This is a genomic window from Gilvimarinus gilvus, assembly GCF_030518155.1.
Classification (GTDB): domain Bacteria; phylum Pseudomonadota; class Gammaproteobacteria; order Pseudomonadales; family Cellvibrionaceae; genus Gilvimarinus; species Gilvimarinus gilvus.
On sequence record NZ_JAULRU010000731.1, the window covers coordinates 113,150 to 200,029 of the forward strand.

Sequence of the window (86,880 nt, forward strand, 5' to 3'; positions counted from 1 at the left end):
TTATGGAGGTTACGGACGATGGAACCCCTGCACTGACCAGTTACCGACGGGTTATTGTTAAGCCTGTGAAAGATAAATCATAAAGTTATACGTTAAAGCGGCGGCTGATGGCCACTGGCTCCAATGTAGAGGTGCAAATGTTTTTATTTAATAAGTTTGCTGTGGTCGCCCTTCTTGTAGTTTCGGGTTTTGCTCAAGGCAATGCACTGACCGGTACGGTAAAAGACGAGAGCACTAATATTCCCATTGTCGGGGCGAAGGTCAGCTTGGCTAATCAAGGTGTAACGGTAGTCACAAACAGTGAGGGAGAATTTACTCTTAAGTATGAAAATTCTGATTCCCCAAGTGTTATCCAAGTAACAGAAAGGCGGTACTGGCAGAGGGAAATCCCATCTTCACTTAATGATAGCTCCCCATTGAATGTCCGCCTGCAGGCGAAAAAGCAAAGACTCATTATTACCACAGATATAGGCGGCGTTGATCCTGATGACTTACAGTCTTTGCTTCATGCCTTACTCTTATCAAATGAATATGATTTGGAGGGAATTATTTATGGTCATGCCTGGGTAGAGTCAAGTCCAGAGCGGGGAAGAAGTCGAATTGAAAAAGCGATTGATGCCTACGGCAAGGTTTATGAAAATTTAACAGTGCACTCAACAGAGTATCCGACCCCTAATTACTTAAGATCGATAGTAAGAGCGGGGCAGGCCGAGCCGCGAATGGAAGGTGCCGGGAAGGGAAAGGACAGCGAAGGCTCGAATTTGATTGTTACGCTAGTTGAAAACGACGATCCGAGGCCAGTGTGGATAAATGCCTGGGGTGGTGCCAATACCATCGCTCAGGCTTTCTGGAAAGTTAATGCGACGCGCTCAAAGGGCGACCTTGATAAATTTGTCAGTAAGGTCAGGGTTTATGATATTTTGGGGCAAGATGATAGTGGCTCGTGGATCGCAAAAACATTTCCCAATGTGACCTATATTCGCAACGCAGACGGAGTATATGGTTGGGCACCGGAGAAAGCTTGGACGGCAGAGCATGTACAAAGTCATGGTCCCATCGGTAGTTTATACCCTACCTCTAAATGGGCGACAGAAGGTGATTCTCCGGCATTTTTACACCTTGCATCGCGAGGATTAAACAATCCGAATAGTTTAACGCAAGGTGGTTGGGGAGGAAGATTTGGCGCCCAAAAGACTACCGGCGTGAAGCTGTTTAGTTGGGCTGAGAAAACTCCAGAAGTGTATGCCCATGAACAAACGTTGAAACCTTACGCGTTGTACACCAATACAGCGGAGGGTGCCGCAGCGATCAAAAAATGGCAGCCAGATATTGATAACAGCCTGGCTGTGCGAATGGATTGGTCAGTAACACCTAACTGGACGGATGCAAATCATTTTCCTGTTGCTATTTTAGAGGGAGATAAAACCCGACAAATACTGGAGCGGTCGGTAACTGCCGGAGAGGAAATTATTCTTAGTGCGGACGGCTCGTCAGATCCGGATAATGACTCTTTGGTTTTCTCATGGCTGTATTATAATAAGGCAAGCACGTACGATGGTGCTGTTGACTTACAGGGTCACACTACTCCCGCCGTTAAAATTAAAGTTCCTGAAGATTCATTTGGTAAGACTATTCACATTATCTTAGCAGTGCGCGATAGCGGAGCGCCTACCCTTGCGGCTTATAGAAGAATGATATTAAAGGTGAAAAATCCTTCGCCGCCATAAAAGTGTTCGAGATTGTTGTCAGAAGAATGGTAGAAATATCGTTTTACATCAGTTTTGGATTCAATGTAGTTGAACAGATATGGTCGGCAGCTCTGCAGCCGTAAGCCTTGTCCGAACGGCATTGATTGATTATTTTAGTATGGCTGCCGCTTCGTTCAGATTTGTTTGAAGCTTATCGCTAAATGGAGAAGGTGCCGTCACCAGAATGAAGGTGGTAACTTTATGTAACTACTCGTGCGATGTTGCCCGTGAAGGGATTGCTCACGGGCAACATAGACAATCGCTTTTGCCTTCTTTTTTGATTACTGTTTTATCGGCGTATCTGTTTTTGCTGATTTAATAATCAGTTTTTCAAGTACCATGTTGTCATCAATCCGGAAGACTTTTAACTCATGCTCGCCTGTAGTGAGCTCGGTAAAGGTCATTTCAAGCAGCTGTTTGTTGTTTATAACTGCTTTGGCCCAGGCTTTTTCCTGGGGGGTATGCTGGCCGCCACCGGTGGCGTGTAAGTCAAAGCTGAGGGTTTTAGCAGGCTTGCCATCAACGGCTACGGCTAAACGAACACCGCCGCGCGCTATCGTATCCAAGGTGGGGCTGAGTTCCAGAGTTACGTGAGCATCGCCATGGTGGGGTTGATTGAACTTGTAGCTCAAGGCGATATTATCACCCACTGATGTTGGCTTTTGTCCTTGGGGCAGGGCGAGCATGCCCGCATTGGACTGGCCCAAGTGCTTCACCGCAGTCCAGGTAAGCCCTTTGGCGTTGGATGCGGTGTCAAAATCACTGGCATCAATTACCTGAATGTTTTCAGGTTGATCCATAGCCTCAAACTGAACCTCGATATTGTTTTTACCGCCGTAAATTTTTGACACAGTTGGCATGGTCTGTTCTTCCGGGTCATTCCAGGTCACATAATTCATATGCACCTGATTGATCATGCCATCCCACTTTCCATCGTTAATTTGGTGATACTTATCGGTCAGATCCGAATCACGCTGGAAATTGGTCTGCACAAGTTCCATAAAATGATTGGAGCGTGCATCCCCGACCTCCACCAGCGCTTTGTTCCAGGCGGCGGCAAAGTACATCTCATACAAATTGCTCATTGAGGCGATGGGCCACTCCACCAATTGGAAGAATGCGGAATATTGCGCTTTATTGATTTGCTTTTTCACCGCAATCATATCCTGCTCGAGCCGCTGCCATTTGGTGTAATGGCCATAGAACTCTCCACCCTTAAGTTTTGGCTCGGCAATTTCACCAATCTCAAAAGTATTCTCGTTCAGTAGCTCCGGCTTGCGCATGGCGGCGTAGGTACCATAGCGCTCTATCAGGTCGGCCACTTTTGGCGCTAATTCTGTACCGAAAGACTGCGCGGCGAACTGCTCTGCATAGTCGCGCAGAGCGTGAGTATCCATGGCTTCGGGGTTCCATGCCATGGTCAGAAAGAAATCAATGGGAAATTCGATGGGTTTTAAATCGCCCACATTGACCACCCATAGATCCTCGGCACCGCGTTGGTAGGATAAATTCATCTGCTGCCAGACCTTGCCGATCTGCACAGTATTGGTCCATTTGTAGTTGCGCGGCACACCTACATAGTCAAAATGATAATAAACACCGAAACCGCCTTCGCGATTGACGTCTTTGGTTGGCAGGCGACGTACTAACCCCCAGTTATCGTCGGCGAACAGCAAGGTTACGTCATCGGGTACTGTCATTCCTTTGTCGTAATAATCTTGCACTTCTTTATACAGCGCCCATACTTGCGGAGTTTGCTTGGCAGGTTTTTCGGTCACATCGGCAATAATGTCTCGTTGGTCGGCAACCACTTGTTCCAGCAGTTCGATGGCTGTGCCCTCAGACATAGGCTCATCGCCATCGCCACGCATACCTACAGTTACCAGTGACTCATAGGGCGTGCCATCTTTTTTAGACATCATGCGCTCGATGCCGCCCCGCCAGAATTTACGAATACTTTCACCGTTGGTTTCGTAATTCCAGGCTCCGCCACCTGTTGGGTTTTCGGATTTACGGTGCCACTCGGCATGGGCTCGGGTCATGGGTTCGTGGTGTGAGGTGCCCATGACAATACCCATGTCATCAGCCAATGCTGTATTTTTGGGGTCATCTAGATGAAAAGCCTTGCCCCACATGGCCGGCCAGATATAGTTGCCCTTGAGGCGCAGAAGTAGATCAAAGACCTTTTCATACATGCCCGAGTTAACGCCACCAAATTTTTTCTGCGCCCAGCCTTTTAACGCCGGATCTTCATCATTGATGAAAATTCCACGATAACGAACTTTAGGTTGGTCGCTTCTGCTGCCTGGCGTCACATATACGTTGTTTTGTTGTTGAGTTGGTACATCGGCAAACCAGTACCAAGGTGATACGCCCATTTGTTCTGATAGATCAAAGGTGCCAAATACTGCACCGCGGCGATCCGAGCCAACTACGACCAAGGCCTGATCGACTCCTGGCCAGGGTTTGTCGACAACGGCAACCTGATAAGCCTCCCATTGTCCGCGTATGGCATCGACATCCAATTTCCCCTGGCTCACTAACTCTTCAATCAGCGGATTTTCGCCCAACACCCCAATAAGGACGAGCGAACCCTCAGCCTGTTTGACGCTGGTGAGGAGCTCGCTGTTCGAGCCGCTAACCCTCTCTAAGTCGTCGCTAAATGCATCGGCTGCTCGGCGAACCGCAGAATTAGCATTGGCAGAGATGACTACAGGTAGCGGCTTGCCGTTCTGAATAAGAGGGAAGCCACTATTTTCGTCCAGACAAATAGTCGCCGGTGACTCGCACGCCCATGCGCCCGTTGATACTGATGAAATTGCGCATAAAAATGCGGCTGATTTAATGATAGATCGCATAGTTGAGCCACGCCCCTGAGTATATTGTCATTTTATTGGTCATTTAAACCGTAATATCTTATGCTGCTGGGGTACTAGTATGCAAGCTGTGTGGTTGATGCTCGGGAAGACCTTAGTCTCTCCTCCGGCAGCCAGGCGGATACCCAAGCCAGTGACGGGCTTTTACGGTTAGGCTCTGATCGGCACGGCCATGGCTAATAGGCTTAATCCATACGATTGTCTAAAGATGTTTTTTAAGCCCTGCCCAACGTGCAGAGCGTTGAGGGTGTAAAAAAGCTGATACCTGGGAGCTTTGCCAAACCGCATGAACAGTGCAACAGGAGCATTGGCGTGAGGTGCCCCGCGCATTGCCTTTTTTAAGAGAGGGTATAGAGTATAGTCGCTATCACCATAAGCTGGTTGGCTACAGAACCTGTAGAGACAAAAACGCTCCCTAGGTAAGCTGCTGGTCTCTGTGATTAATAATAATATTTTTAGAGGTTTAGTTTTTATGATATCTCTTAACCGATTTTCCAGGGCGATGGCAGTGTTGCTTGCGGTGGCAATTGTTGGCTGCTCGAAGGTTGCAGATACGGATAGTTCGAGTGAGGGGTGGGTGCCGTACGACGGCATGATGCCCGTCGCCACCGAAGCCCACCATTATTTTGCTGTGCCCTTTATGGAAGTTCTTGAGTCTCCTGCAAGTGGTGCTCTGGAGATCGCTGCCAACGGTGCAGTGACCTCAATCTACCATAGCGCAGAAGACGCGAAGGTTGTGGAGATTGCCTCTGCCGCCCTGCGCGACGACATTGAGCGGGTGACCGGATTGCGGGCCTCCGTCAGTACGGATACTCCACAGTCAGCATCGGCTATTCTGGTTGGTACCGTAGGGCAAAGCCCTTTAATAGACGGGCTCGTCGATGCTGGAAAAATTGATGTCGCAGCTATTAAAGGAAAATGGGAGGCTTATACCGCAGCCGTTGTCGACAATCCTTTGCCCGGTGTCGAGCGCGGACTGGTTATTGCGGGCAGCGACAGGCGCGGTACCGCCTTCGGCGTTTTTGGCTTGTCCGAATCCATAGGGGTATCACCTTGGCATTTTTGGGGCGACGTACCGGCTCCGCAAAAGCCTTCGCTCTATATTGCCGGTAGCCATACCCAGCACTCTCCCGGTGTAAAGTACCGCGGTATTTTTATTAATGACGAAGACTGGGGTTTTCAGCCTTGGGCGGCGAACACCTTTGAGCCAGAGGTTGGCAATATTGGGCCTCGAACCTACGCGACGGTATTTGAACTTGTGCTGCGCCTATACGGCAACGTTATCTGGCCTGCCATGCACGAATTTCCGGTTAAGAGTACCCCCTTTTATGAAATTCCGGAAAACAAAGTAGTCGCAGACAACTACGCGATTGTTATTAGCACGTCACATCACGAGCCCATGCTCACCAATAGCCACGAATACGATGAGGACATTCACGGCCCTTACGATTATTGGAGCAATCGCGACCGTATATTTGATTTTTGGCAAGATCGTGTAAAAGAAACGGCCGACTACGAAAATATCTACACCATTGGTATGCGCGGGCGTCGGGACGAGGGCATGATGGCTCCGGAAGGTACAACGAATGAGGAGAAAGCGGCGAAAATTCAGAATACCATTATTCCCGATCAGCGGAGTATGATCGCCAATTTTGTGCATCCAACTCCCTCGGACGTTCCCCAGATATTCATTCCTTATAAGGAAACTCTGGTGCAATACCAGTCGGGCCTAAAATTACCCGAAGATGTCATCATTTTGTGGCCCGATGATAATCACGGTTATATTCGCCAACTCTCAACGCCCGAGGAAAGTGCGCGCTCTGGCGGGTCAGGCGTCTACTATCACATGCAATACTGGGGCGTGCCGCGCAGTTATTTATGGTTTCATAGCACCCCGTTAGGGATGACCCATTCAGAAATGTTAAAAGCCTGGGATTTTAATGCTCATAATATCTGGATCAACAACGTGGGTGATATTAAACCCTATGAAATTGGCACTGAGTTCTTTATGCGCCTGGCCCGCAACCCAGAAGCCTTCAGGAATTTTGACCAGCATGAATATTTGACCCAGTGGGCGGCACGTACCTTTGGCAACGAATACGCCGATGCTATTGCCGCGATTTTAGGGGACTACTATCGCCTCAATATCGTTAAGCGGCCTGAGCAACTCGATTTAAATAACAGTGGATTTAGCCATGTAGAAAACGGTGATGAAGCACAGCAGCGCCTGGATGCTTTTGCTGATTTAACCGCAAGGGCCAACGGGGTTTATGAGCAGCTGCCGGCATCACACAAACCTGCCTTCTACGAAATGGTGCTCTATTCGGTCCGCGCATCTGATTTGATTAATCAGAAAGTTCTTCTGGCGGAGCGGAGCCGATTGTGGGAAATCCAGGGCCGCGCCGCCACTGTATCCTCGGCCGCAAAGGCGCAAGCCGCCCAGAAAGCCCTGCTAGAGGAAGTGCGCTTTTACAACAAAGAAAACGCCAATGGCAAATGGGACGGTATGGTGAGCCCCATGCCTTTGTCAGAATTACCAAACTGGGCCCACGACACTCAGCGCGCCTGGACCATGCCAGAGGTTGGCGACTACAACCCAGGCTCAGAGGCGGGTCTCGGGGTAATGGTAGAGGGCTCCTCTGAGCCACTTAACGACAACCCAGCCGAGCTACCTACATTCAGTCGCCCGGCGGATGCCAGCCACTTTATTGATATTTTTAATCGTGGGGATGAGGCCCTCAGCTGGACTGCGGAACCAAGTGAGCCATGGATTAATCTGAGCCAAACCCGCGGAGTGTACGATGTTCGTATCTGGGTGAGTATAGATTGGGCGAAGGCGCCTTACGATAACGCGGTGTCCGGGGCTATTACAGTTACCGGCGCGGGCTCAACGCGTACTATCAATCTTAACGCCTATAACCCTGAGGGCCTAGAGCTCGCAGCGCTCCCGGATGCCGTCGAACACAATGGTGTGACAGGACTTTTGGCGGTTGACTTTAAGGCGCGTAAAGACCTTGATAACGGCACGGGCTGGCGTCGGGTCAGCCAGGCAACGGCTTCCGGTGATGGTATGACGATTCAGCCGGTAACAGCCCCGACTATCGACCTGGATAACCTCGCTCAGAGCAGTCCATCTCTGAGTTATGATTTTTATGCGTATAACACAGGGGCAGCCACCATTTACACCCAGACGCTGCCCACCCATAAGCTCACCTCAGGCCATAAAGGTTTACGCTATGCCATTTCATTGAACGGCGACAAGCCGCGTATTGTCGATATCCATGCGGATGAATACACCGAAGCCTGGAACGCCAACACGCTGAGGGCCGCAGCCATTGGCGTGACGAAACATCAAATCGCAGCGCCTGGTTTGCAAACGATTCAGGTTTGGATGGTTGATGCAGGCGTAATGCTAGAAAAGTTCACGGTTAAGGTGGAATAAAATCATTGAATAAAAGGTGGTGCCTCTCTATTAAGTTGAGTCGAGAGCGCTCAACTGGCAAATAGCGACACAGAGGGTCTGCTTATTCTAAACATTGTGTTAAAAGTGATGGTAAAGCGGGATGATTTAATGAACCGTTTTGTTCACCACCTTTGCAAATTCTAAAGGTTGAAGCTCTGCAGGCTGCGCTTTGTTGCAGAAAAATGGTGCGCAGTGTGCTTACCTTATTTGTGGCAGAGTCTATAGAAGTGGGGCGGGCCATTTTGAATGGCCTGCCCCACTTTCTTCGAAGCAGTAGTTCATGGCAAAGGAGTACAAAAACAACGCGATGACAACCGTCGTGTGTGCTACATTGAAAGTATGTGAAGGAGTAATAGAAGCAGCATTGTCAATCGGACGGTTTTATTAAGTTTGTAGGCCAAACAGTGGTTGTTTGATCTTCCCTCTTTAGGTTGAGAGTTTATGTGGCGATACGTTTTGACTGTATTGCTGCTTTCTGCAGCGTTAGTACTTGCTGATCCGGTTGAAGAAGCCGAATCAGTATCGTTAGATGATGCAAAGAAGCTCTCCAATTTGCATTTTGACTGGCACAGCTACTTCGTACGTCGTACTTTACTGCCCGAATACAGCGATATGGGATCAAAAGTAATAAGATACTGTGAAAGTAAGGGGCCAGTATATGCAGAGTATGCAGTAATTTTTGAATTAAACGAGAAGGGGTTCGTTGAGCGTTTGTATTTTGAAACGCCAGAGTATCAGCTTAATTGTGTCAAACAGCAGATGAAAAGAATGTCTTTTACTGAGCCGCCTATCGCTCCTTTCTATTTACATGTCCATCAGTTCTGACACTTTTTCGCAGTAGGTTGAGTGCCAGCGCCTAAGTTGCTTGCATGAGATACATTGTCTAAGCCAGTTTTTTAGTTAGATGTTCAACCAATGGCTTGAATCGGTAGTTCTGTAAGTAAGGCTTGAGCTCCTCCGCGAAGCCTTGATAGTGTTCATCTATTTCCAGTTTTTCTACCGCTTTTCTTAAGGCTAAAATATTGTGCTTCTGGGCAAGCTCAATCAACGCTTCAATTTTCTCTGTTGGCGGAGCGTTTACACGGGAGCTTTGTTTGGCTGAAGGGTTAAACATCGCGGCGTTACTTGCGGCGAGTCCTTGCGCTGTAGCAAGGTGGAGGTTAAAGAAAAAGTCGCTGCCTTGGTCCGGTGTGCTGGAAACTTTGAGCTTGGCGTTCATTAGCTGCAAAATCCTCTGGCTAATGGTTAGTCCAAGGCCAGACCCCTCAGAGCGTGTGATGTCGTTGTCCACTTGAACAAAGGGTACAAAAATCATCGCTAAGTCACTGGTGGAAATGCCAATGCCGGTATCGCGAATGCTAAAGCGAAGGTCGGCAGAGTCGTTTCCCGTTTTCAGAAGTTCAACTCTGAGGGTTACTCTGCCTTTTTCGGTAAATTTAATCGCGTTGCCAATTAGATTCAGTAAGACCTGTCTCAGTCGTTTTTCATCGGCGTGTACCGCCGTTGGTAAACGTTCCGGAACCTCGCAGACAAACTCTATGCCTTTGGGGCGAGCATGAGCTTGCGCCATGTCACATATTGTTTTCAAAAAGTGAATAAATGATGTTTCTACAGCAGTGAGGGTTATTGTGTCTTGATTGGTGCGGGAGAAGTCGAGAATGTCATTGATCATCAGCAGCAAATGGTCAGCACTGCGATCAATGGTTTCAATCCCCTGGCGGTGCGTCTTCATCAGTGCACCATCTTCTTTGTACAGTTGGGTGTAGCCCAGTATGGCGTTGAGTGGCGTACGCAATTCGTGCGTTACGTTTGCCATAAATCGAGTTTTCGCGCGGTCAGAATCTTCAATGACTTGTTTGGCGGCGTTGAGTCGGTAGAACATCACCAGCATGGTAAGCCAAACGACCACCATTAGGGCTAGTGCAACACTGGACTCCGCCATCAGCTTAGACTTCATTTCCTGACTGAGGTCTTGAAAGTAAGCGTCGCTGAGCTTGAAGTCGGCGATACCGATAAGTTCACCGTTAGTGGTGAACAGCGGGATACTTGCGTGAAAGCAACTGGCGCACGCGGTATTGCCCTCGATAAAATCCAAAGATCCTGACTGCGCCTCAACGGTTTGATAGTCGAGCTCCAGAGTAAGGCCTTCCACGATACTTTGGCCAATTGCGGGGTCCTCCACCAGCAGAATTTCCTGCACTGTATCATTTAGATGGTTAGGTTGTCCGCTTGCAAGTGCCAGGCTAAGGGACTGTTGCAGTAGGTTGGCCTGCGACTCTGCGAGGATAGTCGCCTGTGTCTCTGCGGTGCGATACAGTCTTGGTTGTAAGCTATTAGACCAGTATCTATTGAGGGCTACAACGAAGCTGGTGATGAGCACTAAGAATACGATGCAGATAACCAGCGGTGTTTTTATGCCGCCAATTTTAAGTGCATGGGCAATGGTAGACACGGTTCTATTCATGCCTCTTGGCCACCTTTAAGTAAAAGCTTTTGATATCGATACCGCTCGATTCGAGAGTTGTTATATTGATAAGAGGCTTAATGGTTGCTTCGACGGATAGCCCGCCAAGTACACCACCTTCAACATCCCCCTCGTACGGGGAAAACGAAATAATGTGCTGTTCAATGGTGTAGTGAACTACCGTGGCCAGTTCGTTGCTGTTTAGCTTCTGTGAAATAAACAGCGCTCGCGGCGTGAAATTTTTGGTGTGGCTAATCGCGTCTAATGCGATGGTTTTAGCGGGTGGGGTACCCGAGTATGCGGTACTTTCGTTGAACTGTAGAGCGTGCTGTTCGGCCAAGGTTTGATCGGTGACATAGACAAAGTAAATATCGTCGCCGGCATCGCTCGTAACGTTTTGTTCGGCGGCGAGCAAGGTGCGGAATAACTTAATGCCGACGTGCGCACGCCGGTCACTGAATGAATCGGCAACCAAGCTCTGGCTGGGAAGGGAAAGCAGAAGGCACAACAGCAGTAGCTGAACGCCTTGAGCTAACTTTGCTATCCCTTTACCCCTTGTCAATGGCTGAATACATCGTTGCACAAAGACGTCTCATAGTCTGTCACTTCCGTGTTAAAAGCGGTACTCAAACTGACCGCTCAGGCGGCGTTCACCTTGCGGTAATCCATGTGGGTACTGCGCTGGTGTGGGCACGCTATTGTAGTGCTCGTCAAGTAGGTTGATGGCGCTGGCGCGAAAACTCAAACCATTAATACCAAAAACTCGCGCCACTGTCAGGGTGTAGTTAAGAGAGTTGTACGCGGCGAAGGTCTCGGAGTGCGGGTTGCGTAAGCGCAGCTCCCAACCTTCTTGCTCGCCAACATATCGGTACTGCAAAGTATGGTCAAATGTGTCGCTGGCGTGCCAGGTAACGCCAGCATTGACTAACCATTTAATGCTGCCAAGCAGGCGTCCGTCTTCATCAAAGGCATCATCCGCATCAGCGTATGAAACGTTGGCATTCCAGTCCAGGGTGCGTCCTATACTTTGTTGCCATTCGAATTCCACACCTTGAGTGGTGATGTCGCCACGGTTGCGCCAAAATGGTGGTTCGCCCGGCTGCAAGTGAAATTCAATAAGGTCTTCAACCTCAATATAAAATGCCGTGGTGCTGAGTTTTAATCCAGCGCTACGATATATGTAAGCAATTTCAGTCGATTTTAGTGATTCTTCTGAGAGAGAATCCGCTGATATTTGGCCTGGAAAGGAGTTCGGCCCAGGGTAGCTTTCTGACAAAGTAGGCGGTCGAAAAGCCTCTGCGTACTGGGTTTTAATAATGTGTTTGTCACTCGCCTGCCAAACGGCAGCAACACGCGGTGATTGATGTTGGCCCCAGTCGTCGTAGTCATCAACGCGCAGGCCCATGGTTAGGTGAAGCTGTGGGTTTATTTGCCATTGGTCTTGTACGGTGAAGCTCAAGTGCTCGCGCTTGGCGCCTGGTAAAACTAAAAGTGCATCATCTGGTGCGCTAAGTGCGGGCCCCAGATCTCTTTGCCGAGTTTTAAAGGCGCTGTCGACTTCGCTATCACTATAGCCTAGTTCAAAATATAAGGTGTGTGCCTCAGATGCTCGCCAATGGGCACTGACTTCGGTGTTGAATTCTGAGTCTTTAGCTCCGTCGCGAAGATAATCATTGCTTTCGATAACCCCGTTGCCGCCGGGGCCGCGCACACCGGCAGGTATTGGTAAATACGCGGCGTGGTTTAGTTCTGTTTGTAGGTAGCTTGCCTGCAGCCGGATATCGAGTGAGTCAAGGGGAGCCCAATTCTGTTGCAGTTGCAGTTTGTTGACGGTTTCTTGTCTGGGCTCGAGTTCGTAGGGCATGGCGGCATTGCGGCCGTACCAAGGACCTCGCTCCATGTCGGCAAAATACCACTCGGCGCTGAAGCCCGCATAGCCTAAACCAGTAAATAGTGATGTACCTTGCTGTTGGTCATAGATGGGGGCAGGTGAAAACCCATTACCGTTGTCGGCAAAGTTGTCCAGATTAGTCAGATTGCCGCTGGCGTCGTTGCTCCAGTAGCCAGCAGAGGCAATTAACTCGATACCGTTGTCGAGTTTGTGGTAGGCATTGCCGGTTACGGTGTTTGAATTGTCGTATCCCGCGCGAGCTGTAAGGGTATTGCTTTGTGGGGTTATGACGTTTACCGTCCCGGAAAATGCATACTCGCCATACAGTGGCGAGCCGGGGCCGCGAATCACCTCGATACGGTCGACTTGTTCTAATGGAAGTCGCAGTACCCAGTCGGCCGAGCCGTCGGTGGGCCGGTTAAAGGCCACACCATTGATCATTAACTTTAGGTTGCTTGCATTTAGGGTGGCACCAATACCGCGCACAATAGTTTTACTGTCACCACTGTTGCCGAGGGTGGAATGAAAGCCCGCCACCTGATTAAGTGCTTCACGAACCGTTAAGTGACCCGCGTTCTGCAGGTCTTCACTGTGCAGCACGCTTACCATGCCCGGTACATAATCGGAGTTCATATTGGTTTGAGTGGCGACCGCGGTTTCTTCTTCCAGCAAAGATAGCAGCGCTAGCAATTCGTCTTGCTCGCTCGTATCCACTATTTGTTCGTTAGCGAAACTGGCGGGGGCCAAAAACACGTTAATACCAGTGAAAAGGGCAAAGGCTGCGAAAAGTCGTGTCGGTCGAATCATGCGAGGCTCTCATTCAAAATCATTCAGGCGCAAGAATACCGGTTATCCATGTTGAGCGCGACCGCCGCTGGGCACATCTACGAGACCACTTTATTACGCCCAGAGCGCTTGGCAGCGTATAAATTTCGATCGGCGATCTCGACTACAAGGGTTTCATTTTTGGTTTGCGCGGGATGGGCGCAGGCTACGCCCAGGCTGACAGTCAAGCGGTCGTAGCTGGGTGAGTTAGGATGAAGCATGGTCAGTGCATTGATTCGCAGTCGCATTTGTTCGGCTATTAGGGTGGCATTTGCGAGATTGGTTTCAGGCAGTACCACGATAAACTCCTCGCCACCGTAACGAGCGAGCATGTCGCCCGGCCGGTGCAATGCCGCTTTTAATGTACTCGCCACTTTGCGCAGGCACTGATCGCCGGCGCTGTGGCCAAGGGCATCGTTGTACTCTTTAAAGTGGTCTATATCGATCATGATGATAGCTAACTCAGAGTTGTTGCGTTCGGCGCGGCGCCATTCTTGACCGAGTACCTGGTCAAAGTGCCGGCGATTGGCGATGTGAGTTAAACCGTCGGTACAAGCCAACTCGGCCAGTTGGTCACCCTTGCGTTTGAGTGCAAGGTGATTGCGAACGCGGGCTTTTAAAATGGGCATAGAAAAGGGCTTGGCTATGTAATCGACAGCGCCTAGCTCCAGTCCTCGCTCGATATCTTGCTCTGCGTGCTTTGCGGTTAAGAACACGACGGGTATATCGATCAGCATGGGGTCTTCACGCATATGAGAACACATGGTGTATCCATCCATGCCGGGCATCATTACATCCAGCAGTACCAAATCAGGTTTGGTAGTGAGGGCGAGGTGCAGCCCCTCGCTGCCTGACGTGGCGACCATTATTTCAATATTCTCCCCCGCCAGGTGCTCTACCAGTACATCAAGATTGGCCGGTGTATCGTCGACCAGCAGAACGCGTGGTATGTACTCTTGGGTAATGCAGTGAGCCAGCATGGATTGTCCTTATTGTGTTGTGAAATAAGTTTGATTACTTACACAATTGCAATAACTCCGCCAGAAAAAATAATTCTATATAAAACAGGGGGTTGGTATGGCCTCCCGGAAAGACCGGCAGGCGATAGCTTATGCATGCTTATAAATCGCTTATACTGTGCCTATAGTTCTTATAGATTGGGTGGAATGGCCTATGGATACCGCGGGCGCACATTTATTGGTGGTCGATGACAAGCCGGAAAATCTGGATATTTTGGTGCATTATCTGGCCAGCAGCGGTTTTGAATTGGCGGTCGCCACCGATGGTGAACAGGCTTTAGACATCGCTGCGCAGCAACCCCCCGAGTTGGTTTTGCTCGATGTTATGATGCCAGGGTTGGATGGATTTGAGGTGTGCAGACGGCTTAAAGCCGATGCCACGACGGCGGATATCCCGGTCATTTTTATGAGTGCACTGGGCGATACCGAGAGTAAGGTGTCCGGGTTTAGTGCCGGCGCCGTGGATTACATCAGCAAACCGCTGCAGCGTGAAGAGGTGCTTGCTCGAATTAACACACACCTAACTCTTACCCGCCAAAATCGTCAGTTGCAGGAGAATTACCAAGCCCTTGCCAGTTTAAACGCTCAGCTGCAGGAGCAAATTGATCGCCGGCTTGAAGCTGAAGATCAACTGTTACAGGTTGATCAACAGCTGTCAGCCCTGTCGAACCGTGAAGCGAAGCTTTGGGGGATTGAGGCGTTCGTCGGCCAGAGCCGGAAAGTGTGCGAGTTGTTAGAGGACATACGCAGCTTGCAGCAAGCTGGCAACACCAATGTACTTGTCTTGGGAGAGAGTGGTACGGGGAAGGAGTTGGTGTCGCGCTCAATCCATTTTGGTAGTGAGCGGTGCGATAAACCGTTTATTGCCGTCAATTGTTCGGCTGTACCTGCAGAGTTGGCGGACGCCGAATTCTTTGGGCATGTTAAAGGTGCCTTTACCGGCGCTAACAGCGACCGACTTGGCTTTTTTGCCAGTGCCGATGGTGGTACCTTATTTCTGGATGAAATCGGTGATATGCCGTTGTCGTTACAGGCAAAGCTATTACGAGTCCTAGAGGATGGGATGGTAGTGCCGGTGGGGGGGCGCAAAGCTCGCAAAGTGGACGTGCGGGTAGTAGCCGCAACCAATGTGCACTTGCAAGAACGCGTTTCACGCAAGCAATTTCGGCAAGACCTTTATTTTCGCCTAGCCGGCTACGTTTTGACGCTGCCAGCGCTGCGTGAGCGCACTGCTGATATTCCCTTGTTGGTGAGTTATTTTGCCGAGCAGCTGGCAGGGCAAATGGGCCGTGAAGTGCCAACCATCAGTGCCGATGCTATGGCGAGACTGCGTTGTTATCACTACCCGGGTAACGTCCGTGAGTTGCGTAATTTGCTGGAGTACGCCTTAATCGCCAGCCGCGGTCGTCCGATTCAGGCCAACCATCTGCATTTTCTCGAGCCACCCATACCACCCGCGGGTGAGCCTATAAAGATTGGCCGTTTCGATAGTGACGTTGCCGTCGGCGGCGGGGAAACTGATGAAGCTCAGGTGCTTGATCTGGCGGCTCAGCAACAGCGTGTCGACAACGCATTAGTGCAGCAGCACTTGGGTGTCGATCACGCACGGGCTTCGTACCTATTAAAAAAGTTGCATAAGGAGGGGCATTTAGCCAAATGCGGGGAAAGACGCTGGACTCACTATGTTCTTGAGTAGGTGGGGGCATCGCAGGATGCTTCTACTATAAGCGAATAAAAAATAACATTGCCTGTGAACTCTAATGAAGTGCCTAACCATTTGACCTAAAACACAAATTTTTATTTGGCGTGTAACTTGCTCTAGCAAAGGGAACCACCCTGTCCGTCGAGACAAGACACAACACCTGCACGCTTCAGGCTACGCTGAGCATGCATGGGGTTTATCAACAGCCTGCTAGCGTAAAGATATAGATTTTTGCATTCTAAGGAGTTCAGTCGTGCATTTGAAATACACAAAAAGTATCAGAACGTTTCGGCTATTGTCGGTATTGGCGGCGAGTCTAGTGTCCTTATTGTTGGCGGCCTGTGGTGGTAGTTCGGATTCCGGCAGTGATGCACTGGCGAACATTACCGCATCTAGTAGTCGTTCGGCTGGCCAGCGTGTGGAACTGTCGCACTCGATGGATACTCAGACTGCCAACTCAAGCAGTAGTGTATCGTCGAGCTTGTCATCGGCAAGTTCTTCATTGGTGACTGATGGCGACAATACCGTATCCGTCGCGAACGCGGGTAGTGATCAGTCAGTGGCAACCGGCACCGACGTTGTGCTTGATGGGAATGACAGTAGCGATGCTGACGGTGATGCGCTTAGTTTTAGTTGGGAATTAACTTCTGCTCCTGCAGACAGTAATGCCGTTTTAATTTACGAAACAACGGCCGAGCCAAGCTTTACAGCCGATGTGCCGGGCACGTTTGTGGCGACGTTGATAGTTAATGATGGACAAAATGACAGTTCTGCCACAACCGTGACTGTCGAGTCGGCTTATCAAAATTTCGATATAACAAATATAGAGCTCAATCGCCGAGTGGGTTCTTGTGCCAACTATGTGGGAAGCTACTATTCCAACGTAGAAGATATTCAACGCGCGATGGCTTTCGAGGGCAATTTGACATTAACGCTCGATGGCGACATTTGTCACATTTCCTCTAACGAAATCCCCAACCACGATTTCAATGACAGCAGTGCCTATTTTGCGACCAACGTATCGGCGCAGGTCGGTGGCTACACCATACCCGCTTACCCGCAACAGTCTGCCTCAGTGACTGATCTGTCGGTTGGCCTTAAAAATATAATTTTCCTCAACGGGGTAACCGCCGATTTGCTGGCGGCGGCGTGTTATGCGGTGGGGAGCGAGCCAATTGGTGAGGAAAAGATTGGATGTGGGCAAGATAATATCAATAACCCCTGGCGCTATGATCCGATGTCGCCACTGAATACCTTTGGTACCGATAGTCATAATGCGCACCCTCAACCCGATGGTACTTACCACTACCACGGTGACCCACGCGCATTGTTTGATTTGGAGTGCGAAGCCTCGGCAGTTGAATCACCGGTGATTGGTTTTGCCGCCGATGGTTTCCCGGTGTATGGCCCGTGTATTACCGATACCGGCAGTGTGCGTAAGGCTCTGTCTAGCTATGTGCTGAAGAATAATGGCGGGCTGCGTCAGGACGTGACCGGTTACCAAACTCCGCAGGGCGGTGTGGGCGGTGTTGCCAGCGATAACTACGATGGCCAGTTCGTCGGCGATTATGAGTTTGAGGAGGGCGCTGGGGATTTGGACCAATGCAATGGTATGACGGTTGACGGTCAGTACGGTTATTACATCACCGATGCCTTCCCATGGATTATAGGCTGTTTTAAGGGGGAGCCTGATGAATCTTTCCGCCCAACCGGTACTGCGCTACAAAATCTATTGCATAAACATGAAGATACCTGGCACAGCCATTAAGGTTGCTGGCTCAGGCCAATTTATGCGGCCTTGTCTGCTTACTTAATATGAGAAAATCCACTACACTGGCCAGACTTTAACGTGGCTAAGTTAGGACGCGCAATGCAAGTGATTAAAGGTTGTGGATTATTAATTTTGGCGGTTTGGCTCGGCTTGATGGCCGGTTGTGACCGCTCCGGCTCAGAGCCTGATCAGGCGTCTTCATCTTCTAGTAGCACTGCGCCGGATTACGTTGCCCCAGATCCGGGGTACCTAAAATCGGCGGTGTTTGAATTGAGTGAGCAGGGGCAGCTGGCCAACTGGACGCTGCTGCAACACTCTAGTGATACCTCATATAGTGTCACTGTAGACGATGGCGTTTTAAGTCTAACTCGCACAGGTGATGAGCCTTGGGGCAAGGTTCGGCAATTGCTGAAGGGCGATGCCGTCAAGCCGCTCTTAGGCAAAACATTAAAATTTTCCGCCGACATTAAGGCCGACTTTACCAGCCAGTGGGGAGAGGCCATGGAGCCGCCCGCAATGACCGTGTTGGTTAAAGGGGTTCGTGTAGGCGCTCCCGCCATGCTGGGAAAATCTATTATTGTCAGTAAGAAAACTCCCGTGTCCGATCTCTCTATGGGGGTAAGTTGGCATCGTTATTCCGTAGAGTTTACTCTTCCCACAGCTGCAGAGGTACGGGGCATTGATTTAGAACTCAGTTTTCTGATGACCGAAGGCGGCACCATGTATGTTCGAGGCCCTGCTCTAATCGAAGCGTCCGAGTAGCGCAGTCAAATGGGTCGGCATTTGAACAATTCATGGTTGGTCTGTCGTTTATGTAACTGGGGTGTTAGGTGGCAAAACAAAAAACGGCGTTTGTCTGTAACGAATGCGGCGCGGACTACACAAAGTGGCAGGGCCAGTGCAGTGAGTGCGGCAGCTGGAATTCCGTTGTTGAAATGAAGTTAGGGCCCACCCCTAAGGGTGGTGCGCGTACGGCACAATTTTCTGGCTACGCTGGCAGCACCAATACCAAGGTGCAGACTCTGGCAGACATCAGTCTGAAGGACCTACCGCGCTTATGCAGCGGTACCGGTGAGTTTGACCGGGTGCTGGGTGGAGGCTTTGTTCCGGGTTCGGTGGTTTTAATCGGCGGTCACCCGGGGGCAGGCAAAAGCACGGTTTTGTTGCAAACACTCTGCAAGCTCGCCGAGCAGATGACTTGTTTGTACGTTACCGGCGAGGAATCTTTGCAGCAGGTGGCGATGCGCGCAAAGCGTTTAGGCTTGCCCACCAATAAACTGCAAATGTTGTCAGAAACCAGTGTTGAACTGATCGGCCAGGCCGCTGAGATGCTGCAACCTAAAGTCATGGTGGTAGATTCTATACAGGTCGTGCATCTGGCGGAAATACAGTCTGCCCCCGGGTCGGTTTCTCAGGTAAGGGAAGCTGCGGCCTATTTAACGCGCTTTGCCAAACAAACAGGTACCGTGGTGATTTTGGTAGGCCATGTTACCAAGGACGGCAGTCTCGCTGGCCCCAAAGTGCTTGAACATATGATCGATTGCTCCATCCTTTTGGAGGGCTCGCACGATTCACGATTTCGCACTCTGCGCGGCAGTAAAAACCGTTTTGGTGCCGTGAATGAGCTGGGCGTTTTTGCTATGACCGAGCAGGGCATGAAGGAGGTGAGCAATCCTTCGGCCATTTTCTTGCAGCGCAGTGAAGATATCGCATCGGGCTCAGTAGTGATGGTGATGTGGGAGGGCACCCGCCCCTTGTTGGTGGAGATTCAGGCCTTGGTGGATGATAGCAATATGGGTAATCCGCGCCGGGTTGCCGTCGGGCTCGATCAAAACCGTCTTGCTATGCTGTTGGCTGTGCTGCACCGTCACGGTGGTGTGCTGGTAGGTGATCAGGACGTCTTCGTTAATGTCGTCGGTGGCGTTCGTATCAGTGAGACCAGTGCGGATCTGGCGCTGTTGCTGGCCATTGTGTCTAGCTTTCGCGATCGACCTTTGCCAAGAGAGCTAATGGTCTTTGGCGAGGTGGGTTTATCTGGTGAGATTCGTCCCGTGCCCAGCGGCCAGGAGCGCTTGCGCGAGGCGGCCAAACACGGTTTCAAGCGCGCAATTGTTCCCGCTGGTAATGCTCCGAAGTCCATGGATGGCATTGAGTTTGTGGCGGTCAAAAGCCTCAGTGAGGCTCTGGCGGCTATCGAGTAAAACCACCGTTCCCGCCTCCGGAGTCTTAACCTGGTCAATGCGGTAGGCCAGGTTGGGTTTTACACGCTCAATAATGGCAATCGTTCGCCTTTTGACCTTAAGTAGCTATATGGCACCGCTCGAGCGCGGCTGTGTCATCTTGTGTAAAGGTGTCCCTAATATTTGAAAAGAGACATGATTTGCATCTTATGGTGAAGTAGACTTTAAGCGTCGATAGCTCCGTGGCTATGGTCGCCAGGTCAAGGTTCATGTGGCAGCTGAAGACATTAGGCTGTCGGAATAATAATGATTCTACTGTGTGCAAAATTTATGATTATTTCTGCTCGTCGCCTACTGTTGATTTCCACCGCAGCTCTTATGAGCCTGTTGATAACTTCCTGTGCCAAGCCCGATAACAGCGAAACAACGCAAGCCTCCAAACCCACCGCCGGTGAGTTAAGCTCTGTACTGATATTCAGTAAAACTGCGGATTGGAGTCACGACTCGATACCGGCCGGGATAGAGGCGGTTTCTGGTCTAGTTACAGAGCTGGGCTTGCAGCCGGTTGCCAGCGTCGACGCTGGCTTATTTAATGACGAAACACTGCAAGAAATGGCGGCGATTGTTTTCGTTAATACCACCGGTGACATCCTTAATGATCAGCAGCAATTGGCGATGGAGCGCTATATACAGGCGGGGGGTGGTTTTGTCGGTATTCACTCTGCTACTGACACCGAACACAAAGGTGGTAAGTGGCCCTGGTATCAGCGCTTAGTCGGTGCCGCGTTTGCCTCTCACCCCGGAGATCCGTCTAACGTGCAGCGCGCTCGCATTCGAGTGGTTGACGCGCACCACCCCGCAACAGAGTCGTTGCCTGCAGAGTTTGACTTTATTGATGAGTGGTACGATTTCAAATCCCTGTCAGATCGACGCAAAGATTTACTTACGGTAGATGAGCGTAGCTATCCGGGCGGAAAGCATGGTGATTATCACCCCATTGCCTGGTATAACAATTTTGATGGCGGCCGTTCGTTCTATACGGGGCTGGGCCATACTGCTGAGACTTTTAGTCATCCCGTTTTTTTACAGCACTTGAAGGGAGGACTGCAATACGCGGTGGCTGAGCGACAGCCTTTGAATTATGCGCTGGCTAAGCCAGATCCGCGTAAATTTAAACGCAATATTCTTGTGGATAATTTGGTCGAGCCTATTAGTTTCGATGTGTTGCCGGATAATTCGGCGGCCATGATTGGTCAGCGTGAGGGTAAGCTGTTGTGGCTCGATATTGCCACGCAAGAGTTGCAGACAATGGCAGAGTTTGATGTCTTCACGCCGAAGAAAAAATCCGAGTTTGGTTTGGTGGCTGTAGCGTTTGATCCGTCCTTTTTACAGAATCAGATAATCTACGCCATGTACAATTTGGCAGATGCTGCCGGCGAGCACGATTTACTGCAGCGCTTGTCACAGTTTAAGGTAACTGACAAATCAGTCGATATGGCGTCAGAGCAGGTGTTGATTGATATTCCGAATGATAATACCTGCTGCCATACCGGTGGCAACCTAGAATTTGATCGGCACGGAAATTTATTTGTGGCACTTGGGGATAACTCAAATCCGTTTGTCTCCAATGACTCAGGCCCAATGAATAACAAGCCGGATGGCACTCATCACGACGCCCTGAGAAGCTCCGCTAACAGTCAGGATTTGCGCGGAAAAATCTTGCGTATTACCCCTGACCGTGAGGGCGGCTACGCCATTCCTACAGGCAATTTATTCGCATCGGCCGATGATGGCCGCGCGGAAATTTACGTCATGGGTACACGAAACCCGTATACCATTGCCATTGATGACGCTACTGACACACTGTATTACGGCGACGTTGGCCCCGATGCGAAAGCCGATACTGAGGAGTTTGGCCCACGAGGCTATGATGAAATTAACAAGGTCACTAAACCCGGTTTTTTTGGCTGGCCTACTATGGTCGGCAACAACTTTCCCTACCGTATGTATGACTATGAAGCTGGCGAATCTGGCAAACTATTTGATCCGTTAGCGGCAGAAAACTTCTCGCCGCGTAATACCGGACTAAAAACCTTGCCTCCGGCCCAGCCGGCGTTAATTTGGTACCCCTATGGCGGTTCGGAGCGGTTTCCAGAATTGGGTAAGGGAGGGCGTAATGCTCTTGTCGCCGGGGTATACCCGCAAGGCGAAGGGTTAGCGTATCCGGATTATTATCAGGGTAAGTTAATCATTGGCGACTTTATGCGCAGCTGGATAAAAGTTGTCACTTTGGACGAGTTTGATCAGGTCGTTAAAATTGAAGACTTGGCGCCAAGCGTTCAGTTTGCGGGCCCCTTGGATATGAAGATTACCGACGATGGTCGTCTATGGGTATTGGAGTACGGTACTCAGTGGTGGGGCAGTAGCGCCGATACCAAGCTTAGCTTTATTGAGTTTGACGAAAATGCTGAACTGTCTGTTAGTGAAGAGTCTGCATCTTCGCAAGCCGGAGGCACTGGGCACGAAGAGCAAATGGCTATTGCCGATGGTAGAGATGCGGCACAGGCTACGGCCTGTATTGCCTGCCATAAAGAAAGAGACGCATCGGTAGGCCCCAGCTTTTGGGAAATTAAAAACAAATACCGTTCGCTGGAAGACCCCAAAGCTTATATCGCAAAGACAATCGCTGAGGGCAGCAGTGGCAAGTGGGGCCAGCATGTGATGCCCGCACACAATTTTCTTGATCAAACCACGCGCGAAAACTTGGCCAGCTATATCTTGTCGGTAGCGCAAGAATAAAGCTGTCGCATAGTTATAGATTCGTGTTCTGTAGTAAAAAAACAGCGCTCAATTGAGCGCTGTTTTTGTTTGTCACCTGCAGTGGTTGGTATTGTGGCAGCGACTAAATTTGGGCGAGCAGTTTGGCAAATCGTTTTGCGTCCTGATCGTGTAAAGGGCTGCAGCGGATACCCAAAATATGCTGACGAATATGCACGGCTTTTGCTGTTAAGGTCAGGGGAAGATATTTGCTGAGAATATCCGGTAGGTCCTGCGGTTCAAGCACGAGCGTAAATTCATGGTCGGTGGTAATGTTGTGGTCTACCAAAAGGGCGATTCTTGCCCCCTGCTCAGAAATATCGAGCACATGCGCTTCATAGCGCTGTAAATTATGAGCTAATTCAGCATAGGCTCGCAGAGGCAGGCGCTCGGTATCGCGTCGTTCATTCGAAGAAGGTGTATTCATCGCTATTATTGTATTAATTCTGCCAGTTCTCGCTCGGCTTTTTCTGCACTGCCGAGATTCAATTCTACCAGTCGGCGTAAATGTCGAATGCTCTCCACATCAATCGTTAGGCAAGACAGACCCACGCCACGGTCAGACTGGTGGGCAACTTCTGTTTTCATGGTAATGATAGTTTGATCGGATAGCGCCACCTTAACTAAGATGGGCTCTACCGTGCTACAGGAATCCGGTAATTTGCCATCAAGCAGTAAACCTTTGAGGGATATATCTGCCAGTTCAGATTGCCAGTGGAGGCCGTGCTGTGAAAGCTCTACCTTAACGTCGAATTCTATACGGTGAAAGCGGCGACGCTCTTGATCAGACATAAGTAGGTCCTGTAATGACGTGAGTCTAGCCGTGATGTGGTGAATGTTGTATACCATTTGAGCTGAGGGCGGGCTCGCTAAATCCCACAATTAGACGTGGTATAGCGAGTATGGCAACCCCTCAAACGCAATGTAAACAGGCACTATTAGTGTAGCTGATCATTAGACCCACTGCAGCCTGATATAATTTGCCCAATTTTCTGATACGCGACACGAATTGATATGACAAACTTCCGAATAGGCATAGATTTAGGCGGCACCAAAACCGAAGTTATTGTTCTGGATAGCCAAAGTCAGGAGCTGTTCCGCCACCGTATTCCGACCCACAGAGATGACTATCAACAAACCTTGAGCGATATTGCCGGGCTGGTCTGCGCTGCCGAAAACGCTGTGAGGCAGGTTGATTTGCCAGTTGGTATTGGTATCCCCGGCACAGTTTCGCGAAAAACTGGGTGTGTGAAAAATGCTAATTCCACCTGGTTAAATGGCCAGCCTTTGCAGGTGGACTTATCGAATAGGCTCAGTCGCGACGTAAAGGTCACCAATGATGCGAACTGTCTGGCGGTATCTGAGGCGTCGGACGGCGCCGGTGCAGATGCTGAGTTTGTCTTTGCTGCCATTTTGGGGACGGGTTGTGGTGGCGGTGTCTGTTTTGGAGGGCAGCCCCTGGCTGGCCCCAACGGCGTAGGCGGCGAGTGGGGGCATAACCCCTTGCCCTGGACGCGCGACGCTCAACTTAACGCCAGGCCTTGTTACTGTGGGCGTAGCGGTTGTCAGGAAACATTCCTGTCGGGTACCGGCATCGCTCTTTCATACCGTTTAGCCACAGGGCAGGCTTTGCAAGCTGAAGATATAGTCAATCGCTGGCGTGCGGGAGAACGCACAGCCGGCGAGGTAATGAGTGCCTACATGGATCAATTGGCCCGGGCATTGGCCGCGGTGATCAATATAATGGACCCCGATGTCATCGTCCTCGGTGGCGGCGCATCGAATATTGCGGAAATTTATCAACAAGTGCCCGCCAAACTGGCAGGTTACGTATTTGGCGGGGAGTGTGATACGCCCCTAAAGCAGGCCGTCCACGGCGATTCAAGTGGTGTGCGTGGCGCGGCTTGGCTGAATGGTTAATTAGGCCAGAAGTCTGATGTCCGACGACTGACGCAAAATAATCAGACATCAGACATCAGACATCAGACATCAGCTTAATGCTCAAACATTCCGGCATTAAGCCACAGGTGTAAAGCAACGCTGGCGGCGTAGCCGAGCGCTATGACCGGACTCCATTTCAGGTGACCGAAAAAGGTATAAGCACCGCGAGCCTGCCCCATCAACGCCACGCCCGCAGCGGAACCAATCGACAATAAGCTACCGCCGGTTCCGGCTGTCAGAGTGATTAGCAGCCAGTGGCCGTGAGACATCTCCGGCTCCATGGTCAGTACGGCGAACATAACCGGAATGTTATCAATCACCGCCGAGGCGACACCGAGAATAATGTTCGTGTTGGTCGCGCCAAACCCGGTGTAGAGCAGCTCTGACATATACGCCAAATAGCCCATATACCCCAAGCCGCCCACGCACATTACGACACCGTAGAAAAACAGCAGGGTATCCCACTCGGCGCGGGCCACCTTGCCAAAGACGTCAAACGGGACAACGCCGCCCAGACGCTCCAGGGCTTGTTGGTCGCCGGCGCGTTCGGCCATGGCGCGTTTGCGGGCCAGCGAGCCGGGCAATGTGCGACGCAGAAAATAGCCGAAAAATTGCAGGTAACCGAGGCCAGTCATCATGCCCAGTACCGGTGGTAAGTGCAGCAGCAAATGGCACAAAACCGCCGTGAGAATCGTAAGCAAAAATAGGGTGAGAATACGCAGTGCACCACGTTTAAGCTCAACGTCTTCCTCCATGGCTTGTGGTTTACGGTTTTCAACAAAAAAGCTCATGATAGCCGCAGGCACTAAGAAGTTGGCGAGCGAAGGCACGAACAGCGCAAGGAACTCGTGGAAGTCGACAATACCAGCCTGCCAAACCATTAACGTGGTTATATCGCCAAACGGGCTAAAGGCACCGCCGGCATTGGCGGCAACCACAACGTTAATACAGCACAGGTTAATAAAGCGTGTGTCATCTCCCGCCACCTTGACAATAACCGCACACATTAGCAGTGCGGTGGTAAGGTTGTCGGCTATGGGAGAGATGAAAAACGACAGGAATCCGGTCAGCCAAAACAGGGCTCGGTAATTGAAACCTTTGCGTACCATCCAGGCGCGCAGCACATCGAATAGGCGTCGCTCTTCCAGAGCGTTGATGTAAGTCATCGCTACCAACAGGAAAAGCATAAGTTCGGCAAATTCCAGCAGGGTATGACGGAAGGCATGTTCCGCATCGTGCGGCAGACCCGCCTGTGCGTATACCCAGCCAATACACATCCAAATAACACCGGCGGCGACTAGCACTGGCTTGGACTTACGCAGGTGAAGCTTTTCTTCCAGCATCACTACGATATAGGCGATGGCGAACAAGATAACGGCGAAGTAGCCGATAGGAGATGAGATCAAATTAATCGCGCCAGTTGCGGCAAAAGCTTGCGGCGAAATGACGAGCAGGCACGCGCCGAATATCGCGAGCGCGCGATAAGTCAGTTTTAACATGTGAATTTCCAATGCTTCAAAGTGTGGGCCGGTCGTATTTTTAAATGGCGCGAGAGCTGGGGGGCAGCTTCGCGTGCCGGCTAGTAAGAGGCGCGAATTTTATCATATTTTAGCTGGGCGTAAATAAGTGCAAAGGCGCAGATACCAGTTAAAGTGGCCGCTTCGTGGTGATAGCGCTACCAAGCACAGCCGTGATGAGATCTGTCAAGCATTGCCGAAGATTGTCAGTTTTAAGGGGCTGCAGTGTCGGAGAGTTCACAGTTTGAGCAAAGTTGCGGTGCTAAGGTGGCTTCAACGAGATGGTTTACTGATTCTGGAGTCAGCTATGATGTTTAATCGTAAAATGCCACAGGCCGCTACCGAAGCCATGCAGCACGCGGGTGGCGCGACCCCCAAAGCGGTTGTTGCTAATCCGTTCATTAAAGACGCGACGACTGACAAACGTATTGCCGAAGTCCCTAGCTCTTTGGCGAGCGCGCACGCGAATTGGAAGCCGGCTGGTGTTTGGCAGGGACGCTTTGATCTGGCGGTATGGTTAAGATTGCCTCAGGGGTGTCCGGTTCCTTTGCAGTTGGTCATGCGCTACACCGATCAGCGTGGCGAACGCACTGTCGTGGTCGATACCTGTAAGCCGGGCTCATTTAAAAGTGCGTTGCTAAACGGCAGTGTTGAGTTGACCGTCAATGGAGCGGTGAAGGATATGGGCTTGTATTTGCTCGATCTGCCCGCTGATGTACCTTTGGGGTTAGAGGAGTGGCACTGCCAGCCGCAAATAAAGCGTAAATCCTAAGGTGTCCTAAGTCTGGTGCTATACTTCGACCAACCAGTCGAAGAGATTATCGCCGGAATGAAAAAGGAATTCCTATCTGCCGTAGGCCTTCTGCTCAGTGTCGTCATGGGGGTGGGGGCTCAGGCCCAAGATCCAGCGCACAGTACAGTTCTCATGGGTACCAATGAAGCATCTGCGTACTCGGATGAAAAAGTAAGCTTAGGGCGAGATGGTTCTCTCACCTATGTGGATTGTATTTTCAGTCGTATTCCCTACCAGCTTGAACTTAAAGTGCAGCCTTGGCGCCGTGTTCAACAGGAAGTTCGCGCTGGCAATATGGCGGGTTTTTTTACCGCAATGCCCAGCCCTGTATTTGAGCAGTTTGCCAGTTTAACGAACCCCTTAGTACTGGAGAAATGGTACTGGTTTTCGTTGCCAGGCACGGCTTCAGCGGAAGAGCTAGGCAGTATTCGCACCGGCGCCATTCTTGGTAGCCATCAGCAGCAGTGGCTTGAGTTTAACGGTGTGACAGAGTATTTAGCCGCACAGGATTTACCGCAGCTCATCAAATTAATGCTGGCCGGTCGCATTAATACGATACTGGCCGATTATGGACATTTTGCTAAGGCCGCCGGATCATTGGGTGTTGACCCGGCAGATTATCGGGCACAATTTTTCCAATATGTGCCACTGGGCGTGTATTTTGGGCACCATTTCCTGGAAGACAATCCGCGCTTTCTCAAATTGTTCAATCAGCAAATTCCTCACTGTGTACCGGAAGGTTTTTCGCTAACACCCAAAGAGCAAACCGTCATTCGCTCGCGGTTACGTGATCACGTACAAAGCTGGCAACAACACTCTGTTTTATTGGATCGCATGCAGTGGCACTACGAGCAACCTGCACTGACCGACCAAGAGTTGTTGCACCGGGATACTGTGTGGCGCGAAGCGTTTAATGCAGGTGACCTGGCGCCAATGCTTGAGTTGCAAGATGAGCAGCTCACAGGCTTTTTGGGGCTATGGAAAACAAAAGTTTCTTATGTTACCGAGATTATTATCACCGACAAACAAGGTGCTAATATAGCGGTTGCGCCTTATACCTCGGATTATTGGCAAGGTGATGAAGCGAAACACCTACAGGCATATACGATGGACACCGGGAGCTGGCTGTTTTCAGATGTCCTATACGATCAGTCAACCCGGCGCTTTCAAACACAAATCAGTATGCCCATTGATGTCAATGGGCAGCGTGTGGGGGTGATGACCATCGGAGTCGATATTGAAAAAGCCTTGGGGCATTAGACTCAGAAATTGTTCTGAGTCTAATGTGCAATGCTGTTTATGTCTCGCTTTGCCAATAGCTATCGGGTTTATATCGCGCGCCATACTTTTCATGTAACTGCTCTAAAGTGGTTACGATGTCCTCATGGCCTCTCAGTTCGGCGTAGTGCATGGGGCCACCACTAAATGGCGCGAAGCCGGTGCCGAATATCATCGCACCATCGAGCAATTTGCTGTCCTCTACTACCGATTCGCGTAAGCAGGCGGCGCAGGTGTTTAGCATAGGGAGGATTAACCGATCTGCCATTTCGGGGGAGGGAGTCGCCGCTTTGCCAGACTTTTTAGGTTTTCCTTTTGCCCACGTATAAAGCCCTTTACCTGTTTTCTTACCTAGATCGCCATTTTTTACCTTATCGATGAGCCAGCTCGGTGCTGCGGGCATATTCTGATCGAGCGATTCACGGAGCATATCGGCCACACCGAGACAAATATCCAGGCCAACCACATCCGCAAGCTCAATCGGCCCCATAGGCATACCAAACTGTTCGGCAGCTTGATCAATGGTTTCTGCCGCTACGCCTTCATCAAGTAGCTGCATGGCTTCAAGCAAATAAGGGGTCAGGGCGCGATTGACCAAAAAGCCGGGTGTGCCGGTAACCGGAGTCGGCAAGCGTTTGATTTGTCCGGTAAAGGCAAGTGCTTTATGGAAAGTGTCTGTGCTGAGCTTACTGTGTTTTACCACCTCGACGAGCTGCATTTGCGCTACGGGGTTGAAAAAGTGAATGCCCACTAAGCGCTCGGGGTTTTGCAGTTCCTGTTGCAGCGTATCCAGAGGAATACTTGAGGTATTAGTGGCGAGAATGGCTCCGTCTTTCATGAGTGGTTCAATGGTGGTGTAAACGGCGCGCTTTATTTCAATTTTTTCCGGAACCGCTTCAATGATAATGTCGGCGTTGCGGGCGCCGCTGTGATTTAAGTCGGGAATAAGTCTGTCCAGCACGGCGCGCTTGGCGGCGGGAGATAAACGTTTTTTATCACACAGCTTGCTGGCTCTGGCAATGGCATTGCCGATGATGTCGGCACTCATATCAAACAGTGTCACGGTCAAGCCTTGCAGGGCACACCAGCCGGCAATATCGCCGCCCATGGCGCCTGCCCCAATCACGTGGACATGCTTTACGGGATCAATAGCGGTGGGAGTTTGTGCTTGTTTTTTAAGATTTTCTTGCAAGAAAAATACACGAACCAAATTGCGCGAAGTATCGCTGAGCAATAATTGGCAAAAGGATTCGATTTCCGCATTGAGCATGGCACTGGTGTTGTTGCCGTGATTGAGCCACAAATCAATAAGCTGGTTAGGCGCAGGGTAATGCTCTGCAGGCGCTTTGCGCTCGGCCTGCTGCCGCATTTTTTTAGCCACCAGTTTGCGGGCGGGCGCACTGTTCAATATTTTTGCTTTAAGACCTGCTTTTTTATGGGATAGCTTCCCCGCTAATGCTGCTGCCAGCGCATTTCCCAAGTGTCGCTCAGGTACCAGCGCATCAATCAGGCCCTGACGCTTGGCCTGGCGATCGCGCAGTGTTTTGCCGGTTAGCATCAGAGTCATGGCATCGAGTGGGTCCATTAGTGCCAGACTGCGTGCGGTTCCGCCTAGGCCCGGATGCAACCCCAACAATATTTCTGGGAAGCCGAAGCGAGAGCCGTCGACGCCAATTCTGAAGTCACAACACAGGGCCAGTTCCAATCCGCCGCCAAAGCACAGTCCGTGCACAATGGCTACGGTCGTAAACGGTAGCTCTGTCAGTCGGTTGGCTACCCGGTGGGCGGCGCCCAACTTTTCCCGCGCAGCGTCAATGGAGTCGAGTTGGCCAAACTCTTTAATATCGGCACCGACGCAAAAGTTGGATTCTTTGCCTGAGCGAATGACCAGTGCAGCGGGTTTGTCCGCCTGCAGCGTCATTACGATTTCATCCAGCTCTTCCAGTACCGCTTGCGATAGCACGTTGACGTCTGCGTCGGCGCAGTCGAACAAGAGCCATGCTACTTTGTGCTCGTCGAGTTTGAGCTGCCAGTGCCGCCAAGCCGAGGTGATGGCCTCATCTTGAACACGAAATGGTCCGAGTAATTTTTCGCGGCCCGCCAAGCTATTTAGTACAATGCCGTTCATCGTTCAGCTCCCTTAAATCACTTCGATTAGCATGGCGCCGGCTTGACCGCCACCAATACATTGAGTGGCAATGCCGCGCTTTAATTTTTTACGTTTCAGCGCATTGACCAAGTGCAACACAATGCGGTTGCCACTGGTGCCTACAGGGTGGCCAAGACTAATGGCGCCGCCATCGATATTGAGTTTGTCGAGATCGAATTGCCCAAGCACTTCTTCGCGTTCAAACACAGCCCGACAAAAGTCGCTGTCGTTCCATGCGGCCAGGCAGCCGAGTACTTGTGCGGCAAATGCTTCATTGAGTTCCAGCAGGTCGATGTCATCCAGCGTCATTTTATTGCGCAGGGCTAAACGTCCTGCGCTCACAGCTGGCCCCAAGCCCATTATTTCAGGTTCTAGTCCCGACCACTCGCTGTCGGTGATTTTTGCCAAGGGGGTTAACTGGTATTTTTCAAGCGCTTCTTCCGAGGCTAATATTAGCCAGCTGGCACCATCGGTGATCTGTGAGCTGTTACCCGCCGTGACCTTGCCAAAAGGGCGTTCAAATACAGGCCTTAGCCGCGCCAGCTTTTCGGTTGAGCTGTCTGCCCTTACACCGTCATCGGCGCTAAAAACACGCCCGTCGGGTGCATACAGTGGCACTACTTCTTTATCGAGCCAGCCTTCTTGTTGCGCCTTATGCAAGCGCAAGTGGCTGGAAACTGCATACTCGTCGGCCGACTCGCGGCTAATGTTAAACAAGCTAGCAACGACTTCAGCCGTTTGCCCCATGTTTAGCTCGACCACTGGGTCGGTAAGGCCCTGCTCAAGGCTAATGACCGGTTTCATGTAGCCCAGCTTAAAAGACGAAAGGTGCTTGAGTTTGGCACTGAGTGAGCGGGCCAGGCCGAGTTCGGCCAGCCAGTGAGTGGCTTGGGGCGTAAGCATAAGGGGGGCATGACTGAGCGCCTCGGTGCCCCCTGCCAGTATTAGGTCTTGCCTGCCTTCGCGAATATAGCGAAAGGCGGTGTCAACCGACTGCATGCCCGAGCCGCAGTTGATCTGCATGGTAAACGCAGGGGTGGTTTCGCTTAAGCCCAAACGCAGCGCCGCAATGCGGGCGGGGTTCATTTCACTGGCGACGACATTGACGCAGCCCAAAATTACCTGATCGAACGCATTATCGGGCAGTGTATGCCTTTGCAGCAGAGAGCGGCCGGCCTGCACGGCCAAATCCACCGGCGAAAAGGGGCCGGGCTTACCCCGGGCTTTTAGGAATGGGGTTCTGGCGCCGTCTACCAGATACACCGTACGCGATGAGCCAGAGCTGCTTTCACTCATGTTGATTCCTTCTAGTTGAGTAGCGAATGTCTCAAGTATGGCAGCTCGTGCGAAAATTTTCAGTGGCTAGCCGTATACGAATTCGCGTAAATGGCTTTTTGTTGGCGAGGGCTAGGACGGGCGACGGGCTCGGCTAATCCAGCGGTCGAGCTGATTGGCGAAATTCTGTCTATCGGTAGCCGAAAGTGGCGCCGTCCCACCGGTTTGAGTGCCGCTAAAACGCAAGGTTTCCATAAAATCACGCATATTCAACTTGGCGCGGATATTCTCACTGGTATACAGCTCACCGCGTGAGTTGAGTGCGGTAGCGCCTTTGTCTATAACGTCGCTCGCCAGAGGAATATCCCCGGTTATGACCAGATCACCCTCATTCACGCGTTGGCAAATAAAATGGTCCGCCACATCGTAGCCGCTCGCTACTTGAGTAAAGGTGACGTGGCGCGACGGTGGCAGGCTCAGCGGCTGGTTGGCCACAAATGTGGTTTGAATGGCAGCGCGGCTGGCGGCGCGGCATAGCATTTCGCGCATGGCGACAGGACAGGCATCGGCGTCCACCCATATTTGCGCGTGACTCATACATCGACCTTGCCGCGCATTTGCTTTACCTGACCCCGCTGGGTCTTTTTATCCATGCGTTTGCGCTGCGAGCTTTTGCTCGGTTTGGTGGGGCGGCGAAATTTCTGCCGCACGCCAGCTTGCTGAACAAGCGCTTTTAAGCGCGCCAAGGCGTCATCCCGGTTCTTTTCCTGTGTGCGAAATTGCTGCGCCTTAATGACAACTACGCCGTCTTTGGTGATGCGTTGGTCATTCATCTGCAGCAGCTTGTCTTTGTAAAAGCGCGGCAGTGTTGAGCGCTCAATATCGAATCTGAGGTGAACGGCGCTGGCTACTTTATTAACATTTTGGCCGCCCGCGCCCTGAGCGCGAATAAACGAGAGCTCGATTTCCCAGTCGGCCAAGGATATGTTTTGGTGTACATGTAACATGCGTCAGCATTGAGTGCTAAGTAGAGTGTAGGTGGACCAGTCTACAATAAAAGACCGCTAAACCACAGGGTGTGTACCGGTGCCATATTGGCGTGAGTCGCCTATATTGCTTTTGCGGCAGTGATGTTTGGTGCCGCCGGCGATTTGTCCAGTTTGGTAAATTTGGTGTATATTGTCGTCAAAGATCACATAGTGAGAGAATCATCACTTATCGAGTGACGTACCAAAGGGAGAGTATAGGGTGAGCCAGTTGCCGACTAGGATGGTAAGCGTTGATGGCGATTAACAGCCGTTTAATGGCTCTGCTCGTAGGCGTAAACAGTACATCAGATGGGTGGCAACGTTTTTTAAGCGAATGCTGTGCCTTGTATCAGGCCGATTTGGCGTTCATTTGTCTGATAAATCATGCAGACGGGAAGGTTGCCTGGCAAGAGCAATCTCCGGGCTCATCATCCGCAATCGATCCTCTCGTTCAAAACAGCATCAATGCCTGGCTGCATTCCACGCAGGCGTTGCCGGATTCTATTCATCACTGGCATAGCCTGTGGTTCGATTCAGCCGTTGAGGCTGTGCCCGTGCCCGCGCAGATTGCATCAACTTCTAATAATTTAGTAGCGGCAAGCGCAACAATATTTGTTAGAGATGGAGTACATTGCAAAATGGTACTCTGCCGCCGTGGGGCGGCATTCTCTGCAATTCAGCTGGCAGAGCTCACTGCGCTTTCGCCATATTTGGAGTGTGCTGCACAATCCCGCTACGATTTAAATCGCAAGCATAAAACCACCGTGTACCTACAGGCTATTTTGGAAAAAATGCGGGTTCCTGTGGCTATGTTTAACCACCATTGGCAGCTTGTCGCCGCCAATCAGTCCATGCAGGTATTACTCGACCAGAAAATCCATTTAGCCGCTAACCCTTCGGGCCTGCTTACCGTAAGCAGTAAGCAGGAACGAACAACAACAGTCCTTAAACCGGCCGCCGCTAATAAAAACGCTGCGCGGCCCGAAACAGGTGCGGTACTATTTGACACCATGATGATGCCGGTCGAGCTGGGTCGTGGAGAGACTGTACAGGTAGGAATTGACCTTATTGAAAGTGTTGCTGCCGCACAAATCGCCAGTGGTGCATTTGTTTATGTTGCCTCTCTCAATCATATTGCGCAAATCGATAAAAAAGTGTTAGTGAAGCTATACGATTTGACGCCTTCGGAAGCGTCAGTATGCTTTTTGTTTTCCAGTAATCTAAGCGTTCAAAAAATTGCGGGTGAACAAAATAAATCAGTGTATACCGTACGCGAACAATTACGCTCTGTTTTTACCAAAGTAGGGGTTAAAAATCAGCTGCAACTGGTATCAACTCTGGCGTCGCTGCCGGCTATTCAATTATAAGGAGATTGCTCTGTGACATCACAAGAACTGTCGTTACCCCTAGACCAACCGTTGGCTAATGAGGACATATTTTTACTGGGCCTGCTGGTGCAGGCCAATACCCATGAAAATGGCTGGCATCATTTTTTAGAAGTGTGTTGTGAACACTTCCAGTTAAACTCGTGCCATTTATACGTTTCGGCGGCGACAGAGTTGTCGCCCACCTTTCAAGAATATGCGGGTGCTAAGGCGAGTGAGTGGGAGCTGGTTGAATATATCGACAAGTACTTTGCGACCGATTACACGCATCAAGCGATTTTGTCTGGTAACCCACATACTTGGTATGCCAGTAATTTAATGCCTGATCAGGAAAAAATCAGAAATGCCCCCGCGTATTGTGACTGGGCGGCTCGCAATGGTATTCAGGATGTGTCTGGTACTATTCTATTTAGAATTGAAGGTTTTAGCTGTGCGTTTGTGCATAACAAGAATTTTGGCCATCCGACTTACAGTGAAAATGATATGGCGAGATTTAGCGCGCTATCGCCCTATATCGCTCAGGCCATGCGTACACGTTTTGAGTTGTCGCGGGTGTCTGAAGATGGCGACTTTTTTAAGGCTGCCATTAACAAGCTCAAAGTGCCAACAGCGCTGCTGAGTGAGTTCAGTGAGCTGATTACCATGAATAATGCGATGCAAGCGTTTGCTCGTGATAATACAAGTGTTAGATTAGTGCCTGGTAGTCACTTGGGGTTGGATGATAGCAAGGCCGAGCTTGCAATCCGCTTTGCGATTACGCAAACGATAGCCAGTAGCAAAAATATTGACCTTCCTTACGAAACAAGTTTGGTGGAGTTGACTTTGGCTAATGGAGATTCCGTATTTTTGAGTGTGGATGCTATTTCTGAGGGCGACGCTGAGGACGCTTTTCGCGGAGCGTTGGTTTATGTTTTGTCTAAGGCGAATATAGTATCAATAACGCCGGAAAGGCTTAAGCGTTTGTTTTCATTGAGTCAGGCCGAGGCCGAAGTGTGTGCACAATTTTTACATAATGTGGCACCCAAAGAAATCGCTCATTCGTTAAATAAGTCTGTGCACACGGTTCGTGAGCAGTTAGATAGTGTGTATAAAAAGGTGGGTGTCAGTAATCAAATGCAGTTGGTATCACTGTTAAACAGTTTGCCGGCATAAAAAAGCAGGCCGTAGCCTGCAAAGGGTGAGGGGGAAGGGCTTACGATAAGCCCTGCGATAATTAATAGTTTTGAAGAATCATCATCGCTCGCTCGCCGGTATTGATGGTCGCGGAGAAACTTCCATTTACATTGGGGTCAAATGAGTCAACAGTAAGTATGTATACTCCTTCTTCCAGATACGCCGAGGCCGAAGCATTTAGCCAGCTACCATAGTCGTCATTGTAGGCGACAATTTCCCCCTCCATATTTTCTACCCACAGTACGTTGTCATGGGTGCCCGTTACATTGAATTTTACTAAGCCGGCTTCTTCAATCATAAATCCTGTTTGAATATTGGTGCCTGACAGTGCGCCAGTTGCGTCCCAAGTGCCGAATACTGCTTGACCGTTATAGTCGATAGGGCCGCCTAGGTACAATTCAAAAGTGCCCGTTTGGTTCTCGTTGAACGTAGCCGCGACTGCTGTGTAGGTACCCTTAGGCAGAACTATGTTTAAGCTCGCATCTAGGTTGTTGTCGCTGTGGTTGGTGGAGTCGTCCGCAGAAGCAACGACGTTGCCATTTTCATCTAGAATGTATAGAAAGCTGTCTAAAGAGCTGTAAATAGTTGCAGTAATTTCACCGCTACTGAGCACTTCAAATTCGAACTCAGGGTTTCCCAGTCCGTAGGCAGATTGGCCGTTAGACAAATCCCAGCGACCTTGTAAGCGTCGCGAGTGAGTGTCATCCAAACTATAACCTCGTGGGCGGGAAAGAATTCCAGAGGCGCGCTGATCACATAGATTTGCCGCGGTTACTGTGAAATGTACATCCGTATATTCATAGTAGTCCGTATAAATATTCTCGCCTTCGGTATAATCACATTGCCAGCGGTATTCCTTTATCGGGCAGCGCCCTAGAGTCATGCTGTTGGTAACTCCTGAATGAATGCGAGTACGCTCAGGAATGGTTACCTGGCGGCAAGAATTGGTGTCTGCGATTTCTTCATAGTATGTAGTAATTGGCCAGTTTGAGAGCCGCTCATCTGGGCTGGCTTGGTTAAAGTACGAAAAGCTACTCTGAATGATAATTTCGTAAATGCCGCTCTGATTGTTGTCGAAAGTTGCCATGGCGAGGCCGTAAGTACCTGCTTCGAGTGTTTGGTCAAGAACTGCATTGGTGCCATATCCTTGCGTGTCATCAACCTCGTACAGTGGTGTTCCATTTTCATCCACGAGAATCAAGACATTGTCTACTAGGCTGTTGGCTAGCGCGTACACGCGGGTTTGATGCGGAAGCTCGAACCAGTAAGTTGGGTTGCCGGTATTTGTATAACCATTTGAATTGGTCCATGCACCTTCAATTAAAATTTGGTTGCCATATAAGATGGTGACTTCACAGTCTTCGGTTACGTTGGAGATGGTGTACTCGTAGTCACTCAAATCCCCCACTAAATCGCCATCGCAGCCGTATACCTGATTGAGATATGCGCCATAGAATGGGTCGATATAAATGGTGGCTGAGTCGCCCACTTCAACCTCTTGAGATCCGGGAGACCACCAGCCCCCTATATTGATAGGGTTTACACTGATAGTTGCTGTTGACTGAGTGGGTTCACTGGAGCTGCTGGAGCTCACAGAACTGCTAGAGCTCACAGAGCTACTGGAACTCACAGAGCTACTAGAGCTGGCGGTGGGCGGGGTCGAGCTTCCTCCCCCGCCGCCCCCGCCACCGCAAGCGGTGAGTGTGCCAATGCATAGAAATAGAAGTGCTATGTGTTTCTGTAGCCATAGGAAGGTTTTCAGTGGCTGCATGTTTAAGCCTCATCGTTGTCTGTAGTTTAAATGGAAGGGGTCTTGGGAGATTCTAGCGCCATATTATTGGCCACCATACCCCCAACATTGGGGGTATGGTGGCAAGCGGGAATGAAATAAGCTGTAAACCCGTTTTGTACGAAAATGGTACGGGTGCCCCCTTAGCGTCGGGGCGCTAGAGCTAGCAGGCTGTTGAGGTTGATCTATTGATCTTTGCGGAGGCGTTCTCGCTGATACCACAAGTATCTCGGGTTGCGGTCCGCAATAACGCTAGTGGCTTACTTCGTGTTAACAGGTTTGAGTTCTAAAAATGTGGACGTGCAGCTAAAACACCACACCCATAAAGATATACACACTTTGATTGCCTGTGTCTGAGTTGCCCCAGGCTAGGTAGGCCGGGCCTACCGGGCTGTCCCAGCCAAGGAATAAACTGCCGGAATGTATGAGGTCTGAGTAGTCCACCTGAGTGCGATCGTTCCAGGCGTTGCCTGCCTCCAGGGATGTGCCTAGAAACAGCGGGAAGTTAAACAAACGGAAATTGTTTTCGGCGATTTCGTAGGTGTACACAATACTGGCAAAACGGGTTTGTTGGCCGGATAAAAAGCCAATTTCATTGCCGGATAGATGCAAGAATCCACCAATTTCATGAGTGCCAACAACGGAGAGTGGGTCGTCGTTGGTTGTGCTTTTATATTCCAGCTGACCGCGCAATGAGTGTCGGCCCAAAGAGTAAGCGCCGATTAGACCCAGCTCTACCTGAGTTGAGTCGTCTGCCACTTCAAGCAATTTAATGCGGGAACGCGTAAGCTGAGCGCCGAACTGCCACCCACTTGAGGGGAAACTCGGGTGGTCCAGGCTATCAAATTCAAGGCGGGCAAAGCCGCCACTTTGCGAATAATCGAACTCGCTAATATCAGTCAGTTCTGCCAAAAGGACTGGCAGCCGAACATCACCTTCGTTATGAAAGTAACCGCTTATCAGGTCAAGCCTATCAAGAGCGTTCCAGCCAATGCCAGCATCGAACCGGTAGTCATTCTCGATAACTTCGCCCAGACTTTCACCTTGCTCCTGGTAAGAAAATACATCGCGTTCATACTGCGCGCTTCCCTGCCAGAAAAATCCACTGGTTTTTATGGGCCAGTACAGCTCACTGGTAAATTTTTTCTCAGTGCCAAATTCGAAAGTGCTATACCATTCAGCCCCGTAGGGCGATAGGTTGGTGCGTCGGTAGGAGGCGCCCAGCTGGTACTGGCTTTGGGATTTTAAATTGTCCTCGAAGGAGAGCTTGAAGTCCATATAACCGGGCCCCCACTCCTTTTCCTCCACCAAAGCGTTGAGAGTGTTGGCCTCGTCGCCACGTGATAAAGACGTGCGCACCCGGGCAATGGTGCCTTGGCCATAAAGCCTTTGCATTCCTTGCTGAATATCGTTGGGCGTATATGCGGAGCCTTCGATAATGCCTAATCGCTGCAGTACAAGATCGTCGCTTAAGCGTGATTGGTTCGTTAACAAAATCCGGTCAATGGTTAGCGCGTTGTCAGCTGCGAGAAAGGTTTCATTGTCTCGGGGCGTTCCTGTGCCCGCAAGCGTATGAGCGGTTTGATGCTTGGTGAGCACTTCGTTAGCGGCACTGTAGCCTGCGTCTTCAGCCAAATCTATTTTGTCAAAGCTCAGTAGCGTAACACCTTCCAGCTTGGGCCTTATGTATATATCGGTTTCAGTCAGACGTTGCAGCTGTTGCTCGGTATTTTGTGTGGTCAAAAAGCTGGTGAGCTGACGCAAGATACTTAAGCCTGAGCCTAGCTCTTCGCGCGTTGCCGCAGGCGAGCCCACATCGACGGCAATAACAACATCTGCGCCCAGTGACTGTGCAACACTAATAGGCAAGTTGTTGGCAATGCCACCGTCTACAAGCAGCCGGCCTTCATGCTCTATGGGGCGCACGATACCGGGGAGGGACATTGAAATTTGTAAGGCAGTACTCAAATCACCGCTTTGTAATATGACTTGCTCACCTGTTTCAATGTCGGCGGCTACGGCGCGAAAGGGAATTGGCAAGTCATCAAAGCTATCAAATAAAACGTGGGTACCCAACAGCTGGTCAATGAGGACTTTCATCCCCTGGCCTTGTAATAGCCCTTGGGGTAGTTTTAGTCCTTCCCGGCCAACGCCTAAATCAAGCTGAATGGGAAATTGATCCATTTGTCGCTTGCGTCGATTGGGAATTTGTTGGCGTGGCACGTCATCCTTATAGCCTAAATCCCAGTCGGTATTTTGGAACAGTTGTGCAATTTCATCGGCACTTTTGCCGCTGGCGTATAGGGCGCCGACAAAAGAACCAATACTGGTGCCAACCACTAAATCGACGGGTATTTGATTTTCCTCTAGTGCGCGTATAACACCAATGTGAGCTCCGCCCTTGGCGCCACCACCACCGAGTACGAGGGCGACACATGGGCGATTGTTCTCGGTTTGGCACACATGCCTAGGCGGTTCATCTGCCTGGGCCGTGGTTGCAAGAGCGAGTGCCAGTAGAGCAATAGTTGGCTTTAGTAACGTCATGGCGTCTCCGCTAAGTGGCGTAGGCGCGCTTTGACCGAAGGAGCTTCGTCGCGTTTGGCCGCGGTGATTATATCGTTGGCGTCTTTTTGTAAATCGGCAAATTGCAGGCTGAGTTCGTGCAGAAGGTTATAGGCCCAGGCCCGGACAAATTTGTTGTTCGATTGTATGCACTGGCGGCTAAAAGGTGCGAGGTATTGCTTTTGGCGCTCGGAGAAGGTGTAGCCTTTCAGCAATTGCAAAATATGCAGCTGGGTTTGCCAGGGCATTGCTTGATTGGTGTGTTTTGCCAATTGGTTCAATTGTTCCGGGGCAAGCGAGCCTCCATGTTGACGATGATATTTCAGAAGCCAACTAGCGGCATCGCTGCAGCTTGCATCCGACAGTAGTGTTAACAGTATTGGGGTAAGCTCTGCATCGCCGCTGTATTGCGTATAGATTGAGTGCAAGTAATCGGTGGCTTTGCCATCCCACGCAGCGATAGCTTTCGCTAACATTTCCCCGTGTCCTTTCGACCGTACGTTTACGCCAAAGTATAACCGCTTGTGTAAGGTCTGTAATGTTTATCTAAGGCAAAAAAAACGCGCCTTTCGGCGCGTTTTCTGGGCGACTCCAAGCTTAGGTGTTTTTCAGAGGCTTGTACTTCACGCGCTTAGGCTGGGCATCCTGACCCTTACGCTTAACAAAGTCTTCGTGGTAATCGGTGTAGTTACCCTCGAAGAATTCTACCTCGGAGTCACCCTCGTAGGCGATGATGTGCGTTGCGATACGGTCGAGGAACCAGCGATCGTGCGAAATCACCAGTACGCAGCCTGGGAAGGCGAGAATCGCATCTTCCAGCGCGCGCAGTGTTTCCACATCGAGGTCGTTAGATGGTTCATCGAGCAACAGCACGTTGGCGCCTTGCTTGAGAGTGTTAGCCAAGTGCAAACGGCCGCGCTCACCACCGGAGAGTTCGCCCACACGTTTTTGCTGGTCAGAGCCTTTAAAGTTAAAGCGACCCACATAGGAGCGAGAGCTCACTTCGTAAGAGCCAATGCGCAGAATGTCCTGCCCGTCAGAAATGGCCTCCCAAACGGTTTGCTTGTCATCTAAATTTTCGCGGCTTTGCTCTACGTAGGCTACCTGTACTGTTTCACCCAAGGTGACGGTACCGCTATCGGGCTGCTCGGTGCCGGCAATCATGCGGAACAGGGTCGATTTACCAGCACCGTTACCACCGACAATACCCACGACGGCACCCTTCGGGATGCTCATGGTGAGGTCGTCGATCAGCATGCGGTCGCCATACCCTTTGGTGACGTGTTCCAGCTCAATGACATTATCGCCCAAGCGTTCACCCGGTGGGATGTAGATTTCGTTGGTTTCGTTGCGGGTTTGAAATTCCTGGCTTTGCAGTTCGTCAAACCTTGCTAAACGCGCCTTGCTTTTTGCCTGGCGGCCTTTGGGGTTCTGACGCACCCAATCCAGCTCGGCTTTCAGTGCCTTTTGACGGGCGGCTTCGCCGCGTTCTTCTTGTGCGAGGCGGGCTTCTTTTTGCTCCAGCCAGTTAGAGTAGTTGCCCTCGTAAGGAATGCCGTGGCCGCGGTCTAGCTCCAAAATCCAGCCCGCTGCATTGTCGAGAAAGTAGCGGTCGTGGGTAATGGCGACAACGGTGCCGGTAAAGGTTTGCAGAAATTGCTCTAGCCAGTGCACGCTTTCGGCGTCCAGGTGGTTGGTGGGCTCATCCAGCAGCAGCATATCCGGGCGCGATAGCAGCAAACGACACAGGGCAACACGGCGGCGCTCACCACCGGACAGTTTGGTGACGTCCGCGTCCCAGGGCGGCAGGCGCAGAGCGTCGGCGGCCACTTCCAATGTGTTTTCCAGATTGTGTGCATCCCAGGCTTGAATGACGTCATCGCAGCGGGCCTGTTTTTTCGCCAGCTCGTCAAAGTCGGCATCGGGCTCGGCGTAGGCGGCGTAAATACTATCTAGGTCTGCTAGGGCATCAACCGCCTCACGCACCCCGTCTTCGACATTGCCGCGTACGTCCTTCTCCGGGTCTAGGGCTGGCTCCTGTGGCAGGTAGCCGACTTTCAGGTCGGGCATGGGGCGCGCCTCACCGTTATATTCGGTGTCAACGCCGGCCATAATGCGCAGCAGAGTGGATTTACCCGAGCCGTTTAAGCCCAAAACACCAATTTTGGCGCCGGGAAAGAAGGATAGGGATATGTCTTTAAGAATCTCGCGTTTAGGGGGAACGACTTTGCCCACGCGGTTCATGGTGTAAACGTACTGTGCCATTTAAATGTGCCTCGTGCGTGCCACCAATCTAACTGCTGATACATCTCGCAGGTAGGGGAAAGATGGCCGATTAGAGATAAAACGCGCAAGTTACCGAAAGGCGCAGGGCTTTTCAATCTTTTCACACCCTTATGTTCGAAAAGTGGAAAAACGGATAAAACAGCGGCAAAAATGCACCAGATTGCAGCGAGTTTGTATAGAAGTTGTTAAATCCGCATTTCACTAAACTAGCGCCACAAACCTGTAACAATCGCTCGCTAGGCTCCGGGACCCTCTGAACAAAGGGGCGAGGCCTAAGCGCGCACTTACAGTGTTGCACTCCTCGCCAAGGACTAATGCCTTGGGCGCTTCATCTTACCAATAAATCTGTTCCGTTTTACTTTCGCAAAATTTGTAGCTGGTTTGGCGGGTAGCCCAGACGAAAAAAGCCACCGCGATTGCAGTGGCTCAAATGGTGGAAGGCGTCTTTTACTAAGTGTTTTACGGCGCGCTGTCGACCACGTTAACGTTAAACATAGCAATCGTCCCGCTAACCTCGTTGCCTACCACGAGGAGCGGTTCGCCGCTGGGGCTGTCTTCGGCCGCGATGAAGAGCACGCTTTCCGGGCCCAGGTCGCCGGCGGCGCTGAAGTCACCGGCGTCTACCAGGGCTTCGATGTCGACGCTGAAGTCGCGGGTGTTGATGTACTGCACAAACTGCGCGGCTTCTGGGTTGCTGATGTTGTACACCATGATACCGCCAACGCGCTCAAGGCCTATGAAGGCGTAAGTGGCGCCAGCAATGTGGGCCACCTCAACGGCTTCCGGTTCCGGGCCCTTGTCGTCGGAGCGGTCGTCGCCACCGTTTTCGTCGTTGGTGGCATTAAAGTCGCCGCCCAGACGTTGCGCGGTAATGCGTTCAAAGTCGCTGCCGCTGTCGTAGACCAGCTCACCGGTTTCACCGTTCCAGATGGAGAAGGAGCGGGCGCCATAGCTATAGAGTGCCTTGTACACGCAGCCGGCGCCTGGCTGGCCAGTGGTGGCCAGGGTATTACCGGTACAGTCGCTAACACCCATATCGGCAACCACTTTGATACGGCCCAGATTCTCGTCTTCGGTCAGTTCCTCAACGCTCTCGGCGTAGAACCCGAGGCTAGGCAGGTCGATGGTGGCGCCAGTGTCCTGGATATCCTTTGCGCGGATTTCGTCCAGGTAATGGAAGCAATCGCCATCGTCGAAGTCAAACCCGCCGGCTGCGGTGCAGGCGGTGGCATCGTCTTCGTCGGTCAGGTATTCGCGTCCGTCACCTTCGTTGGCAGTGATCAGGTAGTTCACACCGGCAAATTCAAATGAGTCGATGGTATCCGGCATAAACAGGCCGCGCACGGGCCAGTTGCGGATATTGATGCTGTCGTCCTTGTTGCTGGCATCCAGCTCATTGCCGAGAATGCTGTAGTCTTTGTAGCCTAGACCCAAAATGGCGCTGACTTCCATGGTGGCAAGGTCGAGTTTGGCAATAGCGTTGTTTTCCTGCAAAGCTACCCAGGCGCTGGCGGAGTCGGGCGATACAGTGATGTATTCCGGCTCCAGATCCTGTGCCACGCTAGCGCTTTTGGATGATACGCGCACGTCACTGCCCAGTTCGCCCGCGCGGCTGCCGCCAGCGTTAAAGTCGGTAAAGTCGAGCGTGCTGACATCGGCCTGGGTCACTGTGGCCGCGCCGCCACTGACGTTGATAACCGATACACTGCCTTCCGGATCCACACTGTAGTCGCCGTTGGGCTCCCCCTCGTTGGCCACCAGCACCATGCTGCCGTCTGGGGTAAAGGTGAGCATATCGGGCAGAGCGCCTACCTCAACGGCAGCCAGGAAGATGCCGTCGTTCTGGTAGAAGGCTACGTAGCCGTTGCTCTGCTTGGTATCGGCTTCCACCGCTACCGCTACGACGCCGTCGTGCACAGCAACACTGTTGGCCGCACCCAGTTCATCGGCGCTGGCCAGCCCATCAATAGCGCCTGCCACATCGGAGGCGATGTCCAGACTCATGGTCAACACTGGCATAGAGGGCGCGGCGATATTAAGCACATCCACCATGCCCGAGTTGGCATTGATTGAGAAAATCTGATTGGTAGCCGGATCATAGACCACAATTTCCGAAGCGCTTTCATCGAATGCGCCGGTCTCGTAGCGCCCGGCAAATTGCAGCGAGATAGTGCTATTGGTGGCGTCTTCACCCGCCGGGCCTTCAGCGCCGGTTTCACCTTGCGGGCCCTGTTCGCCTTGCGGTCCGGTTGCGCCATCGGTTCCGTCGTCGCCGCCACAGGCGGCCAGACTGGCAATCAAGCTGGCCAGCAATAATTTTTTGAAGGTTTGTTCTATTTTCATCATTTCATTTCACCCTTGATTAAACTTCGCAAGGGCATATTGATGACAAGGCATGACACCAGTTTGACGTTTTTATGACGGTCGCGTTACGGATTGATGATTGCATAGTCGTCCCTATCAAGTGGACAATTCAAGACGTGGAGTTTCCAACGGTTGGTTGACAGACGTCGGCGGGCGACGATTTTATGCTGGGCCGTTTGCGCAACATTCCCTGTAAAGATTTATTCAACAGTGCGCATGATGATGGCGATCAGCTCGATAGCCGCTCTGATGCTAATGGTCCTGAGCCAGAAGGCATTGTTTTAGGCGCTATTGGTAACGAAACCTTCGCCTTTATTGGTTTGGAGCGCATGGGGGTTATGGTTTAGGACATTACCGAACCGGAAATGCCAGTGTTTATGGATTACCTCAACACCCGTGAAGGCTGAATGACCGAAGACGCCGAAAGTATTCTCGATATCATCGGTAAACTAGGCCTTGAAGGTTTGGTCTTTATCCCTGCCGAAGACTCGCCAACAGATGAAGCATTGTTGGTTGTTGGGTTCGAAGTGAGTGGTATCAAAACGGTTTACCAAATCGACCAAACGTTCGAGTAAGCATACCTGAGTTGGCAGATAAAAACGGGGCACTTACTGCCCCCGGTTTTATTTTATCCCTCTAAGTAATGGCTCCAGCGGCCCACGGCCTAAGTACTTGGCCCATATACTTACCAAAAGCATGCTGGAAAGGGCAATCAGGAGGGACGCCAGTAAAATCTGGGCGTGGCCGAGCTGGCCGAACAATCCCAGTCCATAACCAGCAAAGCATAAACCTCCGAGAACACCTTGCAGTACGTAGCAACTGAGGGTGTTGCGCCCGGCTCGATAGACCCATTCGGGTAAGGCAAAACGCTGAACCAATAGGACGACTCCGTATAGGTACAAAGCTGACAGCGCCGGTGCACCGATTGCGGTGGCGGTCCCTATTGCAACTTGCAGTGCCGGGTTCGGTACCCAAAGCCCCGAGGTATGCAGCCCGTAAAGTAGGTTTATGGGTAAGGCAGTCAGGGCGAGGTAGGGCAGCCACCGACGAAGTAGGACAAGCCCAAGGCTATTGTTTTCAAAAAAATTCGTCTTTGCCGCCACTAGGCCGATCAGAAAAGCGACAAATACCAGAGGGCCTTGAAAGATGAGCGCAGTAAGAAAAGTGTAGAACCAGTTTTCCCACCGGTAACTTAATACCTGCATATAGGTGCCTCCCAGTCGGTCATCCCAGAATTCATCGGGAAGATCGTTGGATACCGTTTGGATAAGCAGAGTCATTACCAGCATAGTGGGAATGGCGAAAACGAACCAACGTTTTGCACTTGCTACAAGCTGGGCGACGGGCGCGTTCCGCCGGCGCCATAAGAAGGCGCCGAGTATGGCGTACAACAGCAGAATGTCGCCGGTAAAAACAAACAGCCCATGTGCAATACCCATAAACCCTAGCGCCCAGAGACGGTAATGGTAACGGCGACTAGCCTGTTGCTGCGGTGCAGATGTGGCCCTTAGCATGGTTATTCCCATACCCCAGCCAAACAGAAAAGAGAATAAAGAAAAAACTTCATTTGCGCAAAAGCCGCCATAAAGAAAACAGCGAACTGTTCAGAGGTGCTTTGCGTCGGCAGCAGTATATCGGCGGTTGTTAAGCCCAAAAAAGGCATATTCACTATGCAAATGCCCAGTAGGGCAAAGGCTCGAACGGCATCGGCTTCCTTGTTGCGATGCAGGTCCATGGCAACTCCTTAGTGAGAATGATCGTTCTCTTTATGTTGAGCTCAAGTGCTAGATATGTCAAGATTAATAGAACGATCGTTCTATTTAGTGTGGCCCTATATGCGAACTCCTGATGCGAGATTGGCGCAGCGACGTCGAGAGCAAATAATCAATGCGGCATTGGCCTGTTTTGTTAGGCACGGCTTCCATGGCACGGGCATGAAGGCAATTTGCGAAGCCGCTCGTATGAGTCCGGGAGCTGTATATCGCTATTTTCCCAGTAAGGCCGATATAATTCAGGCCATTGTGGAGGGGGAGCGCCGGCAGTCTGATAAAGCGTTGCAAAAGTTAGCGGTGGCAAGGGATTTCCCGAAAGCGTTGTTAAGTTTTGTCGGAAGATTAGTGGGCGATGCCTGTAAGTCGCCAGACAATATTTTAGCGACGGAGATCTTCGCTGAAGCCTGCCGGGATGATCGTGTTGCTGCCATTTTACAAGAGAATGAATGTGCTTTGGTAACGAAGCTCGCGCAAATTTTGCAAGATGCTCAAGGTGACCAGAGAGTTGATTTCAACATTAAGGCGCAGGAGTTGGCGCAACTGATTGTTTCACTCAGTTATGGCGTTAGCGGATACTTATTGTTGGATACACACTTTTCGGCATCGAAGGCAAAGACGCTGGCCAAGGCTGCCGTAGCAGCCCAGTTACACTAGTCTGCTAGGGTTTTTACCGAGGAGGCCGGGTTGCGAACACCCTATTTCTCGTTCGGTTTGAAGCGGGATGATTCGGTAAGATATTGCTCAGATCGTCGTTCAATTTCCTTCGCGTAATCTATCATTCCAATTGCTTTTGTCGTTGCCAAAAGTCTGGAGAGTTCTTGGTGATAATACTTATTCGCGTAATCGAGAGACGCATGTTTATCTCCTGACCGGAGTCGGCCCATTTCGTACTCACGATGATGGCGGATAGTTTCGAATTTGTAGATCGGATCTTTTATATGACGAGCGATTATCTCATAGCGCTTTTCAGACATAAGCAGCCGCTCGATTGAGTTATAGTACCTGCTTGCCTGGTCTGGATAGAACTCTTCTAGTTTAAGAAATGTCTCTATTGTTTCGCTACCTTTGTTAATATAGCTATTTATCGATTCATACTCGCTGAATATCGTGAAGTTGCCGTCACCGTCCAGCAGTTGGGCGCGCTTGGCCTGCGCCAGCTCCTTAAGGGCGGTGAGCGCTGGCGGGTACAGTTGGCCGAGTTCTGCCCAGTTACCCAGGGCGAAGGAAAGTCTTACCCCACTTAGGCCGGGGACATTGGCTGAGTCCTCAAAGTAGTTTTGGTGCTGAATGAGCGCTTCTTTATATTGGCCTTTTTCGATAAGCTCGTAGATAGGGTCGAGTGAGGGCTCCATAAGGTCTGCGCTGACCCTGATACTTAGCAGCAGAAAGGTTGTAAAAAGTAACAGATTGAAAGAAAGTTTTTTCATGGTTGTGTTCGTCCTTAAACGGTGAGTTCACACATAGCATAAACGTTTTTTATGGTGATGGCTGAGTTTTCTGTAGAAGTACACGCCATTTTTTAGATTCTGGCTTTTAGCTTTCTGGCAGTGATTTGTGCGGAATAAATGCGCGTATCGGATGTGTGCCCAATAAAAAAATAGGAGTGTCTATGCAAAAGAATGTATGGTTAATAGTGGGTGGTGGTTCTACTCTGGTTGCGTCGTTATTACATATCGCGATCATTGTAGGGGGAGCCGAATGGTACCGCTTCTTTGGTGCCGGCGAGCAAATGGCGCAAATGGCAGAGCAAGGTTCTAGCTACCCGGCGCAGATAACTGGTGTGATTGCACTTGTATTGTTTAGTTGGGCGCTGTATGCGTTTTCTGGTGCTGGCCTAGTACCGCGAATGCCGTTCGCTCGTATTGCTATGGTGCTTATTGCCACGGTATTTATGTTACGTGGTTTATTTGGCATTCCGGCGGTGTTGTATTTTGATACCCCCTATTTTCAAGAATTGGGGCACAGCCTTACGTTTATGTTGGTGTCGTCGGGTATTTGTCTGGTGTTGGGTATTTGTTACGCGGTGGGTACGTGGCAAGTGTGGCCCAGTCTCAAGAAAAAGGGCGGCTCGGACATTCCCGTCTATTAATCGACAACGCGACAACGGCATGCGATTGGTGCGGTTTCTATTCCGTGTCGTGGCTAGATGTGCTGATAGTGGCGCCAGCTTCTATAGCCGCTTGTTCAATAAGAGCCCCCACTTTTAAAGGTTGGCGTACACAGCGCAGGCAAGGGTGTTCGTCGTCATCTTCGTTAATCACCAACAAAATCCAGCCGACTGAAAAAGTATGCCAGGGTACATCGTCAATCACGTAAATATTAACAATATCTTTGAGTTCTATAGTTGCGGGCTCCGAGCCAAACAAGCCGCCAGATACCACTATATTTGAGTCGGTTAAAGTGTAGCGTGTGGAGTGCGCATCCAGTGCGAAGCCTGCTATTAATGTTAATCCTAAGGCGCTAAGTAACGGGTGAATAGGAAACAACGCGACTGAACAAAGAGCCAAAAATAGATAGGGGTATAAATAGACCAATAGCGAACAGCGCCCTTGCCAAATAATGTTATTCATAGAGTTTTCTTAGTGTTTCGGTGGCAAAATTATTGAGTGGGCAATCGGCACCTTTGGGACAATCAAAAGTGCCGACACGGGTAAACCTACTTTACTTGATACACGACTTGAGATTGCAAGTGTTCATTAATGGCCGTGACTGTCACTCTTTGGCCATTGATGACATCGGGTTCACAAACGTTCGCGGGGGATGTGTCTACTATTGTGCGTTTAACGGTTAATGTTTGCTCTTTCAGTTCATAGCTGGCCGAAAATTCAATGTAGTTTTCGTTGATCTGAAAATCATCAGGTGTTGCTAGTATTTGGTAGTTATCGGGCAGCTTATAAATCAAGGTTTCCTCTGACGTGCCATTGCTACAGGCCACCGAGTAGCCTTCTACGGGCTCAGCGGATGTTCCCAAAAAACTATAAATGGACGCAGTTGTGGGTGCCATAGCGTGTGGTACAAAACCTCCGGCCCCTTTGTTTAAAAAGGCGTCGGGTTTTCGGAATGTCATCGTATACTGAATTTCGTCCGACAGAGGTTCATTATCAATGACCTCAATACTGCCTTCGCCTTTCTTTGTGCTCGAGCTAAAAATCCTTTCCATAATTTGAGAAATTTGTTGGTCTGTCAGCTCGCTCCAGGAGGCACGCATACTGGCAGCGGGTAACCCCTTTAGGTTCACTGTTATAGTGCCGCTGGTCCAGCCGTCACTTTCAAATGTCATTTCGCTATGGAGTTTCTGGGCTAGGTTCTCGGGCTTTGCCGCCGGTGTGCGCTTGCCGGGTTGCTGGTCGCCAACAATAATAACTGGTTTGTCTTGAATGGAATGTGGAATCAGGCCAAAGGGTATGTTTTTGGGGGTAGGGTCGGCAAATAAGTCCCATTGTGGAAAATAGAGAATAGCGTGATTGACCGTGCTGATCCGAGCGGGATTGGGTAAAGAGAAATTTCGCCCCGAGTTAACCAAAGCTTGTGTCGCGTCAATGTCTACTGCAGCCAGTAGGGCTTGCAGCAGAGTTGCCTTGTCTTTGCAGTCGCCCATTTTATTATCCAGTATCACTGACATGTCTCGTGGTACAACGGCACCTACCCCAATGCAGTTGCCGGCGTAGGTGATTTTATGGGCAACCCAGTCGTACAGAATTCGAGCTTTATTCCATGGGTCTTTTTCATCCCCGACCAGCGACTGAGCAAGCTGTTGTACTCGCGCTGTCGGTTTTGCCTTTGGTAATGCCCTGGCACCATAGGCATCGGCAACTTGCTGGTAACTGAGGTACGACGACACAGCGAAGCCCGGAATAGAGGACTCATCGTAAACACTGTAATCCTGTCGCTCGCTCTTTAGTGGCTTAGGGTTTTGATATGAGAATTCCAGAATCTGCCTATCACCTTCCGTGCGAGAGTCGATTTCCACATCGCGATGTACGGTATGCAATGCCAGATCGATAGGCGTATCGATGATGACTGTCGATTTTTCATAGGGTGCCTCAGGCCAGTAAGCACTTGTATGGGCAAAGTAACCTGGAAATAGCGGCTCGGTCTGAGTCAATTTGGTTTTAACATAGGAAGAATCTCCGACTTCCATGTCTGGGAAGACAACGGTAATGCTGGCCCGGTCTGAAAATGCAGGGCCACCGCTACCGCGTCCTTTGTTAATGCGCTCCTGATAATTGTCTTTGGGGACCTCTATTCGCGTACCGTCAGCTTTAATGGTGAATGCTTCCAGAACCTCAAAAGTTTCCATGCTAGTACTATAAGAAAATCGGCGGCGTTTTAAACTTTCAACCGCCGGCTCCTGCAGTGCTTTAACGGTTATCGCCCTTACGTTCTCAAGCGTAAAATCGTTATTTACTGTAATTTTCTGTTGAAAGTCAGTAACAGTGCTGGAAAGCTCAAGATACTCTACGTCTGCAGCTTCAGCCGCAGCAATAGAGGGTATTAGTACTAATAGTAGATAAGACAGTGATAAACGTATCAACTTCATTCCTTGCTCCATGTCGATGCTCAATAGGCTTTGGGGATTAATAGGTCAGGGTGAAATGAGTCTGTCTGCAGCTCATCGCCTAGGTGCAGAAATACTTTCCTCGCACCGGCGCCAAGTGCAAGTTCACGGTACAGTCGATCTTCCACATCGGTGACGCCGCCTTCCAGCTTTTCCCGTGGGTGTATAACCACTACAGGGCTGGGGGCGATCAATTTATTCTGGCTGAGTGACTTAATACCAAAGTTTAGTACTTGCTCGGCGGCTGTAAAGTTAGCGACCAGTAAACGCGGATGTGAAAAAGGGTTGATGACGCTAAGAGATGTATTGGAACGCATGTCGTAGGCTGCATTACCAACAGCGACGACACTGGTTTTTCCAGCGTTGTTGTTAGTGGCAATGTACGGTTTTTCATCAAATACTTCGGCAGAGCCAAAGCTTTGAACCTTAATGCGCAGCTCCCAGAGTTGCACGTAGTAGGTGCGTGAGAAGACGCCCTGTATCCATCGCAGCATAGAAAGTCGTAACGTCCTGTTGGCCAACTTCGTGAGTGTTTTCAAAGGTCAGTCACCGCATGTTACGGTTTGCGGGCGGCTCTGGCAATGCTTTGTGAGTGTGAGATACCGGCTGTGCAAATAGCAAGCACAACCGGTTGAGCCGTGAACTAGCGCTCGTATGTTGTTTCTAAGGTGCTGGATGCCAAGGCATTGGCATTGACCATATAGCCCGTGAGTGCAGCTGATGCGCCTTTGGGAAGGTCCAGCGCTTGAGGCAGCGCGTATACGGTGAACTGGTAGCGGTGAGGGCCGTGGCCAACAGGTGGACACGCACCACCAAAGGCGTGTTCTCCATAGTCATTGCGAATTTGTCTAGCCTTCTGGGGCAGCTTTTCGCTGTCGATTGACCCTGCACCGCGAACAATATGAGTCGTGCTGGCGGGAATGTTAATAACCTGCCAATGCCACCAGCCGCTGCCGGTGGGTGCATCCGGGTCATAGGCGAATATGGCGTAGAAGTTGGTGCCCTCCGGTGGGTTTTCCCACTGCAGGGCCGGTGAGAGGTTGTCACCACTGCAGCCGAAACCCTGATATTCAAATACCTTACTCATAGGCTCGCCATGCTCAATGTCCGGGCTGGTGAGGGTAAATGTCTCGGCTTGTGCGAATAGGCTGGCGCTGCAAAGTGCGGCCGCGCTGGCCAGTTGTCTGTAGTTCATCGTTACTCCTCCTATAGCATTCACTCCCAGCTTACCAAGGCGAAACCACTCTTTTTAGTGCCAAAACGATCGAATATTCGCCTTATTCGCTCATTCGGGTGCTTCGTAGCTCCGAAGGGGTAATACCAAACTGAGTTTTGAATTTGTCGGTAAAGCGCGACGCCGATGAGTAGCCACACTGCCCGGCAATTAACCCTATTTGTCGATGGGTCGTTTGCAGCAGGTGGAGGCCGTGTGTGAGTCGAACCTGGTCCTTAATGACCTGAAAGCTTGTTCCTTCGAGGGCCAATTTACGCCGCAGACTCGCTTCACTGATTGACAGCTGTTGAGCCGCCGATTTCGCTGAAAGGCTTTTCCCTATTGAGTCGCTCACCAACCGAAACAATTGATTGCTGAGGTGGTGAGATTCGGCAACGGTGCAAAGTGAAGTGTGTCCGCCATGGAGCAGTATTTTGAGCAACTCCTGACGCCGGTGCGCCCACAGCGCTCGGGGGGCGTGTTCACTCCAGCCGACGAATTGTCGTAGGCTCTCATTGAGTAATTCATCGACGTGGCCAGTTACATACTCTGCGGGTGTTGGGTCTGCTGCTGCGTGCAAGCAGAGGAAGTCATCAAACTCAAACTCGATCAGCAGCGCAAAATACTCGCGCTGGCTTGGCACATTGCGCATGTGAACAGATGGATTATTAGACAGCAGTACGAATTGGTCGGCATGAACGGATACGGGGTTTGATTGACCCAGTTGCTTCTCACCTTCCAGCACCACAATCAGTAGTGGCTTAATAATCGGCACATTGAGTAAGCGCTGTTCGCGCAATGAAGAATAAACGGAGAAGGGGCGTTCGTTTGTATCGCTCAGTGAGCGCTTTGCTATTTCCAGGAGGGGCGTTGCAGGCATAGGTTACCAAACCACAAAAAGAGAGGGCGCCGGAGGTTGGCGCCATCTGTGGCAAGGTAACAAATGCTGCGTTGAGTTGGCAATATTTCAGCCCACTAAATGCTTCGTTTTGTGGGTGGTCGTGGCGCCAGGTTATGCCGGTGCAACGTGTCTAGCAGCCTGCTAAACGGTTGCATGATCACTTTGGGACCGTAATTGCGTTTACGTCGGTCTGTCTATCCCAAGGCCGAAGCGACGCGAGAAGCAGGTATAGAATGACAGCCTCAGCGCCCAAGGCAAAAAGAATAGGGTTGCTAGGTACGCCGTCAAGGATAAGGCTTAGCAATCTTCCCGCTAAAAATGATCCGTATAGCAGTATCCCGAGGTGTGCGGCACTGCGCTGTAATCGTTGCTGCAGGCACCCCAAAAGTAGATACACTCCACTGACGAGTATTAGTGTACCTACGCCTCGTAAGTCGCTGCGAATCCCGGCGCCCGAGGGTAAAGTGATTTCAAAGCCCTGATACAAGGCATCGGGTGAATACATAAGGTTGCCGCCCACGTACAGGGCGGTTGTAGCCGCTAAAAATAAAACCAAGCGCTTGCTTATTGTGGTGTGCATAGTCGCCTCCTGTGTTAAACAAGGTAGGCCGTAAGCCCGCCCGTGTTTTTTTGACCTAAGCCGGTTCGGTTTGCTGATGGATATTTGGGGTAAATGTATTTTGGACGTAGTCAATAAACCGCTTGGGAGGACGGCCTAACGCCTGCTCAATGCCATGACTCACATGGCTGTTGCGACCGTCGAGTACCTGAGTGAATAGCTCGCGCAATAGCCAGAGTTCATCGTCACTGAGCCCAATATTTTTGAGTTCAGCCATATACGGCTCAAGCGGCACGTGTTGGTAGCGAATTTGCCGTTGCTCAGTCTTAGCAATCATTGCCACACAGTCGGCAAATGTCATTAGTTGTGCGCCGGTGACTTCAAACAGTTGGTTGGCAAGCTCAGCGCGAGTCAGGGCAGCTACCGCGACCTCGGCAATATCATCGCAGTCGACAAAGGGCTCCAAAACGTCACCAACGGGCAGGGCCAGTTCGCCTGCCCGCACACTTTCGGCAATAAAGCTTTCGCTGAAGTTTTGGAAAAACCAAGAGGCGCGCACGATATTCCAGGTCAAGCCGCTCTCCTTCAGCACGTTTTCGGCGCGAATGGCGCCGTCCTCGCCGCGGCCCGATAGCAGCACCAAGTGTTCAACGCCGGCCTGTCTGGTGGCTTCGACAAAGGCATGCAAAGTAGGCTCAGCGTTGGGCACGGCAAGGTCTGGTTGGTAGGTAACATAAGCTTGCTTAATGCCGTGCAGAGCGCCTGCCCAGGTTTCTGAATTGTTCCAGTCGAAGCTTGGTGTTGTAGAGCGCGATACCGCACGTGTTGGTAAGCCTAGGTGCTGCAGTAAAGCGTTAACGCGCGCACCGGTCTTGCCGTTTTTGCCAATAATCAAAATTGGGCTGGTTGTCGTCATGTGAGTACCCTCCTGTGGGTGTAGTCAGTAATTGAAAACTTACGGGGTACATTGTGATGTTAGCGGGAGGGATGATGAATGGCATAGAGTCCATAAAGCTTAACTGATCGTCCAGAATGGTTGGATTTTCAGTGTTTTGGTGTCAAGCTGGGTGTGGCTGTGAATTAGTTTGTACTGTTCCGCGAGTAATGCCATGAGCGACACCAATGTCATCCCCGAACACAGTGACTACTTAGGCGAAGCGCTGCATTTGCTTAAGCTCAGTGGCACCTTTTATTGTCAGTCCGAGCTGGCTGCGCCCTGGGGGGTGGAAATGCCGCCCTTCGATGACTGCCTGATGATTCACGTGGTTACCGCGGGCCATTGCTGGCTGATAGTAGAAGGCGAGCCGCCGATACATTTACAGCAAGGCTGTCTGGTGCTGCTGCCTCACGGTCGCGGTCATATTCTTGCCAGTGATCCCGCGCAATCCACAACGCCACTGTTTGATATTCCGGTAGAACACATCAGCGAGCGCTACGATATTATGCGCTTTGGTGGCGACTCATCTGATCAAAACGGGCAGTGCCGGGCCACCTGCTGTGTGGCAAAATTTGATCACGCCGCGGGACAAGAGCTAATAAAGCACTTGCCCTCTGTGATGGTGGTGAATGCCTGGGAAGAGGCTGAAGGTGGCTGGTTGCAAAGTACCTTGCGTTACATGGCCGTTGAAGCCAAAGCGCTGAAACCCGGCGGTGAAACGGTAATGTCCCACCTTGCGGATATTCTCATCATTCAGGCAATACGCGCCTGGATTGATAAAGCCCCGCAGGCGAACAGCGGTTGGCTCGCGGCCCTGCGCGATAAACACATTGGTCGCGCGCTTGCCGCCATGCACAAAAGCCCGGAAGTCGACTGGACACTGGCAAGTTTGGCAAGCTTAGTGGGTATGTCGCGTTCAGGTTTTAGTGCGCGTTTTACCGAGATGGTGGGCGAATCCGCCGTGCGTTATTTAACTCGCTGGCGTATGCAAATAGCGCGTTTGCAACTGGAAAATACTCGCGACCCAATGATCACCATTGCCGAAAGCCTCGGTTATCAAAGCGAAGCGGCATTTAGCAGGGCTTTTAAGCGGGTCTTTGGCAAGGCGCCGGGGGTGGTTAGAAATGGCAGTAATGAGGCTTAACTTCTCGCATATGGGTAAGGGGATACATGATTTTTTGCGCCATTTTTACACTCGCTAAAATGCTAGGGAATATAAGAATCTCTGTTTATACGTTTAGCTAATGTGCAAACGCTTAATGTTCTCGACGGTTTGACATTGCCAAAATTCTTAGCTAGTTTGGAGCTGAGGGCTTGGAAAAGCCAAATGGATTTTACTTACTCATAAAAGGGATCTTTATGAAAAATTCTCTTCTGTATTTATTTTGTCTGTTTTTATCTACCTTTCTCATTTTTTCTCAAGTAAAAGCGCTCGAAGAGGTTGTCGTAACCGGAACTCGACCAAGTAATGATGGAAACTACTGGGGGGATTGGGATGATCCGTTGAACCCCATGGCGTCCGGTACTCGGTATGGGACGACAATGTCAGCGGATGCCGCTATTCAGAAAATGTGCTCGAAACGGCGCGGGAAGGTAAACGCGCATTTGGCAAAATGTGAATACAAATCAAAGCAGTATTATACCGATGCCATTGATGCTTGTGAGCAGGTTACCGATTCTTCTTGGTCTTTAGGGGTTGAGAGTGTAAAAATAAAATTTGTATCTATAGATGTGAGCTATACAATCAGTGCGAGATCGCATGCTCAATGCCTCGCAATCGCTGAGGCTAAAAGAGACTCTAAAATAGGAAAATGTGTAGTTGATAATGTTCATCTAGAAAACAAGAATCGAGATGGTTGTTACGGAATTCAGGACTTTTAATTATGAGAGTTACAAATGGAAAGTTGTGGTCTGCTTGTGCTGTATTGGTAAGTTCCTTTATTTTTTTGATGTATTTTGGCGCTGATTTTCGTGATATGCAAGTAAAAGAACATGATGTTGCTGGAGGAGTCGTTGGCTCCAATGAAAAATCATTGAAGTTTGAAATCAAGAGTCCAGTGCCCGATGTGATAAATTCTGCCGAAAGAAGTGAGGCACACAGATTGGAGCATGAGGAGTTCTATTCGGATTATATTGTTGGTGTGGACAAAAGTTCATACTCCGATTATGAGTTAGATACTTTATTGGATCTGGCAGAGTCTGGTGATGTGCGCGCAATGAAAACGGCCGCAATTAAATATCTAGAAATGTCAGAGTCTCAAGATGATGCAACAATACTTGATTCTTTGTCTAAGATGAAGGGTTTGGTGGAAAGTGCAGTTGTTCATGGCGACAGAGAATTGATTGAACTTCTTAGTAGTAATTTTTTTGAAAAATCTGTTTTTCTTTCCGATGAGTACTCTGGCTTGCGAAAGGAAGAGGAGTTTGTGAAAGCCTATGCATTCTATGATTTTGTCGGGTTGCGTGGAAATTTCAGCGATAAATATTATGGTCAGAAGAACCTTAGTAAAATTTATTACCCTGAAAAAACGTACCTGACCAGCGCCGAGGTGGAGAAAATTAAAGCTCAAGCTCAGAGTATTTACGATTCATTTGAGAAGAAACGTGTTGAGCTTGGCTTGGGGCCTTTCGATAATACGATTCCTCCGACTGTTCAGGCAGGATTTGATGCCCTTAAGGATGAATACTTCGCTGAAATGGGCGGTTTGGCGTATGAGTGATTGGTGTTCAATGAGTTCTATATTTATATAGTTATCTTGCGGCTCTTGTGGTAAACAATTTGTTTGGTGCAAGAGCCGCACTTCTGCTTACGGCTATGCCAAACGTTTTCTAGCTATCTTGGATGAATGAGGTTGTTCTAAAAGATTTCCAGTCCAGCCGGAAATTACTATGTTTTTCTCCTCGCTCGACAGGTGGGGGTTCTTCCACTTCTGCTATCATAAATCCATCCCTTGGTTTAAGCATTTTGATTGCAAGTGTGCGATCTGAAAAATCTATCGCAAGTAAGGTGGTTACATTGTGGCTCGCCATGCGGGTGGTTCGCAATGTGACATCTATAACGCTGGGGAAAATAGGTTTTAGGGGGCGTTCACACGCGAGCATTTAGGTGAACAGAATTTAATTGTTTGGAGGGAATATGCCAGCTGGAGAGGTCGCTGGGGAGTTGCTGGGCGGGATATTTCGATTGTTGGGCTATCTGCTGATCGATATTGTATTCGACGTTCTGGTAAGAGGGCTGGGTACGTTAGTTTGCAAGCTATTTTCTAAAAGGGTCAATTCCGACGGTTTTCTGGTTGTGCTGGTTGGCTTGTTCGTCTGGTTGGTTATAATCATCGTAGCCGTTGCTGTCTATGGTTATGTTACTAAACCAATTGCAGCGGACAATATAACCACAAATTAGAGCGTTGAGAGCCATAAACCGAAAAGGTTGTAGAGATAGGTGACCCTACCCATGAGTTTAAAATTTACACGAGATGATGATAACGGCAACGTATGGTTGTCGCAGCAAGGCGAGTCAGTTGCCGATTTTACCGATTGCGGTGTAACGCCCAAAGTGCTGAACACTGAGGCCGATGTCGGCCAGGCAATGTTGGATGAGTTGTACCAGACAGCTGCTGCAAAACAAGGCGATATTAATATTGCCTTGTTGGGCGGCCGTGGCGCCCAGGCTTTACATCGATTGCTGGGCGAGCTGGCGAAAGCAAATGAAGCCGATGAGCTTCTATCCCGATTGAACGTGTTTACCCAAGATGCACTGGCGCCCATGGGTATGGGTAATTGTTTTAGTTTTGTGCGCGACTTTGAGCGAATTTTGGGTGAGGCTTTTTTCCAGAAAATTAAAAGCTTCACCCCTATGCGAACGGACAAAGATGACCTGGAGACGGGGCTGATTGAGTATTTAACTAAGCTGGAATCGCTCGGTGGCCTGGATATTTTCTTTATCGGCCATGGCCCGGAAGAAAACGAAGCTTCTCATCTGGCGTATATCAAGCCCTTTTCAGGCGCCATGGCAAGCCACGTAGCAGGTGTTATTCCAATTTCCAGCAGTATTCTGGAGCATCATATCAGCAAATTTAAAGCCGGCGGCAGCGTCGTCAATGAGGCCGATGAGAAAGAGTGTCGCGCCGCCGAGTATATTCTTACCCTCGGCCCTGCCGCCATTTTACAAGCCAAGAAAGTCGTCCAGTCCGTCGTCGATGCCGACTCCGCGCCCGCCAAAATAAAGACCTACGCAAACGTGCTCAATACAAGGCTAAGTTCGGATAAAGCCGAAGCTCAAAAGCAGCTCAATAGTAACCCCGGCTTATGGGTAAGATTGCACCCCAACATGAAGGCGTTTGTTTTGCCGAGTCTGAAAGTTTAACGAGCTTTTCGGGAAGGCCGGGTCACTCTTTTCGCAACTCGGCCGTTCCCGGCTCTAGTGGGGAGCGTGACTGTTGGCTCGCAGAAGGATTTATTTTTCTTTTGGTGATGGCTTCACGGTTAGCTTAATGTTGGCACTCTGCCAGCTGGCCACTTGCGAGTAGTAGGTAAACACGTTGGATGTGGCCTGTTCCTGTGTCATTAAGGCAAAGTATGCCAGTGCAGCGGGATGCTCCATGGCTTTATTTCCCGCAAGAGTGGCACTTGCTTTATCTTTCCAGTGAATTAAGTCTGCGTATTCAAACTCAGACTTCTTCAGTAATTGTCTGCTCATAAAACCCGGTTGTTGCCTTAAGAATTCAGATTGTAGGTGCGAGGCGGCGTCGCGCAATTGCTGTTCGCTAACATCCGCCGATACAACAAACGGTGCGAGTTCAATGGTGAGTTCCTCAGCATAGGCTGGTGTGCCTCCTATAAGCATTGCTAAAACGACGGCGGAAATAGTGCGATGTAACAACATAATGTCTTCCTGTTTTGAAGTGAGTGTGTACAATAATCATAAATATGCCAATTTGTGACACATTTATTGGGGCTATGGAAAAACAATCTGTAAATACCCGCCTGCATAGGCTTGATGAGTTGTTGGGGCTGTTAAAGTCTGGCGATCAGTGGACGGCCATGCGGTTGGCTCATGAGTTAAGTGTTAGTCGTCGTACATTAATGCGCGACTTAAAGTTGCTGCGCGACCGTGGGTATCTAATCGAGGCGGATAATGGTCGTGGGGGAGGTTTACGTCTGGCGGCGCGCTCGGGTATTGGTCGCCTAAATTTAGACTATCGGGAAATACTCGAATTACTACTGGCGCTATCGGTTATGGAAAAAATGCCGCCGTCGCTCTTTTTCGGGAGATTACAGAGTATTCGGCGCAAGATTTTTCAGGCGTTCCCTGAAAAGGATAGACATAAACTGACAAAGCTCCGTAAAAGGCTGCTTGTCGGCGCACAGGCATCGAAACACGTGCAAACAGATATGGCGCCTATGCCGAGCAAAGTGTCGGCTCTATTAGAGGGGTTCTTTGAGTGTAGAATTGTTACAATTGACTATGAAAATGCCAAGGGAGAGGCGTCTACCCGCCCGATTGAGATCCACTATTTACTGACCAATTGGCCCGCCTGGTACTTAATCTGCTGGGATCAGCTTCGCAATGAGACACGTTGCTTTCGCGTGGATCGTGTTGTAGCAGTCAGGGTTGAGCGTCAAGGTTTTACACCAAAATCAATAGCGTTATTTAGAGATTGTCTGGATCCATATAGCACACATTTGTAAGAGGGAATGTGTATTTCATTCCCTCTGTAATATTTAGCTGGTCAATACCCTCCAGTATTATTCAGCGAAACACCATTTCGAAAAAAATCTTCCGGAAACTTTTCGAGGTTCATGTTTTTTTCAACTTTTATCGGCCAGTCTGGGTTAACAAGAGCGCACTTTCCAATAGCAATCATATCTGCATGTCGCTCTGTGATAATACGTGAATATTCCTGGTGCTCGTGTAAGGAGCCATTGGCAATAACGGGGATGTGACATAATAACTTGGCCAGTTGAGGCAGGCTTACGCCATCGCTAGTATGACTGCCGTGTTCAAAGCCTTTTCCAGCGGACGCGAAATGAATATAATCGGCGCCCGCCGACTCAATGTTCGGAAATAAATATTCTGCATCTTTGACACCGCCAGGCCAGCGGTAGCTGGCGTCGTTTATCTTACCTTGAGAGACTCGCACGCCAACAAGAAAATCTGGCGATGCAACCAATCGAATATTAGTGATTGTCTCGATTAAAAAATGAGATCGGCTCTGTATATCTCCTCCATACATGTCCTCTCTTTGGTTGGTGTAATCACTTAAAAACTGATCGATAAGGTATCCATTTGCTCCGTGTATTTCCACACCATCAAAGCCAGCTTCTTCGGCGCGTTGAGCACTTTTTGCAAAGCCTTCAATAGCTTGATCTATTTCGGCACCGTTCATAGCGTGGGGTGTAGGAAATGCTCCACTTTTTTCACTGTATCCTGCCATCATACTACCGATGGGAGGGACGGCCGAAGCACTGCGGGTGTTGCTTAAGTGCTGAGATAGTGCTCCCGCATGCATTAACTGTAAAATGATCTTTCCGCCTGCTTTTTTAGTGGACTTTACGACAGCTTCCCAGCCTTTTCTTTGCTTTTCACAGGTTATGCCGGGTTGGTTTGGATAGGCTTGGGCGTAATGCTTGTCGGTATATGTCCCCTCAGTAATAATGAGGCCAAATCCCCCCTCAGCAAAACGTCTGTAGTACTGAGCCATTTTTTCGGTCGGAATGCCGTCCCCTCGGGTGCTGATGCGGGTCATCGGCGCAAGGGCGGTTCGGTTTTTAATCGTTACATTCTTGATCTTAAGGCTGTTAAAAAGGTGATGGGTATTGTTCATACAAGTTGCTCCTCAGAAAATTCAGCTTGGTGAAAAGAGGAATCTAGGCTAACGTAACGAGTGCATTTTCGTAAGAATGCACTTTTCTGTACCCTAGGTACAAAATGTATACCGTCGAATTATGGAGCACTACGATGTCGGCTGAAACGTCCCTTTGCCCAACTGAAACGGCACTAGATTTAATCGGTGGAAAGTGGAAAGGAATGATTCTTTTTTACTTGTGCAAGGAGAAAAAACGGTTTAACCAACTTATGCGGCTGGTTCCAGGCATTTCGCAAAGAATGTTAACAAAGCAGCTCAGAGACCTAGAGAGTAACGGAATTATTCACCGCAAGGTTTATCCCGAAGTGCCACCAAAAGTGGAGTATTCATTGACGCCTTTGGGTAAGAGTTTAAAGCCGGTAGTCGATGCTCTGGAGGCGTGGGGAATTCAATATATCGGTGAGGGAGGGGCGCAAGATTAGAAAGCGCCAAATAATTGTAATTTTTGAGTGCGGCACTCGTATAGTGCAGGCACGAAATGTGAAAACTAGCCCCGTAACCCGTAACCCGTAATCCGCAACTGAAGCCTCAGTCATCAGACCTTCGACATCAGACGTTCTTATTTATTCCCCCAAATCCGCGCAACCGCACGATCTTCACCTAAGGCGCCCACAATCAATCCGTAGAGCCCCGCCAAGGTAAACACCACCACCGGGAAATAGTAGCCGGGGTCGGCACCCTCGGGGATAAGCCATGCGGCCAGTAAGCCGAGAAAGGTAAACACCGCGCCGAAAAACAGTAAGATCTTGCGGCTCAGCGGTTTGTAATGGTAGGGCTCTTCGCTGGCCTCTAGGGGAGTCAGAAGGGGGCTGAAAATTTTGCGTAGGGCTGCTTTCACGGTGGCTCTCTTTTAGTTGTTGATGGGCCACACAAGGGTGATGCTGTTTGAGTGGCCGGTCCCGCTCCGGGCTGGAGCGGGTGGCAGTTAACATGGCCGGGTGGCCCGGTTACTCGTCCTCAATTGCGGCTTTGTAGCCGTCGGCATCCAAAGCATCGTCGAGTTCACCGATGTCGGTTGGCTTCACCTTAAAGAACCAGCCGTCATCGTACGGTGAGCTGTTGACCTGCTCGGGTTCATCTTCTAAGGATTCGTTTACGGCAATCACTTCACCGGTTACCGGTGAGTAAATATCGGAAGCGGCTTTGACCGACTCCACCACCCCGGCTTCTTCGCCGGCGGCAACAGTGGCGCCAACTTCCGGGGTTTCAACGTAGACGACGTCGCCCAGACTGTCTTGGGCGTGTTCGGTAATGCCGATGGTGACGGTGCCGTCTTCTTCCACACGGGCCCACTCGTGACTGGGCAGGTATTTCAGTTCGCTGCGAATCTCGCTCATGGTTGTGTCCTGTATCTGTTTAAACGAGTGACTGTCCGTGGCGGACAAAATTGGGTTTTACTATGGTAACCGGCAGGCGCTTTTTACGCACCTCCACAATGACCTCGCCTTCGGCATCGGCTGGCACGCGCGCCAGCGCGATGGAAAAGCCTAGGGTGGGTGAGAAGCTACCGCTGGTAATAACGCCGGTGGCGTTGCTACCTTCGACAATAATAGTCTGTTCTGCGCGCAACACACCACGCTCGCGCAGCACCAGCCCGACCAATTTGGTGGGTACCCCGGCGGCTTTTTGAGCCTCCAGCGCCGCGCGACCGGTAAAGTCGCGTTCGGTGTCTTTTAAATCAATGGTCCAGCCCATGTTGGCCTGCCAGGGCGAAACGGTTTCGTCCATCTCGTGGCCGTAGAGGTTCATGCCTGCTTCCAGGCGCAATGTATCGCGCGCGCCTAAACCGCAGGGCTCGACACTGCTCTCGGAGAGCGCTTGCCAAAAAGCGGGGGCGTCGGCTTCGGGCAGCATAATTTCCAGGCCGTCTTCTCCGGTGTAGCCGGTGCGGGCGATAAACCAATCGCCGGCAGCCTTGCCGCAGAACACGTTCAGGCTGTCGATTAAATCGTTTTGGGCGGGCAAAGCCTGCTTGGCAAGAGCCAGAGCATTTGGGCCCTGCATGGCGATCATGGCCAGTTCGGCGCGCTCTTGCAGGTTGACGTCAAAGCCTTCGCTCTGTTGCGCCATCCAGGCCAGATCTTTGTCGCGAGTCGCGCAGTTGACCACCACGCGATACCAGCCATCGAGGTGGTAGACGATCAGATCGTCAATAACGCCGCCAGCTTCATTGAGCATGCCGGAGTAGAGCGCTTTGCCAATGTGGGTGTCTAATTTGGCGATGTCATTGGCGAGCAGTGTGCGCAGGTAGGCCCGGGCGTCATTGCCGGTAACATCGACCACGGTCATGTGGGAGACATCAAACATGCCCGCCTTTTGACGCACCGCGTGGTGCTCTTCGATTTGTGAGCCATAGTTAATAGGCATATCCCAACCGCCAAAATCGACGATTTTGGCTCCGGCATCAACATGGCATTGGTAGAGGGCGGTGCGGTTTCCCATTCTGGTTTCCTGTTAGGGGCAAGCTGTTCGCCTGGGACGAACGCGAAGGGCGCTATTTTAGCGCGAGGTGAGGCTGCTTAACTACCCCCAACCCTGCTATGCTCTAGCCTTTGCGACCTGTCAGGAGACTAACGACGTGAAACGCCTGCTAAAAATTGTCATCGGGTTAATTCTTGTGCTCGTTCTCGCCATTGCGGCGGTGTTGTTTTTGCTTGACCCCAATATGTTCAAGCCGCGTATTCAGGCGTTGGCCGAGCAGCAGGGTGTGCACTTGGCAATGGACGGTGATTTGAGTTGGCGTTTTTGGCCAAGTGTGGGCATCGAGCTCAATGACATTGCGGTGGCCTCGCTGGATGAGCCCGGCAAGCCCATTGCCCGGTTAGCCAGCGCGAGCCTCATGGTGGCGACGGCGCCGCTGTTCTCCGGTGAGCTGGTGGTGGAAAGCTTGCTGGTCAATGGTGCGAGTGTCGACTTGGTGGTCGACAGTACAGGCGCGGGTAACTGGGAAGCACTGGCTGCCGCTAACGGGGCAGAGAGTGAAGCTGCCGCCCCTGTGGGGAGTGAAATAGAATCTGCGGCGACTGAATCGACGGAAGGCACAGGCAGCACCGGCGCCATCAAACTCGCTATTGATGCCATCGATATTACCGACGTGTCATTTAATTACCGCGATCAACAAACTGGCACGGAGCTGGCGGCCAATGTCGATGCACTGCGTCTGTTGCAATTTAATCTGGAAAACCGTCCGTTTGATTTTAGTTTAGACGCCTCTGTCGCGCTGACAGACCCGGCCAGTTTCCCGCAGGGGCCGGTGAGTGTGGCAATCAGTCTGAATGCGCGTATGACCCTTGACGAGGCTCTAAATCAATTTGATTTGGCCTCCTCCGAACTTATCGCCAATATTTCCAGTGCTACCGGCAAGTCCGATATGGCGGTGACCTTTGATATGAGCGCTCGCGAATTGCAAGGCGACTTGAACTATCAAGGGGAATTGGTGATAAAGCCCATCAATGTGAAAGCTGTGCTGACCAGCCTGGGGCAAACGGTGCCGGTAACGGCGAATGAAAATGCCATGACGGCCATTGGTTTTAGCGCCGATGTGGTCGGCTCGGCGAATACGGCAGCGCTGGATAATGTCACGATTAGCCTTGATGAAACGACCTTTAAGGGCAAACTTGCGGTGACGGATATCAACGCGCAGGCGGTAGAGTTTGTGTTGGCGGGTGATAAAATTAATGTGGATGATTATTTGCCGCCGGTGGTTGACGGCGAGGTGACAGACAAGCCTACAAGCGGCGAGCCGCCCGTCAGCAAAGCCGAGCCTGCGCCGGAAGAACCCCTGCCGCTCGAAGCGTTGCGCAGTTTAGACCTATTGGTGGATTTAAGCCTGCAACAGGCTATTGTCAGCAAGTTGAAGCTGACCAATATTAAGTTGACCGCCTCGGCCAAAGACGGCCTGTTACAACTCACTGATATGAGCTTAGACACGTATCAGGGCCGGTTAGAATCAACGGCGAGCCTGGACGCGCGTGGCCCTCAGGCTAAAGCGATGTTTAAAGCGGACATGGCCGGTTTAGAGTTGGCGCCGATGTTAAAGGATATGGAGCTGGATGAAAGCGTGCAGCTTACCGGGGCTTTGAATTTTGCGGCGTCGGGCAACACCTCGGGGTTGTACGCTTCAGAGTTGACGGAAAAACTCAGCGCCGATGCCAACTTTGCGGGTAAAGACGTCGTGTTTGCGCCCGTGAATGTAGAGGAATATTTCTGTAAGGCGGTTGCCCTTGCTAAAGATGAGAAAGAAAGCGAAGACGGTAAAACCAGCGAAGATCGGCAGTGGCCGGAAAAGACCCCAATGCGTGCCCTTGAAGGCACGGTCACCATTCGCGATCAGGTCGTGCAAGTGGAAAATTTTTCGGCCGGCGTTGAGCACCTGATACTCTCCACCCTCGGCAGTGTGAATTTAGGTGAACAGAAATACGATTTTCGTTTGCCCATGACCTTACTTGAAGAGTCAACGAGTGAAATAGGTTGTACCGTTAAAAGCAATTACTGGATTAATCGCAGCCTGTCACTGCTGCGCTGCAAAGGCTCTTTGGCTAACTTGTCTCCCGTTAAAGACTGCGGGCTTGATAGCGACGCTTTGAAATCGTTGGTGAGTGATTACGCTCAGTATCGCGTGCAAAAAGAGTTGGTACGTCAGCTTGGCGGCGATAACAAAGACGGTGAGAACGCAGGCGAGCAAAGCGATACCGAAAAAGCCGTAGAAGGTTTATTGAAAGGTTTATTCAACCAAGACAAAAAATGACAGATGTATTCTCTAAGGCCGTGCTCGCTTGGTTTGATGAGCACGGCCGCAAGCATTTACCTTGGCAGCACGACGTCACTCCCTACCGGGTGTGGCTGTCGGAAATCATGCTGCAGCAAACTCAAGTTGCGACCGTCATTCCGTACTTCGAGCGATTCACTGAACAGTACCCCACAGTTCAGGCACTTGCTGCTGCCCCATTAGATGAAGTGCTGCATTTGTGGACCGGCCTCGGTTACTACGCCCGCGCCCGCAATCTGCACAAATGCGCGCAGCAAGTGGTGACAAACCATGCCGGCAAGTTTCCCGATACTGTCGAGCAACTGGCCGAGCTGCCGGGTATTGGTGAGTCCACCGCTGGTGCCATTGTCAGTATTGCGTTTGAAAAACACGCGGCGATTTTAGATGGCAATGTAAAGCGTGTTTTGGCTCGTTACTACGCCATTGACGGTTGGCCTGGGCAGAGTGGTCCGCTCAAAGTGCTGTGGGACAAGGCCCGCTTACATACGCCACAGCAGCGCTGCAACCATTACACTCAGGCGATGATGGATTTGGGCGCAACCCTGTGTACTCGCACCAAACCGGCCTGTGAGCGCTGCCCATTGGGTGATGGCTGTGTTGCTCGCGCAACGGGCCGTCAGCTGGACTACCCGGGCAAAAAACCGAAAAAAGACAAACCGGTAAAATCGACCTACCTGTTAATGCTGCGCGCGCCGACAGGGGAGTTACTATTGCAGCAGCGTCCGGCTGTTGGTATTTGGGGCGGCTTGTGGAGTTTCCCTGAGTACCCAATGGACACAGACCTTAACGCAGAGTGCGCGCAGCGCTACGGACAACCGAATACACTTGAGTTGTGGGACTGTTACCGTCATACCTTCAGTCACTACCATTTGGATATTACGCCGGCTTACATAGAGCTTGCGGCTTTGCCGGATCAGGTCATGGAAGCCGGGCCATCACTTTGGTATAACGTGCACCAGCCCGAGTCGGTCGGCTTGGCAGCGCCGGTCAAACGGTTGTTGGAAAAGCTGGCCGAGCTCGATCCGCTTGCCAGCTAATGGCGGGCGAATAAATACCTAACTTATTTACTGAGGTTACCTATGAGTGGCACCGTTTTTTGTCGCAAATACCAGCAAGAGCTGCCAGCGTTGACGCAGGCGCCCTTTCCGGGTGCCAAAGGGCAGGATATTTTGGAAAATGTCAGCGCCAAAGCCTGGCAAGAGTGGATGGCGCATCAAACCATGCTGATCAACGAAAAGCAGCTCAACCTTATGGATACAGGCACACGCGTGTATCTAGGAGAGCAAATGACCAAATTCCTCTCAGGCGCCGATTACGACGCCGCCGAAGGTTATGTTCCCCCTGAGCAAAGCTGAGGCTAATGGTTTTTTGATTAGTCTTTATACAACAGATAGATAGGCGATACTTTTTCCGGCTGAGGGCTTGACTCAGAGAGTCCCAGCGGGTTTAATACGCGCCTCTCACGAAGGCACACCCTTCTTGAAAGTTTGCCCAGATAGCTCAGTCGGTAGAGCAGTGGATTGAAAATCCTCGTGTCGGTGGTTCGATTCCGCCTCTGGGCACCATTTTCCCCTCTTGGTTAATCCCAATTAGTCTAACAAGCCCCTTTAACATCAGGGGTTTGGGCTTATACTAACTCCCAGTTCATCTCATTTAATCCAGCGAAATCTAGCGGTTGATGGGGGCAACACTGGGGGCAACTATTAAGCCGCCAAAACAGTTGCCCCCAAAAGGGGGAAATTTGGCCACATCAGACACAAAACTCCGGCAAGCCAAGCCCAAAGACAAACCTTATCGTATTGCCGACGAAAAAGGGTTGTACCTTGAGGTCCGCCCCAACGGTTCCAAGTACTGGCGTCACAAGTATCGGTTCCAGGGCAAAGAGAAGCGCATCAGCCACGGTGTATACCCCGAGGTAAGCTTGGCAGCCGCCCGCAATGCCCGGGACGAAGCCCGTCGCTTGCTGCGTGAAGATATTGACCCCTCCCAGTATCGACAAACGACCAAAGCCCAAGGCGAGGCGAATGCGCAGAACACCTTTGCAGCCGTCAGTGACGAGTGGTATGCAAAGCAGTTACCCAACTGGGCCGAGTCTACCGCTAAAAAGCGCCGCGCACTTATCAATAACGATTTACTTCCTTGGTTGGGCAAGCGCCCCATTGCCGATTTAGACACCCATGACCTATTGGGGGTGTTGCAGCGCATTGAAAGCCGAAAGGCGATAGATACAGCTCACAACGCCAGGCAGGTACTCAACCAAATATTCCGCTATGCCAAGCAAACTCGCAAGGTAACCTCTAACCCAGCGACGGATTTGGCGGGTGCCATTCAAACTAAGCCCGCGGTTCATCGCCCGGCCATCACCGAGCCCGAAGAGTTTGGTCGCCTGTTGGCTGCTATAGATACTTATAGCGGTACCTTTCCGATACAGATTTTGCTCAAACTTTGTCCGCTTCTGTTTCAGCGCCCGGGTGAGATGGCGGCTATGCGCTGGGACGAAATCGACTTTGAGTCTGCTATATGGCATGTGCCGGCCGACACGATGAAAATGAAAGAGGCGCACGATGTACCCTTGCCAGAAATTGCGGTCGAGCTATTGGAAGCGCTTCATCCGTTAACTGGCAATCGCGAATTTGCTTTCCCGAATGCACGTAAACCGACCAGCCATGCGACCCCGGCAACCATTAACAAGGCCCTGCGCAAACTGGGAGTTGACACCCAAACACAGCACTGCGCCCATGGTTTTAGAGCATCGGCTCGTACCATTATGGATGAAGTCCTGGGGTTTCGTGTTGAATGGATTGAACAGCAGCTGGCTCACAAAGTACGTGACTCCTTGGGGCGTGCTTATAACCGGACCAAGCATCTGCCTCAGCGTAAAGAGATGATGCAGGCTTGGGCGGATTATTTGGATACGTTACGCGGCTCGAGAGGGTGTGATGACTAAACGATTTATCTACGAAAATGAGCTTCCAAAAGGATATTCGATTCTCTCTATTCGTTCTTCCTCGATTAGGGAAATTAATGGAGAGCGAAATGTGGTCGACGAAGCCGAAAGTCGAAAGCTAATATTTGACGATACATCGTATGACTACTTGGTTGCCGAATCGTCAGCCTCGTTCTCGTCTACGCTCGATTTGCTTCAAATAATTGCAAATTATTTAGATGCTGGACTCCCTTTGCCCAAGAAGCTTGCCGCCTACATGTCCACTGCGTTGAAGGCTACGGTTGTTGAGGGTAGAGCTGAGCTGGAAGAAAACAAGGGCTTAGCAGATGAAGTCATTACCAATACAGTTGCAGCAACTCTAGCCTTTGGGCTCAATATTAAAGCTCGCAATAAGCGGCCTTTGTTTTCTAGTGAGATATTTTGGGAAATGTATGAGGAAGAGTTGTGCGCGCTGACGGAGAAGGAGTGGCAGGAGTGCGAGCTCTTAGTAGAAGCCGTCGGTGATTATCTACCCGATGAGCAACTAAGCGATTACTCTCGTACTTTCAAAGAGTATGACGAAGCAAGACGGCGATATTCATCAGAAGCTTTGCGGTTGGCTGCTCGCGAGGCTGGTGTATCGCTTAAGACTGCAAAACGTTATTTATGTGCCCACAAGGAAAGCGTGAGAAACCGCAGTAGAGACAACTATCTCGTGCATGCCCTTTCTTCTGTTCTCGAGGAAAAGGACAAAAGCCCCTAGTCCTATTGTCCAAAGGTATTCGAAAGAATGCTCTCTGTAAGTTTAGTGAAATCTTTACAGGAGCAGATATGTCTACCAACTCAAGCTGTGGCGCACGTAAATCGCAAGGTCTCATGCGCCTTCCCCAAATCCTAGAGCTAATCCCTGTCGGAAAGTCCACCTGGTGGGCTGGTGTTAAATCCGGCAAATACCCTCCCTCGATAAAAATCGGCCCCCGTACAACGGTTTGGCGAGCACAGGATATTCACGATCTTGTGGATCAGTTGGCCAACGGGGAGATGGAACAATGAAGCGCTTCCTATTCGAGCACCAGCTAATTGTTCGAACTCCAATCTTGGTTGACGCCGAAGACGAGCACGAAGCCAGGATGAAAATCGACTGCCGGATGGCTGAGCCTGGTTATCCTTCTCATGACGATCTTGGGTTAATTCTGCAGCGCTACGAAGAGGTGGAGTTATGAAAATTGCTCATTCCTTTAAATGTCGTATTGAGCTAGCGCTTTCTGCGTTCAAGCTATTGCTCACTAGTATTTGTTTGAAGGTCAATTTCTGTATGGTTGCTGTTTATATGGGGCCTATCTGGCCCTTTGTATTCGTATCTGTGAACGATTGGTTTGCCGTTAGGTGACTTGAAGTGGCTACCAACACGCATATAGTTCGAAAGTTGCTGGAGAAAGGTCGCCGTATCTCTGTAGGTAATGGGGGAGTAACTCTTACTCCTTTGCCGACTGAGGAGAAGCAAAAGATTTGGCTGCGAGAGAATAGTGACTTGATTGTCTCTGAGCTAGGCCGCCTTCTGGGACGTCAGCCACTTAAATATCTCGACTTCTCGACGGGTATATTTTACGGCGGGCGAGCCCCAGGGGTTAATTTTCAGTTGCTCGACTTACTCAGCTTTGAGTCCAGGCATGTAATTTTTAATGTGAACTTGAAGCGAAAGAATACAAGTAAAAACGCTCCAGCTGGTGCTCTTTATGATGGCAATAAGTTTTGGGTGGGGCGTTTAAGCCAGTTCTATCGGTTTTGGCAAAGTGCTGGTTTACCTGAGCCGAAGCGAGACTCTCTGTACCATAAGTCTATGTTTCGCTTAAAGTCCTTATATTTCGAAGGCGAGGTGCTTAAGCGAGAGAAGCTGGATAACAAAAGCTTCAGAGTTCTAAACATTGAACCTGAAGAGGTAGAGGAAGCCGTTTTGGGGAGTACAGTTCGGGAATTTACTGGAAACAATACGGACACTATTCAGAAACTTTCTCAGAAACTTCCAATTCCCCAAAGCCAGGTGCGGCAAGGGATGCAGTCGGTTACGACCGAGGGGGAAAATAACCGAGGTAAAAGGTTACAAGGGAGCGAGGTACAAGGGGAGAGTGATGCCCAGGCAGAGACAAAGCGTATACAAGAGCAATCCGTCGATGAATGGTTGGCTGATTATAACTCCGTTACACCCTTAACCAAAAAATGAAAAGGCAACAAATCGTAACATTTTACAGCGCTTCGAGAATATCGGGTTTCATGTTTAAATCGCTAAAACACATTTGGCCAGAGCCTACCATTATGCCCGAAGCTTTATCCCAAGCTGCCAGTCTCATCCACAGCGCCGACAGCCTAGTCATTTGCGCCGGTGCGGGCATGGGGGTGGATTCTGGCCTACCCGATTTTCGTGGCAATAGCGGCTTCTGGAAGGCTTACCCGAGACTCGCCGCCCAGGGTGTACGCTTTGCGGAGATCGCCAACCCTTCCGCTTTTTTAGAGCATCCAGAGCTAGCCTGGGAGTTTTACGCTCACCGTATTAATCTCTACCGGTCTGCACAGCCTCATCTTGGCTTTGGCATTCTCAAGCGTTGGTGTGATGAAAAGCCCGGTGGCGGCTTTGTTTATACCAGTAATGTAGACGGGCACTTTCAAAAGGCAGGGTTTGCAGATTCACGAGTACTCGAATGCCATGGTTCTCTAGCTTATCTGCAGTGCACCGAGCCGTGCGGTAACCACTTGTGGCCTATGCCTGATGCAATTGACCCGAAGCAACCGCCGCTTTGCCCTAAGTGTGATGAGCTGGCTAGGCCTAATGTGCTGATGTTTAACGACTGGGGCGCAATACACGAACGGGCAGAGCAGAAGCACGAAGCCTTTGAGCGCTGGTCAGCGATAGTAAGTAATCCAATCGTTATTGAGCTGGGTGCTGGGGTGAACATTCCCAGTGTCAGGCGGTTCGCGGCAACCCTGGAAGTACCCATTGTACGTATCAATCCGCAAGATCATCGAATTTCACGACCTCATGCGGGCCTTGCTTTCGGGGCTCTCAAGGGTTTAACTGCTTTGCAGGAAGTTCTGGAATCAAGCGTAGTAGCTCAGCCTTAGGGTAAGCTCGCGATTCATAGCATAAATCAGTCGGAGACATCACTGTGGGTGAAAGAACTCAAAAAGAAATAGATGAGGTTTTAAATCGGTACACGGAGCGCTTCGGCATACCAATGCTCGTGCCTATGTGCATACACGGTGAGATCTTGGCTAAAACTGCTCAGGAGGCATTAGACCGAGGAACTCCTATTCCTGCTGACTATGATTGGTATGCTGGCTTGCCCCCCGATTCTGTTGCTTAATATCCTGGGGCCAGCATGCTCATCTCATTAAGTTACCCCCGCCATAGTTAGCACTAAGATCGGCAGGGGCAACCCTTGCTCTGGAGTGGGTGCGAAAAGGTGCGAGTATAGCGTCCACAGGGCGAATGCAACCTCTCGTATTATGCAATTGGTATACAAGGGTGAATACCATGAAAGCCCATGTTTTCAGGTGCTGACAACCGGCTAATCAAGCTTTCAGGTTTACCTGTCTAAACGTGGTGCCAGAGAAAGAGCGCACCCAGCTACGCGGAAAAATCGGTATTTTGAGCGCGGAAAAAGGCCAGTAAATGCGTGTTTTACCCTTAGCCAAACCTTAGTCATTCAGCAGCGCACTGGTTGTTAATCGCTATTGGGTAAACCTTGGGTAAGTGCCTTTATAAGCATTCAAAATACCCGAACCCTACGCGGTAGGCTCCAGCCACAGCAAAGCCTAGCCAGCAAAGCTCCATGCGGTCAGGTCTAAGAATCTCGAACAGAAGCGAATTTTTGATACACACCAAAAACAGGATAAATCCGGACATATCCGAAACTTTTATCGCATACCAAAAACAAGACAAATCCGGACATTTTGCAGCCTCAATCTCGCACTCCCTGTACTTCACAGGCCTTAACCAGACGTCACTGGCTTTAACTGGTATATTATGTGCCAAACGACACAATAGGTAGCACATAAAGGCACTCGCCCAACCCCAGCAGGCTCGGTATGGATAAAAAGAAGCTCAGCGAAACGGACATCATCACCAAGTACATTCTGCCTGCAGTGGAAGGCGCGGGGTGGGACAAAATGGCGCAAGTCCGCCAAGAGGTGAAGCTGCGCGATGGCAAGGTGATTGTGCGTGGCCAAATGGGTATGCGCAAAACCGTTAAATCGGCCGATATTGTGCTGGATTACAAGCCCAACCTGCCCCTGGCGGTGATTGAGGCCAAGGCCAATAAGCATGAGGTAGGCAAGGGCATGCAGCAGGGGCTGGATTACGCCCGGCTGCTGGACGTGCCCTTTGTGTTTGCCAGCAATGGCGATGGCTTTATCTTCCACGATAAAACCAACCCCGCCGCGCTTGAGACCGAAATCAGCCTCCACGACTTCCCAACCCCTGAGACCCTCTGGCAAAAGTTCTGCGCCTACAAGGGTTATACCGACGCTCAGCTGCCTATTATTCAGCAGCCCTACCATGACGATGGCAGCGGCAAAACTCCACGCTATTACCAATTACAGGCCATTAACAAAACCATTGAGGCAATCAGTAGCGGGCAAGATCGCGTATTGCTGGTTATGGCCACAGGTACCGGCAAAACCTACACCGCCTTTCAAATTATCTGGCGGCTGTGGAAGGCCCGGCAGAAAAAGCGCATTTTGTTCCTCGCCGATCGCAACGTGCTGGTAGATCAAACTCGCATTAACGATTTTCAGCCCTTCGGCGAAGCCATGACCAAGGTCACCAAGCGCACGGTAGACCCAGCTTTTGAAATCCACTTGGCTTTGTACCAAGCCCTGACTGGCCCCGACGAAAGCCAAAAAGCCTACAAGCAAGTCGACCCTGACTTTTTTGATTTAATTGTGATTGACGAGTGCCACCGTGGCTCTGCCGCCGAAGACAGTGCCTGGCGCGAGATTCTGGAGTACTTTAAAGGGGCCGCTCAAGTTGGTTTAACGGCCACACCCAAAGAAACCGAAGAAGTTTCTAACACCGATTATTTTGGCGAGCCTGTGTATACCTATTCACTCAAAGAAGGAATCGAGGATGGCTTTCTCGCCCCCTACAAAGTCGTGCGCGTAGATATAGACATCGACGTAGAAGGCTGGCGCCCCACTAAAGGCCAAACAGACCTACAAGGCGAGGTGATTAAAGACCGCATCTACAACCAGAAAGATTTTGACCGCACCATGGTTATTGAAGAGCGCACCCAGCTGGTAGCTGAAACCATTACCAACTACCTCAAGCGCACTGATCCAATGGCTAAAACCATTGTTTTCTGTAACGACATTGACCACGCCGAACGTATGCGCCGGGCCCTGGTTAACCTAAATCCCGAACAAGTGGCCAAAGACGATAAATACGTGATGAAGATCACGGGCGACGATGCCATCGGCAAAGCCCAGCTGGATAACTTTATTAACCCCAAAAAAGCCTACCCGGTTATTGCCACCACCTCCGAGCTAATGACCACCGGGGTAGACGCCAAAACCTGCAAGTTGGTGGTGCTGGATCAAAACATTCAGTCCATGACCAAGTTCAAGCAAATCATCGGCCGTGGCACCCGCATTGACGACCGCTACAACAAGCTCTGGTTTACCATTCTCGACTTTAAAAAAGCCACTGAGCTGTTTGCTGACGAGCGTTTTGACGGCGTACCCGAGAAAATACTGGTCACTAAGCCCAGCGAAATTAATGACCCGGATAACACCGAGATTGAAGAGGCCCTGAACGACCCAACCAACCTCAATGAGGATGATTATCCGGAGGGCGATACCGAGAACAGCGGCGAAATCAATGAAGACGAATGGCCCGAATACGGCGGCGACCAGCCTTTTGAAGGTGGCCCCATTGAGGGCGGCGAAGACAACGAGTACATCAAATACCACGTCTCCGGCGTCACCGTTAAAAAGCTGGACGAGCGCGTGCAATATTACGATGCCGACGGCAAGCTGGTAACCGAATCCTTTAAAGACTACACCCGCAAAGCTGTGCAGCAGCAGTTTGCCTCGCTGGATGAATTTATCAATAAGTGGAACGCCGCCGACCGCAAGCAAGCGGTAATGGATGAGCTGGCCGAGCAGGGCGTAATCTGGGAGGCCCTGCGCGACGACGTAGGCCGCGACCTGGACGCCTTTGACCTTATCTGCCACGTCGCCTTCGACCAGCCGCCCCTAACCCGGCAAGAGCGGGCCAACAACGTCAAAAAGCGCAACTACTTTGGTAAATACTCCGGCACCGCCCGTTCCGTGCTAGAGGCCCTGCTGGATAAATACGCCGATGCCGGCATCCCCGAAATCGAAAGCATGAACGTACTTAAGGTGCAGCCCATCAGCCAATACGGCTCGCCGCTCGAGATCGTCAAACAGGCCTTTGGCGGTAAACCCAAATACCAAGAAGCCGTGGCGGATTTAGAGCGCCAGCTCTATCAAGAAACCGACAAATCCGCATAACCGATAACGCTAACTCTGGCGCTCGCCTTTGGGCGGGCGCGACCTATAAGTAAGAGAAACCTATGTCCATCAGTACCGTCATCAAATCCATTCAAGACATTATGCGCAAAGACGCAGGCGTTGACGGCGACGCCCAGCGCCTGGGCCAGCTGAGTTGGCTGCTGTTTTTAAAAATCTTCGACGCCCAAGAAGAACAGCTAGAGCTAGAGCAAGACGACTACCGCGAACCCATCCCCGCCAAATACCTCTGGCGCGAGTGGGCCGCCGACGAGCAGGGTATCACTGGGGATCGGTTGTTAGAGTTCGTTAACGACGATTTATTCCCAACCCTTAAAAACTACTCGGCTAATATCCAAACCAACCCACGTGGATTTATAGTGCGCGAGGCCTTTAGCGATGCCTACAACTACATGAAGAACGGCACCCTCTTGCGCCAGGTGATTAACAAGCTCAACGAGGTCGACTTTACCAACTCTAACGAGCGCCACCTATTTGGCGATATTTACGAGCAAATCCTTAAAGACCTACAAAGCGCTGGCAACGCCGGTGAGTTTTACACCCCCCGCGCCGTCACCCGTTTTATTGTCGAAATGATCGACCCGCAACTGGGCGAGGCGGTATTTGACCCAGCCTGTGGTACCGGCGGCTTCTTGGCCTGCGCTACCGACCATATTCGCACCCACTACCAAAAAACTACGCAGGACTACCAAACCCTGCAAAGCCAAATCGCAGGGGTAGAGAAAAAGCAATTACCGCACCTGTTGTGCACCACCAATATGCTGCTGCACGGCATCGAGGTGCCATCCAATATTCGCCACGCCAACACTCTCAATCAGCCCCTGTCTAACTGGGATGCCGATAAAGACGTGGTTATCACCAACCCGCCCTTTGGCGGCATGGAAGAAGACGGCATCGAGAAAAACTTTCCCGCCGAGATGCAAACCCGCGAAACGGCCGATTTGTTTCTGCAACTGATTATCGAGGTGCTCAAAGAAGGCGGCCGCGCCGCCGTGGTACTGCCCGACGGCACCCTGTTTGGCGAGGGCGTCAAAACTAAAATCAAAGAGCAACTGCTCAAAGAGTGCAACCTGCACACCGTAGTGCGCCTACCCAACTCGGTATTCGCCCCCTACACCAGCATCAAAACAAACATCCTGTTTTTTGATAAAGGCACGCCCACCGAGCACGTCTGGTACTACGAAGTGCCCCTGCCCGAGGGCGTTAAAGCCTTTAACAAAACCAAACCCATGCAACTCGAGCATTTCGCCGAGTGTCGCGCATGGTGGGGCAAGCGCGAAGACGGCTTTAAAAACCGCGAGGAAAACCGCTGGGCCTGGAAAGTCGGCCTCGACGAGATCAAACAGCGCAATTACAACCTCGACATTAAAAACCCCCACATCGAAGAGCAAATCGTACACAACCCAGACGAACTGCTGGCCCAATACGCTGATCAGCAGAAAGACATAAAAGCCCTGCGCGACCAGCTAAAAACCATCCTCGGTGATGCCCTTACCGGTGCAAACAGCACAGGGGCAACCAAGGTATGAGCCGCTCAGAAAGCAATAACGCCCAAACTCTGATTACAGAGCATCTGGATTTATGGAGTAGCGCCATCACCGCCAGAAATACCACCGGGCGCGGTAGTAATAAAAAAATCGAGCTGTACGGTGTTAAAAAACTGCGTGAGCTGATCTTGGAGTTGGCAGTGCGGGGCAAGCTGGTGCCGCAAGATCCGAATGATGAGCCTGCGAGTGAACTTCTAAGCCGTGTTGAGGTGAAAAAGCTTCAACTCGTAAAACGCGGCATAATTAAAAAGCAAAAAAATCTTACTGAGTTGGGTATTTATGCTGATCTTCCTTATGACCTTCCGGTAGGGTGGATTTGGTGTCGGCTTGGGGTAGTTGGATACACCCAGACAGGAGGAACACCAAAGAAAGCTGACAGCCATTACTATGGTAACGATTGCCCTTTTATAAAACCTGGTGACATTTTAGATGGAGAGATCACATCTTATGATTCAGACGGCCTGTCATCTGAAGGTGCGCTAGCCCTCGGAAGGCTTGCACCAGCTGGCTCAGTGTTAATGGTTTGTATTGGTTCTATTGGTAAGTGTGCGCTCGTTGACCGTCAAGTATCTTTTAATCAACAAATAAACTCAATTACGCCATATCTTGAAATTGGTCCTTACTTGAGAAGGTACTTACAGTCTGAATCGTTTCAAAGTGAGGCATGGAGCGGATCTTCCAGCACGACCTTAGCAATTTTAAATAAAGGCAAGTGGGAGCAAATACCCGTTGCTATCCCGCCTGAACAGGAACAACACCGCATAGTCGCCAAAGTCGATGAGCTGATGGCCCTCTGCGACCAGCTGGAAAACCAAACCGAACAAAGCTTGGATGCCCACGCCACCCTGGCCGACACTCTGCTGGATGCACTCACCCAGGCCCAAAGCCACACCGAGCTAATGGGAAACTGGGCAAGATTGGAGCAAAACTGGGATATTCTCTTCCCCAGCACCATCGCCGGCCTCCGCGCCATCGACAAACTCAAACAAACCATCCTGCAACTGGCCGTCATGGGAAAACTTGTGCCCCAAGACCCAACCGACGAACCCGCCAGCGAACTGCTAAAACGCATCTTCGCCGAAAAAGAGCAGCTGGTAAAAGATAAAAAAATCAAAAAACAAAAGCCCCTACCGCCCATTACCGATGAAGAAAAACCGTTTGAACTGCCGGAGGGATGGGAATGGTGCCGGTTTGGAATGCTTGGATATGACTTGGGGGGGGGGACCCCTACAAAGTCAAATGGTGACTATTGGAATGGCACTATTCCTTGGGTGTCACCTAAAGATATGAAAGTAGATAAAATCATCTCCGCTCAAGATTCAATCACTGAGCTTGCGATTGAGGACTCTACCGTAAAACTCATTCCTGTTGGGAGTTTGCTAATGGTAGTTAGGGGGATGATCTTGGCTCACTCATTTCCAGTTGCTATAACGGAAGTTCCCGTAGTTATCAATCAGGACATGAAAGCTCTAGTGTTTTCCGAATTAGATAAGGACTTTATGCTTTTGATGGTGAAGGGCATTAAAAATGAATTGGTTAGCTTGGTTGAGCGCTCGTCGCATGGTACGTGCAAGTTGGTGTCGAATACCTTGTGGCTACAGTTTGTTGCAATTCCTCCGAAGGATGAGCAGAAACGCATTGTCGCCAAAGTCGAAGAACTAACTTCTGTCTGTGACCAACTTAAAGAACTTGTGGAAAATTCTGTACAAACCAGAAATCACCTGACTGATGCTCTGGTTCGTCAGGTGCTGAATTAGAGAATAAGGGTGTGAGATGGCTGACATTATATCGCTAAAGAAGGCAGTTTCTCCTCTGTTGCGAGATGCTGAAAAATATCATGGATTTGAAATTGAGAACCGCTCTATTGATGATGGAGATATTGAATACTCTGTATTTTTTCAAAAACCTAATGAAGATCCCGTACCTCTGTCAAAGCCAAGCTTGGCGCTATTCCACGGTGATCCTCTTCTGTATGATGAAGAGTGTAGAAAATTACGTGATTCGCGTTTAAGTGAGGTCTTAAGCACAGAGGAATTTCCTAGAAATCTTCGAAATTTTGAGGAGCTACAAAGAGCTCAGAAGGCAAAAAGAATAACTCCATTTGTTGGGGCCGGATCGTCGATCAGTGCTGGTTGTTCAAGTTGGGTTGGGTATCTTAGGTCGAAGGCTATAGAGCTGGGAGTTGATGAGGCCGAAGTCGAAAAACACCTGTCCGAGTTTCTTTATGAGGATTTGCTTGAAAAAGTACAGTCCCAACCTAGGGGGCGTGACTTTGAGTTCTATTTCGAACAGGACTTTTCTCATGCTGATCCAGAGGGGTCATTTTCTTGGGTTCTCCCGGAGCTGTTTGATGGCTGTGTTATTACTACAAATTTTGATCGTGTTATTGAAGATTGTTTCTCTCGGCAGGGCGCGTCTTTCACTGAAAAAGTTACAGGGTTGAATAACCCGTATAACTTCCTTAAGGCAATAACACGCGGTGATCGATACTTGTTGAAGCTACATGGAAATATTGATGATCCCGCATATCGTGTTTTCACTAAAAGAGAGTACTGCTCTGCTTATGGGGAGACTGAGGTGGTTGATATGAGCTTTCCCCTCCCTGTTCTTCTCTCCCTGCTTTATCAAAGTCAGTCATTTTTATTTCTAGGCTGTAGTCTTAGTGTGGATAGAACAATTGCTACATTTAAGAGGCTTGTTGAGGAGGAAGGTTCGCAGAAAGTTGCTGATCACTTTGCGATTATTGAGCGTCCTGAAGATGGAGAAGGTCAAGATCAGTTGGCTACACTTATGACAGATTGCAACATTAAGCCTATTTGGTATGAAAGTGGGCAGCATTATAAAGTTGACGATATTTTAGGGCTGTTACTTATATAGATGTTTTGGTATTGAATCTAGGATTGGCTAGAAGCTAAAGAGAATTTTACCGTTTGGCTCCACATAATTGATCGACTACTGCAGAACTAATACGGCCTAAGTTAGATTGTTTGTGCGATAAGATTATATGATAACCGGAGTCAAGAGTTTATTTATTTTGGTGGTTTTCTGTGGCCCAAGAAAAACTGACTTAGACGGCAATAAGGAAGAAATATGCCTAACAACTGGATGATCCGTGCCGGCCGTGGCGGTACGTATATAGAGGACTTCGAAACCAAAAGCTATGCTGCTTTTGGTGCGGCTCGACTGGGGGATTTAAATCAGTACCAAGGTGTGGAGGAAATTAAGGCTGCCTATCTGGAAAAGATCTCCCAGGCTAAGCCTCAGGCGATGGCCAATGCAGTGGCTATGATGATTAAGTTTCGAGACACCATCCAGAAAGGCGATACCATTGTTAGTTACGATACTGAAACACGCCAGTACCTGATTGGAGAAGATCAAGGCCAGTACTTGTATAAGCCCGGAGAGGTTGGCGAGTACCCTAATTTGCGGGTAGTAAACTGGCAAGGGAGGGTGGATCGCGATGCTCTCAGTCAATCGGCCAAGAACTCTTTAGGCTCTACGCTCACCTTATTCTCCGTTAGCGATGATGTTATCGCTGAAATGCGGGCAGCGTTATCTGGAAAGCCTCGCAAAGTAGAGGCAACAGAAGAAGCCCTGGAGGAATCTGGCAGCTTTGAAATACTCAAAGACGAGGTGGTTGGTAAAAGTCACGAGCTGATCAAAGACAAGCTGGCCTCCTTGCTACCGGAAGAGATGGAGGAAATGGTCGCCGCTATCCTTCGCGCCATGGGCTATAAAGCCAAAGTCTCTCCCAAAGGCCCTGACCGGGGTGTGGACGTAATAGCCTCACCAGACGGCCTTGGGCTCACCCAGCCGCGCATCAAGGCAGAGGTAAAGCACCGAGACGGCGCTATGGGCGCACCGGCCATACGCGGCTTTATAGGCACTCTACGTGAAGGCGACTCTGGTTTGTTTATCAGCTCTGGGGGTTTTACCAAAGAAGCCCGCTACGAAGCCGACCGCTGTACATTCCCGCTTACGCTGGTAGATATGGACGACCTTTCAGACCTCATTGTTGCTCACTATGAGAATTTTGATCTAGAAGGCCGGGCGCTGCTGCCATTGATACGTGTATTTTGGCCGGCGGAGTAAAGCTGTCTTTCTTCAATTGGAGTCAGGTATGGAAATAACTGAAATTCTCAGGAAGCTTGAGCAGGGAAAGGCCAATCCATACCTGTGTGTTGCTGAAGATAAGAGACAGTATGTCGTTAAAGGGAGGTCGGCTACTTCGCGCGGAATGATTTCCGAGTACTTATGCGCGAAACTAGGCCAGGATTTCGGCTTGCCAATACCTGAGTGCAAAATTCTTGATCTGTCATATGAGCTGGTAGAGATTGATAGTAACTGGGAGCGTCATTTGGGCGGAGGGCCAGTTTTTGGGTCAATGTTTATTGCTCAGACTCAAGAGGTAAATAGAGAAATAATTTCAAAAATACATCATCAGGTATTGCGAGATCTAAGGGTGTTTGATTATTGGATAAAAAACGACGACCGGAATTTTACGCCTATTGGGGGCAATCCTAACCTCTTTTTTCGCTCACAAGATGAGATGGTCGTTGTGGTTGATCATAATTTGGCCTTTGATACTAAGTTTGACTTAGAGTCATTTAAAAAGCTGCATGTATCTGCGAATGCTGGATTGCGGCAGGAGCTTGCGGGGGTAATGGATGAAGACTATAAACAAAGAATGAACCAAGCCATGGATAATTTCGATGGCTACTGCGATAATCTCCCGCCCGTGTGGCTGGATGCAGATTCTAACGGGAGCGGTTGGGTTGCCCATATTAAGCGGCAACTACTTGAATTTAAAGAGGATTTGTTTTGGGAGGCGCTGAAATGAAAGTAGCATGTCAGTACGCCATAGTACGTTTTTTGCCCTATATGGAAACTGGAGAGTTTGCCAATATTGGGGTGTTGGCGTTCGCCCCCAAGACGGGTTACTTGGACTTCAAGCTGGCTCCAAACTCTTTTCCGCGGGTGACGCGCTTTTTTGCGGAGCTGGATAAAAAGGTCTATACCAAGGCGATGGCAGGGTTTGCCGAAGAGCTGGCTGAGATCCGCACTATTGCTGGAGCCCTATGGGGCAAGGACTTGGCCGCATTTGGCCAAGAGGTTGCTCGTCCGCGAGAATCTTTGATTCGCTTCTCTGAAATGCGGGTGCTGATGACGGAAAACCCAGCGCAAACGCTTGAAGAGCTGTATGAGCGGTATGTTGGGCGAAATTTCGTCGGTAAAGAGCGCCGTGAGCAGGCGATGGTTAATGCCATCAAGAAACAGTTGCTCGGGAATAAGCTCCAGCAGTTTTATAAACAATTTACCTTCGAAGTAGATTACCGGAAAATTCAGTTTCCGTTGGTATGGCAAAATGAAAGGGACCACTGCATTATAAAGCCATTAGCCCTGAATGTTCAGAAAGACCCAAGCAAGTTAGTTGAGCATGCAGATGAATGGCGCGGTAAGGTCCAGTGGTTACTGGATCGGGAGCGTATTCGGCAAGATGAGCTAATGATTCCTCTTGATCCGCCTGCTAGCGGTAATGATGATATGCAGGATGCTTATCAAGTGGCGAGGTGTAATCTAGCGGAACTTGGTGTTGAGTTAGTTGAGTTCAATAACAAGTCTAGAATATTGGATTTCGCGCGTCAGCCGAGCTTGTTTATTCATTAGTCAGGGTAGGGGGACAGATGGCTTTTGGGAAGCCTGACCAGAAACGGCGTGAAAGTACGCCATTTTCAGATTTTATCCGAAACGACTCTTCGGCCGAGAAGAGGCGCGCATACGGTGATGTGCTCGAAAAAGCTACCGAACGTCAGCAAGCCCAATTAAAGCGTGCGGCTGAGTTGCGCAAAGCGCTTCAAGACTCCTCCGTTTAGCTAGTTTGGGGCGAGTGAATGGAGGTGGCGGGGGCAACTTTGGGGGCACACGTTTTTCCTAATCGAAATAAATCAAATAAAAACAGCTGCTTATCGAAATAGTTTCGTTATGCCTCTGGCACCATATAAATGAAAAGGCTCGGTCTTCGGATCGGGCCTTTTTTGTATCTGCAGGTTTCATGCAGGCGAAATCGAACCAGCTTTTTATGGTGGTTCGACCGAATGCGCCGCCTTCAGCAACGAGCGCAGCGAAGCCCGAAGGGGCCCAATAGCGGCTGAGCTATTGGGATTCTTGACGAGGCCTCAGCCCAGGCTGCCCTCTCTGCCTTCGGCATTCACCTTGTTCCTGGCCCTCGCCCTGCGGGCAGCGGAGCTGTGAATCGCGGCATCCTGCCGCGCTTTCCGCCTCTGGGCAACGTTGCTTTAGCTCCTGCCTCTCCATTGGTTCTGCACACTGAGTGACTGAGGTGCATTTTTCGTCGTGCTGCGAGCCCGCGCAGCGTGCGCGATAGCGTAAATTGCGGGGCGTTTAACGGAAAGAATCGCCGCTGGCGTGGCGCCTGTACCGGTATTGATATAGTTGAAGAGAAACAATTGACAACGTTGTCTCAAAGGGGTACTGTCGCTTTATTGGTTCGAATAGGGCATTTATTGGTCTGTCAGGCCCAGAGGTGCTAGTTTCACAACAATAATGACTGCTAATGGTCACAATAGGCCTCGCGGCGCTGGAATGGGTAAAGGTTATGACTGATCAAAAATCGACACAGGCCACGGGAAGTGTGGTCATTCCTATGGCGATTATCGCCGGCTTGTTTTTTATCTTTGGGTTTGTCACCTGGCTGAACGGAGCACTGATTCCGTTTCTGCAAACCATTTGCGATTTGACTGCTTTCGAGGCGATGCTGGTAGCATCGGCTTTCTATGCCGCCTATACGATTATGGCGCTGCCAATGGCTTACATCATTGAGCGCACCGGCTATAAAAATGGTATGGCTCTGGGGCTATTTATTGTGGCCGTAGGTGCATTGATTTTTATCCCCGCAGCCTATGGTCGAGATTTCAGCATCTTTTTGCTCGCTCAGTTTGTGGTGGGGTCTGGTCTGACGATTCTACAAACCGCCTCGAACCCGTACGTTGTGAAATTGGGTCCGCCGGAATCGGCCGCGGTGCGCATCTGCATTATGGGTTTATTGAACAAAGGCGCCGGCGTGGTTGCGCCAGTCGTGTTCACGGCACTGGTTTTGTCAGGGATTACCGGTGTATCAGAAGCCGAGCTGGCGGCGCTGCCAGAAGTCATGCGTGACGCTAAGTTGAACGAGTTGGCCGGCCAGTTGGTAAGTCCTTATATCGGCATGGCCATTGCGTTGGCGGTGCTGGGTGTGGCCATGATCTTCGCCCCCATCCCTGACATAGAAGACGAAGCGCTCGAAGGGCAAGAAGACGGTAACATTCGCCTTTCTGGGGTTTTCCAGTTTCCTCATCTGGTTTTGGGGGCTCTGGCATTGTTCTGTTACGTCGGTGTGGAGGTGATTGCCGGTGACGCCATTGGCCTGTTGGGTAAACAGGCGGGCCTCGACAGCTCCATGAGTTCTATGCTCACCTCCTACACCATGATCTTTATGGTGATAGGTTATGCTTTGGGGGTGGTGTTAATTCCCCGCTTTATTAGCCAGCAAACGGCACTGATGGGCTCCGCCATACTCGGTGTGATTTTCACTATTTGTGTCATGACCGGATCGCTGCAAAGTAACGTTATGTCGGCTGCAACGCTGGGCTTATTTGGCATGCCAGAAATTCCCAATGCGGTTTACTTTGTTGCGCTGCTCGGTTTTGCGAACGCTATGTGCTGGCCTGCGATTTGGCCGCTGGCTTTGAGCAACCTGGGGCGCTATACCTCCAAAGGTGCCGCACTGCTGATTATGGGTATTGCCGGTGGCGCAGTCTTGCCGCCTGTTTACGGCCATTTCGCCGATAGCGGTGACGGCCAGCTGGCCTATGCCGTGTCCATTCCAGCGTATTTGTATATTCTGTTTTATGCATTGAAAGGTCATAAAATGACGAGCTGGGGTGGCAAGAGCGCCGCTGCCGCTGCCGTCGAGAAAGCGTGATTTCTACCTGCTATATGATAGTGAAGCATTGTCCGGCGCTTACGCCGGACAATGGCTTTCAGCTCGGCGCAGGTATTATTTTAAGGGCAAATAAATCTTGGTAATAAGCTCTGCCGGAGGTGTATCGTGCGGGTCATTAATATACTCTTCTGCCGGTGGCGCTTCGCGAGCCTCGCGCCCTGAATTTGGCAGCCAACTGCCGTAAAACCACGCATATACAGATTCCAAATCAGAATAAGGGCCGGTGTACGTCAATACCGCGTGCTCACCTCCGCCAATTTCTATTGCCGTTAAGCCATGCTCGGCTGCCGCTGTCGATAGCGTAATACAGGCCATAGACCGCAGTTCTCGCATTTCAGTAGCACCGGGATCATCAAAATACACACCGAAGCTGCGGGTATTAGAGTCGACTAGATTATGACTTTGGGCAAGGGCGAAGAGTTGATCAAAGGTGCTGCCAATAGCGAGATAATCGCCTTTGTGATGCATGCCTCCCATGGATAAAACATCAACCGTTTCAATAGATACGTTATAGCTCATCGGGTAGTCCTTTAATAAAGGTGGTAGAGAGAGGGCCGGAGCATCGGGTGAGAATCTTTGGGTGCGAAATCGCGAAGGGGTTTGCCCATAATACGCTGTAAACGCACGAGTAAAGGCTTCTGCACTGCCGTAGCCGGTCTGCTGGGCAATGTCGGCGATGGGCGTCGAGTCCCGGCTTAGTGTGCAGGCGGCGCGATGCAGACGAAGACGTTTTAACGTCTGACGCAATGTTTCGTGCATCATCTCCCGGTAGATTCGTTGAAAGTGATAGCTGGAAAAACAGGCGATCTCCGACAGTTGATTTGCGTCAAGATCATCTTCCAGGTGGTGCCATAAATAATCGACAACACGCATCACTCGTTCACGGTAGCTTGCCAGGGTAATTGTCTTTTTCATGCATCGTCCTCCTGCCAGCAAGACTACTCATAAGCCATCTGATAAATCCTGCGCAATTTATCAGATGGTAAATGTTGTATTGTGTTGAGGTATGTAGGCTATGGCAATTACTGCTGACGGAGGTGAGTCATAATGTTGAGGTAAGTATCGGTCCAATAAGTTTCGCGATTTTCGTGCAGAAATTCTAACAAGGATTCATGGGCCTCTCTGGATACGGCGATATGATCACCGCCAATGCCGTGAAAAATAATTTGCACCAACCCTCCGTTTTTTGCTGATTTTTTAACAAAATCAATCAGTTCTTGTCCCGATTGACCATCCGGCAGTGCGATCTTACTAAAGCCCTGGGGTAAATCCGTTTCGCTGCCTTTAATCGCAATAAACAGGTCTGAAACCGTTTCGACATAGTTGCCATTACTGGTCTCCAGGTGGCCGCAAGGTGGTGTAAAGGTTCGGGTGTTTTTACCGTCTATAGCTTTTAAAAAAGCACTGGCCACTGTAATTTCATCGCGCATCTGTTCGACGGTACGTTGGTCTATGTCGTTGTAGGGCGCCACCCAGTCAGTTCCTGGTTGCGATTTGCTGCACGCGTGATAAATCGTGTGATTACCCAGCTCGTGGCCTTGTTTCGCCGCCTCTCGCCATTCGTCAACCCGATCGCCCACAACAGGGGAAGCCATCATTAAATAAAATGAGCCCTTTAAGTTATATTTGTTGAGCGATGGGATCGCATTGTCAAGTTGGCTGCTGAGAGCATCGTCGTAGGAAAGGCTTACCGCCGCCTTTTCACCGTTGGGCCACTCGATACTGTGCGCGGTTGCAGATAATTGAAGTGCGGCAACTGCAAGGCTGATTAAACTCAGTTTTGACATGGTTATTTCCTTTCCCATTTCGTTATTGTTTGCTTACAAGTCTTTAGGGCATTTATAGAACTTTAGGGAGCCTCTGATCAAGTCTCCAGTGGTCTCTGCGCGAGTCAAAACGTTCACTCGGCAAGGCGCGCTTCGCAGGCAATGGCCATAGTCCTTGGCAAGAGGTGCAACACAGCGGATGGACGTTTTGGCCGCGCCCTTC

General features: G+C 50.4%; 77 protein-coding genes and 1 tRNA gene (1 of these 78 running past the window's edge). 44 read left to right on the forward strand and 34 right to left on the reverse strand.

Translation table 11 applies throughout. The features are described from left to right. Together QWI17_RS18755 and QWI17_RS18760 are read left to right on the forward strand one after the other, a co-directional pair. On the forward strand, positions 1 to 83 hold the 3' portion of the coding sequence (locus QWI17_RS18755) for a DUF1593 domain-containing protein (protein WP_302724058.1). Its footprint begins 1,324 nt before the window's first position; 83 of the gene's 1,407 nt are visible here — the last part of the coding sequence; its start codon lies off the left edge, out of view; its stop codon occupies positions 81 to 83. A 54-nt stretch (positions 84 to 137) separates the two neighbouring features. Further along, on the forward strand, positions 138 to 1,727 hold the full coding sequence (locus tag QWI17_RS18760; protein ID WP_302724059.1) for a nucleoside hydrolase-like domain-containing protein: 1,590 nt from the start codon (positions 138 to 140) through the stop codon (positions 1,725 to 1,727). A gap of 302 nt (positions 1,728 to 2,029) precedes the next feature. On the opposite strand, the gene QWI17_RS18765 is transcribed toward QWI17_RS18760, so the two are convergent. Next, a complete protein-coding gene (locus QWI17_RS18765) occupies positions 2,030 to 4,606 on the reverse strand; it encodes a glycosyl hydrolase 115 family protein (protein ID WP_302724060.1) in 2,577 nt (858 codons plus the stop codon). Positions 4,607 to 5,096: 490 nt separating this feature from the next. On the opposite strand from QWI17_RS18765, the gene QWI17_RS18770 reads away from it, so the two are divergent. Together QWI17_RS18770 and QWI17_RS18775 are read left to right on the forward strand one after the other, a co-directional pair. After that, positions 5,097 to 8,066, forward strand: coding sequence for a glycosyl hydrolase 115 family protein (locus QWI17_RS18770; RefSeq protein WP_302724061.1), 2,970 nt, complete (start codon positions 5,097 to 5,099; stop codon positions 8,064 to 8,066). A gap of 477 nt (positions 8,067 to 8,543) precedes the next feature. Further along, on the forward strand, positions 8,544 to 8,912 hold the full coding sequence (locus QWI17_RS18775; RefSeq protein ID WP_302724062.1) for a hypothetical protein: 369 nt from the start codon (positions 8,544 to 8,546) through the stop codon (positions 8,910 to 8,912). A gap of 58 nt (positions 8,913 to 8,970) precedes the next feature. Here QWI17_RS18775 and QWI17_RS18780 read toward each other — a convergent pair whose 3' ends face one another. The 4 genes from QWI17_RS18780 to QWI17_RS18795 form a co-directional block, all read right to left on the reverse strand. After that, positions 8,971 to 10,551: a sensor histidine kinase gene (locus QWI17_RS18780; protein ID WP_302724063.1), complete on the reverse strand. Its 1,581-nt coding sequence runs from the start codon at positions 10,549 to 10,551 to the stop codon at positions 8,971 to 8,973. After that, positions 10,544 to 11,134, reverse strand: coding sequence for a hypothetical protein (locus QWI17_RS18785; RefSeq protein ID WP_302724064.1), 591 nt, complete (start codon positions 11,132 to 11,134; stop codon positions 10,544 to 10,546). Before QWI17_RS18785 ends, QWI17_RS18780 begins: the two co-directional genes overlap by 8 nt. A 30-nt stretch (positions 11,135 to 11,164) precedes the next feature. After that, positions 11,165 to 13,249, reverse strand: a complete 2,085-nt coding sequence (locus QWI17_RS18790) for a TonB-dependent receptor plug domain-containing protein (RefSeq protein ID WP_302724065.1) — start codon at positions 13,247 to 13,249, stop codon at positions 11,165 to 11,167. A gap of 77 nt (positions 13,250 to 13,326) precedes the next feature. After that, positions 13,327 to 14,247 carry a GGDEF domain-containing response regulator gene (locus tag QWI17_RS18795; protein WP_302724066.1) on the reverse strand — a complete coding sequence of 307 codons (921 nt, stop codon included), beginning with the start codon at positions 14,245 to 14,247 and terminating at the stop codon, positions 13,327 to 13,329. A gap of 193 nt (positions 14,248 to 14,440) precedes the next feature. Here QWI17_RS18795 and QWI17_RS18800 point away from each other — a divergent pair, with 193 nt between their 5' ends. The 5 genes from QWI17_RS18800 (at position 14,441) to QWI17_RS18820 (ending at position 22,738) form a co-directional block, all read left to right on the forward strand. Continuing rightward, the gene (locus QWI17_RS18800) at positions 14,441 to 15,982 is read left to right on the forward strand and encodes a sigma 54-interacting transcriptional regulator (protein WP_302724067.1); all 1,542 of its coding nucleotides are present in this window, start codon (positions 14,441 to 14,443) and stop codon (positions 15,980 to 15,982) included. A gap of 259 nt (positions 15,983 to 16,241) precedes the next feature. Further along, positions 16,242 to 17,756 carry a YHYH protein gene (locus tag QWI17_RS18805; RefSeq protein WP_302724068.1) on the forward strand — a complete coding sequence of 505 codons (1,515 nt, stop codon included), beginning with the start codon at positions 16,242 to 16,244 and terminating at the stop codon, positions 17,754 to 17,756. 102 nt (positions 17,757 to 17,858) lie between these two features. Beyond that, positions 17,859 to 18,521, forward strand: coding sequence for a carbohydrate binding domain-containing protein (locus tag QWI17_RS18810; RefSeq protein ID WP_302724069.1), 663 nt, complete (start codon positions 17,859 to 17,861; stop codon positions 18,519 to 18,521). 68 nt (positions 18,522 to 18,589) lie between these two features. Beyond that, positions 18,590 to 19,960, forward strand: a complete 1,371-nt coding sequence (gene radA, locus QWI17_RS18815) for a DNA repair protein RadA (protein ID WP_302724070.1) — start codon at positions 18,590 to 18,592, stop codon at positions 19,958 to 19,960. 309 nt (positions 19,961 to 20,269) lie between these two features. Further along, positions 20,270 to 22,738, forward strand: a complete 2,469-nt coding sequence (locus QWI17_RS18820) for a ThuA domain-containing protein (protein WP_302724071.1) — start codon at positions 20,270 to 20,272, stop codon at positions 22,736 to 22,738. A gap of 103 nt (positions 22,739 to 22,841) precedes the next feature. Here QWI17_RS18820 and QWI17_RS18825 read toward each other — a convergent pair whose 3' ends face one another. Next, a complete protein-coding gene (locus QWI17_RS18825; RefSeq protein WP_302724072.1) occupies positions 22,842 to 23,183 on the reverse strand; it encodes a PilZ domain-containing protein in 342 nt (113 codons plus the stop codon). A 5-nt stretch (positions 23,184 to 23,188) separates the two neighbouring features. Beyond that, a complete protein-coding gene (locus QWI17_RS18830; protein WP_302724073.1) occupies positions 23,189 to 23,548 on the reverse strand; it encodes a PilZ domain-containing protein in 360 nt (119 codons plus the stop codon). A 222-nt stretch (positions 23,549 to 23,770) separates the two neighbouring features. Here QWI17_RS18830 and QWI17_RS18835 point away from each other — a divergent pair, with 222 nt between their 5' ends. Further along, complete coding sequence (locus tag QWI17_RS18835) at positions 23,771 to 24,676, forward strand: ROK family protein (RefSeq protein WP_302724074.1); 906 nt, start codon at positions 23,771 to 23,773, stop codon at positions 24,674 to 24,676. Positions 24,677 to 24,750: 74 nt separating this feature from the next. On the opposite strand, the gene nhaD is transcribed toward QWI17_RS18835, so the two are convergent. Then, entirely contained in the window at positions 24,751 to 26,196 is a 1,446-nt protein-coding gene (nhaD, locus tag QWI17_RS18840; RefSeq protein ID WP_302724075.1) for a sodium:proton antiporter NhaD, read from the reverse strand. A gap of 325 nt (positions 26,197 to 26,521) precedes the next feature. Here nhaD and QWI17_RS18845 point away from each other — a divergent pair, with 325 nt between their 5' ends. Both QWI17_RS18845 and QWI17_RS18850 read left to right on the forward strand, forming a co-directional pair. Continuing rightward, positions 26,522 to 26,986, forward strand: a complete 465-nt coding sequence (locus QWI17_RS18845; protein WP_302724076.1) for a hypothetical protein — start codon at positions 26,522 to 26,524, stop codon at positions 26,984 to 26,986. 57 nt (positions 26,987 to 27,043) lie between these two features. Continuing rightward, positions 27,044 to 28,267: a PDC sensor domain-containing protein gene (locus QWI17_RS18850; protein ID WP_302724077.1), complete on the forward strand. Its 1,224-nt coding sequence runs from the start codon at positions 27,044 to 27,046 to the stop codon at positions 28,265 to 28,267. Between the two features lie 37 nt (positions 28,268 to 28,304). On the opposite strand, the gene QWI17_RS18855 is transcribed toward QWI17_RS18850, so the two are convergent. The 4 genes from QWI17_RS18855 to arfB form a co-directional block, all read right to left on the reverse strand. Further along, positions 28,305 to 30,413: a 3-hydroxyacyl-CoA dehydrogenase NAD-binding domain-containing protein gene (locus QWI17_RS18855; RefSeq protein ID WP_302724078.1), complete on the reverse strand. Its 2,109-nt coding sequence runs from the start codon at positions 30,411 to 30,413 to the stop codon at positions 28,305 to 28,307. A gap of 12 nt (positions 30,414 to 30,425) precedes the next feature. After that, a complete protein-coding gene (locus tag QWI17_RS18860) occupies positions 30,426 to 31,730 on the reverse strand; it encodes an acetyl-CoA C-acetyltransferase (protein WP_302724079.1) in 1,305 nt (434 codons plus the stop codon). Between the two features lie 111 nt (positions 31,731 to 31,841). Further along, entirely contained in the window at positions 31,842 to 32,306 is a 465-nt protein-coding gene (locus tag QWI17_RS18865; protein ID WP_302724080.1) for a YaiI/YqxD family protein, read from the reverse strand. Further along, a complete protein-coding gene (gene arfB / locus QWI17_RS18870; RefSeq protein WP_302724081.1) occupies positions 32,303 to 32,716 on the reverse strand; it encodes an alternative ribosome rescue aminoacyl-tRNA hydrolase ArfB in 414 nt (137 codons plus the stop codon). The genes QWI17_RS18865 and arfB overlap by 4 nt, the downstream gene beginning before the upstream one ends. 275 nt (positions 32,717 to 32,991) lie before the next feature. Here arfB and QWI17_RS18875 point away from each other — a divergent pair, with 275 nt between their 5' ends. Next, on the forward strand, positions 32,992 to 34,104 hold the full coding sequence (locus QWI17_RS18875) for a helix-turn-helix transcriptional regulator (RefSeq protein ID WP_302724082.1): 1,113 nt from the start codon (positions 32,992 to 32,994) through the stop codon (positions 34,102 to 34,104). A 12-nt stretch (positions 34,105 to 34,116) separates the two neighbouring features. Continuing rightward, a complete protein-coding gene (locus QWI17_RS18880) occupies positions 34,117 to 35,274 on the forward strand; it encodes a helix-turn-helix transcriptional regulator (protein WP_302724083.1) in 1,158 nt (385 codons plus the stop codon). A 61-nt stretch (positions 35,275 to 35,335) separates the two neighbouring features. On the opposite strand, the gene QWI17_RS18885 is transcribed toward QWI17_RS18880, so the two are convergent. From QWI17_RS18885 to QWI17_RS18905, 5 genes are all read right to left on the reverse strand, one after another. Beyond that, positions 35,336 to 36,889: a hypothetical protein gene (locus QWI17_RS18885; protein ID WP_302724084.1), complete on the reverse strand. Its 1,554-nt coding sequence runs from the start codon at positions 36,887 to 36,889 to the stop codon at positions 35,336 to 35,338. Between the two features lie 501 nt (positions 36,890 to 37,390). Next, complete coding sequence (locus QWI17_RS18890; protein WP_302724085.1) at positions 37,391 to 39,628, reverse strand: patatin-like phospholipase family protein; 2,238 nt, start codon at positions 39,626 to 39,628, stop codon at positions 37,391 to 37,393. Then, complete coding sequence (locus tag QWI17_RS18895; protein ID WP_302724086.1) at positions 39,625 to 40,122, reverse strand: hypothetical protein; 498 nt, start codon at positions 40,120 to 40,122, stop codon at positions 39,625 to 39,627. The genes QWI17_RS18890 and QWI17_RS18895 overlap by 4 nt, the downstream gene beginning before the upstream one ends. A 121-nt stretch (positions 40,123 to 40,243) precedes the next feature. Beyond that, a complete protein-coding gene (gene ettA, locus QWI17_RS18900) occupies positions 40,244 to 41,911 on the reverse strand; it encodes an energy-dependent translational throttle protein EttA (protein ID WP_302724087.1) in 1,668 nt (555 codons plus the stop codon). Positions 41,912 to 42,391: 480 nt separating this feature from the next. After that, positions 42,392 to 44,278 carry a choice-of-anchor I family protein gene (locus tag QWI17_RS18905; protein ID WP_302724088.1) on the reverse strand — a complete coding sequence of 629 codons (1,887 nt, stop codon included), beginning with the start codon at positions 44,276 to 44,278 and terminating at the stop codon, positions 42,392 to 42,394. Between the two features lie 182 nt (positions 44,279 to 44,460). Between QWI17_RS18905 and QWI17_RS18910 the strand changes: the two genes are divergently transcribed. Together QWI17_RS18910 and QWI17_RS18915 are read left to right on the forward strand one after the other, a co-directional pair. Further along, positions 44,461 to 44,643, forward strand: a complete 183-nt coding sequence (locus tag QWI17_RS18910; protein ID WP_302724089.1) for a choice-of-anchor I domain-containing protein — start codon at positions 44,461 to 44,463, stop codon at positions 44,641 to 44,643. A 60-nt stretch (positions 44,644 to 44,703) separates the two neighbouring features. Further along, positions 44,704 to 44,871: a hypothetical protein gene (locus QWI17_RS18915; RefSeq protein ID WP_302724090.1), complete on the forward strand. Its 168-nt coding sequence runs from the start codon at positions 44,704 to 44,706 to the stop codon at positions 44,869 to 44,871. 48 nt (positions 44,872 to 44,919) lie between these two features. On the opposite strand, the gene QWI17_RS18920 is transcribed toward QWI17_RS18915, so the two are convergent. Next, entirely contained in the window at positions 44,920 to 45,810 is an 891-nt protein-coding gene (locus QWI17_RS18920) for a DUF418 domain-containing protein (RefSeq protein ID WP_302724091.1), read from the reverse strand. Positions 45,811 to 45,812: 2 nt separating this feature from the next. After that, positions 45,813 to 46,031: a hypothetical protein gene (locus QWI17_RS18925; protein ID WP_302724092.1), complete on the reverse strand. Its 219-nt coding sequence runs from the start codon at positions 46,029 to 46,031 to the stop codon at positions 45,813 to 45,815. Between the two features lie 55 nt (positions 46,032 to 46,086). Between QWI17_RS18925 and QWI17_RS18930 the strand changes: the two genes are divergently transcribed. Further along, positions 46,087 to 46,722: a TetR/AcrR family transcriptional regulator gene (locus QWI17_RS18930; protein ID WP_302724093.1), complete on the forward strand. Its 636-nt coding sequence runs from the start codon at positions 46,087 to 46,089 to the stop codon at positions 46,720 to 46,722. Between the two features lie 41 nt (positions 46,723 to 46,763). On the opposite strand, the gene QWI17_RS18935 is transcribed toward QWI17_RS18930, so the two are convergent. After that, entirely contained in the window at positions 46,764 to 47,495 is a 732-nt protein-coding gene (locus QWI17_RS18935) for a hypothetical protein (RefSeq protein WP_302724094.1), read from the reverse strand. A 182-nt stretch (positions 47,496 to 47,677) separates the two neighbouring features. Between QWI17_RS18935 and QWI17_RS18940 the strand changes: the two genes are divergently transcribed. Continuing rightward, positions 47,678 to 48,157 carry a hypothetical protein gene (locus QWI17_RS18940; protein WP_302724095.1) on the forward strand — a complete coding sequence of 160 codons (480 nt, stop codon included), beginning with the start codon at positions 47,678 to 47,680 and terminating at the stop codon, positions 48,155 to 48,157. Between the two features lie 37 nt (positions 48,158 to 48,194). Here the strand turns inward: QWI17_RS18940 and QWI17_RS18945 are convergent, their stop codons facing one another. From QWI17_RS18945 to QWI17_RS18975, 7 genes are all read right to left on the reverse strand, one after another. Continuing rightward, positions 48,195 to 48,638, reverse strand: a complete 444-nt coding sequence (locus QWI17_RS18945; protein WP_302724096.1) for a hypothetical protein — start codon at positions 48,636 to 48,638, stop codon at positions 48,195 to 48,197. 86 nt (positions 48,639 to 48,724) lie between these two features. After that, on the reverse strand, positions 48,725 to 50,608 hold the full coding sequence (locus QWI17_RS18950) for a DUF3857 domain-containing transglutaminase family protein (RefSeq protein ID WP_302724097.1): 1,884 nt from the start codon (positions 50,606 to 50,608) through the stop codon (positions 48,725 to 48,727). Between the two features lie 20 nt (positions 50,609 to 50,628). After that, on the reverse strand, positions 50,629 to 51,120 hold the full coding sequence (locus tag QWI17_RS18955) for a rod shape-determining protein (protein WP_302724098.1): 492 nt from the start codon (positions 51,118 to 51,120) through the stop codon (positions 50,629 to 50,631). A gap of 149 nt (positions 51,121 to 51,269) precedes the next feature. Continuing rightward, positions 51,270 to 51,821: a YbhB/YbcL family Raf kinase inhibitor-like protein gene (locus QWI17_RS18960; protein WP_302724099.1), complete on the reverse strand. Its 552-nt coding sequence runs from the start codon at positions 51,819 to 51,821 to the stop codon at positions 51,270 to 51,272. Between the two features lie 82 nt (positions 51,822 to 51,903). Continuing rightward, positions 51,904 to 52,719, reverse strand: coding sequence for a helix-turn-helix transcriptional regulator (locus tag QWI17_RS18965; protein WP_302724100.1), 816 nt, complete (start codon positions 52,717 to 52,719; stop codon positions 51,904 to 51,906). 178 nt (positions 52,720 to 52,897) lie between these two features. Beyond that, positions 52,898 to 53,320: a DUF4345 domain-containing protein gene (locus QWI17_RS18970; protein ID WP_302724101.1), complete on the reverse strand. Its 423-nt coding sequence runs from the start codon at positions 53,318 to 53,320 to the stop codon at positions 52,898 to 52,900. A gap of 55 nt (positions 53,321 to 53,375) precedes the next feature. Next, a complete protein-coding gene (locus QWI17_RS18975) occupies positions 53,376 to 54,215 on the reverse strand; it encodes a Rossmann-fold NAD(P)-binding domain-containing protein (protein ID WP_302724102.1) in 840 nt (279 codons plus the stop codon). A 193-nt stretch (positions 54,216 to 54,408) separates the two neighbouring features. On the opposite strand from QWI17_RS18975, the gene QWI17_RS18980 reads away from it, so the two are divergent. From QWI17_RS18980 to QWI17_RS19000, 5 genes are all read left to right on the forward strand, one after another. Beyond that, complete coding sequence (locus tag QWI17_RS18980; RefSeq protein ID WP_302724103.1) at positions 54,409 to 55,380, forward strand: AraC family transcriptional regulator; 972 nt, start codon at positions 54,409 to 54,411, stop codon at positions 55,378 to 55,380. 170 nt (positions 55,381 to 55,550) lie between these two features. Further along, positions 55,551 to 56,117 carry a hypothetical protein gene (locus QWI17_RS18985; RefSeq protein ID WP_302724104.1) on the forward strand — a complete coding sequence of 189 codons (567 nt, stop codon included), beginning with the start codon at positions 55,551 to 55,553 and terminating at the stop codon, positions 56,115 to 56,117. A gap of 2 nt (positions 56,118 to 56,119) precedes the next feature. Continuing rightward, positions 56,120 to 56,956, forward strand: coding sequence for a hypothetical protein (locus tag QWI17_RS18990; RefSeq protein WP_302724105.1), 837 nt, complete (start codon positions 56,120 to 56,122; stop codon positions 56,954 to 56,956). 416 nt (positions 56,957 to 57,372) lie between these two features. After that, positions 57,373 to 57,636 carry a hypothetical protein gene (locus QWI17_RS18995; RefSeq protein WP_302724106.1) on the forward strand — a complete coding sequence of 88 codons (264 nt, stop codon included), beginning with the start codon at positions 57,373 to 57,375 and terminating at the stop codon, positions 57,634 to 57,636. 51 nt (positions 57,637 to 57,687) lie between these two features. After that, positions 57,688 to 58,599: a 6-phosphogluconolactonase gene (locus tag QWI17_RS19000; RefSeq protein ID WP_302724107.1), complete on the forward strand. Its 912-nt coding sequence runs from the start codon at positions 57,688 to 57,690 to the stop codon at positions 58,597 to 58,599. Positions 58,600 to 58,689: 90 nt separating this feature from the next. On the opposite strand, the gene QWI17_RS19005 is transcribed toward QWI17_RS19000, so the two are convergent. Next, on the reverse strand, positions 58,690 to 59,118 hold the full coding sequence (locus tag QWI17_RS19005; protein WP_302724108.1) for a hypothetical protein: 429 nt from the start codon (positions 59,116 to 59,118) through the stop codon (positions 58,690 to 58,692). Between the two features lie 74 nt (positions 59,119 to 59,192). Here QWI17_RS19005 and QWI17_RS19010 point away from each other — a divergent pair, with 74 nt between their 5' ends. Further along, positions 59,193 to 59,924 carry a helix-turn-helix transcriptional regulator gene (locus QWI17_RS19010; protein ID WP_302724109.1) on the forward strand — a complete coding sequence of 244 codons (732 nt, stop codon included), beginning with the start codon at positions 59,193 to 59,195 and terminating at the stop codon, positions 59,922 to 59,924. Between the two features lie 41 nt (positions 59,925 to 59,965). On the opposite strand, the gene QWI17_RS19015 is transcribed toward QWI17_RS19010, so the two are convergent. Next, entirely contained in the window at positions 59,966 to 61,060 is a 1,095-nt protein-coding gene (locus QWI17_RS19015) for an oxidoreductase (protein WP_302724110.1), read from the reverse strand. Positions 61,061 to 61,194: 134 nt separating this feature from the next. Here QWI17_RS19015 and QWI17_RS19020 point away from each other — a divergent pair, with 134 nt between their 5' ends. Further along, positions 61,195 to 61,524 (forward strand): winged helix-turn-helix transcriptional regulator, encoded by a 330-nt coding sequence (locus tag QWI17_RS19020; protein WP_302724111.1) that lies wholly within the window; start codon positions 61,195 to 61,197, stop codon positions 61,522 to 61,524. Positions 61,525 to 61,661: 137 nt separating this feature from the next. On the opposite strand, the gene QWI17_RS19025 is transcribed toward QWI17_RS19020, so the two are convergent. From QWI17_RS19025 to gcvT, 3 genes are all read right to left on the reverse strand, one after another. Then, the gene (locus tag QWI17_RS19025) at positions 61,662 to 61,940 is read right to left on the reverse strand and encodes a hypothetical protein (RefSeq protein ID WP_302724112.1); all 279 of its coding nucleotides are present in this window, start codon (positions 61,938 to 61,940) and stop codon (positions 61,662 to 61,664) included. Between the two features lie 109 nt (positions 61,941 to 62,049). Continuing rightward, positions 62,050 to 62,439: a glycine cleavage system protein GcvH gene (gcvH, locus tag QWI17_RS19030; protein WP_302724113.1), complete on the reverse strand. Its 390-nt coding sequence runs from the start codon at positions 62,437 to 62,439 to the stop codon at positions 62,050 to 62,052. A 19-nt stretch (positions 62,440 to 62,458) separates the two neighbouring features. Beyond that, positions 62,459 to 63,544, reverse strand: coding sequence for a glycine cleavage system aminomethyltransferase GcvT (gene gcvT / locus QWI17_RS19035; protein WP_302724114.1), 1,086 nt, complete (start codon positions 63,542 to 63,544; stop codon positions 62,459 to 62,461). A 136-nt stretch (positions 63,545 to 63,680) separates the two neighbouring features. Here gcvT and QWI17_RS19040 point away from each other — a divergent pair, with 136 nt between their 5' ends. The 19 genes from QWI17_RS19040 to QWI17_RS19130 all read left to right on the forward strand — a co-directional run bounded on the left by QWI17_RS19040 (position 63,681) and on the right by QWI17_RS19130 (position 84,870). Then, positions 63,681 to 65,849 carry an AsmA family protein gene (locus QWI17_RS19040; RefSeq protein WP_302724115.1) on the forward strand — a complete coding sequence of 723 codons (2,169 nt, stop codon included), beginning with the start codon at positions 63,681 to 63,683 and terminating at the stop codon, positions 65,847 to 65,849. Then, positions 65,846 to 66,907, forward strand: a complete 1,062-nt coding sequence (gene mutY, locus QWI17_RS19045) for an A/G-specific adenine glycosylase (RefSeq protein WP_302724116.1) — start codon at positions 65,846 to 65,848, stop codon at positions 66,905 to 66,907. Before QWI17_RS19040 ends, mutY begins: the two co-directional genes overlap by 4 nt. Before the next feature lie 42 nt (positions 66,908 to 66,949). Further along, positions 66,950 to 67,225: an oxidative damage protection protein gene (locus tag QWI17_RS19050; RefSeq protein WP_302724117.1), complete on the forward strand. Its 276-nt coding sequence runs from the start codon at positions 66,950 to 66,952 to the stop codon at positions 67,223 to 67,225. Positions 67,226 to 67,359: 134 nt separating this feature from the next. Beyond that, positions 67,360 to 67,435 (forward strand) — tRNA-Phe (locus QWI17_RS19055). A gap of 176 nt (positions 67,436 to 67,611) precedes the next feature. Further along, complete coding sequence (locus QWI17_RS19060; protein WP_302724118.1) at positions 67,612 to 68,817, forward strand: tyrosine-type recombinase/integrase; 1,206 nt, start codon at positions 67,612 to 67,614, stop codon at positions 68,815 to 68,817. After that, positions 68,810 to 69,559 carry a hypothetical protein gene (locus tag QWI17_RS19065; RefSeq protein WP_302724119.1) on the forward strand — a complete coding sequence of 250 codons (750 nt, stop codon included), beginning with the start codon at positions 68,810 to 68,812 and terminating at the stop codon, positions 69,557 to 69,559. Before QWI17_RS19060 ends, QWI17_RS19065 begins: the two co-directional genes overlap by 8 nt. Positions 69,560 to 69,627: 68 nt before the next feature. Beyond that, positions 69,628 to 69,849 (forward strand): helix-turn-helix transcriptional regulator, encoded by a 222-nt coding sequence (locus QWI17_RS19070; RefSeq protein ID WP_302724120.1) that lies wholly within the window; start codon positions 69,628 to 69,630, stop codon positions 69,847 to 69,849. After that, positions 69,846 to 70,019 (forward strand): hypothetical protein, encoded by a 174-nt coding sequence (locus QWI17_RS19075; RefSeq protein ID WP_302724121.1) that lies wholly within the window; start codon positions 69,846 to 69,848, stop codon positions 70,017 to 70,019. Before QWI17_RS19070 ends, QWI17_RS19075 begins: the two co-directional genes overlap by 4 nt. Positions 70,020 to 70,192: 173 nt before the next feature. Then, positions 70,193 to 71,017 carry a hypothetical protein gene (locus tag QWI17_RS19080; RefSeq protein ID WP_302724122.1) on the forward strand — a complete coding sequence of 275 codons (825 nt, stop codon included), beginning with the start codon at positions 70,193 to 70,195 and terminating at the stop codon, positions 71,015 to 71,017. Between the two features lie 50 nt (positions 71,018 to 71,067). Then, positions 71,068 to 71,913: an SIR2 family NAD-dependent protein deacylase gene (locus QWI17_RS19085; RefSeq protein ID WP_302724123.1), complete on the forward strand. Its 846-nt coding sequence runs from the start codon at positions 71,068 to 71,070 to the stop codon at positions 71,911 to 71,913. A gap of 966 nt (positions 71,914 to 72,879) precedes the next feature. Further along, the gene (gene hsdR / locus QWI17_RS19090) at positions 72,880 to 75,324 is read left to right on the forward strand and encodes an EcoAI/FtnUII family type I restriction enzme subunit R (protein WP_302724124.1); all 2,445 of its coding nucleotides are present in this window, start codon (positions 72,880 to 72,882) and stop codon (positions 75,322 to 75,324) included. 62 nt (positions 75,325 to 75,386) lie between these two features. Beyond that, on the forward strand, positions 75,387 to 76,871 hold the full coding sequence (locus QWI17_RS19095; RefSeq protein ID WP_302724125.1) for an N-6 DNA methylase: 1,485 nt from the start codon (positions 75,387 to 75,389) through the stop codon (positions 76,869 to 76,871). Further along, positions 76,868 to 78,646 (forward strand): restriction endonuclease subunit S, encoded by a 1,779-nt coding sequence (locus QWI17_RS19100; protein WP_302724126.1) that lies wholly within the window; start codon positions 76,868 to 76,870, stop codon positions 78,644 to 78,646. Before QWI17_RS19095 ends, QWI17_RS19100 begins: the two co-directional genes overlap by 4 nt. A 16-nt stretch (positions 78,647 to 78,662) precedes the next feature. Next, positions 78,663 to 79,766 carry an SIR2 family protein gene (locus tag QWI17_RS19105; RefSeq protein ID WP_302724127.1) on the forward strand — a complete coding sequence of 368 codons (1,104 nt, stop codon included), beginning with the start codon at positions 78,663 to 78,665 and terminating at the stop codon, positions 79,764 to 79,766. Between the two features lie 213 nt (positions 79,767 to 79,979). Beyond that, positions 79,980 to 80,981, forward strand: coding sequence for a restriction endonuclease (locus tag QWI17_RS19110; RefSeq protein ID WP_302724128.1), 1,002 nt, complete (start codon positions 79,980 to 79,982; stop codon positions 80,979 to 80,981). Positions 80,982 to 81,009: 28 nt separating this feature from the next. Beyond that, complete coding sequence (locus QWI17_RS19115; protein ID WP_302724129.1) at positions 81,010 to 81,729, forward strand: HipA family kinase; 720 nt, start codon at positions 81,010 to 81,012, stop codon at positions 81,727 to 81,729. Then, positions 81,726 to 82,556, forward strand: a complete 831-nt coding sequence (locus QWI17_RS19120; RefSeq protein WP_302724130.1) for a DUF3037 domain-containing protein — start codon at positions 81,726 to 81,728, stop codon at positions 82,554 to 82,556. Before QWI17_RS19115 ends, QWI17_RS19120 begins: the two co-directional genes overlap by 4 nt. A 17-nt stretch (positions 82,557 to 82,573) precedes the next feature. After that, a complete protein-coding gene (locus tag QWI17_RS19125; RefSeq protein ID WP_302724131.1) occupies positions 82,574 to 82,762 on the forward strand; it encodes a hypothetical protein in 189 nt (62 codons plus the stop codon). 743 nt (positions 82,763 to 83,505) lie between these two features. After that, positions 83,506 to 84,870, forward strand: coding sequence for a sugar MFS transporter (locus QWI17_RS19130; protein WP_302724132.1), 1,365 nt, complete (start codon positions 83,506 to 83,508; stop codon positions 84,868 to 84,870). 75 nt (positions 84,871 to 84,945) lie between these two features. On the opposite strand, the gene QWI17_RS19135 is transcribed toward QWI17_RS19130, so the two are convergent. Both QWI17_RS19135 and QWI17_RS19140 read right to left on the reverse strand, forming a co-directional pair. Continuing rightward, positions 84,946 to 85,806, reverse strand: coding sequence for an AraC family transcriptional regulator (locus QWI17_RS19135; RefSeq protein WP_302724133.1), 861 nt, complete (start codon positions 85,804 to 85,806; stop codon positions 84,946 to 84,948). 107 nt (positions 85,807 to 85,913) lie between these two features. Continuing rightward, complete coding sequence (locus QWI17_RS19140) at positions 85,914 to 86,678, reverse strand: polysaccharide deacetylase family protein (protein ID WP_302724134.1); 765 nt, start codon at positions 86,676 to 86,678, stop codon at positions 85,914 to 85,916. Positions 86,679 to 86,880 lie beyond the last annotated feature (202 nt).

What these genes read in the sequence shown, in the direction of transcription:
- QWI17_RS18760 (WP_302724059.1), top strand. Translation starts at nt 138, where the DNA reads ATGTTTTTATTTAATAAGTTTGCTGTGGTCGCCCTTCTTGTAGTTTCG.
- QWI17_RS18765 (WP_302724060.1), bottom strand. Translation starts at nt 4,606, where the DNA reads ATGCGATCTATCATTAAATCAGCCGCATTTTTATGCGCAATTTCATCA.
- QWI17_RS18770 (WP_302724061.1), top strand. Translation starts at nt 5,097, where the DNA reads ATGATATCTCTTAACCGATTTTCCAGGGCGATGGCAGTGTTGCTTGCG.
- QWI17_RS18780 (WP_302724063.1), bottom strand. Translation starts at nt 10,551, where the DNA reads ATGAATAGAACCGTGTCTACCATTGCCCATGCACTTAAAATTGGCGGC.
- QWI17_RS18790 (WP_302724065.1), bottom strand. Translation starts at nt 13,249, where the DNA reads ATGATTCGACCGACACGACTTTTCGCAGCCTTTGCCCTTTTCACTGGT.
- QWI17_RS18795 (WP_302724066.1), bottom strand. Translation starts at nt 14,247, where the DNA reads ATGCTGGCTCACTGCATTACCCAAGAGTACATACCACGCGTTCTGCTG.
- QWI17_RS18800 (WP_302724067.1), top strand. Translation starts at nt 14,441, where the DNA reads ATGGATACCGCGGGCGCACATTTATTGGTGGTCGATGACAAGCCGGAA.
- QWI17_RS18810 (WP_302724069.1), top strand. Translation starts at nt 17,859, where the DNA reads ATGCAAGTGATTAAAGGTTGTGGATTATTAATTTTGGCGGTTTGGCTC.
- QWI17_RS18820 (WP_302724071.1), top strand. Translation starts at nt 20,270, where the DNA reads ATGATTATTTCTGCTCGTCGCCTACTGTTGATTTCCACCGCAGCTCTT.
- QWI17_RS18825 (WP_302724072.1), bottom strand. Translation starts at nt 23,183, where the DNA reads ATGAATACACCTTCTTCGAATGAACGACGCGATACCGAGCGCCTGCCT.
- QWI17_RS18830 (WP_302724073.1), bottom strand. Translation starts at nt 23,548, where the DNA reads ATGTCTGATCAAGAGCGTCGCCGCTTTCACCGTATAGAATTCGACGTT.
- QWI17_RS18835 (WP_302724074.1), top strand. Translation starts at nt 23,771, where the DNA reads ATGACAAACTTCCGAATAGGCATAGATTTAGGCGGCACCAAAACCGAA.
- nhaD (WP_302724075.1), bottom strand. Translation starts at nt 26,196, where the DNA reads ATGTTAAAACTGACTTATCGCGCGCTCGCGATATTCGGCGCGTGCCTG.
- QWI17_RS18845 (WP_302724076.1), top strand. Translation starts at nt 26,522, where the DNA reads ATGATGTTTAATCGTAAAATGCCACAGGCCGCTACCGAAGCCATGCAG.
- QWI17_RS18850 (WP_302724077.1), top strand. Translation starts at nt 27,044, where the DNA reads ATGAAAAAGGAATTCCTATCTGCCGTAGGCCTTCTGCTCAGTGTCGTC.
- QWI17_RS18855 (WP_302724078.1), bottom strand. Translation starts at nt 30,413, where the DNA reads ATGAACGGCATTGTACTAAATAGCTTGGCGGGCCGCGAAAAATTACTC.
- QWI17_RS18860 (WP_302724079.1), bottom strand. Translation starts at nt 31,730, where the DNA reads ATGAGTGAAAGCAGCTCTGGCTCATCGCGTACGGTGTATCTGGTAGAC.
- QWI17_RS18865 (WP_302724080.1), bottom strand. Translation starts at nt 32,306, where the DNA reads ATGAGTCACGCGCAAATATGGGTGGACGCCGATGCCTGTCCTGTCGCC.
- arfB (WP_302724081.1), bottom strand. Translation starts at nt 32,716, where the DNA reads ATGTTACATGTACACCAAAACATATCCTTGGCCGACTGGGAAATCGAG.
- QWI17_RS18875 (WP_302724082.1), top strand. Translation starts at nt 32,992, where the DNA reads ATGGCGATTAACAGCCGTTTAATGGCTCTGCTCGTAGGCGTAAACAGT.
- QWI17_RS18890 (WP_302724085.1), bottom strand. Translation starts at nt 39,628, where the DNA reads ATGACGTTACTAAAGCCAACTATTGCTCTACTGGCACTCGCTCTTGCA.
- QWI17_RS18895 (WP_302724086.1), bottom strand. Translation starts at nt 40,122, where the DNA reads ATGTTAGCGAAAGCTATCGCTGCGTGGGATGGCAAAGCCACCGATTAC.
- ettA (WP_302724087.1), bottom strand. Translation starts at nt 41,911, where the DNA reads ATGGCACAGTACGTTTACACCATGAACCGCGTGGGCAAAGTCGTTCCC.
- QWI17_RS18905 (WP_302724088.1), bottom strand. Translation starts at nt 44,278, where the DNA reads ATGATGAAAATAGAACAAACCTTCAAAAAATTATTGCTGGCCAGCTTG.
- QWI17_RS18910 (WP_302724089.1), top strand. Translation starts at nt 44,461, where the DNA reads ATGCTGGGCCGTTTGCGCAACATTCCCTGTAAAGATTTATTCAACAGT.
- QWI17_RS18915 (WP_302724090.1), top strand. Translation starts at nt 44,704, where the DNA reads ATGACCGAAGACGCCGAAAGTATTCTCGATATCATCGGTAAACTAGGC.
- QWI17_RS18920 (WP_302724091.1), bottom strand. Translation starts at nt 45,810, where the DNA reads ATGCTAAGGGCCACATCTGCACCGCAGCAACAGGCTAGTCGCCGTTAC.
- QWI17_RS18925 (WP_302724092.1), bottom strand. Translation starts at nt 46,031, where the DNA reads ATGGACCTGCATCGCAACAAGGAAGCCGATGCCGTTCGAGCCTTTGCC.
- QWI17_RS18930 (WP_302724093.1), top strand. Translation starts at nt 46,087, where the DNA reads ATGTCAAGATTAATAGAACGATCGTTCTATTTAGTGTGGCCCTATATG.
- QWI17_RS18935 (WP_302724094.1), bottom strand. Translation starts at nt 47,495, where the DNA reads ATGAAAAAACTTTCTTTCAATCTGTTACTTTTTACAACCTTTCTGCTG.
- QWI17_RS18940 (WP_302724095.1), top strand. Translation starts at nt 47,678, where the DNA reads ATGCAAAAGAATGTATGGTTAATAGTGGGTGGTGGTTCTACTCTGGTT.
- QWI17_RS18945 (WP_302724096.1), bottom strand. Translation starts at nt 48,638, where the DNA reads ATGAATAACATTATTTGGCAAGGGCGCTGTTCGCTATTGGTCTATTTA.
- QWI17_RS18950 (WP_302724097.1), bottom strand. Translation starts at nt 50,608, where the DNA reads ATGAAGTTGATACGTTTATCACTGTCTTATCTACTATTAGTACTAATA.
- QWI17_RS18955 (WP_302724098.1), bottom strand. Translation starts at nt 51,120, where the DNA reads ATGCTGCGATGGATACAGGGCGTCTTCTCACGCACCTACTACGTGCAA.
- QWI17_RS18960 (WP_302724099.1), bottom strand. Translation starts at nt 51,821, where the DNA reads ATGAACTACAGACAACTGGCCAGCGCGGCCGCACTTTGCAGCGCCAGC.
- QWI17_RS18965 (WP_302724100.1), bottom strand. Translation starts at nt 52,719, where the DNA reads ATGCCTGCAACGCCCCTCCTGGAAATAGCAAAGCGCTCACTGAGCGAT.
- QWI17_RS18970 (WP_302724101.1), bottom strand. Translation starts at nt 53,320, where the DNA reads ATGCACACCACAATAAGCAAGCGCTTGGTTTTATTTTTAGCGGCTACA.
- QWI17_RS18975 (WP_302724102.1), bottom strand. Translation starts at nt 54,215, where the DNA reads ATGACGACAACCAGCCCAATTTTGATTATTGGCAAAAACGGCAAGACC.
- QWI17_RS18980 (WP_302724103.1), top strand. Translation starts at nt 54,409, where the DNA reads ATGAGCGACACCAATGTCATCCCCGAACACAGTGACTACTTAGGCGAA.
- QWI17_RS18990 (WP_302724105.1), top strand. Translation starts at nt 56,120, where the DNA reads ATGAGAGTTACAAATGGAAAGTTGTGGTCTGCTTGTGCTGTATTGGTA.
- QWI17_RS18995 (WP_302724106.1), top strand. Translation starts at nt 57,373, where the DNA reads ATGCCAGCTGGAGAGGTCGCTGGGGAGTTGCTGGGCGGGATATTTCGA.
- QWI17_RS19000 (WP_302724107.1), top strand. Translation starts at nt 57,688, where the DNA reads ATGAGTTTAAAATTTACACGAGATGATGATAACGGCAACGTATGGTTG.
- QWI17_RS19005 (WP_302724108.1), bottom strand. Translation starts at nt 59,118, where the DNA reads ATGTTGTTACATCGCACTATTTCCGCCGTCGTTTTAGCAATGCTTATA.
- QWI17_RS19010 (WP_302724109.1), top strand. Translation starts at nt 59,193, where the DNA reads ATGGAAAAACAATCTGTAAATACCCGCCTGCATAGGCTTGATGAGTTG.
- QWI17_RS19015 (WP_302724110.1), bottom strand. Translation starts at nt 61,060, where the DNA reads ATGAACAATACCCATCACCTTTTTAACAGCCTTAAGATCAAGAATGTA.
- QWI17_RS19020 (WP_302724111.1), top strand. Translation starts at nt 61,195, where the DNA reads ATGTCGGCTGAAACGTCCCTTTGCCCAACTGAAACGGCACTAGATTTA.
- gcvH (WP_302724113.1), bottom strand. Translation starts at nt 62,439, where the DNA reads ATGAGCGAGATTCGCAGCGAACTGAAATACCTGCCCAGTCACGAGTGG.
- gcvT (WP_302724114.1), bottom strand. Translation starts at nt 63,544, where the DNA reads ATGGGAAACCGCACCGCCCTCTACCAATGCCATGTTGATGCCGGAGCC.
- mutY (WP_302724116.1), top strand. Translation starts at nt 65,846, where the DNA reads ATGACAGATGTATTCTCTAAGGCCGTGCTCGCTTGGTTTGATGAGCAC.
- QWI17_RS19050 (WP_302724117.1), top strand. Translation starts at nt 66,950, where the DNA reads ATGAGTGGCACCGTTTTTTGTCGCAAATACCAGCAAGAGCTGCCAGCG.
- QWI17_RS19065 (WP_302724119.1), top strand. Translation starts at nt 68,810, where the DNA reads ATGACTAAACGATTTATCTACGAAAATGAGCTTCCAAAAGGATATTCG.
- QWI17_RS19070 (WP_302724120.1), top strand. Translation starts at nt 69,628, where the DNA reads ATGTCTACCAACTCAAGCTGTGGCGCACGTAAATCGCAAGGTCTCATG.
- QWI17_RS19075 (WP_302724121.1), top strand. Translation starts at nt 69,846, where the DNA reads ATGAAGCGCTTCCTATTCGAGCACCAGCTAATTGTTCGAACTCCAATC.
- QWI17_RS19085 (WP_302724123.1), top strand. Translation starts at nt 71,068, where the DNA reads ATGTTTAAATCGCTAAAACACATTTGGCCAGAGCCTACCATTATGCCC.
- hsdR (WP_302724124.1), top strand. Translation starts at nt 72,880, where the DNA reads ATGGATAAAAAGAAGCTCAGCGAAACGGACATCATCACCAAGTACATT.
- QWI17_RS19095 (WP_302724125.1), top strand. Translation starts at nt 75,387, where the DNA reads ATGTCCATCAGTACCGTCATCAAATCCATTCAAGACATTATGCGCAAA.
- QWI17_RS19100 (WP_302724126.1), top strand. Translation starts at nt 76,868, where the DNA reads ATGAGCCGCTCAGAAAGCAATAACGCCCAAACTCTGATTACAGAGCAT.
- QWI17_RS19105 (WP_302724127.1), top strand. Translation starts at nt 78,663, where the DNA reads ATGGCTGACATTATATCGCTAAAGAAGGCAGTTTCTCCTCTGTTGCGA.
- QWI17_RS19110 (WP_302724128.1), top strand. Translation starts at nt 79,980, where the DNA reads ATGCCTAACAACTGGATGATCCGTGCCGGCCGTGGCGGTACGTATATA.
- QWI17_RS19115 (WP_302724129.1), top strand. Translation starts at nt 81,010, where the DNA reads ATGGAAATAACTGAAATTCTCAGGAAGCTTGAGCAGGGAAAGGCCAAT.
- QWI17_RS19120 (WP_302724130.1), top strand. Translation starts at nt 81,726, where the DNA reads ATGAAAGTAGCATGTCAGTACGCCATAGTACGTTTTTTGCCCTATATG.
- QWI17_RS19125 (WP_302724131.1), top strand. Translation starts at nt 82,574, where the DNA reads ATGGCTTTTGGGAAGCCTGACCAGAAACGGCGTGAAAGTACGCCATTT.
- QWI17_RS19130 (WP_302724132.1), top strand. Translation starts at nt 83,506, where the DNA reads ATGACTGATCAAAAATCGACACAGGCCACGGGAAGTGTGGTCATTCCT.
- QWI17_RS19135 (WP_302724133.1), bottom strand. Translation starts at nt 85,806, where the DNA reads ATGAAAAAGACAATTACCCTGGCAAGCTACCGTGAACGAGTGATGCGT.
- QWI17_RS19140 (WP_302724134.1), bottom strand. Translation starts at nt 86,678, where the DNA reads ATGTCAAAACTGAGTTTAATCAGCCTTGCAGTTGCCGCACTTCAATTA.